Annotated in this window: 114 protein-coding genes, 5 tRNA genes, 3 pseudogenes and 2 riboswitches (2 of these 124 cut by a window edge); of the genes and pseudogenes, 94 read left to right on the plus strand and 28 right to left on the minus strand. The window is 40.9% G+C overall.

All coding sequences use genetic code 11. The features are described 5' to 3' along the window. The 5 genes from dnaG to BLW54_RS06145 form a co-directional block, all read left to right on the plus strand. On the plus strand, positions 1 to 776 hold the 3' portion of the coding sequence (gene dnaG / locus BLW54_RS06125; protein ID WP_074733451.1) for a DNA primase. The gene continues 1,036 nt to the left of window position 1, outside the view; only the last 776 of its 1,812 coding nucleotides appear in the window; the start codon falls outside the window, past its left edge; the stop codon is at positions 774 to 776. A gap of 37 nt (positions 777 to 813) precedes the next feature. Next, the gene (rpoD, locus tag BLW54_RS06130) at positions 814 to 1,947 is read left to right on the plus strand and encodes an RNA polymerase sigma factor RpoD (protein WP_035509150.1); all 1,134 of its coding nucleotides are present in this window, start codon (positions 814 to 816) and stop codon (positions 1,945 to 1,947) included. A gap of 621 nt (positions 1,948 to 2,568) precedes the next feature. Continuing rightward, positions 2,569 to 2,934: a cytochrome c550 gene (gene cccA, locus BLW54_RS06135; RefSeq protein WP_035509148.1), complete on the plus strand. Its 366-nt coding sequence runs from the start codon at positions 2,569 to 2,571 to the stop codon at positions 2,932 to 2,934. 71 nt (positions 2,935 to 3,005) lie between these two features. Next, the gene (locus BLW54_RS06140) at positions 3,006 to 3,713 is read left to right on the plus strand and encodes a tRNA (adenine(22)-N(1))-methyltransferase (RefSeq protein WP_074733454.1); all 708 of its coding nucleotides are present in this window, start codon (positions 3,006 to 3,008) and stop codon (positions 3,711 to 3,713) included. Then, positions 3,686 to 4,822, plus strand: coding sequence for a Nif3-like dinuclear metal center hexameric protein (locus BLW54_RS06145; protein WP_074733457.1), 1,137 nt, complete (start codon positions 3,686 to 3,688; stop codon positions 4,820 to 4,822). Before BLW54_RS06140 ends, BLW54_RS06145 begins: the two co-directional genes overlap by 28 nt. Positions 4,823 to 4,969: 147 nt before the next feature. Here the strand turns inward: BLW54_RS06145 and BLW54_RS06150 are convergent, their stop codons facing one another. Further along, the gene (locus BLW54_RS06150) at positions 4,970 to 5,926 is read right to left on the minus strand and encodes a 4-hydroxy-3-methylbut-2-enyl diphosphate reductase (RefSeq protein WP_074733460.1); all 957 of its coding nucleotides are present in this window, start codon (positions 5,924 to 5,926) and stop codon (positions 4,970 to 4,972) included. Between the two features lie 176 nt (positions 5,927 to 6,102). Here BLW54_RS06150 and BLW54_RS06155 point away from each other — a divergent pair, with 176 nt between their 5' ends. Beyond that, entirely contained in the window at positions 6,103 to 7,422 is a 1,320-nt protein-coding gene (locus BLW54_RS06155; protein WP_074733463.1) for a DEAD/DEAH box helicase, read from the plus strand. A gap of 15 nt (positions 7,423 to 7,437) precedes the next feature. After that, positions 7,438 to 8,331, plus strand: a complete 894-nt coding sequence (locus BLW54_RS06160; RefSeq protein WP_035509140.1) for a deoxyribonuclease IV — start codon at positions 7,438 to 7,440, stop codon at positions 8,329 to 8,331. Between the two features lie 36 nt (positions 8,332 to 8,367). Here BLW54_RS06160 and BLW54_RS06165 read toward each other — a convergent pair whose 3' ends face one another. Continuing rightward, positions 8,368 to 8,652 (minus strand): DUF2624 domain-containing protein, encoded by a 285-nt coding sequence (locus BLW54_RS06165; protein ID WP_035509139.1) that lies wholly within the window; start codon positions 8,650 to 8,652, stop codon positions 8,368 to 8,370. Positions 8,653 to 9,075: 423 nt separating this feature from the next. On the opposite strand from BLW54_RS06165, the gene BLW54_RS06170 reads away from it, so the two are divergent. Then, positions 9,076 to 9,654 (plus strand): DUF4190 domain-containing protein, encoded by a 579-nt coding sequence (locus BLW54_RS06170; protein ID WP_035509137.1) that lies wholly within the window; start codon positions 9,076 to 9,078, stop codon positions 9,652 to 9,654. A gap of 87 nt (positions 9,655 to 9,741) precedes the next feature. Here BLW54_RS06170 and ispG read toward each other — a convergent pair whose 3' ends face one another. Next, positions 9,742 to 10,851 carry a flavodoxin-dependent (E)-4-hydroxy-3-methylbut-2-enyl-diphosphate synthase gene (ispG, locus tag BLW54_RS06175; RefSeq protein WP_208598915.1) on the minus strand — a complete coding sequence of 370 codons (1,110 nt, stop codon included), beginning with the start codon at positions 10,849 to 10,851 and terminating at the stop codon, positions 9,742 to 9,744. Between the two features lie 263 nt (positions 10,852 to 11,114). On the opposite strand from ispG, the gene BLW54_RS06180 reads away from it, so the two are divergent. The 16 genes and pseudogenes from BLW54_RS06180 to phoU all read left to right on the plus strand — a co-directional run bounded on the left by BLW54_RS06180 (position 11,115) and on the right by phoU (position 25,006). Continuing rightward, positions 11,115 to 11,744 (plus strand): NfeD family protein, encoded by a 630-nt coding sequence (locus tag BLW54_RS06180; RefSeq protein WP_139254116.1) that lies wholly within the window; start codon positions 11,115 to 11,117, stop codon positions 11,742 to 11,744. A gap of 560 nt (positions 11,745 to 12,304) precedes the next feature. Beyond that, positions 12,305 to 13,942: a Na/Pi cotransporter family protein gene (locus BLW54_RS06185; RefSeq protein ID WP_074733468.1), complete on the plus strand. Its 1,638-nt coding sequence runs from the start codon at positions 12,305 to 12,307 to the stop codon at positions 13,940 to 13,942. A gap of 210 nt (positions 13,943 to 14,152) precedes the next feature. After that, a pseudogene (locus BLW54_RS06190) lies at positions 14,153 to 14,937 on the plus strand (transposase); the annotation flags it as partial. 429 nt (positions 14,938 to 15,366) lie between these two features. After that, positions 15,367 to 15,443: transfer RNA gene (locus BLW54_RS06195), tRNA-Met, on the plus strand. A 33-nt stretch (positions 15,444 to 15,476) separates the two neighbouring features. Further along, positions 15,477 to 15,552: transfer RNA gene (locus BLW54_RS06200), tRNA-His, on the plus strand. A gap of 3 nt (positions 15,553 to 15,555) precedes the next feature. Next, positions 15,556 to 15,632 (plus strand) — tRNA-Ile (locus BLW54_RS06205). An 11-nt stretch (positions 15,633 to 15,643) separates the two neighbouring features. Continuing rightward, positions 15,644 to 15,736, plus strand: a tRNA-Ser gene (locus BLW54_RS06210). Between the two features lie 107 nt (positions 15,737 to 15,843). Further along, positions 15,844 to 15,916 (plus strand) — tRNA-Phe (locus BLW54_RS06215). A gap of 192 nt (positions 15,917 to 16,108) precedes the next feature. Beyond that, positions 16,109 to 16,723 (plus strand): superoxide dismutase, encoded by a 615-nt coding sequence (locus tag BLW54_RS06220; protein ID WP_035509133.1) that lies wholly within the window; start codon positions 16,109 to 16,111, stop codon positions 16,721 to 16,723. Positions 16,724 to 16,825: 102 nt separating this feature from the next. Continuing rightward, a complete protein-coding gene (locus BLW54_RS06225; protein WP_035509132.1) occupies positions 16,826 to 18,061 on the plus strand; it encodes an MFS transporter in 1,236 nt (411 codons plus the stop codon). A gap of 86 nt (positions 18,062 to 18,147) precedes the next feature. Next, positions 18,148 to 20,289 (plus strand): peptidoglycan D,D-transpeptidase FtsI family protein, encoded by a 2,142-nt coding sequence (locus BLW54_RS06230; protein ID WP_074733471.1) that lies wholly within the window; start codon positions 18,148 to 18,150, stop codon positions 20,287 to 20,289. 283 nt (positions 20,290 to 20,572) lie between these two features. After that, entirely contained in the window at positions 20,573 to 21,550 is a 978-nt protein-coding gene (locus BLW54_RS06235) for a PstS family phosphate ABC transporter substrate-binding protein (RefSeq protein ID WP_074733474.1), read from the plus strand. An 82-nt stretch (positions 21,551 to 21,632) separates the two neighbouring features. Continuing rightward, positions 21,633 to 22,580, plus strand: coding sequence for a phosphate ABC transporter permease subunit PstC (gene pstC / locus BLW54_RS06240; protein WP_035509127.1), 948 nt, complete (start codon positions 21,633 to 21,635; stop codon positions 22,578 to 22,580). Continuing rightward, positions 22,580 to 23,458, plus strand: coding sequence for a phosphate ABC transporter permease PstA (pstA, locus tag BLW54_RS06245; RefSeq protein ID WP_074733476.1), 879 nt, complete (start codon positions 22,580 to 22,582; stop codon positions 23,456 to 23,458). Before pstC ends, pstA begins: the two co-directional genes overlap by 1 nt. Positions 23,459 to 23,480: 22 nt before the next feature. Then, positions 23,481 to 24,326: a phosphate ABC transporter ATP-binding protein PstB gene (gene pstB / locus BLW54_RS06250; protein WP_035509122.1), complete on the plus strand. Its 846-nt coding sequence runs from the start codon at positions 23,481 to 23,483 to the stop codon at positions 24,324 to 24,326. Positions 24,327 to 24,346: 20 nt separating this feature from the next. Next, on the plus strand, positions 24,347 to 25,006 hold the full coding sequence (phoU, locus tag BLW54_RS06255; RefSeq protein ID WP_035509121.1) for a phosphate signaling complex protein PhoU: 660 nt from the start codon (positions 24,347 to 24,349) through the stop codon (positions 25,004 to 25,006). Between the two features lie 135 nt (positions 25,007 to 25,141). Here the strand turns inward: phoU and BLW54_RS06260 are convergent, their stop codons facing one another. Both BLW54_RS06260 and BLW54_RS20945 read right to left on the minus strand, forming a co-directional pair. Further along, on the minus strand, positions 25,142 to 25,588 hold the full coding sequence (locus BLW54_RS06260) for a hypothetical protein (RefSeq protein ID WP_035509119.1): 447 nt from the start codon (positions 25,586 to 25,588) through the stop codon (positions 25,142 to 25,144). Then, positions 25,585 to 25,962 (minus strand): hypothetical protein, encoded by a 378-nt coding sequence (locus tag BLW54_RS20945; RefSeq protein ID WP_035509118.1) that lies wholly within the window; start codon positions 25,960 to 25,962, stop codon positions 25,585 to 25,587. Before BLW54_RS20945 ends, BLW54_RS06260 begins: the two co-directional genes overlap by 4 nt. Positions 25,963 to 26,145: 183 nt before the next feature. Between BLW54_RS20945 and rpmG the strand changes: the two genes are divergently transcribed. From rpmG to BLW54_RS06290, 5 genes are all read left to right on the plus strand, one after another. Beyond that, positions 26,146 to 26,295, plus strand: coding sequence for a 50S ribosomal protein L33 (gene rpmG, locus BLW54_RS06270; protein ID WP_035509116.1), 150 nt, complete (start codon positions 26,146 to 26,148; stop codon positions 26,293 to 26,295). A 55-nt stretch (positions 26,296 to 26,350) separates the two neighbouring features. Continuing rightward, a complete protein-coding gene (locus tag BLW54_RS06275) occupies positions 26,351 to 26,920 on the plus strand; it encodes a 5-formyltetrahydrofolate cyclo-ligase (protein WP_035509114.1) in 570 nt (189 codons plus the stop codon). Between the two features lie 89 nt (positions 26,921 to 27,009). Next, positions 27,010 to 27,990: an L-lactate dehydrogenase gene (locus BLW54_RS06280; protein ID WP_035509113.1), complete on the plus strand. Its 981-nt coding sequence runs from the start codon at positions 27,010 to 27,012 to the stop codon at positions 27,988 to 27,990. A gap of 34 nt (positions 27,991 to 28,024) precedes the next feature. After that, positions 28,025 to 28,210 carry a protein YqgO gene (yqgO, locus tag BLW54_RS06285; protein WP_035509111.1) on the plus strand — a complete coding sequence of 62 codons (186 nt, stop codon included), beginning with the start codon at positions 28,025 to 28,027 and terminating at the stop codon, positions 28,208 to 28,210. Positions 28,211 to 28,317: 107 nt separating this feature from the next. After that, positions 28,318 to 29,850, plus strand: coding sequence for a rhomboid family intramembrane serine protease (locus BLW54_RS06290; protein ID WP_035509108.1), 1,533 nt, complete (start codon positions 28,318 to 28,320; stop codon positions 29,848 to 29,850). Here BLW54_RS06290 and BLW54_RS06295 read toward each other — a convergent pair. After that, positions 29,844 to 30,704, minus strand: coding sequence for a hypothetical protein (locus BLW54_RS06295; protein WP_035509106.1), 861 nt, complete (start codon positions 30,702 to 30,704; stop codon positions 29,844 to 29,846). The two genes, BLW54_RS06290 and BLW54_RS06295, sit on opposite strands and share 7 nt — an antisense overlap. 170 nt (positions 30,705 to 30,874) lie before the next feature. Between BLW54_RS06295 and BLW54_RS06300 the strand changes: the two genes are divergently transcribed. From BLW54_RS06300 to BLW54_RS06325, 6 genes are all read left to right on the plus strand, one after another. After that, positions 30,875 to 32,326 (plus strand): spore germination protein, encoded by a 1,452-nt coding sequence (locus BLW54_RS06300; RefSeq protein WP_035509104.1) that lies wholly within the window; start codon positions 30,875 to 30,877, stop codon positions 32,324 to 32,326. A gap of 66 nt (positions 32,327 to 32,392) precedes the next feature. Then, positions 32,393 to 32,602 carry a YqgQ family protein gene (locus tag BLW54_RS06305; RefSeq protein ID WP_035509103.1) on the plus strand — a complete coding sequence of 70 codons (210 nt, stop codon included), beginning with the start codon at positions 32,393 to 32,395 and terminating at the stop codon, positions 32,600 to 32,602. A gap of 1 nt (position 32,603) precedes the next feature. Continuing rightward, entirely contained in the window at positions 32,604 to 33,563 is a 960-nt protein-coding gene (locus BLW54_RS06310) for an ROK family glucokinase (protein ID WP_035509101.1), read from the plus strand. A 296-nt stretch (positions 33,564 to 33,859) separates the two neighbouring features. Continuing rightward, positions 33,860 to 35,740 (plus strand): LTA synthase family protein, encoded by a 1,881-nt coding sequence (locus tag BLW54_RS06315; RefSeq protein ID WP_035509099.1) that lies wholly within the window; start codon positions 33,860 to 33,862, stop codon positions 35,738 to 35,740. A 170-nt stretch (positions 35,741 to 35,910) separates the two neighbouring features. Next, positions 35,911 to 36,597: an ABC transporter ATP-binding protein gene (locus BLW54_RS06320; protein WP_035509097.1), complete on the plus strand. Its 687-nt coding sequence runs from the start codon at positions 35,911 to 35,913 to the stop codon at positions 36,595 to 36,597. A gap of 13 nt (positions 36,598 to 36,610) precedes the next feature. After that, positions 36,611 to 37,399, plus strand: a complete 789-nt coding sequence (locus tag BLW54_RS06325; protein WP_051744270.1) for an ABC transporter permease — start codon at positions 36,611 to 36,613, stop codon at positions 37,397 to 37,399. A gap of 161 nt (positions 37,400 to 37,560) precedes the next feature. On the opposite strand, the gene BLW54_RS06330 is transcribed toward BLW54_RS06325, so the two are convergent. Beyond that, the gene (locus BLW54_RS06330) at positions 37,561 to 37,725 is read right to left on the minus strand and encodes a DUF2759 domain-containing protein (RefSeq protein ID WP_071414044.1); all 165 of its coding nucleotides are present in this window, start codon (positions 37,723 to 37,725) and stop codon (positions 37,561 to 37,563) included. Positions 37,726 to 37,963: 238 nt separating this feature from the next. On the opposite strand from BLW54_RS06330, the pseudogene BLW54_RS06335 reads away from it, so the two are divergent. Continuing rightward, positions 37,964 to 38,586, plus strand: a pseudogene (locus BLW54_RS06335) (MBL fold metallo-hydrolase). Positions 38,587 to 38,643: 57 nt separating this feature from the next. On the opposite strand, the gene BLW54_RS06340 reads toward BLW54_RS06335, so the two are convergent. The 7 genes from BLW54_RS06340 to comGA form a co-directional block, all read right to left on the minus strand. Further along, positions 38,644 to 38,889 carry a DUF2626 domain-containing protein gene (locus BLW54_RS06340; protein WP_035509092.1) on the minus strand — a complete coding sequence of 82 codons (246 nt, stop codon included), beginning with the start codon at positions 38,887 to 38,889 and terminating at the stop codon, positions 38,644 to 38,646. Between the two features lie 578 nt (positions 38,890 to 39,467). Continuing rightward, positions 39,468 to 39,887: a ComGF family competence protein gene (locus BLW54_RS06350; protein WP_035509084.1), complete on the minus strand. Its 420-nt coding sequence runs from the start codon at positions 39,885 to 39,887 to the stop codon at positions 39,468 to 39,470. Further along, positions 39,871 to 40,200 carry a hypothetical protein gene (locus tag BLW54_RS06355; RefSeq protein WP_035509082.1) on the minus strand — a complete coding sequence of 110 codons (330 nt, stop codon included), beginning with the start codon at positions 40,198 to 40,200 and terminating at the stop codon, positions 39,871 to 39,873. The genes BLW54_RS06350 and BLW54_RS06355 overlap by 17 nt, the downstream gene beginning before the upstream one ends. Beyond that, on the minus strand, positions 40,187 to 40,654 hold the full coding sequence (comGD, locus tag BLW54_RS06360; RefSeq protein WP_074733481.1) for a competence type IV pilus minor pilin ComGD: 468 nt from the start codon (positions 40,652 to 40,654) through the stop codon (positions 40,187 to 40,189). The genes BLW54_RS06355 and comGD overlap by 14 nt, the downstream gene beginning before the upstream one ends. Continuing rightward, positions 40,629 to 40,928, minus strand: a complete 300-nt coding sequence (gene comGC / locus BLW54_RS06365; protein WP_035509079.1) for a competence type IV pilus major pilin ComGC — start codon at positions 40,926 to 40,928, stop codon at positions 40,629 to 40,631. The genes comGD and comGC overlap by 26 nt, the downstream gene beginning before the upstream one ends. Before the next feature lie 16 nt (positions 40,929 to 40,944). Further along, entirely contained in the window at positions 40,945 to 41,997 is a 1,053-nt protein-coding gene (locus BLW54_RS06370) for a type II secretion system F family protein (RefSeq protein WP_244153486.1), read from the minus strand. Beyond that, complete coding sequence (gene comGA, locus BLW54_RS06375; protein WP_074733483.1) at positions 41,951 to 42,961, minus strand: competence type IV pilus ATPase ComGA; 1,011 nt, start codon at positions 42,959 to 42,961, stop codon at positions 41,951 to 41,953. The genes BLW54_RS06370 and comGA overlap by 47 nt, the downstream gene beginning before the upstream one ends. Positions 42,962 to 43,056: 95 nt before the next feature. On the opposite strand from comGA, the gene BLW54_RS06380 reads away from it, so the two are divergent. Both BLW54_RS06380 and BLW54_RS06385 read left to right on the plus strand, forming a co-directional pair. Further along, a complete protein-coding gene (locus tag BLW54_RS06380; protein ID WP_051744272.1) occupies positions 43,057 to 43,539 on the plus strand; it encodes a shikimate kinase in 483 nt (160 codons plus the stop codon). A 51-nt stretch (positions 43,540 to 43,590) separates the two neighbouring features. After that, entirely contained in the window at positions 43,591 to 43,776 is a 186-nt protein-coding gene (locus tag BLW54_RS06385; protein ID WP_035509077.1) for a YqzE family protein, read from the plus strand. An 80-nt stretch (positions 43,777 to 43,856) separates the two neighbouring features. On the opposite strand, the gene BLW54_RS06390 is transcribed toward BLW54_RS06385, so the two are convergent. Continuing rightward, a complete protein-coding gene (locus BLW54_RS06390) occupies positions 43,857 to 44,660 on the minus strand; it encodes a YqhG family protein (protein ID WP_074733487.1) in 804 nt (267 codons plus the stop codon). Next, a complete protein-coding gene (locus BLW54_RS06395; protein WP_074733490.1) occupies positions 44,657 to 46,300 on the minus strand; it encodes a DEAD/DEAH box helicase in 1,644 nt (547 codons plus the stop codon). The genes BLW54_RS06390 and BLW54_RS06395 overlap by 4 nt, the downstream gene beginning before the upstream one ends. 166 nt (positions 46,301 to 46,466) lie before the next feature. Beyond that, positions 46,467 to 46,556, plus strand: a riboswitch (glycine riboswitch). A 3-nt stretch (positions 46,557 to 46,559) separates the two neighbouring features. Further along, a riboswitch (glycine riboswitch) is annotated at positions 46,560 to 46,651 on the plus strand. Between the two features lie 63 nt (positions 46,652 to 46,714). Between BLW54_RS06395 and gcvT the strand changes: the two genes are divergently transcribed. Genes gcvT through gcvPB form a run of 3 tightly spaced genes read left to right on the plus strand, consistent with a single transcriptional unit; the run spans position 46,715 to position 50,641 of the window. Then, positions 46,715 to 47,818: a glycine cleavage system aminomethyltransferase GcvT gene (gene gcvT / locus BLW54_RS06400; RefSeq protein ID WP_083391489.1), complete on the plus strand. Its 1,104-nt coding sequence runs from the start codon at positions 46,715 to 46,717 to the stop codon at positions 47,816 to 47,818. Positions 47,819 to 47,835: 17 nt separating this feature from the next. Next, positions 47,836 to 49,185, plus strand: a complete 1,350-nt coding sequence (gcvPA, locus tag BLW54_RS06405) for an aminomethyl-transferring glycine dehydrogenase subunit GcvPA (RefSeq protein WP_074733492.1) — start codon at positions 47,836 to 47,838, stop codon at positions 49,183 to 49,185. Next, positions 49,178 to 50,641, plus strand: coding sequence for an aminomethyl-transferring glycine dehydrogenase subunit GcvPB (gene gcvPB / locus BLW54_RS06410; protein ID WP_035509070.1), 1,464 nt, complete (start codon positions 49,178 to 49,180; stop codon positions 50,639 to 50,641). The genes gcvPA and gcvPB overlap by 8 nt, the downstream gene beginning before the upstream one ends. A 279-nt stretch (positions 50,642 to 50,920) precedes the next feature. On the opposite strand, the gene BLW54_RS06415 is transcribed toward gcvPB, so the two are convergent. Continuing rightward, complete coding sequence (locus BLW54_RS06415; RefSeq protein WP_074733494.1) at positions 50,921 to 51,301, minus strand: rhodanese-like domain-containing protein; 381 nt, start codon at positions 51,299 to 51,301, stop codon at positions 50,921 to 50,923. 372 nt (positions 51,302 to 51,673) lie between these two features. On the opposite strand from BLW54_RS06415, the gene BLW54_RS06420 reads away from it, so the two are divergent. The 3 genes from BLW54_RS06420 (at position 51,674) to BLW54_RS06430 (ending at position 56,061) form a co-directional block, all read left to right on the plus strand. Next, positions 51,674 to 54,247, plus strand: a complete 2,574-nt coding sequence (locus BLW54_RS06420) for a vitamin B12-dependent ribonucleotide reductase (protein ID WP_074733496.1) — start codon at positions 51,674 to 51,676, stop codon at positions 54,245 to 54,247. Between the two features lie 201 nt (positions 54,248 to 54,448). Continuing rightward, positions 54,449 to 54,880 carry a transcriptional regulator MntR gene (gene mntR, locus BLW54_RS06425; protein ID WP_035509066.1) on the plus strand — a complete coding sequence of 144 codons (432 nt, stop codon included), beginning with the start codon at positions 54,449 to 54,451 and terminating at the stop codon, positions 54,878 to 54,880. A gap of 293 nt (positions 54,881 to 55,173) precedes the next feature. Further along, entirely contained in the window at positions 55,174 to 56,061 is an 888-nt protein-coding gene (locus BLW54_RS06430) for a patatin-like phospholipase family protein (RefSeq protein ID WP_035509064.1), read from the plus strand. Between the two features lie 35 nt (positions 56,062 to 56,096). On the opposite strand, the gene BLW54_RS06435 is transcribed toward BLW54_RS06430, so the two are convergent. After that, positions 56,097 to 56,504: an SA1362 family protein gene (locus BLW54_RS06435; RefSeq protein ID WP_035509061.1), complete on the minus strand. Its 408-nt coding sequence runs from the start codon at positions 56,502 to 56,504 to the stop codon at positions 56,097 to 56,099. A gap of 348 nt (positions 56,505 to 56,852) precedes the next feature. Between BLW54_RS06435 and BLW54_RS06440 the strand changes: the two genes are divergently transcribed. The 28 genes and pseudogenes from BLW54_RS06440 to spo0A all read left to right on the plus strand — a co-directional run bounded on the left by BLW54_RS06440 (position 56,853) and on the right by spo0A (position 81,059). Beyond that, the gene (locus BLW54_RS06440; RefSeq protein WP_035509784.1) at positions 56,853 to 57,368 is read left to right on the plus strand and encodes a YqhR family membrane protein; all 516 of its coding nucleotides are present in this window, start codon (positions 56,853 to 56,855) and stop codon (positions 57,366 to 57,368) included. 43 nt (positions 57,369 to 57,411) lie between these two features. After that, positions 57,412 to 57,873 carry a type II 3-dehydroquinate dehydratase gene (aroQ, locus tag BLW54_RS06445; RefSeq protein WP_074733498.1) on the plus strand — a complete coding sequence of 154 codons (462 nt, stop codon included), beginning with the start codon at positions 57,412 to 57,414 and terminating at the stop codon, positions 57,871 to 57,873. After that, positions 57,870 to 58,931, plus strand: coding sequence for a M24 family metallopeptidase (locus BLW54_RS06450; RefSeq protein WP_074733500.1), 1,062 nt, complete (start codon positions 57,870 to 57,872; stop codon positions 58,929 to 58,931). The genes aroQ and BLW54_RS06450 overlap by 4 nt, the downstream gene beginning before the upstream one ends. Before the next feature lie 18 nt (positions 58,932 to 58,949). Beyond that, entirely contained in the window at positions 58,950 to 59,507 is a 558-nt protein-coding gene (gene efp, locus BLW54_RS06455) for an elongation factor P (RefSeq protein WP_035509056.1), read from the plus strand. A 423-nt stretch (positions 59,508 to 59,930) separates the two neighbouring features. Continuing rightward, positions 59,931 to 60,908, plus strand: a complete 978-nt coding sequence (gene spoIIIAA / locus BLW54_RS06460; RefSeq protein ID WP_074733502.1) for a stage III sporulation protein AA — start codon at positions 59,931 to 59,933, stop codon at positions 60,906 to 60,908. Beyond that, entirely contained in the window at positions 60,853 to 61,362 is a 510-nt protein-coding gene (gene spoIIIAB, locus BLW54_RS06465) for a stage III sporulation protein SpoIIIAB (RefSeq protein ID WP_035509053.1), read from the plus strand. The genes spoIIIAA and spoIIIAB overlap by 56 nt, the downstream gene beginning before the upstream one ends. Positions 61,363 to 61,410: 48 nt before the next feature. After that, complete coding sequence (gene spoIIIAC / locus BLW54_RS06470) at positions 61,411 to 61,617, plus strand: stage III sporulation protein AC (protein WP_008637060.1); 207 nt, start codon at positions 61,411 to 61,413, stop codon at positions 61,615 to 61,617. Between the two features lie 3 nt (positions 61,618 to 61,620). Continuing rightward, positions 61,621 to 62,013 carry a stage III sporulation protein AD gene (spoIIIAD, locus tag BLW54_RS06475; RefSeq protein WP_081866942.1) on the plus strand — a complete coding sequence of 131 codons (393 nt, stop codon included), beginning with the start codon at positions 61,621 to 61,623 and terminating at the stop codon, positions 62,011 to 62,013. A gap of 20 nt (positions 62,014 to 62,033) precedes the next feature. Next, the gene (spoIIIAE, locus tag BLW54_RS06480; protein ID WP_035509052.1) at positions 62,034 to 63,200 is read left to right on the plus strand and encodes a stage III sporulation protein AE; all 1,167 of its coding nucleotides are present in this window, start codon (positions 62,034 to 62,036) and stop codon (positions 63,198 to 63,200) included. 4 nt (positions 63,201 to 63,204) lie between these two features. Beyond that, positions 63,205 to 63,813 (plus strand): stage III sporulation protein AF, encoded by a 609-nt coding sequence (spoIIIAF, locus tag BLW54_RS06485; RefSeq protein WP_244153491.1) that lies wholly within the window; start codon positions 63,205 to 63,207, stop codon positions 63,811 to 63,813. Then, on the plus strand, positions 63,806 to 64,435 hold the full coding sequence (spoIIIAG, locus tag BLW54_RS06490; RefSeq protein WP_074733504.1) for a stage III sporulation protein AG: 630 nt from the start codon (positions 63,806 to 63,808) through the stop codon (positions 64,433 to 64,435). The genes spoIIIAF and spoIIIAG overlap by 8 nt, the downstream gene beginning before the upstream one ends. A gap of 12 nt (positions 64,436 to 64,447) precedes the next feature. Then, on the plus strand, positions 64,448 to 64,999 hold the full coding sequence (locus BLW54_RS06495) for a SpoIIIAH-like family protein (protein WP_074733506.1): 552 nt from the start codon (positions 64,448 to 64,450) through the stop codon (positions 64,997 to 64,999). Between the two features lie 317 nt (positions 65,000 to 65,316). Then, positions 65,317 to 65,829, plus strand: coding sequence for an acetyl-CoA carboxylase biotin carboxyl carrier protein (gene accB, locus BLW54_RS06500; RefSeq protein WP_035509046.1), 513 nt, complete (start codon positions 65,317 to 65,319; stop codon positions 65,827 to 65,829). 16 nt (positions 65,830 to 65,845) lie between these two features. Continuing rightward, entirely contained in the window at positions 65,846 to 67,204 is a 1,359-nt protein-coding gene (gene accC / locus BLW54_RS06505) for an acetyl-CoA carboxylase biotin carboxylase subunit (RefSeq protein WP_035509044.1), read from the plus strand. A gap of 14 nt (positions 67,205 to 67,218) precedes the next feature. After that, a complete protein-coding gene (locus BLW54_RS06510; protein WP_035509043.1) occupies positions 67,219 to 67,623 on the plus strand; it encodes an Asp23/Gls24 family envelope stress response protein in 405 nt (134 codons plus the stop codon). A 157-nt stretch (positions 67,624 to 67,780) separates the two neighbouring features. Beyond that, entirely contained in the window at positions 67,781 to 68,158 is a 378-nt protein-coding gene (gene nusB / locus BLW54_RS06515) for a transcription antitermination factor NusB (RefSeq protein ID WP_035509041.1), read from the plus strand. A gap of 22 nt (positions 68,159 to 68,180) precedes the next feature. Beyond that, entirely contained in the window at positions 68,181 to 69,035 is an 855-nt protein-coding gene (gene folD, locus BLW54_RS06520) for a bifunctional methylenetetrahydrofolate dehydrogenase/methenyltetrahydrofolate cyclohydrolase FolD (RefSeq protein WP_074733508.1), read from the plus strand. A 12-nt stretch (positions 69,036 to 69,047) separates the two neighbouring features. Then, positions 69,048 to 70,418 (plus strand): exodeoxyribonuclease VII large subunit, encoded by a 1,371-nt coding sequence (gene xseA, locus BLW54_RS06525; RefSeq protein ID WP_074733510.1) that lies wholly within the window; start codon positions 69,048 to 69,050, stop codon positions 70,416 to 70,418. Beyond that, entirely contained in the window at positions 70,390 to 70,623 is a 234-nt protein-coding gene (locus BLW54_RS06530; RefSeq protein WP_074733512.1) for an exodeoxyribonuclease VII small subunit, read from the plus strand. The genes xseA and BLW54_RS06530 overlap by 29 nt, the downstream gene beginning before the upstream one ends. 3 nt (positions 70,624 to 70,626) lie before the next feature. Then, complete coding sequence (locus BLW54_RS06535; protein WP_035509033.1) at positions 70,627 to 71,505, plus strand: polyprenyl synthetase family protein; 879 nt, start codon at positions 70,627 to 70,629, stop codon at positions 71,503 to 71,505. Positions 71,506 to 72,208: 703 nt separating this feature from the next. Further along, positions 72,209 to 72,808, plus strand: coding sequence for a hypothetical protein (locus BLW54_RS06540; protein WP_035509031.1), 600 nt, complete (start codon positions 72,209 to 72,211; stop codon positions 72,806 to 72,808). 18 nt (positions 72,809 to 72,826) lie between these two features. Beyond that, the gene (dxs, locus tag BLW54_RS06545) at positions 72,827 to 74,719 is read left to right on the plus strand and encodes a 1-deoxy-D-xylulose-5-phosphate synthase (protein ID WP_074733514.1); all 1,893 of its coding nucleotides are present in this window, start codon (positions 72,827 to 72,829) and stop codon (positions 74,717 to 74,719) included. 4 nt (positions 74,720 to 74,723) lie between these two features. Beyond that, complete coding sequence (locus BLW54_RS06550; protein ID WP_074733516.1) at positions 74,724 to 75,548, plus strand: TlyA family RNA methyltransferase; 825 nt, start codon at positions 74,724 to 74,726, stop codon at positions 75,546 to 75,548. Positions 75,549 to 75,610: 62 nt separating this feature from the next. Beyond that, on the plus strand, positions 75,611 to 76,060 hold the full coding sequence (gene ahrC / locus BLW54_RS06555) for a transcriptional regulator AhrC/ArgR (RefSeq protein WP_035509781.1): 450 nt from the start codon (positions 75,611 to 75,613) through the stop codon (positions 76,058 to 76,060). A 16-nt stretch (positions 76,061 to 76,076) separates the two neighbouring features. Continuing rightward, complete coding sequence (gene recN / locus BLW54_RS06560; protein WP_074733518.1) at positions 76,077 to 77,801, plus strand: DNA repair protein RecN; 1,725 nt, start codon at positions 76,077 to 76,079, stop codon at positions 77,799 to 77,801. 238 nt (positions 77,802 to 78,039) lie between these two features. Further along, entirely contained in the window at positions 78,040 to 79,290 is a 1,251-nt protein-coding gene (gene spoIVB / locus BLW54_RS06565) for a SpoIVB peptidase (RefSeq protein ID WP_035509025.1), read from the plus strand. A 244-nt stretch (positions 79,291 to 79,534) separates the two neighbouring features. Beyond that, positions 79,535 to 79,828 (plus strand): annotated as a pseudogene (locus tag BLW54_RS06570) (transposase); the annotation flags it as partial. Between the two features lie 451 nt (positions 79,829 to 80,279). After that, on the plus strand, positions 80,280 to 81,059 hold the full coding sequence (spo0A, locus tag BLW54_RS06575; protein ID WP_035509023.1) for a sporulation transcription factor Spo0A: 780 nt from the start codon (positions 80,280 to 80,282) through the stop codon (positions 81,057 to 81,059). A gap of 34 nt (positions 81,060 to 81,093) precedes the next feature. Here spo0A and BLW54_RS06580 read toward each other — a convergent pair whose 3' ends face one another. After that, a complete protein-coding gene (locus BLW54_RS06580; RefSeq protein WP_035509021.1) occupies positions 81,094 to 81,375 on the minus strand; it encodes a hypothetical protein in 282 nt (93 codons plus the stop codon). Between the two features lie 208 nt (positions 81,376 to 81,583). Here BLW54_RS06580 and BLW54_RS06585 point away from each other — a divergent pair, with 208 nt between their 5' ends. After that, a complete protein-coding gene (locus BLW54_RS06585; RefSeq protein ID WP_074733520.1) occupies positions 81,584 to 82,933 on the plus strand; it encodes an aspartate kinase in 1,350 nt (449 codons plus the stop codon). 81 nt (positions 82,934 to 83,014) lie between these two features. Here BLW54_RS06585 and BLW54_RS06590 read toward each other — a convergent pair whose 3' ends face one another. Genes BLW54_RS06590 through BLW54_RS06600 form a run of 3 tightly spaced genes read right to left on the minus strand, consistent with a single transcriptional unit; the run spans position 83,015 to position 85,923 of the window. Further along, positions 83,015 to 83,758, minus strand: a complete 744-nt coding sequence (locus tag BLW54_RS06590) for a 3'-5' exonuclease (protein ID WP_035509016.1) — start codon at positions 83,756 to 83,758, stop codon at positions 83,015 to 83,017. Next, complete coding sequence (locus tag BLW54_RS06595) at positions 83,758 to 85,665, minus strand: DUF294 nucleotidyltransferase-like domain-containing protein (protein WP_074733522.1); 1,908 nt, start codon at positions 85,663 to 85,665, stop codon at positions 83,758 to 83,760. Before BLW54_RS06595 ends, BLW54_RS06590 begins: the two co-directional genes overlap by 1 nt. A 24-nt stretch (positions 85,666 to 85,689) precedes the next feature. Next, complete coding sequence (locus tag BLW54_RS06600; protein WP_035509012.1) at positions 85,690 to 85,923, minus strand: DUF2627 domain-containing protein; 234 nt, start codon at positions 85,921 to 85,923, stop codon at positions 85,690 to 85,692. Between the two features lie 135 nt (positions 85,924 to 86,058). Here BLW54_RS06600 and BLW54_RS06605 point away from each other — a divergent pair, with 135 nt between their 5' ends. From BLW54_RS06605 to BLW54_RS06655, 11 genes are all read left to right on the plus strand, one after another. Continuing rightward, on the plus strand, positions 86,059 to 88,134 hold the full coding sequence (locus BLW54_RS06605) for a sigma-54-dependent Fis family transcriptional regulator (RefSeq protein ID WP_035509011.1): 2,076 nt from the start codon (positions 86,059 to 86,061) through the stop codon (positions 88,132 to 88,134). Between the two features lie 101 nt (positions 88,135 to 88,235). Further along, positions 88,236 to 89,138, plus strand: a complete 903-nt coding sequence (gene yqiS, locus BLW54_RS06610; RefSeq protein WP_074733525.1) for a phosphate butyryltransferase — start codon at positions 88,236 to 88,238, stop codon at positions 89,136 to 89,138. Between the two features lie 11 nt (positions 89,139 to 89,149). Further along, positions 89,150 to 90,244 (plus strand): branched-chain amino acid dehydrogenase, encoded by a 1,095-nt coding sequence (bcd, locus tag BLW54_RS06615; protein ID WP_074733527.1) that lies wholly within the window; start codon positions 89,150 to 89,152, stop codon positions 90,242 to 90,244. Between the two features lie 23 nt (positions 90,245 to 90,267). Then, positions 90,268 to 91,353, plus strand: coding sequence for a butyrate kinase (gene buk, locus BLW54_RS06620; protein ID WP_035509005.1), 1,086 nt, complete (start codon positions 90,268 to 90,270; stop codon positions 91,351 to 91,353). 15 nt (positions 91,354 to 91,368) lie between these two features. Continuing rightward, positions 91,369 to 92,790, plus strand: a complete 1,422-nt coding sequence (gene lpdA, locus BLW54_RS06625) for a dihydrolipoyl dehydrogenase (protein ID WP_074733529.1) — start codon at positions 91,369 to 91,371, stop codon at positions 92,788 to 92,790. A gap of 18 nt (positions 92,791 to 92,808) precedes the next feature. Beyond that, on the plus strand, positions 92,809 to 93,801 hold the full coding sequence (locus BLW54_RS06630) for a thiamine pyrophosphate-dependent dehydrogenase E1 component subunit alpha (protein WP_074733531.1): 993 nt from the start codon (positions 92,809 to 92,811) through the stop codon (positions 93,799 to 93,801). A 15-nt stretch (positions 93,802 to 93,816) separates the two neighbouring features. Then, positions 93,817 to 94,800, plus strand: coding sequence for an alpha-ketoacid dehydrogenase subunit beta (locus BLW54_RS06635; protein WP_074733533.1), 984 nt, complete (start codon positions 93,817 to 93,819; stop codon positions 94,798 to 94,800). Positions 94,801 to 94,818: 18 nt separating this feature from the next. After that, on the plus strand, positions 94,819 to 96,129 hold the full coding sequence (locus tag BLW54_RS06640; protein ID WP_074733535.1) for a dihydrolipoamide acetyltransferase family protein: 1,311 nt from the start codon (positions 94,819 to 94,821) through the stop codon (positions 96,127 to 96,129). A 208-nt stretch (positions 96,130 to 96,337) separates the two neighbouring features. Then, on the plus strand, positions 96,338 to 96,775 hold the full coding sequence (locus tag BLW54_RS06645) for a BrxA/BrxB family bacilliredoxin (protein WP_035508997.1): 438 nt from the start codon (positions 96,338 to 96,340) through the stop codon (positions 96,773 to 96,775). Positions 96,776 to 96,883: 108 nt separating this feature from the next. Next, on the plus strand, positions 96,884 to 97,834 hold the full coding sequence (locus BLW54_RS06650) for an aromatic acid exporter family protein (protein WP_074733537.1): 951 nt from the start codon (positions 96,884 to 96,886) through the stop codon (positions 97,832 to 97,834). Positions 97,835 to 97,879: 45 nt separating this feature from the next. Further along, entirely contained in the window at positions 97,880 to 98,392 is a 513-nt protein-coding gene (locus BLW54_RS06655; protein ID WP_035508995.1) for a L,D-transpeptidase, read from the plus strand. Between the two features lie 59 nt (positions 98,393 to 98,451). Here the strand turns inward: BLW54_RS06655 and prli42 are convergent, their stop codons facing one another. After that, a complete protein-coding gene (gene prli42 / locus BLW54_RS20640) occupies positions 98,452 to 98,565 on the minus strand; it encodes a stressosome-associated protein Prli42 (protein ID WP_231622388.1) in 114 nt (37 codons plus the stop codon). A gap of 177 nt (positions 98,566 to 98,742) precedes the next feature. Here prli42 and BLW54_RS06660 point away from each other — a divergent pair, with 177 nt between their 5' ends. From BLW54_RS06660 to BLW54_RS06695, 8 genes are all read left to right on the plus strand, one after another. Next, positions 98,743 to 100,398 carry an acyl-CoA mutase large subunit family protein gene (locus BLW54_RS06660; RefSeq protein ID WP_074733539.1) on the plus strand — a complete coding sequence of 552 codons (1,656 nt, stop codon included), beginning with the start codon at positions 98,743 to 98,745 and terminating at the stop codon, positions 100,396 to 100,398. 15 nt (positions 100,399 to 100,413) lie between these two features. Then, positions 100,414 to 101,226: a methylmalonyl-CoA epimerase gene (gene mce, locus BLW54_RS06665; RefSeq protein WP_035509779.1), complete on the plus strand. Its 813-nt coding sequence runs from the start codon at positions 100,414 to 100,416 to the stop codon at positions 101,224 to 101,226. 2 nt (positions 101,227 to 101,228) lie between these two features. After that, a complete protein-coding gene (locus BLW54_RS06670) occupies positions 101,229 to 102,776 on the plus strand; it encodes an acyl-CoA carboxylase subunit beta (protein WP_074733541.1) in 1,548 nt (515 codons plus the stop codon). A 69-nt stretch (positions 102,777 to 102,845) separates the two neighbouring features. After that, positions 102,846 to 103,970, plus strand: coding sequence for a M20/M25/M40 family metallo-hydrolase (locus BLW54_RS06675; protein WP_074733544.1), 1,125 nt, complete (start codon positions 102,846 to 102,848; stop codon positions 103,968 to 103,970). A 181-nt stretch (positions 103,971 to 104,151) separates the two neighbouring features. Then, positions 104,152 to 105,399, plus strand: a complete 1,248-nt coding sequence (locus tag BLW54_RS06680) for a DNA polymerase IV (RefSeq protein WP_074733546.1) — start codon at positions 104,152 to 104,154, stop codon at positions 105,397 to 105,399. 59 nt (positions 105,400 to 105,458) lie between these two features. After that, a complete protein-coding gene (locus BLW54_RS06685; protein ID WP_071414046.1) occupies positions 105,459 to 105,587 on the plus strand; it encodes a YpzI family protein in 129 nt (42 codons plus the stop codon). A gap of 18 nt (positions 105,588 to 105,605) precedes the next feature. After that, positions 105,606 to 105,755, plus strand: a complete 150-nt coding sequence (locus BLW54_RS06690) for a small acid-soluble spore protein P (RefSeq protein ID WP_035508984.1) — start codon at positions 105,606 to 105,608, stop codon at positions 105,753 to 105,755. 137 nt (positions 105,756 to 105,892) lie between these two features. Next, positions 105,893 to 106,117 (plus strand): DUF3892 domain-containing protein, encoded by a 225-nt coding sequence (locus BLW54_RS06695; RefSeq protein WP_181949623.1) that lies wholly within the window; start codon positions 105,893 to 105,895, stop codon positions 106,115 to 106,117. A gap of 190 nt (positions 106,118 to 106,307) precedes the next feature. Here BLW54_RS06695 and BLW54_RS06700 read toward each other — a convergent pair whose 3' ends face one another. The 4 genes from BLW54_RS06700 to BLW54_RS06715 all read right to left on the minus strand — a co-directional run bounded on the left by BLW54_RS06700 (position 106,308) and on the right by BLW54_RS06715 (position 110,870). Further along, on the minus strand, positions 106,308 to 107,669 hold the full coding sequence (locus BLW54_RS06700; RefSeq protein WP_074733548.1) for an aldehyde dehydrogenase: 1,362 nt from the start codon (positions 107,667 to 107,669) through the stop codon (positions 106,308 to 106,310). Positions 107,670 to 107,683: 14 nt separating this feature from the next. After that, positions 107,684 to 108,607, minus strand: a complete 924-nt coding sequence (rnz, locus tag BLW54_RS06705; protein ID WP_074733550.1) for a ribonuclease Z — start codon at positions 108,605 to 108,607, stop codon at positions 107,684 to 107,686. A gap of 99 nt (positions 108,608 to 108,706) precedes the next feature. Further along, positions 108,707 to 109,723 (minus strand): NADPH dehydrogenase NamA, encoded by a 1,017-nt coding sequence (namA, locus tag BLW54_RS06710; protein WP_074733552.1) that lies wholly within the window; start codon positions 109,721 to 109,723, stop codon positions 108,707 to 108,709. A gap of 400 nt (positions 109,724 to 110,123) precedes the next feature. Continuing rightward, complete coding sequence (locus BLW54_RS06715; RefSeq protein ID WP_035508974.1) at positions 110,124 to 110,870, minus strand: glycerophosphodiester phosphodiesterase; 747 nt, start codon at positions 110,868 to 110,870, stop codon at positions 110,124 to 110,126. A gap of 84 nt (positions 110,871 to 110,954) precedes the next feature. Between BLW54_RS06715 and BLW54_RS06720 the strand changes: the two genes are divergently transcribed. Beyond that, positions 110,955 to 112,580 carry a M20/M25/M40 family metallo-hydrolase gene (locus BLW54_RS06720; RefSeq protein WP_035508971.1) on the plus strand — a complete coding sequence of 542 codons (1,626 nt, stop codon included), beginning with the start codon at positions 110,955 to 110,957 and terminating at the stop codon, positions 112,578 to 112,580. 90 nt (positions 112,581 to 112,670) lie between these two features. Here the strand turns inward: BLW54_RS06720 and BLW54_RS06725 are convergent, their stop codons facing one another. Beyond that, the gene (locus tag BLW54_RS06725) at positions 112,671 to 114,197 is read right to left on the minus strand and encodes an AbgT family transporter (protein ID WP_035508969.1); all 1,527 of its coding nucleotides are present in this window, start codon (positions 114,195 to 114,197) and stop codon (positions 112,671 to 112,673) included. 222 nt (positions 114,198 to 114,419) lie between these two features. Here BLW54_RS06725 and BLW54_RS06730 point away from each other — a divergent pair, with 222 nt between their 5' ends. Then, on the plus strand, positions 114,420 to 115,343 hold the 5' portion of the coding sequence (locus BLW54_RS06730; RefSeq protein ID WP_083391483.1) for an MBL fold metallo-hydrolase. 39 nt of this gene lie beyond the right edge of the window; 924 of the gene's 963 nt are visible here — the first part of the coding sequence; the start codon lies at positions 114,420 to 114,422; its stop codon lies off the right edge, out of view.

The following is a 115,343-nucleotide window of genomic DNA, read 5'->3' on the forward strand; positions in this document are numbered from 1 at the left end:
ATTTTATACAAAGGTATGGCGGAGACAGATTCAGACGTGAAATTATCGATACAAGTGATACGTACACCTCTTTCATGATGCATTATTTACGCAGAGATTATAATTTGCAAGTGGAAGGAGATCGTATTACTTATATCGAAAAAGTACTACAGGAGATATCGGGAATAGATCGAGCGGTGGAACGAGAGCACTATCTTAACGAATTAGCTTCAGAATTCCAGATGTCATTAGAAACTCTGAAGGAAGAGGTTCAAAGGATTAGGTCGCAAAGCGGTGTAAAGGATAAGGAGCCGAAGAACCGATATACTAATGATACAAAGAAACCGTCAGTTCAAAAGAAGCTTCTGCCCGCTTTTCATAATGCAGAGAGGAATTTAATTGCATATATGTTGAGAGACCCTTATATAGCTGATAAAGTTCAGGAAGAAATCGGGGGCTCTTTCAATATTGAAGACCATCAGGTCATTGTCACACATCTTTATGCATATTATGAAGACGGCAATGAATCGGATATCAGTCAGTTCGTTGAGATGATTGGAGATCCATCTGTTAAAAATCTGGCGATTGAGCTTGCCATGGTCCCTGTCAGTGACGAGGTTTCTGATCAGGAAATCAATGATTATATAGCAAGGATCCAGTCAGAACAATGGGCTCGGACGGATATTAAAAGCCTTGAATCTGAGCTGAAAAAGGCCGAACAGCAGAATGAGCCACTTAAGGCAGCAGAGATAGCGATGGATATCATTCGTCGTAAGAAAGAGTTAAAACACCATTAGGTAGAGTTTGTATAGATTGTTGGAAGGAGGGGGACTTATGGCAGATAAGCAACAACAGCCATCACGTTCTAAAGAAACTGAGAATCAAACGGAATTAACACTTGAGCAAGCCAAAGAGCAAGTTGTAGAGTTAGGGAAAAAGCGAGGAATCCTCGCATATGAAGAGGTAGCAGAAAAATTATCGAGTTTTGAGTTGGATTCCGACCAAATGGATGAATTCTATGAGCACCTAAATGAACAAGGGGTAGAGGTCATTGGCGATTCAGATTCTGATCCTAGTATAAAGCAGTTAGATAAAGAAGAAGAATTCGACCTCAACGATCTAAGTGTACCACCAGGTGTCAAAATCAATGACCCTGTACGTATGTATTTGAAAGAGATCGGTCGTGTGAACCTATTATCTGCAAAAGATGAAATCAGCTTAGCACAGCGTATCGAAAACGGTGATGAAGAGGCGAAAAGGGATTTGGCAGAAGCCAACCTTCGTCTTGTCGTCAGTATTGCTAAAAGGTACGTAGGGCGAGGAATGTTATTCCTGGATTTAATCCAGGAAGGTAACATGGGCTTGATCAAAGCGGTTGAAAAATTTGATTATCGTAAAGGATACAAGTTCAGTACGTACGCCACATGGTGGATTCGACAGGCGATCACAAGAGCGATTGCCGATCAAGCACGGACCATTCGTATCCCTGTTCACATGGTAGAGACTATTAATAAGCTGATTCGTGTTCAACGTCAACTGCTTCAAGATCTTGGTCGTGAACCGACTCCGGAAGAAATTGCACAAGACATGGACCTTACACCAGATAAAGTGCGGGAGATCTTAAAAATCGCCCAAGAACCTGTCTCTTTAGAAACACCAATTGGGGAAGAAGATGATTCCCACTTGGGTGATTTCATTGAAGATCAGGAAGCAACGTCTCCTTCTGATCATGCCGCATATGAACTGCTGAAAGAGCAACTGGAAGACGTTTTAGATACGTTGACGGACCGGGAAGAAAATGTTCTACGTCTTCGCTTTGGATTAGACGATGGCCGTACGAGAACGCTTGAAGAGGTAGGAAAAGTATTTGGGGTTACTCGTGAGAGAATCCGCCAAATTGAAGCGAAAGCTTTACGGAAACTGCGCCATCCTAGCAGAAGCAAGCGTCTAAAAGACTTCATGGAATAAGTATCTGTCAACTCAGGGACCCTGTCGTAATTAATAGCGGTAGGGCCCTGAGTTTTATTTGTGGAAGGGGATTAAGAAAGATGACCACTGGAAAATCTTCAATGAAGTGATAAACGATTGAAAAAAGAATCATCTTTCTGGACGATATCGATTTACTCACAATAGTTTCGGTTTTGTTACCCCTTTCATTTCTTGTCATTTATTTTACTGAAATGGGAATCATAATGCAAACAGTGCTTTTGTCGAGTTTTGTAGTCTTCGTATGGATTATTGATAGACGGTTAAAATATAAAAGTCAGTTGAGTTGTTATCCCACCTACTACAGGTGTTTCAATTATTTTTTATCCGTCCACTTGGTGAGAAACTTCTTTTAAAATGAAAAGCTTTGCCTATAGCTCTGGACCTAAACTTTTTTACATGGGTTTGTTTTGGGACAATCGTGGAAAGTGAAAACACTTTTCATTTCTGGTTATTATAGGTTGCTTTCTTGCGATAATTTACATTATTTCATAAGTTTTCACATGATATCTCTTTAATAAGTAACGGTTTTCAAGTAAAATAAATATAGTCGAATAGACACGAAAAATTTATGAGAAGGAATACATAAGGAGGTTGCAACAAATGAGAAAGAACCCTGTGATTCCATTCGCAATCATCGCTGTACTGGGAATTGTTGCTATGATCATCGTTTCCGCAGCAGGTATTAATCAACGCGAAGCCATTGAAAATGAGGAAGAAGGCGGCGGTGAACACCAGGAGGAAACAGCTAATGCGGGTCCAGAAGAACTCTTCCAAAACCAATGTGCGAGCTGTCATGGTGGTGACCTTAGTGGAGGGGCCGGTCCGAACCTTCAGGAAGTAGGAAGCCGATACTCTGCAGAGGAAATTGAAGAAATAATCATCAATGGTAAAGGCTCTATGCCTCCTGGACTTTATACAGGAGAGCAAGCGACTCAAATAGCCGAATGGCTTGCTGAAAAGCAATAAGAATATTTAGAAGAATGAAAAGCTTTCTGGCCATTACAGAAAGCTTTTCTTTTATGAGAGGATAGAAAATTATGAATGTCAATCAATTATCACAACGACTAGCTCGCGTAGCTGATTATTTACCCAAAGGAGCTCATTTCGCTGATATCGGATCCGATCACGCTTATCTACCTTGTTTTGTCTGTCTCCACGATCTAGAGGCAAGGGCAGTCGCGGGAGAAGTGAACCAAGGTCCTTTTGATAGTGCAAAAAATGAAGTAGAAAAGCATGGTCTTGAAGAACGAATCGATGTTCGCCTTGGAGATGGATTAACGGTTGTTCAAAAGGGAGAAGTCGAACAAGTTGTCATTGCAGGCATGGGAGGGCCCCTGATACGGGATATTCTTGACGGTGGAAAAGAAAAGCTCTCCAATGTCAATCGTATTGTCGTGCAACCTAATATTGACTCTAGATCTCTTAGAAAGTGGTTTTATGAACAAGGCTTTCTTCTTGTGGATGAAACAATCATTGAAGAAAATGGTCATATTTATGAAATCTTAGTTGCTGAAAAAGGCAATCCTTCAGCATGTTATAATAATGAGACATTTGAAAAAGAGATGTGGCTGGGGCCTTTTTTATTGGAAAGTCAAACCGAACCGTTTATCCAAAAATGTAGAGAAGAATGGAAAAAGAAACAGTATATTGTGAGTCAAATGAAACAGGCATATTCTCCGGATGAGGAGAAGTTAAAACAACAAAATAAGGAAATTCAATGGTTGGAGGAGGTATTGAGAAAGTGAAGTGTACAGCTCAGGAAATTATAAAACAATTTGAAAAATGGTCACCCAAACATTTGGCTTATGAGTGGGATAATGTAGGTCTCCAGGTGGGTTCTTTAAATAAACCGGTTCAAAAAGTCATGGTGACTCTTGATGTTCTTGATTCTGTGGTAGATGAAGCGATTGAAAAAGATGTGGATTTAATTATAGCGCACCATCCTTTATTATTTATCAAGCTGAAGCAAATCAATTTAGATACGCCTAAAGGGAGAATCGTTCAAAAATTGATTAAACATGATATTACGGTCTACGCAGCCCATACAAATTTAGATGTAGCTAATGGCGGTGTAAATGATGTGATGGCTGATTTATTAAATGTTACTCAATGCAAACCGCTTATTGAATCAGGTGAAGATGATCTTGTGAAATTGACCGTATTTGTCCCAGAAGATCATGCCGATCATTTACGTTCGTCCATCAGTGAAGCAGGTGCCGGATATATTGGAAATTATAGCCATTGTACCTATCAATTATCTGGCCAGGGAACATTTAAACCTGAAAGTGGGGCAGACCCTTATATTGGTGAACAAGGGAAAATAGAATTTGTTGATGAGAAAAGAGTAGAAACAATCGTGCCACAATCAAAACTGGCTGACGTGTTGAGAGCGATGGAAGAAGCTCACCCGTACGAAGAAGTTGCCTATGATCTATATCCATTATTGAATCAAGGGGAATCCATCGGCGTAGGGAGAGTTGGGAATCTCGCTGATTCCACTACGCTGAGGGATTTGGTAGGGAAAGTGAAAGAAAAGTTCGATGTTTCTCATGCCCGTGTATCTGGTGATTTAGATAAAAAAATTAAACGAATTGCTTTGCTTGGCGGCAGCGGAGAAAAGTATATTCATGCTGCAAAACGAAGTGGAGCGGAGGTCTTTATCACAGGGGATATGACTTTTCACATGACTCAGGATGCTATGGAAATGGGGCTCGCTGTTATTGACCCAGGTCACCATGTAGAAAAAGTTGTTTGTCCAAAAGTTAAAGAATATCTGGACGACAAATGCAATCAGGATGGTCAACTGGAAGTTATCATCTCTGAGGTGGATACTGAGCCATTTAAAATTTTGTAGAGGATGGATTAGATTTCTTTCTCATTTTTAATCGGAACAAAACATGTAATTTGACACCCCTGTTTTTTCAAAACCTTTCTTTTAACGGATACAAACTCATACCCTAGAAAAAAAGAGATGAAAGCCAAGCTTTCATCCCTTTTTTTCTTATCTTTTTATTTTTTTTCTAGCTCTCACAGGCGGAAGGATTTTTTTCTGTTCTACTTTGGATTCACGAATCCATGTATCTTTATTATCGTGATCGAATTGCTCGATAAATTTGATTACTTCTTTGGTGATAGGAGTAGGAGTAGAAGCTCCAGCAGTAACAGCTACTTTCTCGACACCTTCCAACCATTCCAATTGAATTTCGGTTACATCAGCAATGCGGTAAGCTGTAGTTCCTGCTTTTTCCATAGACACTTGAGCAAGTCGGTTGGAGTTGTTACTCATTGGATCACCAACGACTAACGTCAAGTCTGCTTCTCTAGCCTGCTCTGAAACAGCCTCCTGACGAACTTGTGTCGCCATGCAAATCTCCTGCTGTTTTTCAAGCTGAGGATATTTTAATTTTGCTTTTTCCATGACATCATATACGTCCCATTGGCTCATAGTGGTTTGATTGGTAATCATTAATTTATCATGGTCAAGAGTAAGTGCTTCTACGTCCTCCTCTGTTTGGACAAGGTGGACTTTTCCAGGAGCTACCCCCATAGCACCTTCTGGCTCAGGGTGTCCTTTTTTACCCACATAAATCACCTCAAAACCTTCAGCTACTTTATCTCTAATTAAGTTGTGAGTATTGGTCACATCAGGACAGGTAGCATCTAAGACGGTCAGGCCCTTTGCTTTCGCGCGTTCCTTTATTTGAGGAGATACGCCGTGGGCCGTAAAAATGACTGTGCCATCATGAATACCTTCCAGCATGTCACTGCGATTTTTACCGTCAACGGTAATAATCCCTTCTTCTTTAAAAGCTTCGGTTACATGAGTGTTGTGGACAATCATTCCTAATATATATATCGGGCGAGGCAGATTAGGGTCTTTAGCTGCGTTTCGAGCAATAACCATGGCATCTACTACACCGTAACAATAACCGCGAGGGGCGATTTTAATGACTTCCATTGATTAATGTCCTCCTCTATAAATCCAATACAATAACTTTTAAGATACCATTATCATTATAAAGCGTAAAGGGAAAGATGACAAAGAAAGTCATTCCCTGGCAACGTTATCGTGCAATTTCCCTTCTGCTCTATTATAATAGGGTAGGAACATTTTACTTTAAAGGAGAACGGTTTATGAGTAAGCATACATTTGATCAATATGCCATCACTTCTACAGTCAGTCGAGTTGTAGAAGGGTTAGGCTTTAAAGAACCTACACCCATTCAGAAGCAGGTATTACCCGCAGCTCTGAGAGGAGAGAGCCTTATCGGCCAATCTCATACAGGTTCTGGAAAAACACACGCGTATTTACTGCCGCTTTTGAACCAACTGGATGGAGAGAAAGACCAGGTACAGGTTATCATCACAGCGCCGACAAGAGAATTAGCAATACAAATTCAGGAAGAAGTAAAGAAAGCGATCCAATTGGCCGGCAAAGAAGAACAATGGCGCTCCAAACTCCTCATTGGTGGTACAGACAAGCAAAAAATGGTGGATAAGTTATCTTCTAGAGCTCCTCATATTGTCGTGGGAACTCCCGGCCGGATTCTAGATATGGTTAAAGAGAAAGCCATTGATCTTTATCAAGCAAAGGCATTTGTTTTGGATGAAGCAGATTTAATGCTTGATCTAGGATTTATTGAAGACGTCGATCAAATTCTTGTTCGAATGGATGAGAATGTACAAATGCTCGTCTTTTCTGCTACGATCCCAGAACGTTTGCAGCCTTTCCTTAAAAAGTACTTGACTAACCCGACGCATATACAAATTGAGGATAACAAACCCTCTCCAGAGTCTATGGAGCATCGGCTTATTCCGCTACGTCACAAAGAACCGGCGGATGTAATTATAGAAATATCTAAAGCTATCCAGCCTTATTTGGCCATTATTTTTACAAATGGCAAAGATCATGCTGATGAGCTTGCAGACAAGCTGATGAGTCGTGGTCTTGAAACAGGGATTCTTCATGGAGGTCTTTCACCAAGAGAAAGAAAAAGAATGCTGAAAGACTTGCAAAATTTGCGCTATCAATACATTGTGGCTACTGATCTTGCATCGAGGGGAATTGATATCCAAGGGGTTAGCCATGTCATCAATGCACAAATGCCGAAAGAAGAGGAATTTTATATCCATCGGGTCGGGAGAACAGCCCGTGCAGGTCTACAAGGTACGGCGATTAATTTGTATAAAGAATCTGACCTGCCACTCATCCAAAAGTTAGAGAAAAAAGGTCTTTCCTTCGAATTTTTTGAAGTGAAAAAAGGCGAATGGAAAGAAGTAAATGCTTACAATGAACGGCAGACAAGAGAAAGACATGCTTCGGACCTTGAGAAGAAAGCTAAACAGATGGTGCGCAAACCTAAAAAGGTGAAACCTGGTTATAAGAAGAAAATGAAACAACAGGCAGATAAAAACAAAAGGAAGTTAAAGCAGGAGCGGTTCAGAAAGAAATAAGAAAGGATAGATAGTATGGTAAAAATCGGATCACATGTATCGATGAAAGGGAAAAAAATGTTACTCGGAGCCAGTGAGGAGGCGACCTCTTATGGTGCCAGTACATTTATGATTTATACAGGAGCGCCGCAAAATACAAGGCGCCGACCGATTGAAGAACTTAATATTGAGGCAGGAATGGAACATATGAAAGCGAATGGGATTGATGATATTGTCGTACATGCTCCTTATATCATCAATATTGGAAACACAACCAAACCGGAAACCTTTCAACTTGGCGTTGACTTTCTAAGGAATGAAATAGAACGGACGGAAGCTCTTGGAGCCAAACAAATTGTTCTTCATCCTGGCTCTCATGTCGGGCAAGGTATTGAAAAAGGGTTACCTAAAATCATCGAAGGTCTGAACGAAGTCTTACACAAAGATCAAAATGTACAAATTGCCCTTGAGACTATGGCCGGAAAAGGATCAGAAATCGGGCGAAGTTTTGATGAGCTTGCCCAGATTATTGATGGCGTTACACTAAATGAAAAATTATCTGTCTGCCTGGACACTTGCCACATTCATGATGCAGGCTACAATGTGGTGGAGGATTTTGATGGTGTATTAGAAGAATTTGATAAAATCATTGGGGTCGATCGTTTGAAAGTCGTCCACGTCAATGATAGTAAGAACATGAAAGGGGCAGCAAAAGACCGTCACGAAAATATCGGCTTTGGCCACATTGGTTTCGATGCCCTCCATAAAGTTATCCATCATCCAACATTGAGTCACTTACCCAAAATTTTAGAAACTCCATATGTAGGGGAAGATAAAAAGAATAAAAAACCGCCGTACCGGTTTGAAATCGATATGGTTAAAAAAGGTACGTTTGATGAAGGACTTAAAGAAAAGATTATGGAGCAGTAAAGAGCGAAAGAGGGGGGCCAATATGGCTTCCCCTTTTTATTTCAGCCAGTGCTCTACCCCGTATTCCTTAGCCATTTTCATAAGTAATTGATAAACAGAACGGGCAGTATCCTTAGATGTTATACTTGCCAGCTTTTTGAACATTCTTTTCCGTCCAACAGGGTCGAAAGGGTTATCCTCATTCTTCTTCAAGGCTTTAACAATGGCAGCTGCTTCTTCTTTAGTAATTGGAATTCGGTGTTTTTCACTATAAAAAAGTAGTTCTTTGACAGTTAATTGTTTCAATTTTTGGTTAATTAACTGTTGTGCCATATTCTTCATAGGCTTATACTCCCTCTCTTTGTATTTAGTACACCATATGAATATGGAAATGGATTTGTGTTTTTTAAAAAGGTACCTAGGAGTCTCGATGGAATACCATAGTTCCTTCGATTAGAATAAGCCAATGGGGCAAAATAGAATGGTCAAATTATCTATATAGTCGTGTTGATTCCTTTGATCGGCTCTGGAACTTATAATGGAGAGGACTGACGGGAAGGTGAAAATTGGGTGTTCTTCTTAAAAAGATGGGTTACTGGATGACCTTTGTTATTTCCTTGTTATTATTCTTTTAGCTCCTTAGTAGTAAAAAAGTGGCTGATTATAATACGTTAGTTGCTTTTTTTCCATCAACTCCCTGATGTAAATTAATCGGACTTCCATATAATATTCATGATTCTCCAAACAGAAAGTGAGGGTGTTTCTATGCATGATCCGAGAAAAACTGTTGAGAATCAACACACTGAAAAAGCTCCTAAGCATGGGGATGAATTAGAACAGGTTCACGTGGAGGGCGTGGATGAACGAACTTATAACGAGCCAAGCACTGAACAAGTTCTAAATGAAGCATTTGAAGAAATTCAAGACCAAGATCTGCGAAACGAAGAGGGGAACGATGAAGCTGTAACTGATGAAAATACTCAATCAGTTGAAGTTGAGGGTCAAGACCCTGGTTCCCATCAACCTGTTTATGGAGACAGGTATGAAGAAGAATTTGCACAAGAAGCGGCTGTCGCACCAATGAATGATACACCGATGGATAATGAAGAGCAGGAAACAACGATGGAAGATGATGATGTCAAAACAGGGATGGGCTGGTTAGGATTGTCCGCCGCTATACTTTCGTTTTTCTTTGCTCCTTTGATCCTTGGGGCAGCGGGGATTATTCTAGGCATTGTCAGTAAACGACGTGGAGCCGATACATTAGGGAATATGGCGATTATCGTAAGTATCGTATCCATTGCGTTTTCTTTCTTCTTCACTCCGTTTTACAACTTGATATAGATCACGCTACAAAAAAAGGTGGGCCCTAGAGGGCTCACCTTTTATCAATGTTTAGAAAACATAAAAATTAAGCTTGAGAACGTAAGATTAAAGAGATTGTTTTTGTTTCTCTTTCTCTAATCGTTCTTTCTCGTAATGTTCTTCAGCCAATTTATCGACTTCTTTTTTCAATTCATCGACCATGATGTCTTCCGGTACTTTGCGAATGATTTCACCATGGCGGAAAAGAAGACCTTCTCCACGTGCCCCTGCGATACCAATATCTGCTTCACGTGCTTCTCCGGGACCGTTAACAGCACAACCTAGGACAGCTACTTTAATAGGTGCTTTAATGGTTTGGATATATTCTTCGACCTCATTCGCAATGGAAATCAAGTCAATTTCAATTCGACCGCATGTAGGGCATGAGATTAATGTTGCAGCATTGGAGGCGAGTCCAAAAGACTTAAGGAGTTCTTTTGCGACTTTAACCTCTTCGACAGGATCCGCACTTAAACTGATGCGCACGGTACTTCCAATGCCCTTACTTAGAATAGCGCCTAGTCCTGCTGCGCTTTTTACAGTACCTGCAAAAAGCGTACCTGATTCCGTAATTCCCAAGTGAATCGGATAGTTAAAGGCAGCGGCTGCTTTTTCATAAGCTTCAATTGCTAATTTAACATCTGATGCTTTAAGGGATACGATGATATCATGAAAATCAAGATCTTCAAGTATCTTAATATGGTGAAGGGCACTTTCAACCATCCCATCTGCTGTAGGATAGCCGTATTTCTCAAGAATGTGACGTTCAAGAGAACCAGCATTTACTCCGATACGAATCGGAATCCCTTTTTCTTTGGCTGCTTTTACAACCGCTTCGACTTTTTCGCGTTTACCAATGTTCCCAGGGTTAATGCGAATCTTGTCTGCGCCGCCTTCAATGGCTTTCAGCGCTTTTTTGTAATCAAAGTGTATATCGACAACGAGCGGAATGTTGATTCGTTTTTTTATTTCAGGAATAGCGTCGGCAGCACGGTCATCCGGACATGCAACACGGACAATTTGGCAGCCTGCTTCTTCCAAACGTTTAATTTCAGCTACGGTCGCTTCTACATCGTGGGTTTTTGTTGTTGTCATCGATTGGATGACAACTTCATCGGCTCCACCTATCGTAACATCCCCAACTTTTACAGGGCGTGTATCTTTTCTGTGCGTAATTGCCATTAAAAATCGCTCCTTTATATAATCACAAAAAGGTATGCAAGATGAATTTCCAACATTCATTATAAGGGCTATTTGCTTAAATGAGAAGTAAGGACCCTTAAATATAAACAATAATACGTTAAGTTTGTGTAAATGGGAGAAGGATTCGGTTTATTATATCATGACATGACAAATGAAGGGGAGAAGTGATATAAGTATGAAACAAACGATCTCTTTCATTCGTACATATAATAATAAAGGAGAGGATGTGAACTGTCGTGTTTACTTATGATTGGATCGCGTTATTCATAACTTTTCTCGGGACCATGTTCCTGGTTGGTGAGCTGCTTGTTAATATGCGGGGGATATTCGCAATTCTTGGCTTTGGCTTTATAACTGTTTATTTTGCGGGGTACTTGGAAACCGAGATGTTCATCATTATGATGTTCGTTTATTTCCTTGGTATTATTTTAATGATTATTGATGGAAAGCTAGTGAACGATGGAACGTTGGCTACAATTGGAGCAGCCACAATGGTCATTGCTGTTGGTTTTAGTGCCCCAAACTGGGTAGCGGGTTTATATAGTGTCATCGGAGTCGTGCTCGGAGGTTCGGCCTCACTGCTTTTTTTGAGAGTGTTCAAGCAAAGAAAAATGTGGTCGAAAATGGCTTTGAATGATCAGCTATCATCAGAAATGGGATACAATTCGATGAATGAAGGATATCAGTTTCTCCTGGGCAAGCAGGGAGAAGCTGTTACCGATATGAGACCTGTCGGTAGTGTGCAAATTGATGATGAGGAATATAGTGCGGTATCCAATGGTCAATGGATTACCCATGGGGATAAAGTTGAAGTGACGAAAGTGGATGGAACCAAAATACTTGTGAAAAAACTCTCTGACCATTAATGTTTCGGTACACTTTGCAGGGACCGATTAGGGTTAAGCTTAAGATAAGGGACGCTTTTGGCTGACCTTAGAGCAGACGTTCTCCATAGAAAAAGAAGTACTCCATCGAATATGATGGAGTTTTTTTGTGAAGAAAAGTATGGCAATCTTTTATGTTCCCTTTAAAAAGGTGTATTATCCATTGAAAGACTCACATAAAAAGACTTAGCTTTCAAAATATAGATGAAAAACATTCCTTCAAGATTTTGAAGGGATGGATTAACGCTAATTGTGTATATTAATGGAGAGTCATTTTGAGATTTTATCAAAGACATAGACTTTCGTTATCATGTCCATAAAGGTTTGATTTTTTTTGAAATACAATCGGGTGGGATGGGGCATTTTTATTTGTGTTTATCTCATTAAACATATACTTCGTGGGATAAGGAATAAGCGAATGTAAATTTAATGTTAAGATTCAGAAATTATCTTTACAAAAGGATTGTCGCTGGTTAATATGAATGAGGTTGTTTTTAAAAAGAGAATAATGTTGAATTTTGGATGGAGAAAGGGTGGAGAAAATGGAAATCGATGTGCAACAGATGATATTTGAATTCATCGGTGGACTCGGTATCTTTCTATTCGGTTTAAAGTATATGGCAGATGGCCTGCAACGGACCGCGGGAGATCGTTTGAGAGAAATGTTAGACCGTTTTACGAGCAATCCGTTTATGGGGGTACTTGCAGGTACAATTGTAACGATTTTGTTACAAAGTAGTAGTACAACAACAGTCCTTACAGTAGGTCTTGTTAACGCAGGGTTTATGACCTTTAGACAGGCCATTGGTGTAATCATGGGTGCCAATATCGGCACAACAATGACCGCATTTATTATTGGTATAGATATTAAGCAATATGGCCTGCCAATTTTGGCGGTAGGTGCCTTCTTATTATTCTTCTTCAAGAGTAAGAAAGTTGGAAACATCGGCCAAACTATATTTGGCCTTGGTTCTTTATTTTTCGGACTTGAAGTTATGAGTGGAGGGGTGAAACCTCTTCGGTCTCTACAAGCCTTTCAGGACTTAATGGTAAGTATGAGTGATAACCCAATCTTAGGTGTCATCGTTGGAACGTTATTTACAGTAATTGTCCAGAGTTCAAGTGCGACAATCGGTATTTTGCAAACATTACTTGGGGAAGGGCTTGTAGATTTAAAAGCGGCGATCCCTGTATTATTTGGGGATAATATTGGGACTACCATTACAGCCGTTCTGGCATCGATTGGAGCAAGCGTCGGAGCAAAACGTGCCGCATTTGCCCATGTTATCTTTAACGTCTTAGGGGCGACGGTATTTTTAATATTCCTCCTTCCATTTGAACGTTATGTCAATTGGTTACAAACAAGTATGGACCTAGAACCAGAAATGACGATCGCATTTGCGCACGGATCATTTAATATAGCTAATGCAGTAGTACAATTTCCGTTTATTGCAGTTCTTGCTTGGATCGTGGTAAAACTTGTGCCAGGGAATGATTCATTAATTGATCATAAACCGCAGCATCTTGATCCTATATTCATTGAACAGTCTCCATCCCTTGCTTTGGATCAGGCAAAAGAAGAAGTTGTACGTATGGGTGAATATGCTTACAAAGGTCTTGAAGAGACAAGCCTTTACTTAAATAATAAGCAGCAAAAGCACTCTGAAATAGCTATGCAAATCGAAGATGCCTTAAATAACCTTGATCGGAAAATTACGGATTACCTTGTAGATTTATCGCAAGCATCCTTATCAGACGAAGAGAGTCAGAAACATTCAGCTTTAATGGATTCAGTTAGAGACCTTGAACGTATCGGGGACCATTTTGAGAATATCATTGAGCTCATCGATTACAAAAACTCAAATAAAGTAAACTTAACTTCACAAGCTATAGAAGACCTAAATACAATGTTTGACTTGACCCTAATGACCGTAAAACAGGCTACAAAAGCTCTTGAAACAATGAGCAGAGAGGAAGCTCTTGCTGTTGTTCAAAAAGAGAATGAATTGGACCGTATGGAGCGCAGCTACCGTAAGAAGCATATTATCCGCCTGAATGAAGGTGTTTGTACAGGACAAGCAGGTATTGTATTTGTGGACATGATTAGTAATTTGGAACGTATCGGTGATCACGCAGTTAATATTGCTGAAGAAGTACTTGGTGAAAAAGAAAGTCTATAAGAAAAAGGGGCTCATTAAGCCCCACAGGCTGTCGAGAAAGTTCTCGACAGCCTTATTTTTTGATTTTGGTCTCAATTTACGTTTGGCTGTTTGTTACCCTAAAGATAGAAAAATCCTTTGAGGCGGTGATGATTTGTTTCAATCAAGGAAAGATCGACAAAATGAGCTGGAAATGGTGACTAGTGAAGAGCTTGTGCCTGAAAACCTCATGTGGAAACGGTGGATTTTATCAATGAACTCAATGAAGCTGTCTTGAAAGATCGGGAGAACCACGGAAAAAAGCTTCTCAAAGAAAAGAAGGAGGTGGAAAAACAAGGAAGTGAAAGTCAGTGATACCGATCCAGAAAGTGGGTTATTTATATCGGCAAAATAAGCCGGAAGGGTTCTTCTATCTGGACCACCGTACGACGGATTTAAAGTACATTATTATTACGGATGTTCATGTGACACCTGGAAATATCCATGATTCCAAGCCCTACTTAAACCGTCTGGATCGCCAAGTGAAACGATTCGGTTTTTCTGTGGGAACAGTAGGTTTAGACGCTGGTTATTTAATCACCCCTATCTGCTATGGACTTGCCCAAAGAAACATCTTTGGTGTGATTGCCCACCGTCGTTACCAGACAAGGAAAGGGTTTCTAGCTAAATGGAAATATAAGTATGAAGTGGAACGGGATGTCTATGTCTGTCCGCAAGGAGAAGAGCTAAGGTATGGCACAACAGACCGTGACGGATATTGCCATTATAAATCAGATCCGCAGCAGTGTGAGACATATCCTCTTCTTACGCAGCGCACGCAAAATCAAAATCACCAGAAAACTATTACACGCCATGTATGGGAGGAGGATAAAGAGCAGGTGCGTATGAACCGACTTTCCAATGAAGGCAAGTGGATTTATCGCATGAGAAAAGAGAAAGTGAAGGAACAGGCGCTGATGACGGCCGCCTGTCAAAACATGAAAAAGATTGCCTACCATTTAGCCAGGGTAAGTTAGATGGAGGAGAGTCTTTTGGCTATAAGCTAGAGCGAAGGAGCACAGACCATGACACTCCTGCGGAAAAACGGGCGATCCGAGACCCCGCAGTGTGGGTTTCACGAGGAGGCTCGGGCGTTCGTCCGCGGAAAGGGGATGGTCTGTGCTCCTGGTGGCAAGAAAAAAGCTTGTAGGTCGCTCTTAAAACAGGGTATCCCACCTTAGTCAACCCAGGATGGATTCCAACCTGCAGGGCTGTTTTTTCTGATCCTGATAAGAAGGTTGGTTAAGTTTTTCATACGGAAATTATTATTTTTTAAAAAAACCCTTGAAACGAGGGTCAGAGCATGCTATATTATTTTTGTCGCTGATTTAATAACAAAAAAGTTGTTGACGATATAGCGAATAAATGGTATATTTATTAAGTCGCTTGTTGATATTTTAACAAATGGCGGTGTAGCTCAGCTGGCTAGAGCGTACGGTTCATACCCGTGAGGTCGTGGGTTCGATTCCCTCCACCGCCACCATTACCATTTACATAATGAACTATTTAAAGCATGGCGGTTGTGGCGAAGTGGTTAACGCACCGGATTGTGGTTCCGGCATTCGTGGGTTCGATCCCCATCAACCGCCCCATGTGGACCCTTAGCTCAGCTGGTTAGAGCTATCGGCTCATAACCGATCGGTCGCAGGTTCGAGTCCTGCAGGGTCCACCACAACAAAATACGGAGGAGTACCCAAGTTTGGCTGAAGGGAGCGGTCTTGAAAACCGCCAGGGGCTTTACGGCTCGCGGGGGTTCGAATCCCTCCTCCTCCGCCATATTTACATAATTATCGGTAGTAAAGTGACGAGAGAAGACCATCTTTGAATCATCTTGAGAACAAGAGGATAGAGTGAATTTAAATTTTGATCTATAAACTAATTATGGCTCGGTAGCTCAGTCGGTAGAGCAACGGACTGAAAATCCGTGTGTCGGCGGTTCGATTCCGTCCCGAGCCACTTCAAAACAATCAAGTAAATACTTGATTGTTTTTTTATGTTTGAAAATAGCTGCACAGGGAATGGTTACTTCTACAGGGAATGATTATTATCGTAATGCAAATAATTTGCTAATCATTTTCCGGTTTGATAATGTAAAAAGTGAAGCGAAAAGCTTCCGTTTTACATATTATTTAAAGGAGGAGTTACATTATGGCTAAATTTGAACTACCAGAACTACCTTATGCTTACGATGCACTAGAACCAACAATTGATAAGGAAACAATGAACATTCACCATACGAAGCACCACAACGGTTATGTGACAAAGCTTAACAACGCACTAGAGGGACATGCAGATCTTCAGGATAAGTCTCTAGAAGAGCTTCTTTCTAATAACCTTGCTGCAGTACCGGAAGATATCCGTACAGCAGTGCGTCGTAACGGTGGAGGACATGCCAACCACAGTCTTTTCTGGACAATTCTGTCCCCTAACGGCGGTGGAGAGCCGACAGGCGACCTTGCGACTAAAATTAATGACACTTTCGGTGGTTTCGATCAGTTCAAAGAGAAGTTTGAAAACACCGCTAAAGGCCGCTTTGGATCTGGCTGGGCTTGGTTAGTAGTCAATAATGGTGAACTCGAAGTAATCGATACCCTTAACCAGGATTCTCCGATTATGGAAGGTAAAACTCCGATTTTAGGTCTTGATGTTTGGGAGCATGCATATTACCTGAACTACCAAAATCGTCGCCCTGAGTACGTTTCTGCATTCTGGAATGTAGTCAATTGGGATGAAGTTGCTAAACGATTTGACGCAGCAAAATAAACAGCTGGGAAGAGAGGCATGGATTTATATCCATGCCTCTCTTTTTGTATATCTCCTTTTGTTCTGAAAACACTAAAGGATGAACACAAAGGAGACATGGATATGGTGAGTAAGCTGCGTGTGTGGCTCAGCCACGAAAATGTATCAAAGGATTTATTGCTGTTGCTGACGATCGGAGGGTTATACTCTCTTGGTATATTCTTATCCAGTACATTTGTAAACATATACTTATGGAAACAATCCAACAGCTATATTGACATAGCTCTCTATAATTTAGCCATTTATGTCTTGCAGCCGCTGACTTTCATATTGGCTGGCAAGTGCGCAAAACGAATGGATCGTGTGATTGTATTGAGAACCGGTGTTACCGTTCTCTCTTTGTTTTTTTTGACTGTACTCCTTGTTGGGGAAAAAGCTGCTACTTTCAATATCATGCTCGGGGCCTTGTTGGGAATCGGGTATGGTTTCTACTGGCTCGCCTATAATGTATTGACATTTGAAATCACTGAACCGGATACGCGTGATTTTTTTAATGGATTTTTAGGAGTTCTGCAATCCCTAGGAGGGATGACCGGACCCCTTTTGGCTGGTTATATCATATCCCGTTTAAACAACTTTACTGGGTACACCGTTATATTTACTATTTCTTTCGGGTTGTTTATTATCGCTGTGCTAGTAAGTTTTGGTTTATCTAGAAGGAAGGCAAAGGGGAATTTTTCTTTCAGGAGAGTTGTGACGGAGAGAAAGAATAATTCAAACTGGAAGAGAATATTAAGCGCACATATTTCTCAAGGTTTTAGAGAAGGTACGTTTTTGTTTGCTGTTTCCATTTGGATTTTCTTAATGACTAATGACGAACTTTCATTAGGTGTGTTCAATTTGGTTTACTCGGGTTTCTCTTTTTTGTTTTACTTTCTGGTCAGTCGCTGGGTGAAGCCGAGTCGTCGTAAAAAAGCCATATTTATCTCAGGATTAGCATTGTACTTAAGCGTGTTAATATTGTTAATTAGCGACACGTTGTCTCTCCTGCTTATTTACGCTGGTATTGCTGGAATCTTTTTCCCAATGTTCTATGTACCCTATATTTCATTAACATATGATGTCATTGGGAAGTCATGGAATGCTGCTGAAATGAGAATTGAGTATATCGTCGTAAGAGAAATCTTTTTGAACTTAGGGCGAGTCCTGTCTATTATCATTTTTCTTCTGGCGATAACTCTTATCCCACCGGAAACAGGAATTCCTTATATTCTCCTGCTTGTGGGTGGTGGTCATTTCTTCGTTTACTTCTTCGTGAGGGGTGTCGATACGAAGTATACCTATTCCTCACATAATTGAATCCAATCTCCCATGAGCTTCATCTATTCTTTGATGGTAAAAAAATGCTATAATGTATAAAGCATTGTAGAGAAGGAGAGGAGTTCATGGGAAAGAAGAATAAAAACAAACTGAAGCATAAATCACACCTTTCTTTCCGATTGAACGTGGTGTTTTTTGTTGTGTTCCTTTTGTTTGCAGGAATTATATTGCAGCTAGGAGTTGTTCAAATTCTTAATGGGGAAGAAGCTCAGGATGAGATCGACCGCACAGAAAATACAACAACAAGCATCCCGGTCCCGAGAGGAGAATTTTACGATCGGTATGGACGGGTAGTTGTGGATAATCAGCCCTTGTACTCCATCACATATACACCTCCAAAAGGGGTTCAGCCACATGATAAACTTCAGTTGGCTGAAGAAATTTCGAAGTATATTGATATGGATTACGAAGAGAAGTTGACAGATAGAGACTTAAAAGAATACTTCTTTTTAAAGAATGAGGAAGAAGTTACCGCACGTATTGAAGATGAGGATACTTCTGATCTTGATAATGGAGAAGTTTACCAACTTCAATTAGATAGTATTACGAAAGAAGAAATCTCAAATTATGATAACCAGACAAAAGAGATCATCGCCATAAAGAAAGAGCTGGATAAGGCATACACTCTTGCTCCTCATGTTTTAAAAAACGCGGATATTTCTGAAAAAGAATATTCAACTGTGGCCGAACATTTAGCAGAGCTGCCTGGAATTAATGTGACATCGGATTGGGAGCGTACATATCCATTCGATTCAACATTCCGTAGTTATATTGGAAGCATCACATCAAAAGAACAGGGCGTACCGCGTGATCAACTGGATTATTTTATGTCGCTTGACTACAGTCGAAATGACAGGGTGGGGACAAGCGGTTTGGAAGAACAATATGAAGATGTGCTTAGAGGTACGAAAGAGAAAGTTCAATATGAAACAGACAAGAATAATAAGGTGGTTAATTCCAAAGTCATCCGTGAAGGTGAGAGAGGAAAGGATCTTGTATTAACTATTGATATGGAACTCCAGGAGAAAGTGAACAAGATTGTTCAGGAAGAATTAGCAGATGCTATTCATAAGGCGCCCGGACAAAACCGCCACCTTGATAATGCTATTGCTGTTGTTTCGAATCCAAATACGGGAGAAATCCTTGCCATTAGTGGTCAAACATATAACAGGAATCCGGAAGAAGGAGAATCAAGATTTACCGATACTTCTCACCAAGCTCTTTACAATTCCTATATGCCAGGTTCTGTCGTTAAAGGAGCTACCGTTTTGACAGGTTTACATGAAGGAGCGGTTACTCCAGGCACATGGATCAATGACAGGCCAATCACGATAGGCGGCAGCCAAAAGGGGTCTTATACGTCAAATATTGGCTCTGTTAATGACATACAGGCATTACAGCAATCTTCCAACGTATATATGTATTTCTTAGCAATGTACCTTGGTGGGGAACATAGCAATCAGTACAATATGAATAGTCTTTCTTTAAAGAATGGTACCTTTGATACATTTAAATTCAACTTTAATCAACTGGGTCTTGGAGTGAAAACAGGGATTGACTTTCCTTATGAGGGAATTGGAGTTGCTGGACAACCTACAAACCCTGGGCACATTTTAGACTTTTCTATTGGGCAGTTTAGTTCTTACACACCTATGCAGTTGAATCAATACGTATCGACCATTGCCAATGGAGGAAATCGTATTCGTCCACGCCTTGTGAAAAGTATTCATGAACCTTCTTTATCAGGGGAGCTTGGACCAATTTACAAGGATTATTCCCCGCAAGTATTAAATCAAATTGAAATGGATGATTCCTACATTAAAAGGGTGCAGGAAGGCTTCAGACAGGTAGCCCAGACGAACAGAGGGACAGCCAGCCATATATTCTCTAAAAAACCATACAGCAAATACCGGATGGCGGTTAAAACAGGTACCGCTCAATCCTTCAAAGCTGTTTTTGACGAGAATGGGGAGCGAACGACTTATGATAACCTTTTAAACAAAACCTTAGTTGGCTATGCGCCTTCGGATAATCCGGAAATAGCCTTTTCTATAGTAGCCCCTTATCTCGGAGAGAATGCAACGAGTACCTTTGATATTAGTAACAAAATTGGCGCAAGAATCGGAGAAGCCTATTTTGAGTTGAAAGAAGAGCGTGCGGAAAAAGGGATAACAGAAAATAATACAGAGAAAGAAACGGAGGAGTGATACAACACGTATCATTCCTTTTTTTATGAAATGATAAAATCCAACGATTGAAGATTCCAAATTGATTCGGTCTATCTAGCTTTGGTGCCAACCTCCTCGAGTTTTTAAGACAATCCTCTTCTAAATACCCAAGTTTTTTTGAATTTATTCTACAAAATATGCACCTTCACAAAACCTTTACCTTTGGTTCATATGTCATTAAAACTCTGTCTTTAATATAGAAAATGTGAGTTGGCCAAGCAGTCAAACACAGCAATTATTCGAAAAATAGGGGGAGAAAGAAATGAAAAACTTTAAAAGTTGTGCACTAATGCTTATGTTTACTCTAGTGCTCGGAGTACTTGCAGCATGTGGCAGTTCTGAGGGGAATTCGTCAGAAGAAGTAGCAAGCGGCGAAGGTTCTGAAGAAGTGTCTGGATCGATTTCCATTGATGGTTCTTCTACGGTGTTTCCTATCATGGAGAACTTAACTTACATGTATAATCAGGAAAATCCTGACGTGAACGTTTCTGTTAATACTTCTGGTTCTGGTGGCGGATTTAAAAAATCCACAGCTGGTGAAATTGATTTAAGTAATGCTTCTCGTCCTATTAAAGAAGAAGAACAAGCCAAAGCTGAAGAAAATGGAATTCAGTTGGAACCACTTGAATTGGGTTATGATGGCCTTTCAGTTGTAGTTAGTCAGCAAAACGATTTTGTTGATGAACTTTCTGTTGAGCAATTGAAACAAATCTTTCTTGAATCTTCCGATGTGAAGAAGTGGTCGGATCTAAATCCTGAGTGGCCAGAGGAAGAGATTAAAATTTTCAGCCCAGGACATGATTCCGGTACATTTGATTATTTTAATGAAGTCATTCTTGAAGAGGAACCAATGAAAGAAGGAGAAAATACAACTCTTTCTGAAGACGATAACGTTCTTGTACGTGGGGTCAAAAACGATCCTTATGCGATAGGATTCTTCGGTTATGCTTATTATAGTGAAAATGAAGATAGCTTGAAGGCTTTAGGAATTTCAGAAGGTGAAAAAGAAGCTGTGAAACCAAATCCTGAAACGATTCAGGATGGTTCTTACACACCGCTTTCCCGCCCACTTTACACTTATGTGAATCTGAACGCTTATAAAGAAAAGTCACAAGTTCGTGACTTCGTTCAATACACATTGAACAATGCTGGAAAAGCTGCAGAAGAAGTGGGATATGTAGCACTCCCAGAAGATAAATATCAAGAGCAATTAAAAGAAGCTCAAAACTGGGCGGAGTAATGACTGAACTTTAAAACCTAACAAGATGGGTGGGACTGATTAAAGTCTCACCTATCCTTATGGATGAGAGGAGTTTTGAAGGATGGATAAGAGTTTGCAATCTGAAGGGAAGTCCTTTAATGTCCAGCAAATGATTGAATCGAATAAAAAGAAAACAAGTATAGGAGAAAAGATAGAGAGAATCATTCCTACATTGTTATTTCTTTGTGCTGCTGTCAGTGTGGTCACTACAGTTGGTATTTTATTTACCTTTTTACGTGAATCTATAGGATTCTTTTCTGATGTTTCCATCATCGACTTTTATACAGGATCGCAATGGTCACCATGGTCTGGTGAATTCGGGGTAGCCCCTTTAATAGGTGGAACGTTGTTGATTACGTTAATTGCAACCATTGTTGCCGTTCCATTAGGATTAATGTCCGCTATTTTTTTGAGTGAGTATGCGAGTGATAAAGCAAGACGTGTCATAAAGCCTGTGCTTGAAGTCTTGGCAGGGATCCCGACAGTTGTTTACGGCTATTTCGCGCTTACATTTGTTACTCCAATGTTTCAATTCTTTCTTCCTGACTTGGGCATTTTTAATGCGTTAAGTGGTGGATTTGTGGTAGGAATCATGATTCTTCCTATGGTGGCATCTCTCTCGGAAGATGCGATGAACTCTGTTCCCAACGCCCTTCGTGAAGCTGCTTATGGTTTGGGGTCAACAAAGTTGGAGGTTGTAGTGAAAGTCGTATTGCCAGCAGCATTTTCAGGTATAGTAGCTTCCATCGTACTAGCAATTTCAAGAGCGATCGGGGAGACAATGATTGTAACTATTGCTGCAGGAGCAACACCGAACTTAACTTTAAACCCTACTGAATCGATTCAAACGATGACGGCCTTCATAGTACAAGCAGCGACAGGGGATACTTCATTCGGTTCTACGATCTATTACAGTCTATATGCCGTTGGGATGACCCTGTTTGTCTTCACTTTAGTAATGAACTTAATCGCACAGTATATTTCACGTAAGTTCAGGGAGGAATATTGATGCTTGGGCAAAAGGAACGCCATATAAAAAAGCGCATGGAAGGAAGAGTCATCATAAACCGATTGATGATGGTATTGTTTGGGGTTGCAACAGCGATCGGATTAATATTTCTCGTTCTACTTTTTTACCGTGTATTGACTCAAGGAATTGGATATTTAAATTGGGACTATCTTTCTAATTTTCCTGCCCCTTATCCGGAGGAAGCAGGGATTTATGCAGGATTAATAGGTTCAATCATGCTTATGGTTATTGTAGCCATCTTTTCAGTAATGGTAGGGGTAGGATCAGCTATATATCTGGAAGAATATGCACCTAAAAATAGAATGACTGAGTTTATCCGCATTAACATTCAAAACCTTGCGGGTGTTCCATCCATTGTTTTCGGACTTTTAGGATTAACTTTTTTTGTTTATTTGTTCAGTTTTGGTTATACCTTGATTGCCGGCGGATTAACAATGGCGCTATTAATCCTGCCTGTTATTATAGTGGCGGCTCAGGAAGCTGTTCGCTCAGTTCCAGCAGAAATGAAAGAGGCCTCTTATGGCATGGGTGCAACAAAATGGCAGACGATATCCCGTGTCATTCTTCCTGCAGCAGTACCCGGAATATTAACAGGTACAATTATAGCCCTATCTCGAGCGATTGGAGAGACGGCTCCATTAATTATTGTAGGGGCAGCAGCGGCTATTTACACGTTGCCTGAATCGTTACTTGCCAAGTACACAGTCATGCCTATCCAAATATACAATTGGACAAGTCGACCGGCAGAGGAATGGCAATTTGTTGCCGGCGCTGGCATTATCGTCTTACTTGTTGTGTTGTTACTAATGAACTCAATTGCTGTATGGATTAGAAATAAATATCAACACCGGCTTTAATTAGGATGAGGAGGGTTTCATAATGAGTGAAGTAATGGTAAAGAAAAAAAATAATACAGTTAACAAAGCCTCTAAACGTGAAGAGAATTCCTTTGGATTACAAAAAGAGAAAGCAAATCATATTATCGAAGTGAATGATTTGAACCTATGGTATGGATCAGATCAAGCTTTATATGAAGTGAACATGGATGTTCCTGAAAAACAAGTGACTGCTATTATTGGACCATCGGGATGTGGAAAATCTACGTTCTTAAAAACCTTAAATCGTATGGTAGAGATGGTGCCGGTTGTGAAGACATCAGGATCTATAAAATACCGGGACCAAGAAATATTCAATAGAAAATATAAACAAGAATATCTTCGGACTAAAGTTGGGATGGTATTCCAAAAACCAAATCCTTTCCCTAAAAGTGTGTATGATAATGTGGCCTATGGTCCGAGAATCCATGGAATTAAGAAAAAGGAGATTTTGGATCAAATTGTTGAAAAAAGTTTGAAAGGTGCGGCAATTTGGGATGAATTAAAGGATCGCCTTCATGAGAATGCTTATGGACTTTCAGGTGGTCAGCAGCAGAGGGTGTGTATCGCACGTGCTTTGGCTGTAGAGCCGGATGTTATTTTAATGGACGAACCCACCTCTGCTCTTGACCCGATATCAACAGCCAAAGTGGAGGAACTTGTACAAGAACTTAAAGAAAAGTACAGCATAATCATTGTGACACACAATATGCAACAGGCGGCACGTATTTCGGATAAGACAGCTTTCTTCCTAAACGGGGAGCTAATTGAGTTCGCAGATACAGATCATTTATTCCAAAACCCTCAGGATAAGCGGACAGAAGACTATATTACAGGAAGATTCGGCTGATATTACAGGGGGGTAAATCAATGTCTATTCGTATTCATTTTGAAGAAGAGCTCGAAAACTTAAAAAAGCAAATTCAAGAATTAGCGTTAGATGCTAAAGAGTCATTGGATGAGGCTATTCGAGTTTTGTATAAAGGTGATGTAGAGGCAGCCAAAAAGGTGATAGAAAATGATACGCTTATGGACCGCAAGGAAGAAAAGGTTAATGATGATGCCATCTTAATGCTTGCAAAGCAACAGCCAGTGGCAAGTGATTTGAGAAGGATTATTATTGCTATTAAGATTTCGAGCGACCTTGAGCGGATGGCTGACCATTCCACCAATATTGCTAAGGCAACTATTCATTTAGGTGAGCACCACGGGATTGATGTAGATCCCGAATTGAGAGAAATGGGTGTCATTGCCATGGATATGGTCGATTTAGCGATGAAAGCCTTCGAGTATGAAGACATTTCACTAGCTAAAAAGCTGGCAGAAATGGATGATCAAATCGACAGAAGATATGGGATGGTTGTGAAAGAAATGTTAGAATTGACGGCAATCAATCCTGAACAAATTCAACATATTATGCAAATGGCATATGTGGCTCGTTATATTGAAAGGTTTGCAGATCATATAACTAATATTGGAGAGAGCATTTTTTATCTGGTAAAAGGAAAAACATATGATTTAAACAAATGAAAGAAAGCTTGAATCGAACATATCGATTCAAGCTTTTTCTTTTATCTAGGTCTTCATAATTTTCAACAATTTAAAACAATATAGAACAAAAGGCTTTCCCGCGTATGACAAACTTTGGTCGATTAAAAAAGTTTTTTATTTTGACGTAATCGTTTCAGCAATTTCCTCGTGAGACATGCCTGAATGAAGAGTGGTTTGACCGATTTGGATATACCGACTGTAGTCATTTTTTTCCATAAAGGCTTTAAATTCATCGGCATTTTCGATAATGTTCGCGCGTACCAGCTTTTTGCTGATTGTATCTGTTGTGGTCCCTGGAATGATGTCAAGAGAGAAAGTGGTCGTAGGATTCACTGTCGGTTCTATATTTTCCCTTTCTCTTGAACTTGACTGTACGGCATTCCACTCTTCATTAGTCACCGCTCGATATCCCTCTTGTTCAAGGTGTGTAATCATCTCCTCTACCTCATATTTCTTTTCAACAACTTCGGGACCAGGCGCTCCTGTATTCCAATAAGTGATCGCAAAAACGAGAGCAGCCGTGAACAAACCAAGTGCATATGAACGAATCCATGGTTTCATGTTTGTACACCTGCGCCTTTCTTTTGCTGAATCATAGACAGGACATCATGTTCACTCAGGTTCGTCTGTTTAGCTATGTAGTGGGTTTTATATCCCTTATGGTACATGGACAGAACGGTTTCTACTAGAGGCATTTTCTTTGGTTCCTCGTTTTTAGTGGCGGGATTCTTGGTGATCTCCTCAGTTAAATCTTCAGCAAGAAGTTCCTCTTCTAAGACTTTCATTTTCTTTTTTAGCTGATAGTTGCTCTGCATCATGGTTATATTGACTTGCTCTACTTGGTTTTCGAGTTCCTTCATACGATCATTCATAAAGAATGAAAGAATAAAAAGTCCAATAGCAACAGCAGCTACTGTACTAATCACATAAATCAATGTTTATCACTCCTTTAATGGTCCACGTTTATTTATATCATACAAATAGAAGCATGGCTATGGGATTTTCCTCCGGTTTTACCTTAATATCTACTTGAAAGGTACTTTTATTTTTGGTATTATGAATTAGTCTGATAATGTGAATGAGACAGTGAAAAGCACTTTTGATTAGGAGGAATAACAATGCGCGTAAATATTACACTTGCATGCACCGAAACTGGTGACCGCAATTATATTAGTACAAAAAACAAGCGTAAAAACCCTGAGCGTCTTGAGCTTATGAAATACAGCCCACGCGTAGGGAAGCACACGCTTCATCGTGAGACAAAATAAGCAGTAGGATTAATTCCTACTGTTTTTTTTATATCCAAAATCAGGTGGTGTAGAAATGGATAAAGTGGAATTAAGATTTAAAGGGAAAAATATTCTACAGAATATAAGCGCACAAGACCGTGAGAAGATGGAAGCAAAAATGTTGGATCACTTATTTGAAAGTGATCTATGGAGGAAGGCACGTGTTGTGGGGATAACGTTGTCCCAGTCACATGAATGGTCGACCGAGACGATTATTCAAGAAGGATGGAATGAGGGCAAAAAAATGGCTGTGCCTAAATGTTTCCCTGAAAATAAACAAATGCGGTTTTACCATTTTTTTGATTATGACCAACTTGAACGGGTATATTTTGGTTTAAGAGAACCAAAACCGGATCAGTCTTCCCTTGTGGAGAAGAATACAATTGACCTTCTTCTTGTTCCAGGGCTCCTTTATGATGACAGGGGATACAGAATTGGATATGGTGGAGGTTATTATGATCGTTTTATCGAAGGATTTCAAGGAAGAACTTTAATGATTGCTTCTGACCAACAGAAGTGTTCTTCCATTCCTTATGAGGAATTTGACCAAAGGGTTGAATATATTCTGACAGAAACAGGGGTCCATCCAACTTATAAGTGGTAAAATGTCACAAAATGTTTATAGATTGTGAATTACTGAACAAACTTTCGGCTGTATAATAAGTGTAAGCAATACGATAAGGAGTGTTCAGGATGGATCATGTGAATCGAGTGGCACTTATTGGTACAGGAGCAGTAGGATCTAGTTATGCATTCGCACTATTAAATCAGGGAGTCGCCGATGAACTGGTCATGATTGATGTGAATAAAAGGAAGTCTGAAGGCGATGCGATGGACTTAAATCATGGTTTAGCTTTTACTCCAGCAAACAAGAAAATATGGTTTGGTAATTATGAAGATTGTGAAGATGCCGCTCTTGTAGTTATTACGGCAGGGGTAAATCAAAAGCCTGGGGAAACCAGGTTGGACTTACTTGAAAAAAATACAGCTATATATAAAACAATTGTAGAATCAGTCATGGCGAGTGGCTTTGATGGATTATTTATTGTAGCCACGAATCCTGTGGATATTTTAAGCTACATGACCTGGGAATTTTCTGGCCTTCCTGCACATCGAGTCATTGGTTCTGGAACCATCCTGGATACCGCTCGTTTACGTTTCAAATTAAGTGAATACTTTGGTATCGATACACGGAATGTCCACGCTTATATAATAGGGGAACATGGGGATTCTGAACTCCCCGTTTGGAGTCATGCCAATGTTGCCGGGCGATCTGTGTTCGATCGCGTCCATGACCACCCCGATCAATATAATGTTAAGGATTTAGAAGGTATCTTTGATCTGGTGAAAGATGCTGCCTATCACATTATTGAACGCAAAGGGGCGACGCATTATGGAATAGCCATGGGCCTCGTCAGATTAACAAAAGCCATTCTTCATAATGAACATGCTGTTTTGACTGTTTCTGCTTATGTTCATGGACAATACGCAGTTGATGATTTGTATATAGGGGTACCCGCTATCGTCAATCGCGAAGGGATTAAAGAAGTTATTGAACTTGATTTAGATCCAAATGAATCGGAGAAGTTTAGAGAATCTGCCGCTTTATTAAAGAACACGATGGATCCAGTCCTTCACAACAATATGCATAAGGATACATCTTCAAGAGAATGATAAGTTCACCTAATAATAAGAAGAGGTGGATGAAATGCGTCAATTTATCAGATGGTTTATGATCATCGGTTCGGTTACAGCTACGATTTATAAGTATCGATACAAAGCTCTTGACATTGTAACAAGAGTTCCGGTACTAAGAAAACTGCTGGTACGTTTGTCCATGAATGTTCCTTGGATAAGACACCGATTTCTTTCTCAAATGTTTAGAGGACTTTGAATATATTAAGCTGTCAGGATTTTCTCCTGACGGCTTTTTCAATGCTTGGAGATAGCTACTGAATAATGGAGCATGATATGATGAGGTGGATTGAGGGGGTAACCAAAGTGTTTATTAAACAAGAGTTTTATTTATGGAAATTGACCTATGACCTAGTTGTTTCGCAAGGTTTTCAAGTGCTGAACATGAGTACAGAAAGAGGAGAGGTATGGCTGGAAAAGGAACATGAGTGGCAAACCCATGTCATTCGTATTTCTCATAAGCAGGTCAATTGGAAAAATGAGTTGAAACGTGAGTTGGAGAAAGCGTATAGGCAGCTCACTCAAAATAAAAAATTATTCCGTGGGGGAAAAGTACAATTTCACGTGCTGTATGTTTCCGAATATCCTCCAGTTGAGGAGTGGCAAAGCGTTAAAGAAGGGTTGTCTACGAAGAAACTTCCGATCCATCTTTATTATATGGACGATGAGCAAAAATCTAATGAGCAAAAACGTTTATACCGTGCCTTTAAATTAGAAGAGCCTTTGATTGATCATGGTGTGGAGGAAGCTGAAATGGAAGCGTTAATTCCGTACCTTAAGCATCAGCTTGTGAAGGAACAGCAGGAACAAAGAAAAAAGGTGATGTCACTTTTTGATTACGGTAAACCCCGGATGACATTTTTCTTATTAGCTGTAAATATTCTTATCTTTCTATATATAGAGTGGGTAGGTGACAGTACATCTGTAGATACCTTAATCGACTACGGCGCTAAATTTAATCCTGCTATCATGGAGGGAGAATGGTGGCGGATTGTAACTTCTATGTTTCTTCATATAGGTATTCTCCACCTTTTTATGAATATGTTTGCCTTATATTATTTGGGGACTGCAGTAGAAAAACTCTATGGAACATGGAGGTTTACATTAATCTATGTTTTTGCTGGCTTATTTGGAGGTGTTGCCAGCTTTATGCTCAACCCTCATGTAGCTGCGGGGGCGTCCGGCGCTATTTTTGGATTATTTGGTGCTCTATTATTCTTTGGAGTCCAACATAAACAGCTTTTTTTCCGGACCATGGGCTGGAACTTGATTACCATCGTTCTTATTAACATATTGTTTGGTCTTCTTGTCCCTCAAGTGGATAATGGTGCTCACATCGGTGGAATGGCTGGAGGGTTTATTGCCACAGCAATGGTTCGATTGCCTAAACAAAAAAATACTTCTAAGCAGTTAGTCGCCGTTTTGATTTATGTCCTTACGATTTGTACGATGGCTTTCCTTGGTACTTCTGGTGTTTTGAATACAGAAGAAGCCCTGACAAAAGTAGAGGAGACCAAGGAGTTGAACGACACGGAGGCGTATGAGGAAGCGATCGAAAAAACGACTCAGGCGTTACCAGAGGCTGGCAGATATGAAGCACCGCTCCTTTTCAACCGGTCTTTCGCTTATTTGCAAACGGGTGATATAGAAGCGGCACGAAAGGATCTTCTAAGAGTCATTGAGCTTTCGCCGGATACAGCAGAAGCGCATTATAATTTAGCCTTAATCTATCGACAGGAAGGGGAAGATGAGAAAGCGGTTGAATATGCTGAGCAGGCCAAAAACATTAACCCTGATCAAGAAGATTTCGGGAAATTATATGAAGAATTACTTCAGTAACGTTGAATGAGACGGTGTTTTTTTCCTGTATCGTCTTCATAAAGAACGATGAGATGTTCTCCCTTTTTGTCAAAAAGAATAAGTGGAATATAACTTTGAATCGGGTGGGAGGATTTTGTATCACTGATGCCCAACACATAATTTTTATATAATCCTTCCCACAATTGTCCTTTAATCCTTTCCGAGTCTTCTTCTTTTGTACCTGGAAGTGGTTGTTCTTCGTAGTCCGCTAATTTCGTCAAGGGAACTAACGTGTAGGCATCTTTATTGATTCCATAGTTGGTGATCAATTCTTCCCATTGGACTTCAAGTTGTTGACGAATGGAATGGTCCAAGCGTTTTTTCCATTCTTTTTCCTCTTCATTTGAAGGTTTTTTAAATGCAGTCCTTTTTGTATGAGGAGAATCAATCACATATAGTTCATCCTTGGAGGTTGCCTGGATGCTTTTAATAGGATCTTTTCCTTTATGGATTTCCCCATGGTGAAAGGAAATCGCCTGGTATTTCTGACTGTCTTCACCATGCAGGGAGGTTTCTTTTTCAATCTCTGCTGTATTTTCCTCCCATTTACTAACGACTCCTTTCAATCGTCCATTCACATATAACAAAGAAACATCCTGCCTTAAATACATAGATTTGTTACTCTCAGAGCCCATATTCCATGAAATTTCGTATTCATCATCATCTTCTTGTGAGGCAAAGTTTAAGGAGGTCCCAAATGATTTAAAGCCGCTGCCTTCGTCTAAAGGGAAATATTTGATGACAGCCTCCTCTTTAAAATAATAGGTATAAGAAGCAATAAGGATCGCTAGAGCTAAAGGTCCTAATATCCAATATAACCATACTTTTCTCATACTACCCTCTCCTTAATAAATCCTTAAAGTACAATCGGTCATCTTGGTATCTCTATTGATAGATATGAGTGAACTGAAATGGACATGCAAGTGAATTATGAAAAGCGGAGATGTATGTTTTCTTTGATTTTGATAAAACTAATCGATGCATGCATCAAGGAGGTGTGGGAATGGAAAAGCAACGCCTGTTCGAAAATTACGAGAAAAATGTGGCCTATATGAGGGAGCGCCTTGGAGTTGAAGAAAGTTTTGATATCGTACATTTAGATTTAGTCTACGCAGGGCGTGGCATGTCCCTATTTATGGTAGATGGCTTCGTTAAGGATGACATCCTTCAAAGAATTATGAAGCTTTTATCCCGATTGGATGAAGGTCAATTGGATCCTGATCCTCTAACACAATTATTGAAGACACACATTCCATATGTTGAATTAGAAAAGGAAAAAGATTTAAATAAATCGGCAGATATGGTTTTAGCTGGTCCTACGGCTTTAATTGTTGAAGGTGTCGATGAAGTCATCCTTATTGATGCCCGTACATATCCTGTTAGAGGTCCAGAGGAACCTGACTTAGAGCGGGTAGTCCGTGGATCCAGGGATGGATTTGTCGAAACATTAGTTTTTAACACGGCCCTGACCAGAAGAAGAATCCGTGATCGTTCATTGCGTATGGAATACCTACAAATCGGCAGGCGATCACAAACGGATATTTGTTTATGTTATATCAAGGAAATTGCTGATGATCACCGAGTGAAGTATCTACAGAAGATTCTTAAGGAAATAGATACAGATGGACTGCCAATGGCTGAGAAAACAATTGAAGAATATATTAGTGAACAATATTGGAACCCCTATCCGGTGATTAGGTATACAGAACGGCCGGACACGGCTGCAGCTCATTTATATGAAGGACACGTTTTAGTCATCATAGATGGCTCACCAAGTGTGATGATTACCCCTGCTACTTTTTGGCATCATATGCAGCATGCAGAAGAATATCGACAAAAACCTCTGGTGGGAGCCTATTTGCGATGGGTGAGGTTTTTTGCCTTCTTTGCATCTATTTTTATTTTGCCGCTCTATTTTCTTTTTTCTATGCAGCCTGATTTATTGCCAGAGTCTTTATCATTCATTGGACCCACTGAAAATGGGACAATCCCCTTAATCGTTCAATTTCTAATTGCTGAAGTGGGGATAGACATGCTAAGAATGGCCGCTATTCATACTCCTACCTCATTAGGGACGGCTTTAGGTCTTGTAGCCGCTATTTTAATTGGACAAGTAGCCGTCGATGTAGGGCTTTTTTCAAGTGAAGTCGTTCTTTATTTAGCGCTGGCCGCTATCGGTACTTTTGCAACACCAAGTTATGAAGTAGGACTCGCTGATCGAATATCTCGTATTGCGCTATTATTAATAACCGGCTTGTTTGGTCTAAAAGGGTATGTAATAGGAGTGACATTTTGGCTGCTCTATATCACAAATATGAAGACTTTCTTTACTCCTTATTTATGGCCGTTTATGCCCTTCTCCTGGAAGCCACTCAGGGATGTCCTTATCCGCTCGCCGATCCCATTAAAAAATAGAAGACCTGCGTTTCTTCATCCTAAGGACCCTGATCGTTAATCGATCAGGGTTTTTTACGTTTTCAACCGGGGGAGGTATTGGTATAATGTTATGTGGTGATAAAAAATGAAAACGATTTATGATGTGCAACAATATTTAATGAAATTTGGTACGATGATTTACATAGGTAACAGAGTAGCTGATTTAGAAATGATGGAAGAAGAAATACGAGAATTGTACAAAGCACAATGTATGACCTCAGAAGACTATCAAATGGCGATGTTGTTACTACGCGGAGAAATAGCGAGACAGAAAGATCGTAAAATAGGGGAGTGAAATAATGGAACACTATTTTATTGGCGCAGATATCGGGGGGACCACGGTTAAACTAGCCTTCATTAGAGAAGATGGGGAAATCACGAAAAAATGGGAAATCCCTACTAATACGGAAAAAAAGGGAGAGTCGATTCCCGCTGATATTGCGGAGTCGATTACAGAAAAGATGGAAGAAGATCGCATGGATAAAGAATTAATTTTGGGAATCGGGGCAGGTGCTCCGGGCTTTGTTGATACAAAAACAGGATATATACATGAAGCTGTTAATATTGGCTGGAAGGATTTCAACTTTGGCCCTTTGTTAAGTGATTTGACTGGTTTCCCTGTGTGGGTGGACAATGATGCCAACCTTGCAGCGTTAGGAGAAAACTGGCTTGGTGCAGGGAAAGGGTGTACGGAATTAATCGCTGTTACTCTAGGAACAGGAGTTGGCGGAGGGATTATTGCTAACGGCCAAGTTTTGAATGGAGCCAATGGTACTGCAGCTGAACTCGGTCATGTTACGGTCATTCCTGAAGGAGGCGCACCATGTAATTGTGGGAAAACAGGCTGTTTAGAAACTGTGTCTTCTGCTACAGGTATTGTTAGAAGAGGGAAAGAAATGATCGGCGATTATCCTGAGTCTACGTTACATCCCCACATTAAGACGGGTGCTCTTACAGCTAAGGATGTTTTTGAAGCTTCAAAAGCTGGGGATGAAGCAGCAAAGCAAGTCATTAATGAAGTGACCGATGTTTTAGGAATGGCTATTGCGAACATGGCTATCGCTATCAACCCGGAAAAAATTGTGATTGGCGGAGGAGTTTCTAAAGCAGGAGATTGGTTGCTTGAGCCTCTTGAAAAATCCTATAGGAAATACGCCTTGTCAAGAACTGCTGAAGCCTCTACATTTGGTATAGCCGAGTTAGGAAACGATGCAGGTGTCATTGGCGGTGCTTATTTAGTGAAGAAGAATAGATAAAAAGTTGGAGCTTGGGGCTCCAACTTTTTATGTTTCACTTCCGAAAATTTTTGTAACCAGAACTTAACCATTGGGACTTCTGTTTATAATGTTTTTATCTTATCATAATAAAAGGCCTCCACCATTCATTTGAAATTAATGGAAAATGATAAAATGATGAAACCTTTGTGGTACAATTTACGTCATATAATAGGAACCTGTTTAATAATGATTATAAGTGGAATTTTATAAAGAAAATATGGGGTAGGGTTAATTTTTTGTAAATTGGCCACCATCGTACTAGAGGAGGAACCATTATGCAGTGGAGAATGAAGAACGTCCCTTTATTCATCATCGCGACATTGTTATTTGGTTTAAAGACTTATGTCGTGTATAGATTTATGTTTGATCTATCCATTGAAAATCCAATGCAAGAATTTATATTGTTTTTTAATCCAATCGCCAGTGCCTATTTAATTTTTGCAATTAGTGTGTGGATGAAACCTAAGAATCAAATGAAGTATCTGCGATGGACAGTGTTACTTGGCTCATTGATTTTATTCTTGAATTTAGTTTTCTATAGAAACTTCACAGATTTCATTACCATCCCTGTGTTATTTCAAGGAAATAATGCAGCTGATTTGACCAGCAGTTTTCTAACTTTGGTCCATATCGAAGATCTTTTTATCTTTGCTGATGTGGCCCTTGTCTGGTATTTGAGTAAGCAAAAGTTTGATCTTTCTGTCAAACTACCGAAACGCGGAAAGATTGCAGCTACGGCTGTTACTTTCTTGCTTTTAGCCGGGAACGTTGTCCTTGCTGAAATCGAGCGGCCAATGCTTTTCGTACGAGCTTTTGACCGCGAATATTTAGTTAAAAACATTGGTGTGTATAACTACCATCTTTATGATGCAACGATGCAGACAAAAACCAAAGCCCAGCGTGTGTTTGCTGATGGTAGTGAAGTTAGTGAAATTGAGAGTTATTTAAAGGAAACGTCCCCAGATAAACCGGATAAAAATGGAGAACTTTATGGGATTGCGGAAGACAAAAACGTTATTTTTGTCAGTGTAGAATCGTTCCAGAACTTCTTACTTGATTCCGAAGTTAATGGCACAGAAACGACACCATTTTTGAATGAGTTGAAAGAAAGTAAAGATACAATTACATTTGAAAACTTTTACCACCAAACGGCACAGGGGAAAACCTCTGACTCAGAGTTTATCGTAGAAAATTCCTTGTACCCGTTAGGGAGAGGGGCTGTTTATTTCACTCATGCAGCTAACGAATATAACGCACTTCCGGAGATTCTTAATGAAGAAGGTTATGAGACGTCTGTATTTCACGCAAATAATGCAAGCTTTTGGAATAGGGATGTCATGTATGACAATATTGGGTACGATGAGTTTTATGATGAGAAGTCTTATGAAGTCACACCGGAAAATTCATTTGGATGGGGGCTCGAAGATAAAGCATTCTTTGAGCAATCTATAAAATATTTGCAATCACAAGAAAAACCTTTTTACAGCAAGTTCATTACTTTAACCCATCACTTCCCGTTTGAACTTCCTGAAGAAAAGGCTCATATTGATAAATACGATTCAAATTCAAAAACGCTAAATTCCTACTTTCAAACGGCCCGATATACAGATGAAGCGTTAGAACAATTCTTTCAGCAATTGAAAGATGCCGGACTTTATGAAGATTCCATTATCATCCTTATGGGGGATCATTATGGTATTAGTGATTTTCATAATAAAGCGATGGGGCAGTTCCTAGGAAAAGAAGTTGACCCATATGTCCAGACTCAATTGCAGCGTGTACCATTCATGGTTCATATTCCAGGGTATGAAAAAGGCGGCGTTAGAGACAAAGTAGTCGGTCAAATCGATGTTAAACCTACGCTTCTCCATTTATTAGGAATTGAGGAAAGCGGGGATATGACATTTGGTGATAACATGTTCGCTAAGAAAAAGAAAGATTTTGTGGCTCTTAGAGATGGAAGTTTTGTTTCAGAGGAATATGTGTATACAAATGAAGTGTGTTATGATCGATCAACTGGAGAGCCTTTGTCTGAAGCAGAAGCAGAAGCTTGCCAGCCTATCAAAGAAAAAGTGACCCAAGAACTTAGTTATTCAGACAATATCATTTACGGAGACCTTTTCAGATTTTATGATTTTGATAAAGAAGAAGAATAACAGGAAGCCGCTATGACAAATTTGTCGTAGCGGTTTATTCTATATATGAGTCCTTTAGGTTTAGGGTATAATGGTTGTTAATGATAGCTTGTTGAAGATGGAGATATATTCTATCCCTGGAAGGGTCTGAATATCGACAGTGATAAATATTTAGAGAGAGGAAGAAGGAAATGTATCGCTTTGAACACGTGTATCAAGGAGTATTACAGGATATCAATTTTACTATCGAAAAAAGGGATAAGGTGATACTTTTCGGACCATCAGGGGCTGGTAAGAGTACACTTCTTTTTTTGTTAAACCGTTTAAATGACCCGGAGAAGGGAGAAATTTACTACAATGACCAGCCAATTGAGGATCACCCAATTACACAGTTGAGAAAGAAGGTCGGGCTTGTATTACAGGCACCTAATTTGTTTCCCGGAACGGTATGGGATAATATCAAATACGGACCTTCGCTCTTTGGAGAATGGGAAGATCATCAAGGAAAGGAACTGCTGGAATATGTACAATTACCTTCCGATTATTTAAACCGGGACGTCGAACAGCTCTCGGGGGGAGAAAAGCAACGTGTCTCTTTGGCCAGAACACTGGCCAATTCACCTGAAGTGCTTCTATTAGATGAGCCTACAAGCGCGCTTGACTACCGTACAGCTGAAGAAATAGAGGAAGTACTTGAAAATTTAATTGAAGAGCATAAACTCACTATGCTGATGGTGACACATGACCTAAATCAGGCTCGCAGGCTTGGAAGTCGAGGGTTATTTCTAAGTGAGGGACGCGTGGCAGAAGATGGAGAAATTCCTGAAATGTTTGACCAGCCAAACAGTAAAGAGCTCATTAAATTTTTAGAACAATAAAGGAGGGGCACTTTTGGAACCGGAAATATCCAATCAATCACTTTTCTTTTTAATTATCTTTGTAATCGTCCCATTAGCACTTTCGTATTATTATCAACTTGGAGTTAGTAAAAATGTTCTTTGGTCGACATTAAGAGGAACGATACAGCTTTTTGCTATTGGTTACATCTTAACTTTTCTCTTCGACCTTCCAGCGAAATACGGGATTCCGTTTATGTTGACGGTTATGATTATCATTGCTACCTTTCATGCCAGACAGAAAGGAAAGGAGCTTCCTCATGTAGGATTGATACTTTTTGCGGGACTAGTTGTAATTGAATTGGGGGTATTAGGCTTATGGCTGGTCTTTGATATGATTCAATTTAAACCATCTGAAGTTATTCCTATGAGCGGGATGGTGATAGGTAATAGTATGACTGCCATGGGACTGGCTCTCGAACGCATGAAGAATGAGTTTAAAGAAAATAATGGCCGACTGCTTGCTTCCTTATCTCTAGGTGCCGAGCCAAAACAAGCCTCCCATCTTATCATTCAAAGAACATTACACGCTTCTCTAATTCCTAACGTGGACCGTCTAAAAACCATTGGACTTGTTCAATTACCTGGAATGATGACTGGTTTGATTCTCGGAGGAGTTTCACCAGTAATGGCTATTAAATATCAGCTCGTCATTTCATTAAGTATCTTCTCATCTGTATCGTTAAGTGCTATGTTTATTACCCTCTGTATGTACCGATACTTTTTTAATAAAAATAAACAATTGCTACAAACCGCAGAGGAAATCAGCAGCTCTCATTCTTGAGTATAAATCTAAGGGAATAAAAGGGTACAAAGAGAATTGCTTGGACTACGTGGGGGAAGTACTGAAGCTGGTATACCACTACATAGAGATTAAAATCAGTTATTTTTATAATCTTAGTCAAAAAAAAGCAAGCAGTCTCCAGACTGCTTGCTTTCCTCGAACTAACCAAATAAGTTGTACCAGATAGTCATAACGGAGAACCATCCAAAAACCAATGCTGATGCACCGGCAAAAAGCACGGCAAAGAAATTTTTTGTTTTAATTTCGCGAAAGATCGCGAACACACATAAAATCGTAACGAGCAAAAGAAGAATAGCTGTTACCAAGTTCAGCACCCCCTAAGTCTCTTTTCATTATTATCATCCAGAAATGATGAATGTTATACTTTATGTAACGATATTAGGTACTCATCTATTTTATAGTATAAACAGAAAATTGTCGAGTTATCTAAATGTATTTTTTAACCATACCTCCTTCAAAAAAGGGTATGAAAAAGACTTGGAGATTCTAAGATGAAGAATTTCTTGAGTTAAAAATATTTTTTTAAACAAATGAGGTGTAGGAATGAAAAAAATCACTAGGCTTCCGTTGGGACCCATAGCAACAAATGCTTATATCATCCATGAAAATAACGAGGCATTAGTCATTGACCCAGGCGGGGACTTTGAAAAATTGCAAAAATATCTAAAAGAAAGAGAATTGAAGGTTATCGCGATCCTGCTGACACACGCCCATTTTGATCATATTGGAGCGGTAGACCAAGTTCGTGAAAACTATGATGCCCCCGTGTACATTCATGAAAAAGAGGCGGATTGGCTTGGAGACCCTGAGAAAAACGGGTCTGCTTTATTTGGATTAGGTGAAATTACAGCAAAACCAGCAGACCATTTCTTCCAACTGGGACAAATGCAAATAGGTGATTTCTCCTTTGAAGTTCGTCATACGCCGGGTCATTCACCAGGAAGTGTTTCATTTGTATTTCGAAATCAGCGTTTAACGATTGCGGGAGACACACTTTTTCAAGAGGCATTGGCCGGACGGATCTTCCGGGAGGAAGTCGAGCAGAGCTTGAGCAAAGCATTGAAGACCAATTGTTCACCTTAAGAAATGATATGAGAATTTTTCCAGGACATGGACTCCCAACAACTGTAGGTGAGGAAAGAGAAGAAAACCCATTTCTTAATTAAAGGGAAAGAAGAAAAAGAACCTGTCACCCCCCCTGGAAAGGATGACAGGTTCTTTTTTTAGTGTCCGCCAAATCCTGGAACCAGAATAAAGGAACAGTAATACGTGAATCCGATCATGAAGACTGTCAAGTATGAAAAGAATATGTACATATACATACGTTCTGACAGCTTAAGGTAACCAACAGTAAGGAAAAAAGCCGTTTGAACTAGAGATAATAAGGAAGCTTCCATCATATCGCCTGTATAAAACATGACAGCGAAGATGCCTGTCCAAAAGGCCATTACTCGAAACATACGATCCATGCTTTTTTCCCCCTCCTTTTCTATCGTTAAACTATCATCCACATTATAAACGACCCGGATACAATTGTAAATAAAACGTCTTCATCTTTCCTTTTTCAGTATTTGTCTTCCTGTGCTTCCTTATTCTTTAACCATTCTTTGTTTGAAAATAACTTTTCAATTTAATACAATGAGCTACTCTTTTCGCATTTTTCCCTTATTGATTCAGTACACTTCTTTTGTTTCATGAGGAAGACTTTTATGGATGGAAAGAGGTTTTTATTTGTTTATGACTATGACTAGAATACTCTGTTACATTCCAGGTACATATCCATTGATCATCATGAGAACAATCCACTATGGCTTCGCCATCTGGGGTTATGTTTTTAAAGGCATGGTGCTTTTGGGTCTCCGGTAAAGCAGTTAATTCCTGTTCTAAGTCGCGGCGTGAGGTATCAATGATATGTTGTAGGGTGACAGAGGATTGATGACTCTTTAAAAGGAGGAGGTGGTTTTCGTATTGATGTATAGAAAGTAAGGTAATAATGAGTAAAAGAAATGAAAGAAAGAGAACCCATGGAAATACGATTCCTTCTTGATTAAGGAAGGTGGATTTTGCTCGTATATATTTTTTCATTGATCAGTTCTACCTCCATAACAATAAAGAACGAATGTTGCTCAAAGGAAATGGCTTTTACGTCCTGTATGAGTACCTCATGACCCGATCCATCAACCGTACGTCGGATATTTGTTCCGTAGAACTCCAATGAAATATGACGTTGGTTCTGGTCAATAACAGAGATGGATTGGTTCCTGACCGTATATGATTGCGCCTGGTTGATTTCTCCTTGAATGATTTCACTTAATTGATCGACAGATAAAGACGAATATGAATCATCAGGCTTTAAGAGTGAAAACAAGGGGACAGAAAGAGATAAAATTGTAAAACTGACCAAAAGGCTTATCATAACTTCCGATAGTGTGAAACCCTCTTCTGCCCTTTTATTCTCTCTTTGCATGTAAACAGAATTCCTTATTTTGATTTCTATGATTCCTCCATTTGACACAACCTTTTATCCACTCTCCCTCTAATTCATAAAACATAAAGGCCTCGTTTTGAAGTTCTTTTTCTGTAAAAGAAAGAGATTCTCTTATAAGGATTTGCTGATAAAATTCATCATGTAAACGAGTGATGAGTTCACGTTCCATACGGAGATCATTTACCGAGAGCCGAATTCCTGTAAGAACCGGGATGATGTTGAAAATAATGATTAGTAATAGACTAAAGGAAGTTAGGGTTTCAAACATTGTAAACCCATCAGCTTTCTTCAACACGTAACCTGCTGGAACCAAAAGGGAAAACAATTTTGTAGTTTTTTTTGGGAGCCATCAAATGCATCGTACCGGCTTTACGGATCATTCCCTTTTGATTGAATCTTACAGAGGACGGAAGGGTAGTCAATTTCATTCCCCATTTCTCAGGTAGTTTTCTAGTGAAAACCGTCTTACGTTTTTTTGTATCATATAACTCATATGTTCCTTTTTGCTGATAAAAGTTAAGGGAATAATAGATGTGATCATTCATCGTCAAGTGTTGGACCAGCAATACATCCTCTTTGAGCTGCTGAAGGGTCCGGGAGGCTTGGAAGTTTTCATATGTGCGGTATTGCATCGGTATAAAAAATAAAAGAAGGATAGACCAACACATAAGAGCGATGATCATCTCTGAAAATGTATAGGCTTTTTGGCTGTACAGTTGTCTATTCAATGGTTTTAACCACTCCATCTACTAACACCAAGCTTTTTCCATTTGGACATTTTTCCTGGCTTATATAATCTTCTTCAACCAATATTGAGAGGTCATCTGGGTAGACCTTATGATCAATAAAATAGGCCTCAACCTGAGCTTCTGTTGTTTTGATTAATGCTTCACATCCTTTTGCTCTAACTGATGTACTGTTTTTGGACATATTTGGGATGGTGATGATTAAAAGAATAGAAATGACCAGCAGTACAATGAGCATTTCAATAAGAGTGAAACCTTTTTCATTTTTAAACATATTTGTTCCTCCTCGTTTATATCTGGTTCATCCATTGGTATAAAGGAAGCATGATGGATGCATAGATGCAGATAATCATAACCGCAATGAGTATAAAAAAAGCAGGTTGGATGATTTGGAGCCATCCTGTTATTTTTTGATTTATATAATCCATGAAGAATTCAGCTAGGACCTCTAGTTCGTCTTTTAGGGCATGGATGTCATTGGTATAGTGGAACACATTCGTAAGTTCAGGACGGAAAAGTGGACAGGAATATATGGATTGGGCGAAAGTTTTTCCACTGGAAAGATCAGTTAGTATACTTTCACTATAGTAGGAAATGAGTTTATATTGCTTGTGGTCTCTAATCAACTCCAGGCTTTCCTTAATTGTGAGTCCTGCTGTTAGTAAGGAATAGAGATGGGTGGTGAAAAGGAAGGATGCCGAAAAAGACTGATAAAACTTTAAGAGAGGGACCTTTTCATATAAAGGAAGCTTTTTTTGTAAGCTAATCCGAGGTAAGATTATAATAAGTAACCCCCCTGATAGGAATAAAAAGATTGTGGCGGCTCCCATTGCATTTACGGCGTGCATCATATTGACCATCAGTGTGAACGATTGGTTGTTTTGTCCTTCAAAAAGGATGATGAAATTCGGCATTACGGTTCGTTGTAAAACGATGCAGGCGATGACAAGGAAAACAAATAGAAAGAGGGGGTAGCGGAGGACGCGTAGAAAACGGTCTTTGTAATCCTTTTTCATTTGTAGGAGGTCTTTGCACTGCCTAAAACTTTTGGAAAGGTCATGGTGAACCTGGCTGAAATAAAGAAAATTGGTCACAGATAGAGAAAAACGTGCCTTTTGACAGGCGAGATGAATGGGATCACCGGAACGGAGGGATTGTAGAAGGATCTCTGAAATAGGTTTTAATTGTGGATCCCAACCAGTCATTTTGAGGGCCTCTAATAATGGATAGCCTTTATCGAGAATGTGACTGCATCTTTTGAAAAATAAAATTTGATGCTTAACTGATAACGGAGAATCACGAAAACGTGTCCACTTCGCTGCTGGAGATGAAGCCGAGTGCATAAGCTTTCCTCCTTAATTTACTAAATGAATAAAAAGGCTCCTGGGCAGAGGACTCCCCTTTAATGGCTTTTTGTAAACGAACTCCGTCCAATAGTTCAAGTATGGCGGCTCTTTGGGGTAAATGTTCAGCTCCTTCCACTGTAACTAGTTGTTGGGAAGCAATGGCAATCATGGTTTGCTCCATATCTGTTTGTTTAATGTTCATTTCTCTCAGCCGGTGAACAGTGCCATGTGCATCACGGGCGTGGATAGTACTGATAACAAGGTGTCCACTGAGGGCCGCTCGAAATGCAAACTGTGCGGTCGGTTTGTCCCTTATTTCCCCAACCATTAAAAGATCCGGATCATGTCTTAAGGCTGCTTTTAAGCCAGTGTCATAAGTGATCCCGGCCCGCTCATTTACTTGAACCTGGATGATATTATTCAAATTCTTTTCGATGGGATCTTCTAAAGTAATGGCCTGGAAAGAACTTGTGGTCATTAGTGATTGGAGTAACGCGTACAAAGTTGTGGTTTTACCACTACCTGTCGGGCCTGTGAGCAGGATCATCCCATTTCGATGATGAAGCCATTGCTGAATCCTTTCTGTTTGATAAGGAAAGAGAAAAAGTTGTTCGAGAGGAGTATGGTCCATTGGTCTTAATAAGCGAATGGCAAGACTTTCGGTTCCGGTGATGGGAAGTGTTGATAATCGGAGGTCAAAAACGGTTTGGTTGGTTCGATGTTGATAGGTTCCATTTTGAGGGCGTTTATGTTCACCGATATCCATGCCTGCAGTGAATTTGAAGTAGGAGAGTAGCTTTTTATACATAGGAAGGGGCAGACTGGAGTGAAAGATTCTTTTTCCGTGGATGCGAAAATGAATGTACGCCGTTTCATTAAAGGGGGAAAAGTGGATGTCTGTGGCTGTTTGTTGTATGGCGGACACGATGAGGTCATGAGCATAATTAGCGATGGACTTCAAATATATACCACCTCTTTCAAAGTATTTTTACTCCTTCATTCTATTCGACATAAATGTTTGAAATCCTGCAACAATTTTTAAGAGGAGGAATTTTAGTGATTTATTTAATTGGATTTATGGGAAGTGGAAAAACGACAGTGGCAAATGAATTAAGTAAAAAAATTCATTTGCCATATATAGAAATGGATGAGTCCATTGAAAAGAATTGTGGAATGTCTATTAAGGAAATGTTCAAAACACATGGTGAAACGTTCTTTAGGGATAAGGAAACAGAGTTTTTGAAGAGCCTGACAAATAAAGCTATTGTTTCTACTGGTGGAGGCGTTGTCCTGAGAGAGGAAAATCGAGAGTACCTTAAAAATGGTTTAAGCATTTATTTGAAAGCCGAATGGAAAACGATCGTGGAGCGGTTGACTTCGGATACGGATCGACCGTTATGGAAGGGAGATGAGAAAGAGAAAAAACAACGATTTGAGGATAGATTGAAATTGTATAGAGAAGCTGCTAACGAAGTGGTTAGCGTTGATTGGAAAACCCCAGAAGAGATCGCTGATGAAATTTGGGCACGTCTAAAATAAGAAAATCAAGAGCATACTATAAGTACTACTGGCTGAAAAAGAGGGGTTTTCATGAATCAGAACGAGTATGTAAAGTTTTTGACAGAAGAAGTAGTTAAGTACATGCATATGTCTAAAGACGAAAAGCAACAGAGAAAAGAAGCCAAACCTTCAAAAAAATCTTCTTTTTACTGGTTCGGACTTCTCCCTTTTGCTTTAAAGATGTTCAGAAGAAAACGGAAGATCACCAACCATTGAAAAAACAAGAAGGGCCGCTGAGAAGATCAGCGGCTTTTATTATTCTATCGGGGAAATAGATTCAAATGGCCTGGATTCTGTTAGTGAATCCAGGTGGCACTTGTTTCTTGTGAGATGTAAAACATTCCACCATTGATGACTTCCATTTCAATATAAGGTTTGTACCGGTTATCTATCTGTTCGCGTTCTTTAGTGAAGGAGTCGAGGTCGATATCTTCAGACTCATAAAACGATTCAAGTAGTTGCGTTTCCTGTTTTAGGTGCAGCAATGATTCTTTAATCCATTGATTATCCTGCTGGGCTATATAGGTTTCAATATGTCGTTCCATACGTTTATAAGCATTGGACAACGATATAACCGGTGTCATTGGGAAGGTGTAGTCGGACACCGTAGGTTCAAAATCCATGTGTTGAATTTTCTCCATCATGCCGAGCATCATCGTTCCGTGAATTAAGTTAATTCCTATAGAAATTGGCTCATCTTTTGTTTGTTTTCCACGATAATGAAGAAGCGCATTCACGATCAGCCACGGACTCATAGCCCTGTTTTGAGCAGTGAATTCATGAATCACTTCATAAAGTCGAGCGGTTCTACCCTTTTTGATTGCGGTATTATAAAGGGTGTGCAGTTTAGGTGTCCCGGCATGTAAATAGATGCCTCCAGCCTGCTTCTGATCTGTATCTGTAAAAGTGAGCCGCATAGGATCACCTTCTCGATTCATTTTCTTCATATAATGCCAATAGAAAGGGCGATTCATAATTTCTTCGTCCATCTCACTCGTTAATTGGATAGTAAAGTGAGAGGGAAGGTCGTCAATAATGGAGCAACCATAAGATAGAAAGAACTGTTTAACAAACGTTTTATAAGGATTGACGGCATTCAACTCGATTCCCTCCTCTCATTTACTGTATGTTCTACATAACTGACCAGATTTTGTAGTTTGATATCTACTTCTCCCTGGCTGTCGGACTGTTTTAAAATGGATTGGATTTGATGATCAAATGACCCTCCGGGGATTTGTTCAAGAATATGGTCTAAATCTCCCACCGCATTTTTAAACATTTCAATTTTTTCATAGAGCATCTTCATAATATGGTCTTCAATTGTATCTTTGATTGCGAAATTGTATATTTTAACATCGTGTTCTTGACCAAAACGGTGAATGCGGCCAATCCGTTGTTCGAGTCGCATTGGATTCCACGGGAGGTCATAATTGATCATATGGTGGCAGAATTGGAGATTAATCCCTTCGCCGCCTGCTTCTGTAGCTACCATAACTTGAGCTTTTGTTTTAAATAGTTGTTTCATCCAGTCCCGCTTACTTTTATTGAACTTGCCACTGAAGGGGACAGAGGTAATTCCATTTTGCTGTAGGTACCACTGTAAATAAAACTGAGTGGCTCGATATTCAGTGAATACGATAAATTTTTCACCCGTCTTTTCAATCAGCTCTGTCATCCGTTTGGCTTTTATGTGATGGGGGACCTGTCCGATCGCTTCAATATATTCGTCATAGACAACGGCGTTTTCTTCTGAAGCGTTTTTCTTTAATTGATTTAAGGACATGTAACAGGCTTCCCTGGATGAACAGAGTTCTTTTGCCAGTGTAAGCCATGTAAAGGAAGGGTGTCCCGCCTTCAATGATTCCAACTTTTTATACATTTCCATCTCTTCTTCTGTAAATGAAAGCCGTTCGTTGACCACTTTTCGTTTAGAAGAATCAAGTCCAGTATCCTTTCTTCGGTTTCTAATCATTAAATGACCAACTAGGGAGTGAATGTGCTGGATATTGTCCTTTTCCTGAGAGTTTTCCCTGTATTTCTTTTTGAAGTCGGTTAAGTTACCTAAGTAACCAGGCTTTAAGATGGAGACAAGGTTAAACAAGTCGCTTAGTTTATTCTGGATAGGTGTGGCTGTTAAAAGAAGGCAGTAAGTTTTCTTTAAGGATTGGACAAATTGATAGTTTTTGGTCTGGTGATTCTTTAGTTTGTGCGCTTCATCGATGATGATAAGGTCATACTCGATATCAAGGATCGATTCTTTGTGATTTTCTCTTTTAGCCATGTCTATAGATGTCACGGTGACATCCCAATCCTCCCAGGAGGCTTGTTTTTTTCTAGGAGACGCTGCCTGGATATAAAACTTTTCATTTAATTCCTGAATCCATTGATTAACAAGAGAAGCGGGGGTTAAGATGAGCACTTTTTTAGCTCTTCCACGAATCATGTACTCTTTTAAAATCAGTCCGGCTTCCAATGTTTTTCCAAGTCCTACTTCATCAGCAAGTATCGCACGTCCATTCATTTGGTGGACAACAGTTTCCGCGGCTTCCACTTGATGTTCCATAAAATCTACGTGGGGAAGGTGGTCGAGAGCTAGTAGTCCATCAAACTTAGGGACCGTCTTAAATTTGGCTGCTTGATAGGCAAGTTTAAACCCACTCCATGGGGCAAGTTTATCAGGATGGTTTAAATTTTCGCTCAATGTTGGAATGAATGATTGGTCTGGATGAATTTCAATCATGGTTGTACCCTCCATCATTATTTATGATAAAAGATTGTGAATTATTGTAGAATTATAATGTCTTTTGTTACAGACGCGTGATATAATGGTGCTGAAAATAAACAAAACATTGTGTGAACGTTACACAATAGTATGCCCGGTAAAATCTAGAAAAATACGAAAGCGAATGACTGTAAAGGGAGAGACCACGTATGTGGCGCCGAAGGAGCAAGCAATCATTTGTGAATCTCTCAGGCAAAAAGACCTTTATAGGACGCAACTCTGGAGAGTGTTTGCATTTTGTATGCAAACCACCCAAGAAGCAAGCGTCAGGTTTTCCTGACGTCAATCTTTCTGGTGAAACGGACAGAGACTCTCGCGCAAGCGGTGAAGTCTCTTTTTTTATGGGCGAAATCAGTTAAAGGAGTGGGATTATTGACAGATTTAAAACGAACACCTTTATTTGCTGAGTACAAAAAGCTGGGAGCAAAAACCATTGACTTTGGTGGTTGGGATTTACCTGTCCAATTTTCGAGCATCAAGGAAGAACATGAAGCGACTCGCACAGCGGCAGGTTTGTTTGATGTATCCCACATGGCAGAAGTAATGGTGGAAGGAAAGGATAGCCTTAGTTTTTTGCAGAGAATGCTCACCAATGATGTTTCTAAATTAGAACCTGGGAAAGCCCAATACACGATTATGTGCTATGAAGACGGTGGCACAGTCGATGATTTAATCGTTTATCATCTTGCTGAATATAAGTACCTTCTTGTAGTGAATGCAGCAAATCGTGTGAAGGACTATGAATGGCTGAAGAAACACATCCAAGGTGAAGAAGTAACCATCGAAGATGTCTCTGATGAATATGTCCAGTTGGCTATTCAAGGTCCAAAAGCAGAACAAACACTCCAGACTATAACCGATTCAGACCTTTCAGACATTAAGTTCTTCCGTTTCAAGCAGGGGGTAACGTTAAAAGGGGTAGATGGGGAAGCCCTTATTTCTCGCACTGGATACACAGGGGAAGATGGTTTTGAAATCTATCTGCATGCAAATTCGGGAGCTCAGTTGTGGCAGGCCATTCTTGAGGCAGGCGAGCCTTACGGATTAAAACCTGTGGGTCTTGGAGCCCGGGATACCCTCCGATTTGAAGCAAATTTAGCTTTGTATGGTCAGGAACTAAGTGAGAAGGTCACACCAATAGAAGCAGGGCTGAATTTTGCAGTTAAAGTGAATAAAGAAACCGACTTTATTGGTAAAGAGGCTTTAAAACGACAAAAGGAAGAAGGCCCTGCTAGGAAACTGGTTGGAATCGAAATGATGGATAAAGGGATCCCGCGAACACACTATGAGGTTTTGGCTGGAGAGGAAGTTATCGGTTTTATAACGACTGGTACACAGTCTCCAACCTTGGGTAAAAATGTTGGTCTCGCTCTGATTAACAGCCAATATACAGCAGAAGGCACAGAGGTGACGGTTCAAGTACGTAAGCGTAAATTGAAAGCCAAAGTTGTTAAAACACCTTTTTACAAAAGATAACTGAGGGGGATGGAAGTATGGAGTTTCGTTATTTACCTATGACAGACACCGATAAAAAGGAAATGCTAAAGGGGATAGGTGTCCAGGATTCTGATGAATTGTTCTCAGACATCCCGGAAGGCGTTCGTTTGAAGGGTGATCTGGAAATCAAACCACCGAAAAATGAATATCAATTAATGAAAGAGCTGACAGAGCTTGCGGGAAAAAATATAAATTTAAAATCTCATACCTCTTTCCTTGGAGCGGGTGTATACGATCATTACATACCGTCCATTGTTGATCATGTTATTTCCAGGTCAGAATTTTACACCGCTTACACTCCATACCAACCTGAAATTTCTCAAGGTGAATTGCAGGCGATTTTTGAATTTCAGACGATGATCTGTGAACTGACAGGCATGGATGTTGCGAACTCTTCTATGTATGATGGCGGAACCGCCCTCGCAGAAGCTGTTAATTTATCTGCAGGTCAAACGAAGAAAAAGAAGGTATTGGTATCAAAAGCGATTCACCCTGAATCAATGGCTGTCATTCATTCCTATGTGAAAGGGCCTGGAGTAGAAGTGATAGAAATAGATCACAAGGATGGAAAAACGGATGTGAAACAGCTAGAAGAAGAGCTGGATGAAAACACAGCCAGTGTTGTCGTCCAGTACCCAAACTTTTTTGGTCAAATTGAACCTCTAGATGAAATTCGTTCTATTGTTGATACACAAAAGAAAACCATGATGATCACATCCAGCAATCCTTTATCATTAGGCTACTTAACTCCTCCAGGTGAATTTGGAGCAGATATTGTTGTTGGTGATGCCCAGGTATTTGGAATCCCTGCTCAATACGGTGGACCCCATTGTGGATACTTTGCGACAACAAAAAAATTAATGAGGAAAGTTCCAGGACGTCTCGTTGGTCAGACAGTTGACGAGGAAGGCCGCCGTGGCTTTGTATTGACTTTACAGGCAAGGGAACAACATATTCGCCGTGATAAAGCGACGTCAAATATTTGTTCCAATCAGGCTTTGAATGCTCTTGCTTCCTCTGTAGCGATGTCCTCGCTCGGTAAACAAGGGTTGAAAAAGATGGCCTGGATGAATATCCAGAAAACGTCTTATTTAAAAAAACAATTACAAAAGAGGGGCATCGAAATTGTTTATGACGGGCCGTTTTTTAATGAAATTGTTATAAATCTAAACCAAAACATTCAAGAGATGAATAAAGAGCTTCTCACAAAAGGGATTATCGGTGGATACGATCTTGGTGAGGTTGATGAAAACCTCAATGGCTGCATGCTTGTTGCTGTAACCGAAATCCGAACAAAAGAAGAAATGGATACGTTCGTTAAGGAAGTGGGTGATCTTCATGACTAATCAAGACTTTCCGTTGATTTTTGAATTGAGTCAAGAGAGTCGAACGGGTTTTAGTTTGCCGGAATTAGATGTACCGGAAGTGGATGTGGATGAAATGATTGGAGAGGCATATGTCAGAAAGAGTGAACCGAATTTACCAGAAGTAAGTGAGCTTCAAATCATAAGACATTACACAGCACTATCCAAACGTAACCATGGGGTGGATTCTGGGTTTTATCCGTTAGGTTCTTGTACAATGAAATATAATCCGAAAATGAATGAGGATGTTGCCCGTCTTACTGGCTTCAGTCATATACACCCTTATCAGCCGGTAGAGACGGTTCAAGGTGCCTTGCATTTAATGTATGACCTGCAGGAATCCCTTGCTGCTATTACGGGGATGGATACTGTGACACTACAACCAGCAGCGGGCGCTCATGGAGAATGGACGGGGCTTATGATGATTCGTGCCTACCATGAAGCAAACGGCGACTATAATCGTACGAAAGTAATCGTTCCGGACTCAGCTCATGGGACGAATCCAGCTTCTGCGACCGTGGCAGGCTTTGAGGCTGTGACAGTTAAGTCTGATGAGAGAGGACTTGTGGATCTGGAAGACCTGAAACAAGTGGTAGATGAAAAGACAGCTGCTTTGATGCTTACAAATCCGAACACCCTCGGGCTTTTTGAAGAAGATATTGAAGAAATGGCATCCATTGTCCATGGGGCGGGCGGAAAACTTTATTATGATGGGGCAAACCTTAATGCGATACTTGGTTACGCACGTCCAGGAGATATGGGGTTTGACGTTGTTCACTTAAACCTTCATAAAACTTTTACAGGCCCTCATGGCGGAGGAGGCCCTGGTTCTGGCCCGGTGGGTGTTACGGCAGAGTTTGCCGAGTACTTACCTAAACCAATTTTAACAGTGGAGAATGGGCTATATGTATTTGATTATGATCGTCCACAATCCATTGGCCGAGTTAAGCCTTTTTATGGAAACTTTGGGATCAATGTGCGTGCATATACGTATATCCGTACAATGGGTCCTGAAGGGTTAAAAAAGGTGAGTGAATACGCTGTTCTAAACGCGAATTATATGATGCGCCGCCTTCAGGAAGAATTTGATCTTCCTTTTGACCGCCATTGCAAACATGAATTTATTTTGTCAGGAAAACGTCAGAAGAAGTTAGGTGTCCGTACTTTGGATATGGCTAAACGACTGCTTGATTTTGGTTACCATCCACCTACTATCTATTTCCCTATTAATGTAGAGGAAGCATTGATGGTTGAGCCGACAGAAACCGAGTCCAAAGAGACGTTGGATGACTTTATTGATAATATGATACAAATTGCAAACGAAGCAAGAAATGAGCCTGAAAAAGTTCAAGATGCACCTCATACTACCATTGTCAATCGTATGGATGAAACATTAGCAGCACGTAAGCCTGTCTTGAGATATCAAAAAGAAGATTAAAAAACGGGGTCCACATAAAGGACCCCGTTTTAGTTGTTTTTTGAGAGATGATTAATTGAATAAGGACTCTCTTCAAAAGTGAGGGGTAATCATACTTCTTTCCAGGTGGGGTGGTGCTTTGGGCGTTTATGGCTAGGTTCCAGGGCTTTATCTTTTCAACTTCTGGTATGTTTGGTATCTTTATTTCAGTCTTCTAAATGGGAAGTAAGATAGAAGGTGAAAGGAGTTATCTGTGGGCACAAAATAAAAACTCCCGGTTGAGAATCCCGGGAGTCATCATTATTTTTTCGCTTTGATCTTACCTGTCCACTTTTTAAAGCCGCCTTCAAGCATGTTCAGATCTCCATACCCCTGCTTATGAAGCATCATTGCAGCACGAGTAGAACGCGCGCCACTTTGACAATATAGATATACAGGTTTGTCTTTGCGAATTTCAATGAGACGGTTCCTCATTTGTGATAGTGGAATGTTCCTAGCACCTAGAATATGGCCTCCATCAAACTCTTTAGGTTCTCGGACATCAATCAGTTGTGCCTTCCTATACCCTTCGCGGAATTCGCTTTCAGATAGTGTGGTCATAATTTTTCTTGCTTTAAAGAATCTATACAAACCAAAGGCTATAATTAATACTAGAGCCCCAAGTAAGATCCATAATTCCATGTTTCCTTCCCCCTCATTTCTCTATTCCTCTATCTATTATAGGAGGGAATGGACCGTATTTCAAAAAAATTTTATTGAACATTTAAAGAAAATCCTATTTTGTCGAGGACTAGGTTTTTTTGTAGGATGCAAATCATGAAAAAGGTGAATAAATTGACTAAAAATACGTTTTTCTTCAACTCTCTTGGACATACGGCATTTATCTCACGATTTTTTGATTGACAAGTTTCTACTCACTCGTTCAACAGCACAATATATGGTGACTGAAAATTACCACAACACAATATATTGATTACTTTTTCATAGATGTGGTATGTTACATATATCAAATCATTAACTGATGAGTTTTATGAATAAAGGGAGAGATGCAGAATGCAGACAACAACCTCCACAGATGTACACACAAAAATTAATGTGGATCGCCTAAATGCGGATATCAGACAGTTCCCACAAGTCCATGAAATTACTGAATCGATGTCCATTACCCATAAAGGTGTTTCTCGTCTTGTTATGTTAGACCGGTATGCCTTTAAAGATACAGAAAAACTGACTTTGGCAGAGGGAGATTTTGTGGTTCTTACTGTAAAAGATGATCCGAAATTCCCGGCAAGAGGATTTGGTTTTATCCATTCTATTGACTGGAACACCCACGAAGCGATTGTCCGTGTAGAAGACGAATTCCTCAATGTTCTCGAGCATGACGAAGAACGTGAAACAGGTTTAATTAAACGAAACCTTGATACAATTGATAAGCCCCTTGAGGTTTATTATGAACAAATAGCCCTCCGTAATGCCGCTGGGCTCTCAGAGGTAGAAACAGACCCAGTACGAAAACAACAGAGCTTTGAAGAATTTTATGAAGAACTGTCAGAATTAAACTTTATCCCCGCCGGGCGTGTTTTGTACGGAGCAGGATCTCTGACAGACGTCACTTATTTTAACTGTTATGTAATGCCGTATATCCAGGATTCCAGGGAAGGAATATCAGATCACAGAAAACAAGTGATGGAAATCATGTCCCGTGGAGGCGGAGTGGGAACGAATGGTTCTACTCTAAGACCAAGAAATACCCTCGCACGGGGAGTGAACGGGAAATCTTCCGGATCAGTTTCCTGGCTCGATGATATAGCCAAGCTTACCCACCTCGTAGAACAGGGCGGTTCAAGACGCGGGGCCCAAATGATCATGTTAGCAGACTGGCATCCGGACATTTTGGAGTTTATTATTTCGAAAATGCAAAATCCTAGAATTCTACGTTTTCTTATTGAAAATACCAAGGATAAAGCGATTAAACAATTAGCTAAGGACAAGCTTAAATTTACGCCTCTTACAGAAATAGAAAAGGATTTGTACCAAAGTGTTGTCAATTATAAGCATATCCAGGGCCAGGGCGGCTTTACTGATCAGAGCATTCAGGAGGCAGAAGAGAAGCTCCATCTTGGTGGAACATACGAGGTCCATAATTCTGAGTTCCTTACAGGAGCCAATATTTCTGTTTGTATAACAAAAGAATTTATGGATGCTGTTGAAAAAGATGCAGAATATGAACTTCGTTTCCCGGATGTTGAAAATTATACAGAAGAAGAAATGAAAACTTATAATGAGGAATGGCATCAAAGTGGAGATGTACGTGAGTGGCAAAAACGAGGATTCAGTGTCCGTACATATCGTACGGTCAAAGCAAGTGAACTATGGAATCTCATTAACATTTGTGCCACATACTCTGCTGAACCAGGTATTTTCTTCATAGATAATGCGAATGAGAAAACGAATGCTACTGCATATGGACAGAAGGTTGTAGCAACAAACCCTTGTGGAGAGCAGCCACTTGCCCCATATTCTGTCTGTAATTTGGCTGCTGTTAATCTTGCCAGCGTCGCAGATAAGGAAAATAAACAAGTGGACTTAGACAAATTAAAGAAAACGGTTCGACGAGGCGTGCGTATGCAGGACAACGTTATTGACGCAACCCCATATTTCCTTGAAGAGAATAAAGTACAGGCCCTTGGCGAGAGAAGAATCGGTTTAGGTGTAATGGGACTTCATGATCTTCTTATTTATTGTGAGACCACTTATGGATCAGAAGAAGGCAATAACTTGGTTGATGAAATTTTTGAAACGATTGCAACAACCGCTTATCGTGAATCAATTGAACTTGCGAAAGAAAAAGGAAGCTTCCCATTCCTAGTAGGAAATACAGATGAAGAAACACAAAAACTACGTGAGCGTTTTATTAACACAGGGTATATGAAAGAAATGCCGGAAGATATTCGTCAGGATATTCTCACATACGGTATTCGTAATTCCCACTTACTCACGGTTGCACCGACAGGGAGCACCGGAACAATGGTTGGGGTGAGTACAGGTCTGGAGCCTTATTTCTCCTTTTCCTATTACCGAAGCGGACGTCTTGGTAAATTCATCGAAGTGAAAGCAGATATACTTCAAGAATATCTGGATGAGCATCCCGAGCAGAATCCGAACGAGCTGCCTGAATGGTTCGTGACAGCTATGACGATGGCACCAGAAGCTCACGCTGATACACAATGTATCATTCAGCGCTGGGTGGATAGTAGTATTTCTAAAACGGTCAATGCTCCAAAGGGATATACGGTGGAAGAAGTAGAGCGTGTTTATCAGCGTCTTTACCGTGGTGGAGCCAAAGGCGGTACAGTATATGTAGATGGCAGCAGGGACAGTCAAGTACTGTCATTGAAAGCTGAAGAAAATGATTTTGACGGTGAACAAACAGAACTCTTTGAATCAGAAGATAATGAGCCGCGTGTCGTTCTCATGGATACGATTCATGAGTTAGACAAAACAAATGTGACCATTGGATCTGAAATCGGTGATACATGCCCAGTATGCCGGCAGGGAACCGTTGAAGATATCGGTGGGTGTAATACATGTACAAACTGTAACGCACAACTTAAATGTGGATTATAAGTAAGGGACCGGCCGTTGCATGTACGGCCGGTTTTTTCTTGTTTTAAATGTTGAACATCCATAGGATGGGATGGAACGCTTGATCTTGCTTGTCACTGAATGTAAACTAGTGTATCATTTTCATGTATAGAAACACATGCTTTGAATTGTAATTTCTTGGAAGATGAATGTATACATAAGACAGGGTATTGGGGGTTCAACATGCCGACACCTAGCATGGAAGATTATATTGAACAAATCTATATACTAATAGAAGATAAAGGATACGCACGAGTTTCTGATATAGCTGAAAATCTCCAGGTGCACCCATCGTCCGTGACGAAGATGGTTCAAAAGCTTGACCGTGATCAGTATTTAAATTATGAAAAATATCGTGGCTTAATATTAACCCCTAAAGGGAAAAAAGTGGGCAAACGGCTCGTTTATCGTCATGAGCTTTTGGAGCAATTTTTAGAGATTATCGGGGTGGATCATGAAAATATTTATGATGATGTGGAAGGAATTGAACATCATATGAGTTGGAACTCCATCGACCGGATCGGCGATCTTGTCCAATACTTTGACGAGAACCCGGAACGAGTGGAAGCCCTGAGGGAAGTCCAGAAGAAAAATGAGGAACAGAATGAGGAGTAGATGGTGAGGCGCATGGTAGATGCGTCTTTTTTTGTTCCAATAATTTTAACCCTTAGGTTCCTTAATAAGGCGAGGGGTTAAACCTGATCTCAAAAGAGCTGAAGTCCACATTCATTGTGAAAAAAGTCCCTCTGATGTTTGGGTTTAGCTTTTGGAAGTGGTAAGCCCAGTTTGTTAATGTAAACAGATGTCTTCAAAAATCAACGGTAAAAATGACGATAGACTCACATTCGATCCCTTTCGTTCTATTTTACATTCACGCCGTTTATAATGAACTAAGTGGGGTGAAGCGAATGAAAGTGGACGGTGTTTTTTCTGGTGGAGGCGTAAAAGCCTTGGCATTTATCGGAGCACTTGAAGAACTGGAAGATCGGGGTTATTCATTTAGTCGTGTTGCAGGAACCTCTGCTGGTGCGATACTTGCTAGTTTGACAGCTGCTGGGTTTTCAGCAAAGGAACTTAAAGAACGTTTAAAGTCCCTATCTTTTTTAAGTTTAGTTGATGTCCCGCTGTCAGACCGTCTATTTCCCTTCATGAAGTGGCTTCTTTTGTATTATCGAATGGGTTTATATAGAGGGAACCAGCTGGAAACCGTCCTTGAGCACTGGCTGGGTGAAAAAGGGGTCCGTACGTTTGCGGATATCCCAAAAGGAGCATTGAAAGTGATCTGTTCAGACTTGACGCTTGGAAGAATTGTTGTCATCCCCGATGATTTGAAAAAGGTATATGGCATTGATCCAGCTACTTTTTCAGTAGCGAAGGCGGTTAGAATGAGCTCGGGGCTTCCTTATTTCTTTTTTCCAGTAAAAATTCATGGCAAGCGCGGTAAATCTGTAATCGTCGATGGTGGTGTATTAAGTAACTTTCCACTTTGGATTTGGGAAAAGAAAGATGGTTGCCGAACTAGACCGGTGATTGGTATGAAACTTAGTGATGAACCGGATAAATTGCCAGAACAGAGAATAAAAAATGCCATTCAAATGTTTCATGCTTTGTTCAAGACCATGCAACAAGCGCATGATTCCAGATATATTTCAAAGACTTTGAGTAAAGACATCATCTTTATACCAGTGAATAATGTGGAGACCATTGATTTTGCAATGAGTGAAAAAGAAAAAGAAGCATTAATGGACCTTGGGCGTGAACATGCCAGTAAATTTTTACGAAGGTGGTCCCGATGATGCAGATATAAGTGGAAATAAAGAAAATCGAGCCATTAAAAAGTGGCTCGATTTTTTCCTTTGCTCTTATTTCCCTCGATCACGCGAAGTTGAGGCCCATTCGCCCGTTTCCGGTTTTTACGTCCAAGTGATGAAGCCTTTGTCTGCGTTTTAGGCAGAGGGTTTTTTTTGACTGCTGGTGTAGGCTGCTTATATTTTTGTTTTGATTGTTTAACTGCTTGCTTATACTTTTTCATCTCATTTCGTGTACCACCAGCGCCCCCACCGAAACCACGCCTGCGGAGGAAGAAAAAGTAGATTGCTCCATAAAGGAGAGCGGCAATTCCGATCATCATGACGATCGAAGTTAAAAAGCCTGTCGTATTCGTGAAAAGTTGAATACCAACAAAGAAGACGGCTAAACCGATCAATGTATAAATGACAGGAGTCATCCAATTACGCATGATATTTTTCCTCCCTTCTGATATTGGTCGACTATGAATATCTAATTATTGAATTATACCCTTATTTCAACATTTTCCTCATCGGGTGCGGCTGATTATAAGTTTATATAGGCTATTTAAAATTGTTTCCCCTTATAGAATAAAATATGCAGAACGAATCCTGATTTTGTAGGGGAAAAGAGTACTATTAGTAAACTCTTTCCTTCATATTAGTTTCTTTAAACCCTTGAATACTAAAAAATGGGTGGGCTTTTATTTTACAACAAATGGTGATGAAGAACTAGCCTATCTCCTGAAATGAGCATGAAAAAATTGGTGTTGGTTAAAATGAAATTAGAGGTGATAAAGATGGCTGATAAGCAAAAAGATCAAAGACAACAGGAACCACAACAAAGCGTGTTAGCAAAAGCGATGATTACGGGATTCACTGGAGGGGTTTTATGGAGTGGATTAGGAGCGATCGCTTATTATTTTAACTTTACTGAAGTTTCGTCTGCTTCCTTCATTTTTCGATCATTCTGGCAGACAGATTGGACGGGGACCTGGCTCGCCGAGATATTAGCTGTTCTAATTGTTGGGATTTTATCATTAGGGACTGCGCTTTTGTATTATTTAGTATTGAAAAAGAGAAATGGCATTTGGCCTGGAGTCTTCTTTGGCCTAGGGCTATGGGCGTTCGTTTTTTTATTATTGACTCCGATATTTCCAGCCATTCCAACATTCTTGGAACTTAACAGTGATACATGGGTAACAACCGTCTGTTTGTTCATTTTATATGGAGTATTCATTGGGTATTCCATCTCTTATGAATATAGAGAGTTTAATGAGACATTGAATTCTTATTCAAATGAAGGGAGAATATGATAAACTTTAAGTGTATGACAATTTTGGAAATGGTGGGATCGGAATGGGGACAAAGCGGCTTTTTTTAGTCAATGGGCCAAACCTAAATATGCTGGGTAGGAGAGAGCCGGATACGTATGGCAATAAATCTCTTGAGGATGTAGTGAAGCTCGTAGAAGAGACGGCTGGTGAAAGCGAGTTTGAGATAACAACTTTCCAGTCCAATCATGAAGGGGACCTCGTTGATTGGATCCAGAGGGCTGAAGAGGAAGCAGATGGAATTATTCTAAACCCGGCTGCTTATACGCATACAAGTATAGCTCTGCGCGATGCCATAAGTGCAATCTCTAAACCGGTCGTAGAAATTCATATTTCCAATGTCCATGCACGAGAAGCGTTCCGCCATACCTCTATACTTGCTCCTGTTTGTTCAGGTCAAGTGGTTGGATTTGGTATTGATGGCTATCGTTTAGCTACATTGGGGATGATTCAAAAGATAGAAAGTGAAGGGAGAAATGATTCATGAGTAAACTTTCAAATCTAAGAAAAGCAATAGCTTCAGAGGAATTAGACGGCCTTTTGATCATGAGCCCAAAAAACAGAAGATATGTTTCTGGGTTTGTCGGATCCGCGGGTGCCCTCCTAGTGACAACAAAAGAAGCTGTACTCATTACTGATTTTCGTTATACGGAACAGGCGGCTGAACAGGCGAAAGAGTTTGACATCGTTGAACATAAAACGCCAATGCCGCAAGCGGTAGCTGAGAAAGCATCAGAACTAGGGTTGGAGCGCATTGGTTTTGAGAAAGATCATGTTACTTACACACTTTTTGAACAATACAAAGAAGTTTTAAAGGCAGAACTTGTCCCAACATCAGGCATGGTTGAAAAATTACGCTTGATTAAGACGGACGAGGAGATTAGTATATTAAAGGATGCCGTTAAGATTGCTGATGATGCTTTTGAACATATCCTCGGTTACATAAAGCCTGGTGTAAAAGAAATTGATGTATCAAATGAACTTGAATTTTTTATGAGAAAACAAGGAGCAACTTCTTCCAGTTTCGATATTATCGTAGCATCAGGCTATCGTTCTGCTCTCCCGCACGGGGTCGCTTCTGGAAAAGAAATTCAGTCTGGGGAACTAGTAACCCTTGACTTTGGTGCGCTTTACAAAGGGTATTGTTCCGATATTACAAGAACTGTGGCTGTGGGTGAAATCAATGATGAATTGAAGAATATTTATAGTACAGTTTTACAAGCTCAGTTAAAAGGAATGGAAGGGATAAAAGAAGGCATTACCGGCAAGGAAGCGGATGCATTGACACGTGATTATATTAAGGACAAAGGTTATGGCGAGTATTTTGGTCATTCGACTGGTCATGGAATAGGTCTTGATGTCCATGAAGGTCCAGGGCTTTCATTCCGTTCGGATGTTACACTTCAAGAAGGTATGGTCGTTACGGTCGAACCGGGTATTTATATACCTGAGGTAGGTGGTTGTCGAATCGAAGATGATACCATTGTTACGAAGACAGGCAACGAGCGGTTAAGCAAGTCTACTAAAGAATTAATCACGTTGTAATTTAAAGGAGGAACTTAAATGATTTCAGTAAACGATTTTCGTACAGGTTTAACAATTGAAGTGGATGGTGATATCTGGCAGGTCATGGATTTCCAGCATGTAAAGCCAGGGAAGGGAGCCGCATTTGTCCGTTCCAAACTTCGTAATCTTCGAAACGGTAATATTCAGGAAAAAACATTCCGCGGCGGTGAAAAAGTAGAACGTGCCCATATTGAAAATCGTAAAATGCAGTATCTATATGCAAACGGTGATATGCATGCGTTCATGGATATGGAAACTTATGAACAAGTGGAAATTCCAACGGCGACCATTCAAGAGCAGTTAAACTACTTGAAAGAAAATATGGAAGTACAAATTCAATCTTATGAAGGCGAAACCATCGGCGTGGAATTACCGAAAAACGTGGAACTTGAAGTAACTGAGACAGAACCTGGGATCAAAGGGGATACAGCTAGTGGCGGGACGAAGCCAGCTACTCTTGAAACAGGATTAACAGTTCAAGTTCCTTTCTTCATTAACGAAGGGGAAGTATTAGTAATTAGTACCACAGATGGTAAATACGTTTCTCGTGCATAAATAAACAATTAGAACTTGTCCCCTTCGGGGATGAGTTCTTTTTTTTGGACGAACTTATGTCAGTATAGAGATTATCGACAACATCAACGCGTTCCCTCTCGAGGTCTAAAGCAATCGGGGGTGGAGGCCCTAATCTCGATTATGATCACCCAACTTCTAGAATGGTCCGTACCGAAAATCTAGGATTAACCTTTTTCTAAATATCCCCTGCAACTCATATAGATAGTTATGATCTAAATGAGCATAAATTTGATGATTAAACATATTTGTAATTAAGAATTTATAATGAATGAAAACGTCTATTCCCCTCTATTAACCACTCTATTCTCTCTCTTAAAATCTTCTAGTTTTATATTCTTTCATAGTCATAAGCGGGCAAGAGGAACATACATATGAAGTAAACCTAATAAAGGAGTAAAAAGGATGAAGGAGATTATACGATTGTTTCCACCCTCTATCCAACGCCTCTTAAAAAAAGAGGTGTGTTGGAAGAGTGTACAGGAAATCCGTCTGAGAATCGGTCGATCGATAGAGGTTCTTGAGAGCACACAGTATAGGTCGATTCATAACACAGGGATGACGGCAGAAAATCTATCTTTCGTCTTAAACCAGATCAGTCAGTTTTCGCTTTACAGGTTCAAAGATGAACTGAAAGAAGGGTTTATCACGATAGAAGGTGGCCATAGGGTGGGGTTGGCAGGAAAGGCAAACACTCATCAGGATCATGTGGAAACACTAAAACACATTTCCTTTATGAATATTCGGGTGGCAAAATCCACACCAGGACAAGTCAAACAACTTATTCCTTATCTTAATACATCGGGGCAGTGGCTAAGTACGATGGTTATCGGACCTCCCCATTCGGGAAAGACAACGTTGCTGCGTGAAATAGCTCGTTACATTGGATCGGATAATCCCAATAATCTGGCATCAAAAGTTGCCATTGTGGACGAGCGTTCAGAAATTGCTGCAAGTACGAGGGGGGTACCGCAGCTGGATGTTGGATTCAGGACGGATGTCATGGATGCCTGTCCGAAGGCAGAAGGAATGATGATGATGATTCGCTCGATGTCACCAGAAGTTTTGGTTGTTGATGAAATCGGTGGGATGAAAGATGCGGAAGCATTAAGAGAAGCAACTTACACGGGTGTGGAAGTGATCTGTAGTGTTCATGGTCATAATTTTGCAAGTGTAAAGAAGCGCCCTTCTATAAAACAGCTGATCGAGGAAGAAGTTTTTAAAAGGTACATTGTTTTAGATCGGCTATCTCCTGAAAATCAAGGAGGGTGCAAGGTCTTAGATCAATCAGGACAAGCACTTGCTCAATGGAAGGGGAGAGATTTGAATGCAGTGGATCGGAGCGGTCATCATATTGACCGTCACTACATGGGCCGGGTTTGACATGGCTTCGCGATTTAAGAAACGGCCGGGGCATATTCGGCAATGGAAAAATGCCTTACAAATGATAGAAGCGGAAATGGTATATGGACAATCTTCACTCCTAGAAGTATGCGAAAACCTTTCCACCCATTTGCCAAAGCCGATTCAGTCATTCTTCGTAGGAATTTTGAAAGAAGAAGGGGTCTGGGATGATTTCTTCTCGTTGTGGTCTACACAATTAAAAAAACATTGGACGATGAATGCTATGACCAAAAATGAATTAGAAATATTGATGCAGTTCGGGCGAACGCTCGGCCAGCACGACTTAGAACAGCAACAGAAACAGATTCAATTAACCATTCACCACCTTGATCGTGAGTTGCATGATGCTTTAGAAGTTGGTGATCAATATCAAAAGATGGCCAAAGGGATGGGTGTCTTAAGTGGGTTGCTTGTGATCATTTTAATTATTTAAAAGTTCTGTGAATACATGATTAGAGTTTTTAAAGGGGGAAGAGGCATTGTGCTCCAAGATGCAACGATATTATTTCAAATAGCTGGTGTCGGAATTATTGTGGCGATGATTCACAGCATCTTAAAGCAGATGGGCAAAGAAGAAATTGCCCAAGCCGTGACTTTGACAGGATTTATCATTGTGCTATTTATCGTCCTGCATCGTTTAGCTGACCTATTTCAACAAATTAAATCTGTTTTTCTTTATCAGGGGTAGTCCATGGATATTATTCAAATCGTTTCATTAGGATTAGTGGCGACCTTGCTGATTTTGCTATTGAAGGAATATAAATCATCGGTTGCCTTTCTGCTCCTTCTATTCACGGTCATCATTTTATTTTTAACGATTCTCGATCAGGTCAAACATATCTTTCAATTGCTTTCATACATGGCGGATAAGGCACAAGTAGAACCGATGTACTTCAAAACGATTTTGAAAATTATCGGAATAGCTTATATCGCTGAATTTGGCGCTCAACTAATCAGAGATGCTGGTTTAAATTCACTGGCATCAAAGGTGGAGCTTGCAGGTAAGCTGTTCATCTTGATGCTTGCCATTCCAATCGTTACAGCGGTGATCGAGACTATCCTTAATTTTATTCCAGGTGCATAGCAAAGGTGGGGAGGGATGCCATGAAACGAATATTGTTCTTTTGCTTCATTGTCATAGGATGTTTATGTTCTCCATTAGTCGCAGCCGCTTCCCCCTCCACACCTGAATCTGAGCCATCCTTACTTGATCATGTGACAACAGAGGAATTGGAGGAGAATTGGAATGACTTAAATCAACAGTATGGAGACTATTTGCCTACTTTTCATACAAATGACTTCCGGGAGTTTATACAAAGTGAAGGTTCTGTTGAGTCTTCCGATTGGTTCTCCGGTATCTTAGAATTTTTTTTACATGAATTACTTCTGAACGGTAAACTTCTCGCATCACTGTTGTTTCTTACATTGTTCAGCACGCTTCTTCATTCCGTACAGTCTGCATTTGAAAATTCCGTAGTCAGTAAAATTGCCTACATGGTGGTTTATTTAGTTTTATTAACGCTCGCCTTGGAAAGTTTCCGGCATGTGATTGAATACACACTTGGAGCAATAGAACGAATGAGCAGCTTCATGATTGGATTGATTCCATTATTGCTAGGCATTATGGCTTCATTCAGTCATTTGATGTCGATATCCTTTTTTCATCCTATTATCATTGCTCTTGTCCAATCTAGCGGTCTTTTAGTGAAGTATCTGCTGATCCCTTTGTTTGCTTCTTCTGCCCTTCTCCTGATTGTTGGAAGTTTAAATGAAACCTACAAGGTTGATCAGCTTGCTGAACTATTAAGAAAAGCCGGAATGGCGATTATGGGAGTTTTTTTAACAGTTTTTTTAGGTGTTATTTCTGTCCAAGGGACGGTTACAGCTGTCCAAGATGGGATCACAATGAAAACCGCTCGCTTTGTAACAGGAAACTTTGTACCAGTGGTTGGGAGGTTATTTACAGACGCAACGGATACGATTCTTGGGGCTTCCCTTGTGTTAAAGAACACTTTGGGAATTGCAGGGGTCGTCATATTATTGGGCATTGCTGTATTTCCTGCCATTAAAGTATTAGCTATAGCCATTATCTATAAAATTGCGGCCGCATTGCTGCAACCTCTTGGAGATGGTCCAGTCATCCAAGCAATGGATGTTGTCAGCCGGCATATTCTTTATATATTCGCTGCTTTATTAATGGTATCTATGATGTTCTTTCTCGTTATTGTCATTATGGTAGCGGCGAGTAACATTACTATGATGGTCAGATAGGGTGGTGGACTTGGAGTATTTTATTGAATGGATCACTAAAATTGTATTGTTCCTTCTTTTAGCCATGATGGCAGACGCACTTCTGCCGTCTGGAGTCATGAAAAAGTATGCAAGGCTTGTCATGTCCATTCTGCTTTTGCTCATATTCTTAGGGCCGTTATTACAACTCTTAAACATTAACCCAGAGCGCCTTGTTCAACTAGCAGATAAGTCTATGCAACAACAATTAGATGCAGAAATGCTTGATGAAAGTGTGGAATCAAAGAAAAATGAAATACTTGAGGGACAAGATGCATATAAATTAGAACAAGTTACGCAAGCACTTGCGGCAGAAATTGAGACACCACTCAAGGAAGAACAAAACCTGGTTCTCGTCGATGTGGCCATGAGTTTCCATCAGGAACCTTACAGTTTGGAAACGTTGGACAAGCTGACCCTCACGCTTTCTCGGGAAAAACAAACCCAGTCAGTCGAAGATGTAAATATCTCGATCATGGATGAAACAGTGACAGAGGAGGAAGACCAAGATCCTGAATTGGTAAATTGGATTGCTGACTATCTCGACCTGGACAAAGAACAAATCAGTATCCGCTGGGAGGATGAGGATGAATAAATGGTGGAACAAACTGACGGAACCTCTATCTAACAAAGAGGGGAGAAAGTTAAACAAGACAAAGTACCTTATCGCTATTGGAATTATCGGCGTACTGATCATTCTAACAAGCAATTGGTTTCAACCGAATGATCCACCGTCACCATCTCTTGAGAAAGGAAAGATTCAAAGTCAATCTGAAGAGGGAGAATCCGCTTCACAAACCCCTGAAATGACTGATTCCATATCTCAACTTGAATCTGAATATGAAAAACAGCTGAAACCTCTTCTCGAAAATATTCAGGGTGTGGGCGCGGTGGACATCATGGTTAATTTATCATCGACACATAAAAAAGTGTACGACAAGAATTTAATCATAGGAAAACAAACAACGAAAGAAAACGATAAGAACGGAGGCGAAAGGGAAATTGAAGATTATTCGAAAGAACAGCAGCTAGTACTCGTCCGTCAAGGTGATCGCGAAGTTCCCCTCCTCACACAGACGTCTAAGCCTGATGTTAGTGGGGTGTTCGTAACAGCTGAGGGGGTCGATCAAATGCAGGTGAAAGAGTGGGTGGTCGAAGCTGTCTCCAGGGTGCTGGATGTTCCAACTCATAGGATTTCGGTTTTGCCTAAAAAATAAGGAGGGGTTACTTTGGTTAAAAAGCAAACGGTATGGTTATTGACGATGTTGAGTTTGTTGATTGTTTTGAGTGTTTACTACATGACTTCCCCTGATAATGGTGAAATGGCCTTTATTCAAGAAGATGAATGGGCCGAAATTACAGAAAAAGCAAAAGGAGAAGAAGGTGTTGAAGCGACAGGGGATGGGGCAGTTATCTCTCAAATTTCCACAGATGAACTTTTCTCTGCTATTCGTCTGGACATGAAGAATCAGCGGGATCAAATGCAAGAACAATTATCAAATATTGTAGCGTCCAGTGATGTTACTACAGATGAAAAGAATGAAGCTTTAGAAAAAATGGAAACGATCAAAGCAAACCAGTCCAAAGAATCCATCATTGAAAATACAATTCGGGCAAGCGCTTCTTACGATGATGTTCTCGTAAGAGCTGAAGAGGATGTAGTCCACGTTACTGTAAAAGCGGACGAATTGTCTAAGACCGAAACCAATCAAATTATTCAAATGGTTTCCGATGAGTTTGGTGAAAAACGCGTACAGGTCCAATTCCAACCAGCAGGCTGAAGAAAAAATCTCCATCCCCTCAAGGGAATGGGGATTTTTTCGTTTGAATTCATGATGAGAAGATAAGCACAGCTAGTATGATAAAAGGTGCTTGGAGCAGTCCCTGGAAGCCTGAAGTGGGTAGGCTTAATGACAAAAGAGGCACCCATAAAGATTTTTTAGAGGCATTTTGATGTTTGGTGAAAATCACTATCATTCTTTATATAAATAGCTTGTATTCATGGTAAGTTGCAGGGATGGGGTATTGTATAATAGAATATGAAGAGGTATTAGTACCAGTTTATAAAAAGTAATTTTACATAAAAGGGGTGCCATATATGTTGAAGGTACAAGAAATCAGAGAAATCATTAAGTTGATTGATCAATCCAATATTGATGAATTTTCTTATGAAACGAACGGAACGAAAGTGCAAATGAAAAAGCAGCAAGGTGAAGTTATGACAACGCCAAGTGTGGTTCAACAACCAGCTGTACAAGCTCAGCCAGAACCTGCACCAAAACAAGAAGTCGTAAAAGAAGCACCGAAAAAGGAAGTGAAAGAAGAGCCTGTTAAAGAGGAAGCACCTAAAACACAGGGGGGGACGGATTTTGATGCTGAAGTCAAATCCCCGATGGTAGGAACTTTCTACCAATCTCCATCTCCGGATCAGGAGGCCTATGTAAAAGTAGGGGATCAAGTTAAGGAAGACTCTGTAGTATGTATCGTAGAAGCGATGAAATTATTTAACGAGATTGAAGCGGAAGTATCAGGAGAAATTGTTGAAATTCTCGTTAAAGACGGTGAATTAGTGGAATATGGACAGCCGTTGTTCCGCGTAAAGTCTAAGTAAACGGGGGTTTGAGACGTTGATTAAAAAAGTTCTTATTGCAAACCGAGGGGAAATTGCTGTCCGGATCATCCGTGCCTGTAAGGAGATGGGAATTGAGACGGTTGCCATTTACTCTGAAGCAGATAAAGAAGCCCTGCATGTACAAATTGCAGATGAAGCGTATTGTGTGGGTCCGACGCTGAGTAAAGACAGTTATTTAAACTATACCAACATTATGAGTTTAGCTACGCTAACACAAACGGATGCCATACATCCAGGCTATGGATTCCTCTCAGAAAATGCTGAATTCGCTGAGATGTGTGAAGAATGCAACATTACTTTTATCGGACCATCATCGTATGCCATTCAAAAGATGGGTACAAAAGATGTAGCTCGTGAAACGATGAAAGAAGCGGGTGTTCCTGTTGTGCCTGGTTCAGCAGGAATTATCAAAGATGAAGAAGAAGGTTTGAAGGTTGCTGAGGAAATCGGTTATCCGGTGATCATAAAAGCAACAGCTGGTGGAGGCGGAAAAGGAATCCGAGTAGCCCGTGATGAAGAAGACTTAAAAAAAGGCATCCGTATGACTCAGCAGGAAGCAGAAACCGCATTTGGAAATCCTGGAGTCTACATCGAAAAATTCATCGAAGACTTCAGGCATGTGGAAATTCAAGTACTTGCCGATAACCACGGAAATGCCGTACACCTTGGTGAAAGAGATTGTACAATTCAGCGCCGATTACAAAAGTTAATCGAAGAAACTCCTTCTCCTGCAATATCAGAAGAGATGCGTGCTAAAATGGGAGAGGCAGCAGTCAAAGCCGCCCTTGCTGTGAATTATTCAGGGGCAGGTACTGTAGAGTTCATTTATGATAAGGAAGACGATTCTTTCTATTTTATGGAGATGAATACGAGGATTCAAGTCGAACATCCGGTTACAGAAATGGTGACAGGTGTAGACTTGATCAAGGAAATGTTATGGATCGCGAATAATGAAACGCTTTCGTTTAAACAAGAGGATATTAAGTTTGAAGGATGGTCCATTGAGTGCAGAATCAATGCTGAAAATCCACACAAGAACTTTATGCCATCAGCTGGAAGAATTGATATGTATTTACCACCAGGTGGTTTAGGAGTACGTGTGGATTCTGCTGCTTACCCAGGGTACATGATCCCGCCTTATTACGATTCAATGGTTGCAAAACTGATCACATACGGACGTGACAGGGATGAAGCGATTCGTAGAATGAAGCGTGCTCTGGATGAGTTCGTAGTAGAAGGTGTCCACACTACGATCCCATTCCATCAACGTATGATGGAGCATGAAGTTTTTGTCGGCGGAGATTTTAATACTAAGTTTCTTGAGAAATATACTATAATGAAAGATGAATCTTAAAAGGAGTGATCATTGTGAGTGATAAGCAATTGTTGAATGTGACAGATGGGTCAACATTAGGTAACATCGAGATTGCTCCTGAAGTCATTGAAGTGATCGCTGGAATTGCCGTTTCTGAGGTGGCGGGTGTTGCTGCCATGCGAGGGAATTTTGCATCGGGTGTTGCAGAGCGTCTGGGCAAGAAGAACCACGGGAAAGGTGTTAAGGTGGAACTCACGGAAGATGGCATATTAATTGATGCTTTTGTTGTCATGGATTATGGAATTTCTATTCCGGACACGGCTCAAAAAATTCAAGACAATACAAGGCAGGCGCTGAAAAATATGACTGCGCTTGAGATTAATGAAATTAATGTCCACATTGTTGGTGTTCAAATGGAAGCTGCAAAAGAGGATGAAGTAGAAACAGAAGAATATTAAGAGTAATCAGAAAGGGCACTCCCTTTCTGATTTTTCTTTTTTACGAAAGAGTGATTCGAAGTGAGTCATAAAATATTAACCGTTACTTGATTACAATGGCTTTTATTCAGTTAAAATGTTATTATTCTAACGGATATTACCTTAAAGGAGAATGAAGATGAAACGACGCACAGCACGGGAAAAAGCCTTCCAAGCGCTTTTTCAAACGGTTACGAGTGAAATCGATACCGATGAGGCGATCGCACACGTAGTCGATGGTCAGGAAGTGGATGATTTTTTAAACGATTTAGTACATGGAGTTATGCAAAATCGAGAGGAGTTGGATAAATGGATCTCTGACAACCTCGATAACTGGACACTTCCGCGATTAGCAAAAGTAGAGAAGACAGTCTTGAGAATGGCCGCTTATGAAATGAAATATAAGGAGGATGTACCTCCCCAAGTAGCGATTAATGAGGCGATCGAACTTGCAAAAATATTTGGTGAAGAGGATTCAGGGAAATTCGTAAACGGTGTTTTATCTAAAATGGTCTAAATCATTTAGGGGGAATGGAAAAATGTCAGCAGAAGTAATTTATGGAAAGCAATTAGCAGAAGATCTTCGACAAGAAATGAAAGAGGAAATAAGTGCACTCCATGAGAAGGACATCCGCCCAAAATTAGTAGTCGTCATTATTGGTGAGGACCCAGCGTCAATGTCTTATGTGAAAGGTAAACAAAGGGCATCAGAAAAGATCGGTATGGATTCGGATCTGATTGAGTTACCGGTGAGTACTTCTGAAGAAGAACTCCTGACGTTGATTGAACGCTTGAATGAAGACGATACGGTTCATGGAATCCTAGTTCAATTGCCTGTTCCGGACCACATATCTGATCAAAAAATCATTGAGGCCATTGATCCGAAAAAGGATGTAGATGGATTTCACCCTGCAAATGTCGGTAAGATGCTAACAGGGCAGGACACTTTTTTTCCATGCACCCCTTATGGAATCCTTGTCATGCTCAAGCGTGCCGATATTAAACTTGAGGGTAAGCATGTAGTCATTATTGGAAGAAGTAATTTGGTCGGAAAGCCTGTAGGGCAGCTGCTTCTTAATGAAAATGCAACAGTTACACATTGTCATTCTCGAACCAGAGATATTCAAGCACACACAAAACAAGCAGATATTTTAATTGTGGCTGCTGGGAAACCCTCTTTAATTTCAGGCGAAGACATTAAAGAAGGAGCGGTCGTCATTGATGTAGGGGTCAATCGTGTGGATGGTAAACTGACAGGTGATGTTGATTTTGAATCTGCTAAAGAAGTGGCTTCCCATATTACACCCGTCCCTAAAGGGGTAGGACCAATGACAATTACAATGCTTCTCCATAATACGATTAAAGCTGCCAAGCGTATTCATCATCATGAATAAGGAGTGTTTGGTATGCACGATCAGTATTTAACCGTTACAGCTTTGACCAAATACATTAAACGGAAACTTTCAGGAGATCCGCATTTAAAAACAGTTTGGATGCGTGGAGAAATTTCAAACTTCAAGCATCATAGCAGAGGCCATATGTATCTCTCGTTGAAAGATGAACAAGCAAGGATTCAGGCTGTGATGTTTGCAGGAAATAACCGCACATTGAAGTTTTTTCCAGAGAATGGAATGAATGTTCTCGTCAAGGGCGAAATCAATGTTTATGAACCAATGGGGCAATACCAGCTGTACATTAAAGAGATGCAGCCTGATGGAATCGGGGCTCTTTATTTTGCCTTTGAACAGTTGAAAGAAAAATTGGAAAAAGAAGGCCTGTTCGCTCTAGAACGAAAAAAAAATCTCCCTACATATCCGAAGCATATAGGTGTGATTACCTCACCGACTGGGGCAGCAGTTCGTGATATCATCACGACAATTAATAGGAGGTATCCGATTGTCCCGGTTACAGTTCTTCCTGTTCTTGTGCAAGGAGAACGTGCTTCATCCTCTATCGTAAATGCAATACAATATGCAAATAAACACATGGATATTGATGTATTAATTGTTGGTCGTGGCGGAGGCTCCATTGAAGATTTGTGGGGATTTAATGAGGAAATAGTAGCTAGAGCTATTGCGGATTCCGAAATCCCGGTTATTTCTGCTGTAGGTCATGAGACGGATACAACGATCAGTGACTTTGCAGCAGATCTCAGAGCGGCAACACCTACGGGAGCTGCTGAGCTTGCCGTTCCATCTATTGTTGAACTGCGTGAGCAAGTGAAAACTCTAAGGGACCGTCTTGAACGAGTGATGTCTGTCCAGGAAACAGAGGCCAAACAAAAATTAGAGCGTTTGAAAAAATCCTACGCATTTAAGTACCCTGAACAGTTGATGAGGCAAAAGGAGCAAGACCTCGATAGAGTGCTGGAGCGATTGACGAGAGAGATGAGACAGGTCCACAAAAATTGTCACGAACAATGGGTCCATGTAGGACGGCGGTTACGTCAACAGGGCCCTGAAATGAAGATGGCTGAAGGTGTACAGGCATTGGATCGCCAGACGAGGCAATTGCATAACCGGTTCCATATGCTTTTACAACAAAAAAAGGAACGTTTTCATACCAACATTGATAAACTGACTTTAGTCAATCCATTGGATATTATGAAACGAGGGTTTGCCATTCCCTTTAATGAAAAGGGGAATGTCATCAAAAGCACTGTACATGTATCTGCTGGCGAGCCCCTTTCCTTGAAGGTACAGGACGGAAGAGTTGAATGCCGGGTGACGGATGTGAAGGAGGATGAAAATGGCAGAGAAGCAGGAAGTCAGCTTTGAAGAAGCAATGAAGCAATTGGAAGAGATCGTAGAGAAATTAGAGACAGGGGAAGTTCCTCTTGAAAAAGCGATCCAGTATTATCAAGAAGGGATGAAACTTTCCAAATTATGCAGTGAAAAGCTTGGGAATGTTGAAAGCCAGATGCAACAGATTATGAACGAACACGGGGAATTCGAACCGTTTTCTGTTCAGGAGGAAGAATAGACGGTGCAATTAACGGAATATTTAAAAGAAAAAAAGCAGTTGATTAATCAGCAATTGGAACTCTATGTGCGAGACTATTCTGTCCCCGGCAGGCTCCAGGATTCCATTCTGCATTCCGTTCATGCAGGAGGAAAAAGGTTAAGACCCATTTTGCTATTAGCAACAGCACAAGCGTTTGAGGTTCAAGAAGAGAAAGTACTTGGTGTTGCCTCAGCTCTTGAAATGGTTCATACCTATTCGCTTATTCATGATGACCTTCCTGCCATGGACAATGATGACTTGAGAAGAGGGAAACCTACCAATCATAAACGTTTTGATGAAGCAACAGCTATCCTTGCCGGGGATGCTTTATTGACATTGAGTATGCAAGTAATTGCAGAAGATCCCCATCTTAGTGATAGTGAGCGTATTTACCTCATTCAAGAATTGTCAAAAGCTAGTGGAGCAAAAGGAATGGTCGAAGGTCAAATGCAGGATATGCTGAGTGAAAATGTAGAGGTATCATTAGAGAAGCTTGAGAACATCCACAAAAATAAAACTGGTCAATTGCTTAAATTTTCCATCTTGACTGGAGCCTATTTAGGTGGTGTAACCGATAAGGTTCTAACAGAAATGATCAAGATGGCTGAGGCTCTAGGCCTTATTTTTCAAATTCAAGATGATATATTGGATATTACAGGCGATGCGTCGGTCATTGGTAAACCGACAGGGAGTGATGAGGGGAATCATAAAAGCACATACCCTCAGCTGTTAGGGCTGGAAGGCGCTATAGATCAAAAAGAGAAGTATGTCCAAAGGGCATTAGAGAATTTGAAGAATGCAAATATAGAAGGTTCGACCCTCTCTCAGCTCATTCAATATCTCAGTATCCGAGATCATTGAGGAAAGTATTTCAATTGAGACATATGACAAAATGTGATATATTATGATTATAAAAGGAATGGTGCAGTATTCTAGTCGGCCCTCCGTTCCTGAAGGCGGGCCTAAAAATCCGCCGAAGGGCACATCGATGAAGTTCCTTGTGTTGGCTTGAGGCGCCCAGCCTTGGGTCAATGCTGGGAGTTAAGGTCGCAGGGCGATCCACAAAGGCATGTGGGCGTTGACCCTGCTTCCGCGGAGGCCCATTATTGTAACAGCTTCTGAGCCAGATGCTGTTATGAAATGGGGTATGAACCTGCAGCATATGGAGTGAAATCTATATGCGCAGCGTAGCCTGCCTTGAGTGGTTTTTGAGGGGATTATAGTCATGAACATCACGCAGCTTCAGATGGCCACTGAGGTGCTGGTGTATAAGCTATATGAAATCATAACTGCAAAAGAGGCTAGGGAACGGCTAAAGGCTGTCGGGGAAATCCCCTAGACTGTTCTTTGGACATGATTCAGGAATTATAGTGCGGACTAAGTGGCAATCTAGTCCAGTTTCCGGAGACGGAGCTGAGTCGAGTTTAAAGGGGAACCGCCAGAATGGTGACATTCGGTACTCGATTGGGAAAACCTACTAGACCTAAGCCGCAATTTTTACTTGAATCATGACCATTCCTTTCTATACATACGGTTTCTAAATTTACTGATATAGAGGTTTGTAATGGACAATAAATTAAAAAAATCTGTACAATTCAGTTTGAGTATCGCCGTTATCACATTCGTGTTAGCGGCTATTTTTTCAGTTATATCTTCCTCCGTCTTAAGCGGAGTTATATGGATCATCGGCCTCGTCATTGTATTCATTATCGTCTTTACAGGGGTCTTCTTTGATATGCTCGGGATTGCGGCAACGGCTGCGGAAGAAAAACCTTTCCACGCAATGGCCTCTGAAAAGGTCAGTGGTGCTAAAGAAGCGATTGCAATCGTCAGAAATGCGGATCGATTCGCAAGTTTCTGTAATGACGTTATAGGGGATATATCTGGTATAATTAGTGGAACGGCCTCAGCTGTCGTTGTCATTCAGCTCGCCAATAATTTCGGCTATAGTGATGGTTCAACGGTTCAAATTGTTATTTCCGTCATTCTTACTAGTATTGTTGCTGCCCTTACTGTAGGCGGTAAAGCTCTCGGAAAATTCTTTGCTGTTCATAAGTCGACGGATATTATTTTTTTTGCTGCCAAAGCAATTGCATGGTTAGAAAAGAGACTGAAAGTAAGAATAGTAACAAGTGCATCGTCGTCCACTAAAAAATCAAGATAAATACAAGGGGGTCCTTTAATGGATCTGTGTAAAATCAAAGACCCTTCGATTTTGAAGGAAATGAATATGAAGCAACTAGAACAACTGGCGGAAGAAACGAGGCAATTTCTCATTGAAAACTTATCTACGACAGGTGGGCATTTAGGTGCCAATCTTGGAGTTGTAGAATTAACACTTGCCTTGCATAAAGTTTATAAGAGTCCTGAAGATCGTTTTATTTGGGATGTAGGACACCAATCCTATATTCATAAAATTTTGACTGGTCGTGGCAGTCAGTTTGATACATTACGTCAATATAAGGGCTTATGCGGTTTTCCAAAACGTGATGAAAGTGAACATGACGTATGGGAAACCGGCCATAGCTCTACATCCTTATCTGCTGCTATGGGAATGGCCATTGCCAGGGACTTAAAGAATGAGAATCATTCCATCTTACCTATTATCGGTGATGGCGCTTTAACCGGTGGTATGGCACTTGAAGCATTGAATCACATCGGACACGAGAAGAAGAATGTAACGGTTATTCTCAATGATAATGAAATGTCGATTGCTAAGAATGTTGGTGCTCTTCATGGCGCTCTTGGGCGGATGAGAAGCGCAGGGAAATACCACCGTGTCAAAGATGATCTTGAATGGGTACTGAAAAAAATCCCTGCCGTGGGAGGAAGAATCGCCCAGGCTGCTGAACGGTTAAAAGACAGTATGAAGTATTTTGTTGTGCCGGGTATGTTTTTTGAAGAGCTTGGATTTACTTATTATGGTCCAGTGGACGGGCATGATTTCAATGACTTAATTGAAAACTTGAACTATGCGAAAAAAACCGATGGGCCAGTTATTGTTCATGTGATGACTCAAAAAGGAAAAGGGTATCATCCGGCTGAAACAGATGTAAAAGATAAATGGCATGGAGTTGGCCCATATAAGATCGAATCCGGTGAAAAAATTAAACCTGTGGACGCGCCACCAGCATGGAGTTCTGTTATAAGTGAAGCTCTTCGTCAGGAAGCTCGGCAGGACTCAAGGATTGTGGCTGTAACGCCTGCTATGATTCTTGGCTCGAAATTAGAAAAGTTTGGAGAAGAGTTTCCAGACCGTTTATTTGATGTTGGAATTGCAGAACAACACGCGACGACTATGTCAGCAGGGCTTGCAACTCAGGGGATGAAACCATTCCTTGCCATTTATTCCACTTTTCTACAACGGGGATATGATCAAGTGGTCCATGATGTAGCTAGACAAAAGCTTAATGTCATATTTGGCATTGATCGTGCCGGGCTTGTTGGCGCGGACGGTGAAACCCATCAGGGTGTATTTGACATTGCTTTTCTAAGGTCTATCCCAAACATGGTTATAACGATGCCTAAAGATGAAAATGAAGCTCAGCATCTTGTCCATACAGCAACAAAATATGATGATGGACCTTTTGCTATACGTTATCCACGTGGGAATGCAAAGGATGTTGCAACAGATGAACACACCCGCACTATACCTGTAGGCAGTTGGGAAGTCCTAAAAGAAGGTTCAGATGGTGTTATTTTAACGTTTGGTACCACTATAGATATGGCTTTAGAAGCAAGTGAAAAGATGGAAAAAGAAGGGCGTTCAATCAAAGTCGTCAATGCACGATATATTAAACCATTAGATGATGGAATGCTTCATGATCTTATGAAATCAAGAATGCCAATTTTAACAGTAGAAGAAGCTGTATTGAAAGGCGGTTTTGGTTCAAGTATCTTGGAGTTTGCAGAAGAAAATGGGTATACTTCCCAATGGATCAAACGTATTGGTGTTCCAGACCGATTTATTGAGCATGGCAGTGTACCAAAATTGTGGGAAGAAATTGGCTTAACACGAGAAAATATCGTCCAGCAAATGAAACAATTGATTCCTAATAAACAGCAAAGGGCATAAAGTCATGGGCAGAAAAGTAAGACTTGATGTATTATTAGTGGAAAAGGGATATATAGAGACACGTGAAAAAGCCAAACGGACGATTATGGCGGGCCTTGTTTTCCATAATCAAAACCGTTTAGATAAGCCGGGTTTAAAGATTGAAGAGGATGTGGAACTAACTGTTAAAGGCAAAGCTATACCATATGTAAGTCGTGGCGGTTTGAAATTAGAGAAAGCCTTGAAGTTTTTTGAGCTTTCTTTGAAAGATAAAATTATGATTGACATAGGGTCATCAACAGGAGGATTTACAGACTGCGGGTTACAAAATGGTGTGAAGGTAAGTTATGCCATTGACGTGGGGTACAACCAGTTGGACTGGAGGCTCCGCAATCATGAACAAGTGATTGTTATGGAACGAACCAATTTCCGGTATGTGACCAAAGAGGATTTAACAGAGGGACAACCCCAATTTGCCTCTATTGATGTTTCCTTCATTTCTTTACGTCTTATACTTCCAGTCCTGGCAACGATTCTGGAAGAAAAGGGTGATGTAGTTGCTCTGATTAAACCTCAATTTGAAGCAGGGCGAGAACAAGTGGGCAAAAAAGGAATTGTTAAAGATCCATCTATTCATAGAGAGGTCATTGAAACAATTCTTGATTTTGCAACCCGACACGGCTACTCTGTACATGGACTCACGTTTTCACCGATTACAGGGGGAGACGGAAATATAGAATTTCTCGTCCATCTCTGTTTGGATGGTGAAGGAAGTGGAACGGTTTTAGAGGATATAGATATCGGAGCGGTCGTCGATGAAGCGCATGAAGCGCATCACAAAAACGCATAATGTATGTAAAAGGGCTTATGAAAGGCCCTTTTCTTATGGAAGGACTGAAACGGAGGATGGTCATGAACAAAGGACAACGTCATATCAAAATCAGGGAATTGATCACGAATGACGATATTGAAACCCAGGATGAGTTAGTCGATCGCTTAAAGGGGATGGGTTATAATGTGACCCAGGCCACAGTTTCACGGGACATAAAAGAATTGCATCTTGTTAAAGTTCCTATGATGGACGGGCGCTACAAATACAGTCTGCCTGCAGACCAGCGTTTTAATCCATTTGAGAAATTGAAGCGCTTAATGATGGATGCTTTTGTCAGTATAGATCGTGCTGGTCATTTTATTATTTTGAAAACCCTGCCGGGAAATGCAAATGCGGTTGGTGCACTTGTCGATAATTTAGAGTGGGATGAAATTATGGGTACCATTTGCGGGGATGATACATGTTTAATTATCTGCCGCAGTGAAGAACAAACGGAAACGATAAGTGAGCAGTTGCTCAATATGCTATAACTGAGGTGGAAGTTTCATGCTAACAGAATTGTCTATTCGTGATTTTGCAATTATTGATCGGATTTCAATCACATTCAAAGAAGGGCTTACCGTACTCACCGGTGAGACGGGTGCGGGTAAATCGATTATCATCGATGCCATCCAACTGCTTTCGGGCGGACGAGGGTCTGTTGAATTTGTGCGTCATGGAACGAAGAAAGCCGAAATTGAAGGCCTGTTTACCGTGGAACCGGACCATCCGATTTATAGGGTCGGAGAAGAATTTGGTGTAGATATTGATGAAGATGGAATGGTTGTCTTGCAAAGAACGATCACCCATCAAGGGAAGAGTATCTGCCGGGTGAATGGTAAGCTCGTTACCCTCGGTATAATGAAAGAGTTTGGACAATCCTTAATTGATATACACAGTCAGCATGAAACACAGTCACTCATGGATCCTGATCGTCATATAGAGCTTTTGGATATTTTTGCTAGCGAGGAAATTAAATCTTCAATGGAAGAATATCAGCTTGTATTTGAGAAATACCGTGCACTCAAAAAGCGGTATAAAGAATTGAGTGAAAATGAACAGGAAATGGCCCAACGTCTGGATTTATTGGAGTTTCAGCTCCGAGAACTCCAAGAGGCGGAGATGCAGCCACTTGAAGATGAAGAACTAGCCGAAGAACGTAAAAAGTTGATGAATTACGAAAAGATCTATCAGGGGATTCATGATGCTTATTATTCTCTGTACGGGGAACAGAGAGGATTGGACTGGCTGAGCCATGCGATGACATCATTAGAAAGTACGTCAGACGTTGATGAACACTTAGCCAAGCTTTCGGAGGAAATGTCGAACGCATACTATATAATTGAAGAAATGACTTTCCAATTGAGTAATCAAATGGCTGAGCTTGAATTTGATCCAGAGCGACTCAATCAAATCGAATCCAGATTGAATGAGTTGAATCGATTGAAGAAAAAGTACGGAGGCACAGTGGATGATATGCTGCAGTATGCTTCCCGAATCGAAGAAGAAATTGATGAAATCCGCAATAAGGATTCACATCTAAGTAAAATGGAAAATGAAATACATGAGCTTGGACAGGACGCGGTTCTAGAAGCAAAAGCCATTCATGATATCCGGATGCAGTCGGCATTGCGATTATCGGATTATATTCATGAAGAGTTAAGGGACCTTTATTTGGAAAAAGCGTCGTTTGATGTAGATATACAAATGAAGAAGGGACGAGAAGCGGATCCTGATTTAGATGGCACGCCTGTTCAATTACTGCCAAATGGGATGGATGTTGTGAAGTTTCTCATAACCACCAATCCCGGAGAACCCCTTAAAGAATTACATAAAGTAGCATCAGGTGGAGAGATGTCCCGGATTATGTTGGCTTTAAAACGCATCTTCTCACGACACCAAGGGATTACAAGCGTTATTTTTGATGAAGTCGATACTGGCGTTAGTGGGCGGGTTGCACAATCTATAGCTGAAAAAATATACGGCATCTCTGAAGGATCACAAGTTTTATGTATTTCTCACCTTCCTCAAGTAGCAGCAATGGCCGACACACACGTAAGAATTGAAAAGCGAGTGGATAATGACAGGACTCATACAGCTGCTATAGAGTTGACGAATGAGGAGAAAGCAGACGAAATTTCTCGAATGATTACTGGTGCAGAACTTACAGAGACTACAGTGGAACACGCGAAAGAGTTGTTGATCATGGCTCAAAAACATAAAAATAACTGAAAAAAGAAAGACTGAGCATATGGGATTGATCCATACGCTCTTTTTTTATAATAGTGTGTTCACCAAAAGATAACCTTATTATAAACAGGTAATCTTTACATATACGTTGGAGAATGTTTCTTCACAAGGGAAACCGTCCTATATTTACTGTGATTATGCTCGTTTAAAAAAGCCTGCGGAAGACCACATTATAAGTAAGCCATTTAGATGGTACTGGAGTGATAAGGAGTGTGAACCCGTGAAACAACAACAGACATTTAAATATATATGTGGTTCCGTTCTCCTGCTGTTCATGCTCATTTTACCGTTGATTGCCCCTGTGCATGATTATCTGTCCCTCCCCACGGAAGTGAAAATCAGCGCGTCCGATGATTCAGAGGTTATATCTGAAAAAGGAGAAGCTGAAGCGCTCACAGCTTTTTCGTCAACCGATGACCATCAAGTGTTTTATGAGTTCGCTGGAATGCCGCTTAAGAAAGCGGATGTAAGTAAAATGCGGGATATCCGTCTTATACCTGGCGGACAGTCTGTAGGTGTCGAATTGCATACGAAAGGTGTATTGGTCGTTGGGCACCATTTAGTAAAGGGTGAAGGTGAATCAAAATCATCTCCTGGAGAAGAAGCGGATGTGCTTGTAGGAGACATCCTTCTCGAAGGGAATGGACAAGAACTCAACAGTATGGAAGATCTCTCATCCATCGTTAAAAATTCTGGTGAAGATGAAGGATCGATCGATTTAAAGATTAAACGAGGAAAAGAGATAATATCGACAACGTTGACGCCCGTCTTTAACGAACAAGAAAAAGAATACCAAATAGGGTTATATATCCGTGATTCAGCTGCCGGTATAGGAACGATGACTTTTTATGACCCAGAGTCGAAGAAATATGGGGCTTTAGGACATGTTATTTCAGATATGGATACAAAAAAACCCATTGAAATACACGAAGGGACAATCGTCCGTTCTCATGTTACCTCCATTGAAAAAGGAAGTCAGGGAGTACCAGGAGAAAAGAAAGCCAAGTTTTCGTTGAGGGATGACCGTTTAGGAAATATTACGAAAAATACACCTTATGGAATTTTTGGCAAATTAGACGGGGATATAAAGAATGAGTCATATCCAGAAGGATTACCTGTCGGATTTAAAGAAGAGGTTGAAGAAGGACCTGCACAGATTATGACTGTCTTGGATGGTGAAGAAATGCAGACCTTCGATGTAGAGATCGTAAGTAATATGCCAAAGAAATCTGCAGTAACTAAGGGAATGATCGTAAAAATTACAGACCCGGAATTACTCGATAAAACTGGTGGAATTGTTCAAGGGATGAGTGGAAGCCCAATTATCCAAAATGGAAAAATAATCGGTGCAGTTACTCATGTGTTTGTCAATGACCCAACAAGTGGGTATGGAGTACACATTGAGTGGATGCTTCAAGAAGCCGGGATTGACTTATACGAAGAAAAAGAAAATAAAGACAAAGCAAGTTAAAGAAGAGCCTTTTAAAGGCTCTTCAGGCTGTCGAGAAAGTTCTCGACAGCCTTATTTTTTGATTTTGGTCTCAATTTACCTTTTGTTGTTTGTTACCCTAAAGATAGAAATCCTTTTAGGCGGTGATGATTTGTTTCAATCAAGGGAAGATCGACAAAATGAGCTGGAAATGGTGACTATTGAAGAGCTTGTGCCTGAAGACCACTTACTTCGTAAGATTGATCAATACATAGATTTCTCCTCATGTTCTCTTCTTACGCAGTGCACGCAAAATCAAAATCACCAGAAAACTATTACACGCCATGTATGGGAGGAGGATAAAGAGCAGGTTCGTTTGAACCGACTTTCCAATGAAGGGAAGTGGATTTATCGCATGAGAAAAGAGAAAGTTGAGCGTAGCTTCGCAGATTCAAAAGAACTGCACGGGCTACGTTATTGTCGCTTACGCGGAAAAGAGAAAGTGAAGGAACAGGCGCTGATGACGGCCGCCTGTCAAAACATGAAAAAGATTGCCCTCCATTTAGCTAGGGTAAGTTAGATGGAGGAGAGTCTTTTTTGGCTATAAGCTAGAGCGAAGGAGCACAGACCATGACACTCCTGCGGAAAAACGGGCGATCCGAGACCCCGCAGTGTGGGTGTTCACGAGGAGGCTCGGGCGTTCGTCCGCAGAAAGGGAATGATCTGTGCTCCTGGTGGCAAGAAAAAAGCTTGTAGAAAAACACGGGGTTTCTCTACAAGCTGAAGAGCCTTTTTAAAGGCTCTTCTTTCTTATTTTGGAGGTATAAAAGTATAAAAACATATTCGACAAAAATCGACAAAAGTGACACCTCATTGTCGAATCAGTCCGAATTCTTGAGTATTTCAAAGCATTTTCAAGATAATCTCAAATTATGAAATTTTTTTGTTATAATAAAAGAGGGTTAAAATCCTTGGTGTCGAATATGTGTATTACGGAAAAATGAAGGACAATTTTGTAAGGAGGAAAATAAATGGAAAAGATTCAAGTATGTTTGGCTGATGATAACCGTGAGCTTGTAAAGCTTCTTGAGGAATATTTTGAAGATGCGTCAGATATGGATGTTGTCGGCACATCCTATAATGGGAAAGATTGTTTGCAGATGGTTGAAGAGAAGCAACCGGATGTTTTAATCCTAGATATCATCATGCCACATTTGGATGGCTTGGCTGTCTTAAATAAATTAAAAGACATGGACAAGCATCCAGAAGTCATCATGTTAACTGCATTTGGTCAGGAAGAAGTGACAAAGAAAGCTGTGGAACTGGGTGCTGCTTACTTTATGATGAAACCATTTGATCTTGATCACCTTGGTGAACAAGTACGGCAAATCAAACATGCAGGCGATCCCATCAATCGTGCTTTAGGGAATAGTTATACATCCACGAAGTCTAAGAAACCAGACCTGGATACAAGTATCACCCATATTATTCATGAGGTTGGGGTACCGGCTCACATAAAAGGTTATCAATACTTGAGAGAAGCAATAACAATGGTATACCGTGACCTTGAACTCCTTGGATCAATTACAAAAGTCCTTTATCCGGATATTGCAACGAAATATAATACCACGGCATCACGTGTAGAACGTGCAATTCGACATGCAATCGAAGTAGCTTGGAATAGAGGAAATATCGACGCGATCTCTTCCCTATTCGGTTACACGATTTCTAATACGAAAGCTAAACCGACAAACAGTGAATTCATTGCGATGGTAGCAGATCGTTTAAGATTGGAGCATAAAGCAAGTTAAATAAAAGCACGAGAGGTACCTTTCTCTCGTGCTTTTATTTTTGCTGTTTCATGAGGTTACAAATTTTCATGGAAAGGGTGTAATTCGTATAAACACCGGCATCAATCTTATCCATTTCTTTGAGTAGAAAGTTATAGACCGGTTCTTCAAGGAGAAGTAGACCATCTCGATTGACTAATCTGTAGCAAAACGGGAGGTCTAAATATTGAACAATAATATAGGTTTGTCCAGCGTTCTCGTAAGTACAAATGATGGAGAGTTCACTGTTTTGGGGGTAATATTTAGACCCTCCGAATCCATCTCTCCGTAAAACCATAGAACCACCCTTCCTTTATCCCTTATCATATCTGAAAAATAATTAAAGATGTAACAAAAACATAGAGTAATTGTAAAAAGCCCCATGTTAGCGTCGAATTTTGCGATTGAAGATATAATTTTTTAAAAAGTTGTTCAATAATTCACCTATTTTGTGATACAATTCTTAATTATTAATTACTTTCGTTCATTAATGTGGGGGTTGTAAAATGAAAGTCGTAAAATTCGGAGGCAGTTCTCTAGCCGATGCTGCACAAATCGAAAAAGTACAAAATATTATACAAGAAGATGAACAAAGAAGAGTGGTTATAGTATCCGCCCCTGGAAAGCGGAATAGTGAAGACGACAAGGTAACAGACCTTTTAATTGCATTAGGAAGCTCTATTCAAGCTGGTGAAACAGATCGAGACATTTATAAAAAAATTATAAGCCGTTTCCGTGTAATGACTGAGGAATTAGGGCTCCCATTGAGTGTGGCTGAAAAAGTGAAGGATACCATCGATGAAGCGGTTGAGATGGTAAAAGATGATTCTTCGCATGCTCTTGATGCCCTGAAGGCATGCGGAGAGGATGGATCCGCACGTATTGTCAGTGCTTATTTGCAAGAATGCGGGCTTCAAGCTTCGTATGTTAATCCTAAAGAAGCGGGTATTGTTGTTCGTGACCAACCAGGCGGTGCCCTTGTGTTAGAAGAAAGTTTTGATCAATTATATTCATTAAGAAGCCGTAATGAAATTCTCGTTATCCCTGGGTTCTTTGGTTTTACGCCAGAAGGTGAACTGGTCACTTTTTCACGGGGAGGCTCTGATATTACGGGTTCGATTGTAGCAGCAGGACTAAAAGCCAACTTATATGAAAATTTCACTGATGTAGATTCTGTTTTTTGTGTAAATCCAATGGATGTGGACCAGCCAAAAGAATTAACTTCGCTGACCTACCGGGAAATGCGGGAACTATCATATGCAGGATTTTCTGTCTTCCACGATGAAGCGCTTATTCCTGCGTTTAAAGAAAAGATACCGGTCTGTATTAAAAACACGAACAACCCATCTGCGCCGGGTACAATGATTGTCTCGGATTTACCAGAAAGAGAAAGTCATGTAGTCGGAATTGCCAGTGATAAAGGATTTTTGAACTTATATGTAAGCAAATACTTCATGAACCGTGAAATTGGCTTCGGGAGGAGGTTGCTGCAAATTTTAGAAGATGAAGGTGTATCATTCGAACACGCACCTTCTGGAATCGATGATATGTCCGTGGTTATTCGAGAACACCACTTACCACCTGAAAAAGAAGAAGTAGTGGTAAATAGGATTAAAACAGAATTACAGGTCGATACGGTGATGATCGAGAGGGAAATGGCTTTGATCATGATCGTCGGCGAAGGCATGAACCAAACAATAGGGATTGCGAGCCGTGCTGCAGCTGCCTTTCGTGAAGCAGAAGTCAATATCGAAATGATTAATCAGGGTTCTTCCGAAGTTTCCATGATGTTCGGAGTTAAATCTTCCGGATTGGGAAAAGCAGTGAAATCCCTTTATCGCACTTTTTTTGAGTAAGATAGGACAGAGCAGAACAGAAGCGTGGTTAAACGATCTTCCTATTCATTTTACTTAAACAAGAAAAAGTCGAAGCAGTTTCTAAGTCTGCTTCGACTTTTTTTGTTGGGCTAACTTTTGATTCAATTGTTCAAGGGTGTGGATATCGTACTCAAGGGTATTCGATAATAAATAATGAAAAAGTTCCGCTGTCATAATTGCATCATTCAAAGCGTGGTGACGGTCTCTTTTTTCAATTCCCACATGTTTCAACAGAGGGTCAAGTTGATGCCGAACGTTAGGAAGCAGCCATTGAGCCATAAGCTGGGAATCAATGACATGAGGTTCATAATCAGGGAGTTTCCACCTTTTTAACATCGCCTTCAAAAAACGCATATCAAATTTAGCTGGATGAGCCACAAGAACAGAACCTTCACTAAACTCTATGAAATTTTGGAAACCCTCGATGAATGGGCTGGAATTTTGCAGCCGTTCTTTTGAGAGACCAGTCAATCTTAATGTTTGTTTGTTCACAGGCCTAATGGGTCGGATCACCTGATGGAATTTTTCCATTCGACACGCTTGCAGTCCTTGCAACCGAATGGCTCCGATAGAAATGATTTCATGACCAATTTCAGGTAAGAAGCCGGTTGTCTCTAAATCGAATATGGTAAAGTCTAAAGTTTCCAATGGCTCCTTCTCGAAGGATGGAGCTTTGGTAAAGTCGTCCAATTGGTTTTGTAACTGTTCATACAGATGCCACTTGAAGTAAGGCTTAATTTTAAAGTAGTACATTGGTTTCTCAAAGAGCAGGTATTTTAAAATTTGTAAGTCAACAGGTAACATCAAACCACCCGATTTCGGTTATAGCTCAATTCAAGCACTTGCTGCAAGCGTTTGGCGATGATTAGCGATTCTCTTAATGAGCGTCGCTCTTCTTTATTCATAGGTCCGAGTCTCAAATCATTGCTTAGGTATTCATTCTCATCCAATTGTTGAAGGTTTGCCTTTAATCGAAACAACATAAGGCGATGCAAAGCGGTCTTCGCATTTTCGACATCACGAGGATGAAAACGTTCTTGTTCGGCTAGTGCTTCGAGTCTATTTACTGTGTTAATTTCTTCAATTCCATATTTCATGCTGTATATACGGATGGCATTAACAATCTGCATGATGGCAGATTTCTTTAAATTGAGTGTCCGCTTTTTTCCGATTCCTGAAATTCGCCCGAATGGTTGAACGGGGACACGGAAACGTAAAGTGTCTTTCATGAGCAATTGGTGTAAGTTCAAAGATCTCTTCACACGGCTTGTTACATATTTTTTCAAATCGTACGCAAGCGAATAATCCCCTGTAATCGGCCGGAAGTCCATAAAGATTGTAAAATCGCGTATTTCTTCCGCATCCATTTTATTAATCCACTGATCAATACTTTTATGCCAGTCACTCATTTGCTGGCGCCATTTGGGCTCCTTGGCCATTATGCCCCCGGTGCAGTATGGAAAACCGCAATCATTCAACATGTCATTTATTTTATTTGTAAACAATTCAAAGTAATTTTCGATTTTTGATTTTTGTTTACTGTTCTCATAATCTGCCAGGATGATGGCATTATCCTGGTCCGTCGAAAAAGCCTGTTCTTTTCTTCCTTCACTGCCCATTACTAAGAAACAATAATTGACTGGTGGAGCTCCATATCCTTCACGTATCATTTCATCTTCAGCAATTTGGACGACTTGTTTATGGATTCGATCGTTGTAGTTGGTCATTAATTCAGCAATATCATACGCTAGCATATGGTCTTTGATTAAGCTGGCCACGAAGTTTTGAAAACGTTTATTATGGATCGGTGACAGTGGGATAATTTCATCGATATTTGTTGCGTTGGAAATTTTATAAGTTAAATCGAAATAGACGGAGTTCTTAATCGTAAAGAAAGAGGACTGTCTTAAGATCCCTACCACCTTATCCTTGTGCAATACAGGGATAATTTCAGTTGGATGGTGTTTTAAATAACTCAAAGCGTCATAGATGAATTCCTGTTCGTTTATTTCATATGCTTCTTCTGCCATATATGCGTTGACAGGATTTTTATGGTCATTCTCGAAGTAGGCACGCAAAATTTGGCTATAGCCGATCATGCCTAGCATCGACTGCTGATCATCACTAACGATAAGGGCTTCTATTTTTTGCTGTTGAAGCATACGGGCAGCCTTTTCGATTGAGGCTTCTGGGTGAATAAATGTAGGGGGTTCCATATAAGCGTCTGCCCGTTTTTTGTAAAGTTCACGGTCATCCTGTTCATCTGTCGTTGAGCTCTTATATTTGACCTCGTCATACAAACTCTTCATTAAATGACTAATACCGTCCATCACTACTCTTGAAAAGTGGTTATTATTGGACATGACTTTCAAAAAAGATTCTCGTTTGAAGCAGATGGTTTTAATTGGTTCTAATGCCTGGACAGAAAATCGCATCTCACCACTCGTCAATAATATCATCACACCCACAAGATCCCCCGGGTAATAAAAACGTACTGACAACTGCCGTCCATTGGAACGGTGCATAATATTTTTGGCAAGACCAGAGACCATAAAATGGATGTCAATCGTATCGTCATCCTGGTCTTCATGGATAATGAATTCATTCTTTGTGAATTCTTTTACCACAGCTTCTCCAAACACCTCTTCATATTCTTCATCCGTTAGCAAATCAAATGGATACTGCTTTCTGAACATTTCAAACTCTGTCACAGAGCAAAACTCCTTCTTAGTTGTTTAATTTTGCTTGAAACGCCCTTTTGTTAAATTGCGTTTCCTGTCCCTGTGGAGAATAAAGCCCCCGATAAAGGCAATACCACCGACAACAAATAGGATCCCGGCAATTCCCTGAATAGCTATATGAAAAAAGATGTTGTGAAATTCACCGAAAAGGGCATCGCGGATTAATTTAATCCCATATACAGCAATCAGCCCGGGGGTGACTAGTAAAAGTAAAGCAATTATTCTCATATTCGTAACTCCTTTATTTCAATCCAAGAATAAGTATATCAAATGGCAGAGCTGGTTGGAACTATCGACTTGCTTGCAAAAACGTGCAGATTAGGATACGATGAATTTACGCAAAAAGTTGCAGGGTGTGGTGAGATGAAACGTGTATTGATTGTCGGGGCAGGGAAAGGTGGTACCGCCCTGCTGAAATTATTGAATCAAATGGAGCGGATGTTCGTCGTTGCTGTTACAGATATAAATTCAAAAGCACCGGGGCTCTCGCTGGCCAGAAGTTATGGCATAGCAACTGATCAAAAATGGGAAGATTGGATACATAAAGACATTGATATAGTCATTGAAGCAACCGGGGAAGAGAAAGTCTTCAATCAAATACGGGAAGTAAGGGAACGGTCTACAGTCGTAATCCCAGGTTCAGTTGCTTACGTTACAGCAGAGTTGTTGGAAGATAAGGAATCTCTTGTTCAAAGACTGAAGCAGCAAACGGAGAACCAGCACCTTATTTTGAACAGTATTCACGACGGCATGATTGTTATTGATGAATTTGGGAAAGTGTCCTTCATTAATCGTAGTGCAGAGCGCATTATTGGAAAAGAAAGAGCATCCATGGTTGGTTCGCCGATCAATGAAATCATTCCTGACTCTAGACTTCCGCAAGTGGTTGCCTCTCGTAAGGAGGAAGTTAATCAAAAACTCACGCTCGATAATGGAAAGAAGGTCGTTACCACACGTATCCCGATGATTGGCGGGGACCATAAAATCATCGGAGCTTTTGCTGTGTTTAAGGATATTACCGAAGTTGTGAACCTTGCTGAAGAAATCACTGACTTAAAAGAAGTGAAGACGATGCTAGAGGCTATCATTCATTCTTCTGATGAAGCCATTACTGTTGTAGATGAAAATGGAAGCGGTTTAATGATAAACCCAGCCTATACAAGAATTACAGGACTCACAGAAGAAGAAATTGTCGGGAAACCTGCGACCGTGGATATCTCAGAAGGGGAAAGTATGCATATGAAGGTGTTGCGGACAAGGAGAGCGGTTCGTGGGGTTCGGATGAAAGTTGGCCCTTCGAAAAAAGATGTCCTCGTCAACGTTGCGCCTGTCATAGTAGATGGGAAGTTAAAGGGAAGTGTAGGAGTTTTGCATGACGTGTCCGAGATTCAAGCGTTAACGAGCGAGCTTAAAAGGGCGCGTCAAATTATCCGCAGTTTAGAGGCTAAGTATACATTTGATGATATTATTGGTGACTCTCAGGAAATGACCCTTGCACTTGAACAAGCAAAAGTTGGAGCTCGTACACCTGCCTCTGTACTTTTGAGGGGAGAATCTGGAACGGGTAAGGAACTTTTCGCACATGCCATTCATAACGAAAGCAAGCGGCGCCATAATAAGTTTATCCGTGTTAACTGTGCGGCTATAGCAGAGTCACTTCTTGAGAGTGAATTATTCGGATATGAAGATGGAGCGTTTTCTGGAGCAAAGCGAGGCGGCAAAAAAGGATTATTTGAAGAAGCGAATCACGGCAGTATTTTTTTAGATGAAATTGGGGAATTAACATTGCCTATGCAGGCAAAATTGCTTCGGGTATTACAAGAAAATGAAATCATCCGTGTTGGGGGTACGAAACCAATTCATGTGGACGTCCGTGTCATTGCAGCCACCAATGTTAATTTGGAAAAAGCGATTATGAGTAAAGACTTTCGTGAAGACCTCTACTACCGTCTCAACCGGTTACCCATTTATATTCCTCCACTTAGAGAGCGTAAAGAAGATGTGGAGCTTTTGACCGATCATTTAATTCAAAAGTTGAATGAAGATTATGGACGGCATGTGACCTCAGTGGATGAGGAAGCTTTTAGAATTCTTAAGGAATATGATTGGCCGGGAAATGTAAGAGAGCTTGAAAATATTATCGGCCGGGCCATGATCTATATGGAGAATATGGAAGACACCATACGTTCCGAGCATCTTCCGCGATTGAGGAAGGCATCTCAAGAAAAGGACAAGCAGCAAGGTGAAGCTCCCTGGCTCGGGGAAACCTTGCAGCAGGCTGTGGATGAATATGAAAAGAATTTGCTTGCCGATGCATACAGAACACATGAATTTAACAAAACAAAGACTGCGAAAGCCCTGGGGATTTCAATTCGTAATCTATATTATAAATTGGACAAATACAAATTAGACAAAGATAGCATGCAAGATTATTCATAATGAAAAATCTTGCAAATAAAAAATCCTATACAGGCAGGTTTTGAGGCAGCTCGTAAGTTGGCATAAATGTTGCATATGGAATACGTGGGAAGAGGTGACACATGAAAACATTAGAAGAACTAGTCAATACAATGGATCGCACTACACCAAAAAATGTAGCAGTAGCTCAGGCTGCGGATGAGGAAGTATTGAAAGCGGTGAAGATGGCAAGAGATTCAAATTTAGCAGATTTTCTACTTGTCGGGGACAAAGGGGACATTGAAAATAAGGCGCAAGCTGTTGGGTTGGATTTGACTCAAGGTGGTATTTCAGTGGTGCATGCCTCTCACTATGAAACTGCACGTACTGCGGTAAAAGCTGTTCATGATGGAGAAGCGCATGTGGTTATGAAAGGCCAAATCGATACAAAGTCATTATTAAAAGCAGTTCTTGATAAGGAATATGGGCTTCGTAAAGGTTCCGTATTATCACATGTAGCATTGTTTGAAATTCCAGGGAGAGATAAGCTGATATTTTTAACAGACTCGGCGATGAATATTACTCCGTCCTTGCAGGAAAAAACACAGATTATTGAAAATGCAGTTGAAGTGGCTGTCCATGCAGGGTGGAACTGCCCTAAAGTTGCCATGCTTGCAGCTGTTGAAGTTGTAAATCCAGCTATGGAAGCTACCCAGGATGCAGCAATAGTAACCCAAATGAATAGACGAGGACAGATCAAAGGTTGTATTGTAGACGGGCCGCTTGCTTTTGACAATGCGGTCGACCCTAAGGCTGCAGAGCAAAAAGGGGTTACGTCCGAGGTGGCAGGGCAGGCAGACATCCTTGTCGTACCGTCGATCGAGGTTGCAAATGCTTTATATAAATCATTCATTTATTTCGCTAAGGGAAAAGTTGCCGGCGTAATTAGTGGGGCCAAAGCTCCCATTGTCCTGACTTCACGAGCTGATAACGCCCAAAGCAAAATATATTCACTGGCATTGGCATTAAAAGCCAGTCAACAATAGGAGGAATTACCATGGAAATTTTCAGTTATATGCAAGAGTACGACTATGAGCAATTGTTATTTTGTCAAGATGAGCAGTCAGGATTAAAAGCGATCATAGCTATTCACGATACTACATTAGGTCCGGCTCTTGGTGGAACACGTATGTGGACATATGCTTCAGAAGATGAGGCGGTCGAGGATGCGCTGCGTTTAGCAAAAGGAATGACCTATAAAAACGCAGCCGCAGGTTTAAACCTGGGTGGAGGGAAAACCGTGATTATCGGGGATCCAAAGAAAGAAAAGAATGAAGAGATGTTCCGTGCATTTGGCCGTTATATCCAGGGGCTGAATGGTCGATATATTACCGCAGAGGATGTAGGAACAACTGTTCAGGATATGGATCTGATTCATGAGGAAACGGATTTTGTAACAGGCATCTCCCCTGCCTTTGGTTCTTCCGGAAACCCGTCACCAGTTACAGCCTATGGTGTGTATCGAGGCATGAAGGCAGCAGCCAAAGAAGGATTTGGTACAGACTCATTAGAAGGTAAAACGGTTGCTGTACAAGGTGTGGGGAATGTTGCCTTTACTCTATGTCGTCACCTGCATGAAGAAGGAGCAAATCTAATTGTCACAGACATTAATAAAGAATCGGTTCAACGTGCTGTGGAAGAGTTCGGAGCAAGAGCGGTGGAACCTGAAGAAATTTACAGTGTCGATTGTGATATCTATGCACCTTGTGCACTCGGTGCAACGATCAATGATGAAACCATCCCTCAATTGAAAGCGAAAGTCATAGCAGGTGCTGCAAACAACCAGCTGAAAGAAACCAAACATGGGGACCTCCTGCATGAAAAAGGCGTTGTCTATACTCCTGATTATGTCATCAATGCTGGAGGGGTTATTAATGTAGCGGATGAATTACATGGCTACAATAAAGATCGTGCCATGAAGCGTGTAGAAACTATTTATGATAATGTATCCCGGGTATTTGAAATTTCAAGACGTGATGATATTCCAACATATGTAGCTGCAGACCGTATGGCAGAAGAGCGTATTGAACGGATGCGTCGTTCTAGAAGTCAGTTCCTTCAGAATGGTCACCATATCCTAAGTAGAAGATAGAACAATAACGGAGGTTTAAGATATTGCTAACACATAGGATCCTTGTCATCAATCCTGGTTCCACATCTACAAAAATTGGGGTATTTGATGACAAGGAAGTAGTTTTTGAGAAAACAATCCGTCATAGCGCGGAAGAAATTAGTTCATTTAAACGGATTATTGATCAATATGAATTTCGCAAAAATGTTATCTTGGAAGAACTTGACCAAGAGGGCATTAACATAAGTAAATTAAGTGCGGTTTGTGGTAGAGGCGGTCTTCTGCGTCCAATAGAAGGTGGGACATATGAAGTTAACGAAGCCATGCTTGAAGACTTGAAAAATGGTTACAATGGAGAACATGCCTCCAATTTAGGGGGCATTATCGCCAATGAGATTGCTCAAGGATTGAATATAGGAGCTTACATTGTCGACCCTGTTGTCGTTGATGAGCTTCATGATTTAGCCCGGGTATCGGGAGTGCCTGAGATTCCAAGGAAAAGTATTTTTCATGCTTTAAACCAAAAAGCTGTGGCTAGGCGGGCGGCTGCAGAGTTAAACCTGGCCTATAAAGATGCGCGGCTAATTGTTACACATATGGGTGGAGGAATTACCGTAGGGGCACACGTCGGAGGTCGTGTCATTGATGTGAATAATGGTCTCCATGGTGACGGGCCGTTCTCGCCAGAAAGAGCAGGCACTGTCCCCGCTGGAGATTTGGTTTCTCTCTGTTTCTCCGGCCAATATTATCGTGATGAAGTGATGAAGAAACTGGTTGGTCAAGGAGGGCTTATGGCTTACTTGGACACTAATGACGCTCGTGAAGTGGAGAAGTTAATTGCTGAAGGAAACCGTAAAGCAAAAGTTGTCTTTGACGCAATGGCCTATCAGATTGCTAAAGAAATTGGAAGCATGAGCGCTGTCATGGAAGGAAAAGTTGATGCAATTGCCCTTACTGGCGGCTTAGCATACGGAAAAGGTTTTGTAGAGGAAATTTCTAAAAGAATTCATTGGATCGCTGACGTGCTCGTTTATCCAGGTGAAAATGAGTTAGAAGCTTTAAATGAAGGAACCTTACGTGTCCTCAAAAAAGAAGAAGTTCCGAAACAATATCCTAACTTTCAAGAATAGGAAGGAGAGTCCAAATTGGCACAAGAATACGATTTGGTTATTCTCGGAGGAGGAACTGGCGGTTATGTAGCCGCCATCCGAGCTTCGAAACTGGGCCTTAAAACAGCCATTGTAGAAAAAAGAGAACTGGGTGGTACTTGTCTCCATAGAGGGTGTATACCATCTAAAGCCTTGCTTCGGAGTGCAGAAGTGTTCAAACAGACGAAGGAAGCAGATCAGTATGGTATTTCGACAGAGTCCCCTACATTGAATTTTACAAAAGTTCAAGAGCGTAAGCAGTCGATTGTAGATACACTACATAAAGGTGTGCAAGGTTTGATGAAAAAAGGAAAAATCGATGTGTATGAGGGCTTTGGACGTATTTTAGGTCCATCCATTTTTTCCCCCACAGCTGGAACGATTTCGGTTGAAATGAATAATGGAGAAGAAAATGAGATGTTAATCCCTAAAAATGTTCTTGTAGCAACAGGCTCAAGTCCTAAATCACTGCCGGGCCTTGAAATTGATGGAGAACTTGTTATGAGTTCGGATGAAGCTCTTCATATGGAGGAACTTCCTGATTCTATTGTCATTGTAGGTGGCGGTGTCATAGGAATTGAATGGGCTTCTATGCTTGCAGACTTTGGAGTGAAGGTTACGGTCCTTGAATATTTGCCTCACATTCTACCTACAGAAGACGAAGATATTTCCAGGGAAATGTTGAAGCAGATGAAGAAAAAAGGAGTTGAAGTAGTTACCGGTGCCCAGGTGCTGCCAGATACACTACAAAAAGACTCCAGCGTTCAAATGAAAGCCGAAGTGGACGGAGAGACCATGACATTTAAAGCTGATCGGATGCTCGTTTCTGTAGGAAGAGCTGCAAACATTAAGAATATTGGTCTGGAAAACACGGATATGCAAGTAGAAAACGGTGTCATCCAAACCAATGAATATTACCAGACCAAAGAAAGCCATATCTACGCGATTGGTGATGTTATTGGAGGCATGCAACTTGCTCATGTGGCCTCACATGAAGGAATCATCGCTGTGGAGCATATGGCTGACAAAAAACCACACCCGATGAACCATAACCAAGTTCCTGCCTGTATTTATTCCAATCCTGAAGTATCAAGCGTAGGATTGACCGAGAAGGCTGCAAAAGAAAAAGGTTTGGAAGTGAAGGTAGGTAAATTTCCATTTCAAGCTGTAGGAAAGGCTTTAGTTCATGGTGAAACAGACGGGTTTGTCAAAATAGTTGCAGACAAGAAAACGGATGATTTATTAGGCGTCCACATGATTGGTCCGCATGTGACAGATATGATTTCTGAAGCCGCTCTGGCCCAAGTACTGGATGCTACGCCTTGGGAGATCGCTGAAACGATCCACCCACATCCAACGCTTGCAGAAGCGATTGGAGAAGCAGCCATGGCTGTCGATGGTAATCAAATCCATGGATAAATAAAAGGAGGGATTCTCATGGCTGAAAACCGCCATAAAGCCCTAGGGTTAAGTGATGAACAAGTATTGGACATGTTTCGAACAATGCTATTAGCAAGAAGAATAGATGAACGGATGTGGCTTTTGAACAGAGCAGGAAAGATACCTTTTGTTATTTCGTGTCAAGGTCAGGAGGCAGCTCAAGTTGGCGCTTCTTATGCTCTGGACCGTGAGAAAGACTATGCGCTTCCCTATTATCGTGATATGGGCGTAGTTTTATCATTTGGAATGACAGCCAAAGATTTGATGCTGTCAGGTTTTGCGAAGGCTGAGGACCCCAACTCAGGAGGGCGCCAAATGCCAGGTCACTTCGGGCAAAAAGAAAATCGTATAGTCACGGGATCTTCTCCTGTTACGACCCAAGTGCCGCATGCTGTCGGAATCGCTCTAGCTGGAAAAATGGAGAAGAAGGACTTTGTCTCTTTTGTAACTTTCGGGGAAGGGTCTTCCAACCAGGGAGATTTCCACGAAGGTGCCAACTTTGCAGGTGTTCATAAGCTTCCAGTAATTTTTATGGTTGAAAATAATAAATATGCTATTTCTGTCCCTGTTTCAAAACAGTTAGCTTGTGAGAAGGTTTCTGACCGTGCTATCGGTTACGGTATGCCTGGTTATACTGTAGACGGAAATGACCCTTTAGCGGTTTATGAAGCGGTTAAGTCAGCGGCAGATCGTGGACGAAATGGAGAAGGACCAACACTTATTGAGACGGTATCTTACCGTCTGACTCCTCACTCTAGTGATGACGATGATCGAACGTATCGTGAACGGGAAGAAGTAGACGAAGCGAAGAAAAAGGATTCCATTGTAACGTTTGCTAACTACTTACGTGAAGCGGGGATTCTAACTGATGAGAAAGAAAAAGAAATGAATGACGAAATCAACAAAATCGTCAATGAAGCGACCGATTATGCTGAAAATGCAGCCTATGCGGAAGCGGAATCTGCACTGAACTATGTGTATGAAGAGTAAGGAGGGGGAGCAATAATGGCAGTAATATCGTATATTCAAGCCGTCACTCAAGCTTTAAAAGAAGAAATGCAGCGTGACGAGAAAGTGTTCGTCCTTGGAGAAGATGTCGGAAAACGCGGAGGTGTATTCCGCGCTACAGACGGTCTCTATGATGAATTCGGAGAAGAACGTGTGTTAGATACACCCCTTGCAGAATCAGCAATTGCCGGGGTTGGAATCGGTGCTGCGATGTATGGGATGCGTCCCGTTGCGGAAATGCAGTTTGCCGATTTTATTATGCCAGCAGTAAACCAGATCATTTCGGAGGCAGCCAAAATTCGTTATCGTTCAAATAATGATTGGAATGCACCCATTACTATACGAGCGCCATACGGTGGCGGTGTACATGGTGCCCTTTATCACTCCCAGTCAGTCGAAGCGATTTTTGCTAATCAGCCCGGTTTGAAAATCGTAATGCCTTCAACTCCGTACGATGTGAAAGGCTTACTTAAAGCATCGATTCGTGACAATGATCCCGTCCTATTTTTTGAACATAAACGCGCTTATCGTCTGATCAAAGGTGAAGTACCAGAAGAAGATTACACACTTCCCATTGGAAAAGCGGACGTGAAGCGGGAAGGGGCGGATATTACAGTTATCACCTACGGCTTATGTGTTCATTTTGCTTTGCAGGCTGCGGAGAAGCTGACGGAAGAAGGAATTGACGCACATATTCTTGATCTGCGTACTGTTTATCCATTAGATAAAGAAGGGATTATTGAAGCAGCATCGAAAACCGGCAAGGTACTTCTGGTTACGGAAGATAATAAAGAAGGTGGTATTATTTCAGAGGTATCTGCAATCATCAGTGAAAACTGCTTATTCGACCTAGATGCTCCTGTACAGCGTCTAGCGGGGCCGGATGTTCCATCCATGCCCTATGCACCAACTATGGAAAAACATTTCATGATGAATCCTGATAAAGTTGAAAAAGCGATGCGAGATCTCGCAGAATTTTAATATAAGGAGGGAAATCCTGTGGGTTTAGAAAAAATTAATATGCCCCAACTCGGTGAAAGTGTCACAGAGGGTACAATCAGTACATGGCTCGTTCAACCGGGGGATCAGGTCAACAAATATGATCCAATTGCAGAAGTCATGACAGATAAAGTAAACGCTGAAGTTCCTTCCTCTTTTTCAGGAACTATTAAAGAGCTTGTTGCTTCAGAAGGGGATACGATTTCTGTTGGTGAATTGATGTGTTATATCGAAGTAGAAGGAGCAGGTGCTTCAGAAGAACCTGCTGCGGATGAAAACAAGGAGGCGCCTGCACAGGAAGAGCCGGCCGCTGAAGAAAAGACAACGTCTAAACCGAAAAAGAGTCAGGAAAAAGGCAATAAAAAGCGTTACTCACCTGCCGTCATGACATTGGCGCAAGACCATGATATTGATTTAAACCAAGTAGAAGGGTCTGGACGTGGTGGTCGAATCACACGAAAAGACATCGAGAAAATTTTTGCAAGTGGTGAAATTCCAAAAGCAGGAGAGGAAAAAGTACAAACAGAGGATCCAGCACCTAAGGAAAGCGCACCATCTTCCACACCTACTACAGCATCTGGTGTTCAAACACCGAATGTACAGACAGGGGAAGGCGATGTGGAAATTCCAGTCACTGGGGTACGTAAAGCCATTGCTGCAAACATGGTGAAATCCAAAACAGAAATTCCTCATGCCTGGATGATGGTCGAAGTTGATGTTACGAATCTTGTCGAACTCAGAAATGCGAAAAAGACCCAGTTCAAACAAAAAGAAGGCTTCAGCCTGACTTACTTTGCATTTTTCGTAAAAGCTGTCGCTCAAGCTTTGAAAGAATATCCACAGCTGAATAGCACATGGGCAGGGGACAAAATCATTCAACGGAAAGCGATCAATTTGAATATCGCTGTTGCTAAAGATGATGAGTTATTTGTCCCTGTCATTAAAAATGCAGATGAAAAGAGCATTAAAGGAATCGCCAAAGATATAACAGACCTGGCTAATAAGGCCCGCCAAGGGAAACTTACATCGAAGGATATGGAGGGCGGTACGTTTACTGTTAACAATACCGGCTCTTTCGGGTCTGTTCAGTCAATGGGAGTGATCAATCATCCGCAGGCAGCGATCTTGCAAGTTGAATCGATCGTGAAGAAACCAGTCTATCAAAATGGTATGTTTGGTGCGCGTGATATGGTTAACTTATGTCTATCTTTAGATCATCGCGTTCTTGATGGCCTTGTGGCAGGGAACTTCCTAGCTCGCGTGAAAGAAATCCTTGAGAAAATGTCGGAGGATAATACATCTGTTTATTAATACAACAAGCTGTCTTTCTATAAGGGAGACAGCTTTGATGTTTATGGCTGTTCGTTTAAGTCTAATGAAATGGACCCTTTACTCTGGATTCAAACCTATAAGAAAATAGGCATCCAAGTAATAAGTGAAAAAGGCGTTGCATAGACAATTCAATTGAAAGATGTCAGATATCTTGGTAAAATGTTCTTAGTAATTTTAAAAAGGGGCCATGGATATGGATTTTAATATTTTTATGAACGATGTTGTTTCAAAAGCACGTGAAGAAATTACAGAGGCAGGGTATACTGAACTTACGACACCTGAGGAAGTGGATCAGACCCTTTCAAAAGAAGGAACAACCCTTGTCATGATTAACTCTGTATGTGGTTGTGCAGGAGGTATTGCTCGTCCGGCAGCTGCTCATGCTATACATTACGATAAACGACCGGATCAGCTGGTCACTGTTTTTGCTGGGCAAGATCGTGAAGCAACAGAACGTGCACGGGAGTACTTTGAAGGATATCCGCCGTCATCTCCATCCTTTGCTTTACTTAAAGATGGTAAAATCCAGACAATGGTCGAGCGTCATGATATTGAGGGATTTGAACCTATGGAAGTGATTGGAAAGCTTCAACGTAGTTTTGAAGAGTATTGTGAAGAGGTATAATAACACAATATACTTAGGATCTTTGTGATAAAGCAAAGGTCCTTTTTTACGTAATGGTCGATAAAAGGCATTAGGGCTTTTATTGTGAAAACTGAGGTGAGAAATGTAGTGAGAATAGGTTACCGGACGATTAAGACAGCATTGGGCACTCCTTTTGCGATATGGATGGCCCAATTGCTGCAACTGGAGAACTTTGCATCCGCGGGAATATTAACGATTCTTTGTATTCAAATTACAAGAAAACGTTCTTTTCTTAGTGCGTGGCACCGTTTTTCGGCTTGTTTATTAGCGATGGCATTTTCATTCATCTTTTTTGAATTTCTCGGCTACAACCCGATCGCCATTGGATTAATGCTGTTTGCCTTCATCCCTGCAACCGTATGGTTTAAGATTACACCTGGAATCGTCACCAGTTCAGTTATCATTCTTCATTTATATGGCTCAGGGGATATAGGGTGGAGCATTATTTGGAATGAGGTATTATTGATTACCGTTGGGATTGGGACTGCTCTCCTCCTCAATTTGTACATGCCTAGTCTTGAAAAAAAGTTGAATCAATATCGAGATCAGGTAGAAAAGAACTTTTCAATCATTTTAAAAGAAATTGCTCAATTTTTACGTGAAGGAGATAATGATTGGACTGGGAAAGAATTAACCGAAACAGCGAACCTTTTGGAAAGGGCAAAATCTCTTTCTTTTAGAGATGTTGAAAATCATTTGTTACGTTCTCACAATCATTTTTATCATTATTTTCATATGCGGACAAAGCAATTTGAACTTCTTGAAAGAATGTTACCTTTAGTGAGCAGAATTTCAACATCAGATGTACATGGAGTTAGGATGGCAGACTTTTTTGATGATTTGGCTGAAGCTGTTCACCCAGGGAATACGGCAGTCATTTATTTACGGATGCTTAAAGAGATGAAAGAAGAGTTTCGCCAGGATAAATTACCCGAAACTCGAGAAGAATTTGAGGTGAGAGCAAGCCTTTATCACCTGTTGAATGAAATTGAAGAATATTTAATCATTAAACGCTCATTCAAGAAGAGTGACGTATAGGGAGCAAGAGAGAGGGTAAACTTTGAGTAAAAGAAGGTGACAGTTATGTACTTCATGCTTCTACTATTAGGTGGTCTGCTCAATCCCTTGCTTCCCCCTCATGCCACAGGAGAGTCGGTAATTATTGTAAACAAAGCAACACATGAAGTGGTGCTTTACCAGAATAATGAAATTGTTTTTGAAGCGCCTGCAGCGATCGGAAGAACGAAGGAGTTAACGCCGGAAGGGCATTTTGATGTGAAGGTTAAAGCAAAGGATCCATACTATCGAAAAAAAGATATCCCAGGGGGAGATCCTGAGAATCCTCTTGGAAGTCGCTGGATCGGGTTTGATGCAAGAGGAACTGATGGACGAATTTACGGAATTCATGGGACAAATCAACCTGATTCGATAGGGAAATCTGTGTCAGCCGGCTGTATACGTCTGAACAACGCAGACGTGGAGAAATTGTTTGAAATGGTGCCTGTAGACGCAGATCTTATCATTGTGGACAGTGAAAAAAGCAGGAATGATTTATACCATTCCTGGGTAGAGGAAAAGTTACAAAACCAATTATAAAAACACTAAGAAAGCCGTAAAAAGGGGAGAATCCCTTTTTTACGGCTTTTTTGTTTGTATTATAGGAAAAAGCTCGCGCCTGCTAATGCACTAGATAGAAGCATGGATAAGATCATGACATAGATCACGATTTTCATACGGCGTTCGCGTTTTGATCGTTTTTTTGCAGCCAAGGTGTGTAACCTCCTTCTCAGTCAATCCTACTGATATTCTACCTAAAAAAGATAAATTGGACAAGGGAGTGAAATGATTTACAATATAATTGTGAATTATAGTAATTTTTCAATAAGTAAGCGTTTTATTTCTGGTATGCTAGAAGAGAGACTGTACTGAAAAAGGAGGCCTTTCTTATGAATACATCATCAAGTGAGCACCATCCAAAGCAAAAATGGGAAAAAGATGTAAAGAAAACAACAGAGCGCTTTCCGGAACGAAAAGAAACGTTTCATACAAGTTCTGATATTACTATTAACCGGCTCTATACCCCTAAACAGATGGATGGGGAGTACATAGAGGAGATCGGTTTTCCAGGCCAATATCCTTATACAAGAGGGATCCAGCCGACGATGTATCGTAGCCGTTACTGGACAATGCGTCAATACGCAGGGTTCGGTTCAGCAGAAGAAACTAATGAAAGATTCCGTTATTTATTGAAACAGGGGCAGACTGGTCTGTCTGTGGCATTTGATCTGCCGACACAAATTGGGTATGACTCTGATGATCCTATGGCAGATGGCGAAGTTGGAAAAGTAGGTGTTGCCATCGATTCACTAAAAGATATGGAACAGCTTTTCGATCAGATTCCTCTTGATCAAGTAAGCACTTCCATGACGATCAATGCCCCTGCGAGTATATTGCTAGCGATGTATATTGCGGTTGGAGAAAAGCAGGGAGTAGATCCTGAAAAGCTTACTGGCACGATTCAAAATGACATTCTTAAAGAATATATCGCTCGAGGTACTTACATTTATCCCCCTAAACCTTCCATGCGCTTAATAACAGATATTTTTGGCTACTGTCAGGAATACTTGCCAAAGTTCAATACAATCAGTATATCAGGCTACCATATAAGGGAAGCGGGTTCGACGGCTGTTCAGGAAGTAGCTTTTACAATTGCGAATGGAATGGCTTATGTAGATGCAGCCATTGAAGCAGGGCTTGAAGTTGATGATTTCGCACCACGGCTTGCGTTTTTCTTTAATGCTCATAACCAGTTTTTTGAAGAAGCAGCAAAGTTCCGTGCGGCCCGTCGTATGTGGGCAAAAATTATGAAAGAGCATTATGGAGCACAGAATCCCAAGAGCTGGAAATTACGTTTTCATACCCAGACTGGTGGAAGTACATTAACCGCCCAACAGCCGGATAACAATATCGTCCGTGTAACTTTGCAAGCGCTTTCGGCTGTGATGGGTGGGACACAAAGTCTACATACCAATTCCAGAGATGAAGCGTTGGCCCTCCCAACAGAGGATTCTGCACGGATTGCATTACGTACGCAACAAATCATTGCTAATGAGAGCGGTGTGGCAGACACAATTGACCCGCTTGCCGGATCCTACTATGTTGAGTCACTTACAGATCAGATTGAGAACGAAGCAAATGCATACTTGGAACGAATTAAAGAATTTGGTGGAGCAGTTCAGGCCGTTGAAGAAGGTTACATGCAGAGAGAAATTCATCAAGCTGCCTATGACGCCCAAAAACGCATTGAATCCAAAGAAGATATCGTTGTGGGTATGAATGAATTTAAGCTTGAGGAGGAAATTCATGCTGATTTACTCCGTGTGGATGAAGCTCTGGAACAGGCCCAAATAGAAAAAACACAGCAATTAAGAGCGGAGCGTAATCAAGCAGCTGTTGATCAATGCCTTTTAAAGCTAAAAGAAGCAGCGGGAGGGACAGCAAATGTGATGCCGTATATAGTGGAAGCTGTAAAGGCATACGCCACGGTCGGAGAAATTGCGAATGTTTTACGAGGAGAATTTGGAGAATATTCCGGGATGTAGGAAGGGATGATGAGGATGAAACCAATACGTGTACTTATAGCGAAACCAGGATTGGATGGACATGACAGGGGAGCATTAATCATAGCACAGGCACTAAGAGATCACGGAATGGAAGTTATTTATACAGGGCTGCGTCAATCAGCCATTCAAATTGCCCGGGCGGCAATTCAGGAGGACGTCGATGTTGTCGGTCTCTCCTCCTTATCTGGAGCCCATAAATCACTGTTTCCGAAAGTTGTGAAAGCTCTTGAAGAACAAGGAGCATCTGATATTCCTGTTATTGGAGGGGGGGTCATCCCTGCTGAGGATATTCCTTTTCTAGAGGAACAAGGGGTCAAGAAAATCTTCACAAGTGGCTCTCCAACAGATGCGACTGCGATTTACATCAAGCAACTCATCCATAAACGAACGATAAATGCTCCCAAGAAAATTGCTCATATTGGGATTGCCGTTGAAAGTATTGATACGGCTTTACCTTTTTACCAACATACGCTAGGACTTGAGGTTGAAGCAGTAGAAAAAGTGGAATCAGAGCAAGTGCGGGTCGCTTTTCTAAAAATCGGAGAAACGATGTTTGAATTATTAGAGCCATTAAGTGACGATTCGCCTATACAAACCTTCTTAACCAGAAAGGGGGAAGGTGTTCATCATATTGCCGTAGAGGTGGAGGATATTGAAAAACGTCTCCAACAGTATAAAGAACAGGGGATACGACTGATCCATGAGCAGCCGAAACAGGGAGCGCATGATAGTCAAATTGCGTTTTTACATCCAAAGGCAGCAAACGGTGTGTTATTCGAGCTATGTCAACAAGGGGAGGGGGAGTAACATTGGATATTTTTGATAAAATAAATGAACTGTATGACAAACGTCGTCAAGTAGAATTAGGTGGTGGAGATGAACGAATTGACAAACAACATAATAAAGGCAAATGGACAGCGCGTGAACGAATTGAATATTTACTGGATGACGGATCATTCATAGAATTAAATCCATTCATGGAACATCGCCACGATGCTTTTGGGATGGATGGAAAGTCTGCCCCTGGAGAAGGTGTAGTGACAGGGTTCGGAAAAATTAATGGGCGGGACGTCTATTTGTTCGCCCAGGATTTCACAGTTTATGGCGGGGCATTAGGTGAGATGCACGCGAAGAAAATAGCGGCCGTTATGGATCTTGCAGCTAAAAACGGTACTCCTTTTATTGGATTAAATGATTCGGGAGGTGCAAGAATCCAAGAGGGTGTTTCCTCCTTAGATGGATATGGACAAGTTTTCTATCGTAATTCCATCTATTCGGGTGTGATTCCGCAAATCTCTGTGATTATGGGCCCATGTGCAGGTGGAGCTGTTTATTCTCCTGCCATAACAGATTTTGTAATTATGGTTGAAAAAACATCACAAATGTTTATCACAGGTCCTAAAGTCATTGAAACAGTCACTGGAGAACAAATTTCCGCCGAAGACCTTGGCGGTGCTGGTGTTCATAACTCCTTAAGCGGAAACGCACACTTGAAAACACAAGACGAGGGAGCAGCATTAGAAGCGGTTCGTAATCTGATTAGTTATTTGCCACAAAATAATGAAGAATGGACACCGGAAGTAGAGGGAGAAGGTAAGGATGACTTTAGAGCTGATATTACGGATAAAATTCCTTTTGATCCCATTCGTCCATATGATGTAAGAATTATTATTGATGAAGTGGTGGATACGGATTCTTTTTTTGAAATTCATAAGGATTTTGCTAAGAATATTGTTGTCGGTTTTGCCCGTTTGCAAGGAAAGACTGTTGGGCTTGTCTGTAATCAGCCTAAATATATGGCTGGTGGCCTTGATATCGACTCAAGTGATAAAGCGGCCCGTTTTATACGGACATGTGACTCTTTCAATATTCCGCTCATTACCTTTGAAGACGTAACCGGGTTTTTCCCTGGAATTAAGCAAGAGCATGGGGGAATTATCCGTCACGGAGCAAAAATCTTATATGCATATTCGGAAGCTACTGTTCCCAAAATGACAGTGATAACAAGAAAAGCTTATGGGGGAGCTTATGTGGCCTTAAACAGTAAGTCTATTGGTGCAGACCTTGTTTATGCCTGGCCGAATGCAGAAATTGCTGTCATGGGGCCGGAAGGTGCAGCGAATATTATATTCGCAAAAGAGATTCGAGAAAGTGAAACCCCTGAAGAGACCCGTCAACATAAAATCAATGAATATAGGGAACGATTTGCGAATCCCTATGTAGCTGCTGGTCTAGGAATGATTGATGATGTCATTGATCCGAGGGAAACCCGATCCACGCTTATTAAGGCTCTCGATATGCTGAAAAATAAACACGAAGAGCGTCCATTTAAAAAGCATGGAAACATTCCTCTATAATTGACACCGTCCATTAGTTCCGCTAACGTACTAATAGGAATGTGTTTACATATGAAGGAGGAAACATAGATGGTAGCCATCAACAGTGAACGTTTACTAGAGGAGTTTTTAGAATTAGTACAAATTGATTCTGAAACGACACAGGAAGCAGAAATTGCAAAAGTATTAAAAAAGAAATTTAAGGATCTTGGTCTGGAAGTTTTGGAAGACGACGCTTCTGCCATTACCGGACATGGGGCTAATAATCTGATTTGTAATTTGCATGGGACTAAGAAGGATGTAGATTCCATCTACTTTACCTCTCACATGGATACAGTTGTACCAGGTAATGGGGTCAAACCATCAGTGAAGGACGGTTATGTCGTGACAGATGGAACAACCATCCTTGGAGCAGACGATAAAGCCGGAGTGGCTGCTATTCTTGAAGCCATTCGATCACTGAAAGAGCAGAATATCGAGCATGGAGATTTGCAATTTGTTATAACCGTAGGTGAAGAAAGTGGACTTGTTGGAGCTAAAGCATTAGATACTTCCTTCTTAAAAGCAAAGTATGGCTACGCGCTCGATAGTGATGGACAGGTAGGGAATATTATTGTAGCTGCTCCAACACAGGCCAAAATCAATACCGTTGTTAAAGGGAAGACAGCCCACGCAGGTGTCGCACCTGAAAAAGGGGTTTCTGCCATTACACTCGCTTCCCGTGCTATTGCAAAAATGCCTTTGGGACGAATAGATGAAGAAACAACAGCGAATATTGGTCGTTTTGAAGGTGGTCAAAAAACGAACATCGTCTGTGATCATGTAGAAGTTTTAGCGGAAGCTCGCTCTCTTGATCCTAAAAAAATGGAAGCGCAAGTGGAAAAAATGAAGACAGCCTTTCAGGAAACCGCAGGTGAAATGGGAGGACATGTTGAATTGGAAGTTGACATCATGTACCCAGGTTACAAGCAGCAGGCTGGGGATCAAGTTGTTGAAGTAGCACGTTCAGCGGCGAAACGCATTGGCCGGGAGAGTGAACTGCTGACCAGCGGTGGAGGAAGTGATGCCAATGTCATCGCAGGTCATGGTATACCTACAGTGAACTTAAGTGTGGGGTATGAGGAGATTCATACTACCAATGAGCGGATGCCTGTGAACGAACTAAAAAAAGTGACAGAGTTTGTAACAGCGATCGTTGAGGAAGTAGCTCAGTAAAAAATGACAATTCCTAATTTCTTAAAGGAAGCCTTTTATGATGGAGGGCTTCCTTTTTTATTTTGTGGGAGATGAATAAAGTTCCAGTGTATGCCTCTATCCAGAAAGGTGTTGTGCTTTGTTTTACCATTTATATTTATGATATAATGGAGAACAAACGTTCCAATGGAGGCAGAATGTTATGCAATCGAAATGGTACCCAAAAAAGGGTCGCGTCATCTTTCATGTTGATATGAACAGCTTCTATGCATCGGTTGAAGCTGCTTTCGATCCCAGTTTGAAAGGGAAACCACTCGCGATTGCAGGTAACCCTGAAGAACGACGGGGCATCATAGTGACAAGTAGTTATGAAGCTCGTAAGTACGGTGTCAAAACAACGATGCCTCTCGGCGAGGCCAGAAGATTATGTCCGGATCTCATTGTCATGACACCAACGTTTAACCGCTACCGGACAGCTTCTAAAGAAATGTTTAAAATACTTGCGGATGTCACATCACTTGTCCAGCCAGTTTCGATTGATGAGGGGTACATGGATATCACGGCTTGTGCAGACCAAGGTTCTCCACCTGAAATCGCTGAATCTGTTCAGCAACGGATCAAGAATGAACTTGATCTTCCATGCAGTATAGGAATCGCCCCGAATAAATTTTTAGCTAAAATGGCCTCTGATATGAAGAAACCTATGGGTATTACTATATTACGCAAAAGAGACCTTCCAGAAAAGTTATGGCCATTACCTATTGAAGAGATGTACGGTGTTGGGAATAAGACAGCTGAAAAGCTGCGTAAAATAAAAATTGAAACCATTGGTGATTTAGCTAACCACCCTGCATTAGAGTTAAAAAGTATGTTAGGTATCAATGGAGAGAGATTGAAAAATAGGGCTAATGGCTTGGATGACCGGCCTGTTGATCCCGAGGCTATCCATGAGTTTAAAAGTATTGGAACATCAACGACACTTCCGCATGACACAATAGACGATAGCGAAATTCAAAGTGTGCTTCGGCGACTATCAAATAAAGTGGAAGTCCGTATGAAGAATAAAAAAGTCCTTGCTCGGAATGTTCAGTTGACGATTCGCTATCACGACAGGAAGACAGTGACACGAAGCCGCCAGTTGAATGAATTTATTCATTTGGGAGAAGATCTGTTTCAGACTTCCATTCAATTATTTGATGATCATTGGAATCAACAGCCTGTCCGCTTGCTAGGTGTAACAGCAAGTGACCTTGCCGAAAAATCAGAAGTGACACAGCAGCTTGATCTCTTCAGCTTTGAGCAGTATGCAAGCAAAGAAAAGCTTTATAAGACCATTGATGATTTAACTGAAAAGTATGGAAAGAACCCTTTCCGCAGTTTAAGTAATCCTGCTGACCTTCAAGTGAATACGAGTTTTCAAAAAGATTTTCTAGATGATTTCAAAAAATGATTCCCAGGCATAGAGGTCTGCTTCTTTCCCATACTAAAAGGGAAGGGAGGCGTTGAAACATGGGTAGAGATCGACAAGAAAAGAAATTGAAAAGATCCGGTAAAGTGGAGTCTGATCGCGACCAGCGCTTGAGTTATCCGGGTGCTACTGCAATGGAAGGACCGGAGGAAGCTCGTAAACGCAGATAACCAAGGAGGCGGATTCTTATGGGCAGACGAATGGGACCCAAACAGCAAGAACAACCGAATTTACCACTTGGGCCGAAGCAAGCATTTGGGGAGCCGGCACAGGGATCTCATAAAGTGAAGAACAGACAGCACTCTCGTCAGAAACAAAAATCTTCACATGATATGTAAATGAGAAAAGGCAGCTGAGGCTGTCTTTTCTTTTACCTTAGATATGAAGGAAAAGCTGATTTTAGGATGACTCCATATATATCCATGCTTACTTTGCATTTATCTGTACACACTAGCTATTGAGGAGGTTGAGAACTATGCCTGAACGAATTGTCGCAGTTAGAAAAAACGGACAAGGGAGCATTACTGAAATGCAGCTGTCGTCAGGACAAGTGATCGATTATAAGCGAGCACATGAAATGGCGCGCAGTGGTGAGCTGGAACACGTAAACCTCATTCGAGGCAAAGATGGAGACCAACATCTTCGAAGTGAACCAGATGGCATACAATCCAATAACTTGGACAACCTTCCATCTTTCTAATAGGAACCCCAGGCAAAGCCGTGCGCTTGCCTGGGGTTTCTTTTACAAAACTCCAAAGCCCCCATACTTACAGGACAATTTCTCTCGCTTATTAAAACGCAAATTGAACCAAATTTCGTTACTTTGAACATAGAAAAACAATAGGACTAGAAAAAGCCCAGGGAATTGATTCCTTGGGCTTTTTTTGTACCTAACTAAAAAACTTTTTTAAAACGGTTAATCCTAGCTGGGAATCTGGGTAGCGTAATATTTGATCAAAACGGGTCGTTTGCTTCGTAATGCTCTTTTCATGTGTAAACGTATCAAAACTTCTTTTCCCATGATAACTCCCCATTCCACTCTCACCAACCCCTCCAAAAGGTAAATGAGGGTTGATGATATGGTAAAGGGTATCATTGACACACCCACCTCCAAAGGATATAGAATTGAGGATACGCTGCTGTTCTATTTCATTTTCACCAAAATAATAAAGAGCGAGGGGTTTCGGACGTTCGTTGATTTTCTCAATTACTTCATCTAGATTACTATAGGTGAGAACAGGGAGGATTGGTCCGAAAATTTCATCTTTCATTACAGGGTCATCCCAAACCACTTGGTCTAAAATAGTGGGTTCAATTTTGTGTGTAGATTCATCTACTGCACCGCCGACTATGACAGCACCAGATTCTAAATAAGAGCAGACCCTTTCAAAATGGGAGTGGTTTATCATTTTTGTGAAATCCTTGTTTTTCAATGTTTTTTTCCCATAGAATTGTTCCATGTATTTTTTCATAGCGCGAAGGAGATCTGCTTTTACTTCATGATGGACATACAGATAATCTGGGGCGATACAGGTTTGCCCCGCATTGGTATATTTCCCCCAAACAATACGTCTGGCCGTAATATCAATATTTGCATCCTTATGAACAATGGTCGGACTTTTTCCTCCGAGCTCAAGGGTTACAGGGATAAGGCGTTTGCTTGCTTTCTCCATTATGATTTTTCCTACAGGTACACTTCCTGTGAAAAAGATGTAGTCTAAGGGTTGATCAAGAAGTTCCTGTGTTATGTCACGTCCGCCTTCTACTACGGCGATGAAATGAGGAGGGAAATATTGCTCGATCATCTTTTTTAATACCCATGAAACAGTAGGAGTAAGTTCAGATGGTTTAATGATAACAGTGTTTCCGGCTGCTACCGCTCCAACTACTGGTGCAAGCGCCAGTTGGACAGGATAATTCCAGGGAGCAATAACAAGTATGGTGCCATAAGGTTCTTTCTTTATGTAATTTTTTGATCCAGCATGAGTAAGCGGGGTTTTGACTTTGGTTACCTGCATCCATGATTTCAAATGTTTCACATGGTGATCGATTTCACTTTTCAAAAAAGCGATTTCTGATGCGTATGCTTCATATTCAGATTTATTCAAATCAAACTTTAGCGCGTTAAGGATGGGTTTCTCGAATGTAGTCAACATTGTCTTCATCTTTAACAGCTGCTCTTTACGGAACCCATAACTTTTTGTATGGCCATCTTTGAACCATGACTTTTGAAGCTTGACTGTTGCGTTCATAAATAGCCTTCTAATTAGCTGCGCTTGACCTGATGTCTATAAAAATCATAAGCAATAATTGTATTAGGAAAAATATTTTTTGCTTGCTCAGAAAGCTGCTCCACGGCATCTCCCTGGTAACGGGAGGAGAGATGGTTGAGGATCAACTCTCCAACACCTGCTTTTTTGGCAAGAGTAGCTGCCTGTTTAACGGTGGAGTGGTAGTAGTCACGGGCCATATCTTCTTCGCCCCCTGCGAAAGTTGCCTCATGAACGAGTAAATCCGCACCTTCCAAAAAGTTCACCAGTTCTGGAAGATAGCGTGTGTCCCCAAAAATAGCGATTTTACGTCCTCGTTTGGGCGGTCCCAGCACATCGTTTCGGTGAATGATTCTCCCGTCTTCCAGTTTTGTTTGCGGTTGGCTCTTAATCGTTTGATAAAGGGGTCCCGGTTGAATCCCGAGCTCTTTCAATTTTTCCGGTTGTAGCTCTCCAAGTTTATCTTTTTCTTTCAAAATGTATCCATAGCTTTCAAGTCCATGTTCTAACTTTACAGCTTCAACAACAAATTGCTCGTCTTCAAAAAGCTCTCCCTCTTGGACTTCTTCCACATATAGTGGATAACGAAGGTTTGTCCCGCTTAACTGCAAACTGATATCAATGTATTCTTTCAACCCACGTGGACCGTAAACGGTTACGGGTGACTCGCCACCTTGGAAAGAACGGCTGCTCAATAATCCTGGCAATCCGTAAATATGATCTCCGTGCAAGTGGGTAATGAAAATAGCCTCGATCCTTCGCGGCCTTATATTCGTATTTAATATTTGCTGTTGTGTTCCTTCTCCGCAATCAAAAACCCATGTTGTCCCGCGCTCTTCTAGAAGGCGTAGTACCAGGGAGGAAACATTGCGCTCTTTTGATGGGACACCAGATCCCGTACCTAGAAAAAATAGTTCCATAGTCAACACTCTCCTACTTCTATCATCATACCACCAGAAAGCAGAGAACACACTTCAAAAGACAAAAAACTGCCGATGTATTCCGGCAGTTTTTTGTCTTTACCATGCTCGTGTATATTGGCGTGGTCCTTCCAGTTCGTACCCTAATTCGTCAGCAGCCTGTTTAGGCCAGTATGGATTTCTTAAGAGCGTGCGAGCTAAGAAAATCAAATCAGCCCGTTCATTTTGTAGGATTTCTTCAGCTTGAATACCACTTGTGATCAAACCGACTGCACCTGTATCGATTTCTGCGCCTTGTTTAATTTTTTCCGCAAAGGTTACCTGATAGCCTGGGTAAGGATCAATGGTGGCAGGGACGACACCGCCTGAGCTAACATCAATGAAGTCGACTCCTTGTGATTTCATTTCTGATGCAAAATAAATAAAATCGTTCATTTTGTTCCCTTCTTCATGGTACTCTTCACCTGATATCCTTACAAACAGAGGTCCATCCCATTCTTCCATTACCGCTACAATGGTTTCTTTAAGGAAGCGATAACGATTTTCACGGGAACCCCCGTATTCATCCTTTCTTTTATTTGTAAGAGGGGAGAGAAACTGATTAATGAGATATCCGTGAGCCGCATGGAGTTCAATGATGTCAAAGCCTGCTTCTTTAGCACGAGCGGCACTTGAACGAAAGGCTTTTATCGTCCGCTGAATATCGTCTTTCGTCATAGCTGTCGGGATTTTCATGGAATCACTGAAGGCTTTTGCACTTGGCGCAAATATTTCATCTTGTAAATTCGCTTTTCGACCAGCGTGAGCCAGTTGTATTCCTGCTTTCGCACCGTGACGACGGACCCCTTCAACGATTTCCTGGAGACCTTCTACATGCTTGTCATCCCATATACCGAGGTCTTCGTGAGAAATACGGCCTTCGGGTAAAACAGCTGTCGCCTCTGTGAAAATTAGTCCTACTTGTCCTGCAGCACGACTTTCGTAATGGGCCAGGTGGAAAGGCTGCGCATGTCCATCTTGATCATCAGCTGAATACATACACATGGGAGACATGACAATTCGGTTCTTTAAAGTCAGGTTTTTTATAGTATAGGGTTCGAATAATTTGTGTTTCAATGCGGATCCTCCTCTAAGTTTCGTCAAAACGGCTATGATTCTATAGAATGGTGCCAGATGTCAGGTCGTTCAGTTCCAATACGGGTCCACAGATGATTGAATGATGGACCGGAGAAGAACAACGATTGGTCCAACCATATAAATAAAATACCAAAAGGTTGTTTATTGTGCTAATGATTTGAACGACAAGCTTTGAAGATTAGGGTCTTGGAGTACACTCGAAAAAGGCAAAAAAGCAGGGGAATCGAATGAAAAATTTTATTCAAAACCGTTCCGTTAAAGTCTAATTTCTTATAAAAAATTGGTTCGGTTTTTTCAAAAAAGAAAAAAGGCGCCAAAGATAAAAGCGGCGCCTATCGACTATATTATTCTCTAAAATTTTAATGTTTATCTTTTGCAATTAACGGTTTCGTCTTTTTCTAAAAAGGTCGCGGTATTCTATAGCTTGATGAGGCACATCTGTGAAAATACCAGAGACGCCTAGGCTGTAACATTTTTTCATCATGGATGGCCGATTAACTGTATAGATTCGAAGGTCGAGCTTTTCTTTGCGGCAACGTTTGACTAGTTTTTTATCTAGAAGTCGGTGCTTCACGTGTAAGGCCTCACATTGTATTGACCTGGCATACTGAGGGAGCTTTCTCATTTTTGTGGATGTTAAAAAGGCTGTTTGAATAGACGGGTTAATTTCTTTCATTCTGAGGAGAGAGTCTGAATTAAAACTTGAAATCACCGTACGTTCCAATACATGATACCTTTTAAGAGATTCGTAGACAATTCGCTCAATATTTTTATATTCAATAACATTGGTTTTTAATTCGATATTTAAAAACATAGGTTGATCTCGAAACCAGCGAAGGAACTCGTCGAGTGTTACAATGTAGATATCAGAAAATTCCGAGGAAAACCAGCTTCCTGCATCAAGCAGACGTAGCTGAGCATATGTATAATCTTGTACGAATCCAGTCCCATTTGTAGTACGTCTAAGGTTTTCGTCATGAATGAGAACAGGGACTTGGTCCTTGGTGAGCTGGACATCTGTTTCGATCCCATCTGCTCCTGCTGCCCGTGCCAGTTCAAAGGCGGGCATGGTGTTTTCGGGTGCCAGTTTACTCGCTCCTCTATGAGCATAAATAAGGGTTTTCATTTTGTGACGTTCACCTCTTCCAGGTAGCTTATGGGTTTGATTGTGTTTGATTATCAAAAAAAAGTCAATAAGGAGTTGACCTCTATGACAGTATGGCAGACGAAGGATCAGTTAACAGATTTGTTATGTTCTCTTGTAGAATATCCAAGTATTACAAACAGTAATGAGGAAATTGCGATCATCGAATACTTATATTATATTTTGGAAGATCGCGATTATTATAAAAAACGTCCCGGGCATCTTAAATTACACCCTCTCGATGATGGGCGTCAGCTTCTTACAGCATTAGTCAAAAAAGAGGATGCGAAAGAAACGCTCGTTTTGATCTCCCACGTGGATGTGGTAGGGATAGAAGATTATGGGTCTTATCAGAATCTAGCTTTCTACCCGCGTGAGCTTACTCAAGAACTACATAAGAATATCGAGGATTTACCTAAAGAAGCCGCCAGGGATCTTGAGTCAGGGAAATGGCTGTTTGGCCGTGGAATAATGGATATGAAAGCAGGATTAACTGTCCACTTATCGTTATTAGAAAAGGCGATGGCTGGTGAGTTTGATGGCAATATTATGCTGGTAGCTGTTCCTGATGAAGAGGTCAATTCAGAAGGAATGCTCGCAGCACTTCCCGCGCTTGCGGAAATCAGAGATAAAGAAGAGTTGGTTTATAAGGCTGCTCTTAACGGCGAGCCGATGTTCAGTAAATACCCGGGCGATTCTGCTTATTATTTGTATACAGGTTCGATAGGAAAGACGCTGCCGGGGTTTTTATGTTATGGCAAAGAAACACATGCAGGTGAACCATTTGGTGGTTTGAATGCAAACCTAATGGTAAGTTACCTTGCACAGGAAATGGAGTTGAATGAGGCGTTCATCGAGAAGGTAGGGGAGGAGCGGACCCCGCCTCCACTTAGTCTGATGCAGCGGGATTTGAAGTTTGAGTATTCCGTTCAGACGCCTCAAGCGGCAGTAGCCATGTACAATGTTCTTTATATGAAGCAATCGATTAATGATTTAAATGAGAAGTTGCTGCAAGCGGCTCAACGGGCAAAAGCAAAGATTATTAATCATTATCACCATCAGGCTTCTTTTTACTTAGAGGGAACGCAAACGTCGGCTTTTCACCCTGATATTACGATTTTGACGTATGATCAATTGTATAAAGAAGCGGTTGATCGCTACGGTAAGATGGAAGTGGACCGACGTCAAAATCGGTTAGTTAATTTACGCGCTCAGGGAGATCGTGACTTTTCTACAACGCTTGTTCAGAGTCTGGCTTCATTGTGTAAAGACATTAGTCCAATGATCGTTCTATTTTACAGTCCGCCTTTTTACCCATCTGTCTCATCCCATGATGATCCTCTCATTCAGCATGGGGCAAAAATAGCCATGGATTATGCAAAAGAAACATATGGGGAGGACCTGGAAGTCATGGAATATTTTACAGGTTTATCTGATTTGAGCTTTATTGGGCCGACATCATCAACCTCATCTTTATCTGATTTGACGAAGCAAATGCCTATTCATGGCAATGGCTTTGAATGGCCAGTGGAAGTGATGGAATCGATTACTATGCCGATTATCAATATAGGACCACTGGGGAGAGATCCTCACCAATGGACCGAACGTCTGGAGTTATCTTACAGTTTCGATAAGCTCCCCAAGATTTTGACCCATGTAATCCATGAAATATTCAAGAAAGAGAAAGTTTAAAATAGCTTCTTATGATCCAAGAGATTACAAGGAATCATTTGATACGAAAAAGAGTCTGGATTAAATTCCAGACTCTTTTTCTAAAATGGTTTATCCGTTGTAATAGAAACCTGCTCCCGGGCCGATTTCAGCTCCAGGAATCAGCATCCAAATTAATAGCATGATGATCCATACAATAGAGAAGACAATAGAATATGGAAGCATTGTTGAGATCAATGTACCTATTCCAACTTTCTTATCGTATTTCTGGGCAAAGGCAATAACAATGGCAAAATATGGCATCAATGGTGAGATAATGTTCGTCGTAGAGTCAGCAATTCTGTAAGCTAGTGTAGTAAGCTCTGGAGAATAACCGAGCTGCATCATCAATGGAACAAAGACTGGAGCCATAATAGCCCATTTAGCTGAAGAACTTCCGATGAACAAGTTGATAAATCCAGCAACAAAAATGAAGGCAATAATTAAACCGATCCCAGTGAAACCGATAGAGTCAAGGAATTCTGCACCACTTACTGCAATCACTTTTCCTAAGTTTGTGTGGTTGAAGTATGCCACGAACTGACCGGCTGTGAAAGCAAGGACGATGTAAATTCCCATACTTGCCATCGTTTCTGACATCTGATTGGCAACATCTTTATCACTTTTGATTTCTTTTGTGATTTTTCCATATACGTAACCAGGAATGAAGAACATAATTAGAATCACCGGCACTAAACTGTGGAAGAATGGTGATGCTAAGAAATCATCGGGGTCGCGTAATGGTCCCCAGGATGGTACAACAAGAAGGGACAACAGGCCAACCGTGATGACAAATGCAATTAATGCTCCAATCATACCTTTTTTCTCAATTGGGGAGATATAATCTACTTCTTCTTTTACCCCGCCTTTGTATTCGCCAAGGCGCGGCTCGACAAGCTTGTCTGTCACAAACGTACCTACTATGGTCAAGACGAAGACCGATACAAACATGAAGTAATAGTTCATCGTGTAAAGGATTGTATCTGCGTAGGCAGGATCGATAGTTGCTGCCGCCTGAATGGTTAAATCACCTAGTAAGGGATCCAGTGATGTCAGTAGTAAGTTGGCACTAAAGCCAGCGGAGACACCTGCAAATGCAGCAGCCAAACCGGCTAGCGGATGACGCCCTAGACCAGCAAATAGAACGGCTCCTAGAGGAGTTAATACAACATATCCGGCATCTGCAGCCATACTGGACATAATTCCACCGAAGACAAGCGCTGCTGTCATAAGAGAGCGCGGTACGGAAGTTACAAGACCGCGAAGCATGGCGCTGATTAAGCCGGAACGCTCAGCAATTCCGATACCAAGCATTGTAACAAGTACGGTTCCGAGCGGAGCGAAACCTACGAAGTTTTCAACCATGCTTTCAAAAATGTATTGAATGCCGTCATTGGAAAGCAGATTGACGACTTGTAAGGTCTCGCCGGTAGCTGGGTCTTCGACTTCCACATTCATTGTGGAGAAAATCCAGGAAGCGACGATAACCATGAGTGCAAATATTGCGAACAATGTGACAGGGTGAGGCAATTTGTTCCCGACACGCTCAATCCAGTCGAGTATACGCATTGTCAGCCCTTTCTTTTCTTGGGGTTCCATGATCTTCCTCCTTGTTTGACCTATACACTAAATTTAATTTTACAATGCCGCGTTAAAGTATAATCAAAAGTGATTTTTATTTGAAGTCTTTTGGAAAAAGTCCCACTAGTAAAAGAATTACGAATAATGAGACGTGCTGTAAATTTGTCATATTTAAGGAAAATAACTCCTATACATGCTACAATATAAGAAATGAATGATCATTCAGTGTGGAGGAAGTGTATGAAGATATTGAAGGATACCATTAAACAATTAACCTTGCCGACCCCGTATGCGGTTGGTGATGTACATGTGTACTTATTAATAGGACACCGATTAACGCTTGTAGATGCGGGTGTTAAGACAGAAGATTGCTGGAACGTATTTGTTGAACAGTTAAAGGGACTCGGGTATCGGCCGGAAGATATTGACCAAGTCATCCTGACTCATCATCACCCCGATCATACAGGACTTGTTGAACGCTTGCCAAACGTGGATACAATCGCCGGTCATGTGAAGTTGAAGCCATGGCTTGAAAGGGACGAGGAGTATTTTGATCGTTACGAATCATTTTTTCAGAACATATACAAGGAGTCAGGCGTTCCGGATCGTTATCTTCCTTTATTGAAAGGGATAAGAAAAACACTGAAATGGACATCAAAAGGAAAACTAACTCATGAATTGTCGGAGGGGGATAGGCTGCCGGGGCATGAGGAGTGGATCACAATAGAAACACCTGGCCATGCCCAAAGTCATCTCTCTTTTTTAAGGGAAGAAGATGGGGCTTTTATTGGAGGAGATCATCTGCTTTCCCATATTTCGTCAAACCCTTTACTAGAACCTCCTTACCAAGCTGGGGCACCGCGCCCAAGACCTTTATTACAATACCGCCACTCTATGGAAAAATTGTTGGGTAGAACCATCACTACCGTTTATCCCGGGCATGGGAAGATATTTAATCATGCCCATATGCTGATACCAGATCGCTTGAAGAAACAGGAGCAACGGGCCAATAAAGTGTTGGCCATGTTTAATGAAGGTGCATTGCGTGCATATGATGTATGCAAGCGTCTATTCCCCAAACATATAGAGAATCAATTTGGTTTAACAATGTCAGAAACCATCGGACAGCTGGATTATCTAGAGAAAATAGGGGAGTTGACTGTC

The sequence above is a fragment of the Halobacillus karajensis genome (genome assembly GCF_900108515.1).
Lineage (GTDB): Bacteria > Bacillota > Bacilli > Bacillales > Halobacillaceae > Halobacillus > Halobacillus karajensis.

Bases quoted from the DNA above. Each gene is read 5' to 3' on its own strand.
- rpoD (WP_035509150.1), top strand. From the start codon at position 814: ATGGCAGATAAGCAACAACAGCCATCACGTTCTAAAGAAACTGAGAAT.
- cccA (WP_035509148.1), top strand. From the start codon at position 2,569: ATGAGAAAGAACCCTGTGATTCCATTCGCAATCATCGCTGTACTGGGA.
- BLW54_RS06140 (WP_074733454.1), top strand. From the start codon at position 3,006: ATGAATGTCAATCAATTATCACAACGACTAGCTCGCGTAGCTGATTAT.
- BLW54_RS06145 (WP_074733457.1), top strand. From the start codon at position 3,686: ATGGTTGGAGGAGGTATTGAGAAAGTGAAGTGTACAGCTCAGGAAATT.
- BLW54_RS06150 (WP_074733460.1), bottom strand. From the start codon at position 5,926: ATGGAAGTCATTAAAATCGCCCCTCGCGGTTATTGTTACGGTGTAGTA.
- BLW54_RS06155 (WP_074733463.1), top strand. From the start codon at position 6,103: ATGAGTAAGCATACATTTGATCAATATGCCATCACTTCTACAGTCAGT.
- BLW54_RS06160 (WP_035509140.1), top strand. From the start codon at position 7,438: ATGGTAAAAATCGGATCACATGTATCGATGAAAGGGAAAAAAATGTTA.
- BLW54_RS06165 (WP_035509139.1), bottom strand. From the start codon at position 8,652: ATGAAGAATATGGCACAACAGTTAATTAACCAAAAATTGAAACAATTA.
- BLW54_RS06170 (WP_035509137.1), top strand. From the start codon at position 9,076: ATGCATGATCCGAGAAAAACTGTTGAGAATCAACACACTGAAAAAGCT.
- BLW54_RS06185 (WP_074733468.1), top strand. From the start codon at position 12,305: ATGGAAATCGATGTGCAACAGATGATATTTGAATTCATCGGTGGACTC.
- BLW54_RS06220 (WP_035509133.1), top strand. From the start codon at position 16,109: ATGGCTAAATTTGAACTACCAGAACTACCTTATGCTTACGATGCACTA.
- BLW54_RS06225 (WP_035509132.1), top strand. From the start codon at position 16,826: ATGGTGAGTAAGCTGCGTGTGTGGCTCAGCCACGAAAATGTATCAAAG.
- BLW54_RS06230 (WP_074733471.1), top strand. From the start codon at position 18,148: ATGGGAAAGAAGAATAAAAACAAACTGAAGCATAAATCACACCTTTCT.
- BLW54_RS06235 (WP_074733474.1), top strand. From the start codon at position 20,573: ATGAAAAACTTTAAAAGTTGTGCACTAATGCTTATGTTTACTCTAGTG.
- pstC (WP_035509127.1), top strand. From the start codon at position 21,633: ATGGATAAGAGTTTGCAATCTGAAGGGAAGTCCTTTAATGTCCAGCAA.
- pstA (WP_074733476.1), top strand. From the start codon at position 22,580: ATGCTTGGGCAAAAGGAACGCCATATAAAAAAGCGCATGGAAGGAAGA.
- pstB (WP_035509122.1), top strand. From the start codon at position 23,481: ATGAGTGAAGTAATGGTAAAGAAAAAAAATAATACAGTTAACAAAGCC.
- phoU (WP_035509121.1), top strand. From the start codon at position 24,347: ATGTCTATTCGTATTCATTTTGAAGAAGAGCTCGAAAACTTAAAAAAG.
- BLW54_RS06260 (WP_035509119.1), bottom strand. From the start codon at position 25,588: ATGAAACCATGGATTCGTTCATATGCACTTGGTTTGTTCACGGCTGCT.
- rpmG (WP_035509116.1), top strand. From the start codon at position 26,146: ATGCGCGTAAATATTACACTTGCATGCACCGAAACTGGTGACCGCAAT.
- BLW54_RS06275 (WP_035509114.1), top strand. From the start codon at position 26,351: ATGGATAAAGTGGAATTAAGATTTAAAGGGAAAAATATTCTACAGAAT.
- BLW54_RS06280 (WP_035509113.1), top strand. From the start codon at position 27,010: ATGGATCATGTGAATCGAGTGGCACTTATTGGTACAGGAGCAGTAGGA.
- yqgO (WP_035509111.1), top strand. From the start codon at position 28,025: ATGCGTCAATTTATCAGATGGTTTATGATCATCGGTTCGGTTACAGCT.
- BLW54_RS06295 (WP_035509106.1), bottom strand. From the start codon at position 30,704: ATGAGAAAAGTATGGTTATATTGGATATTAGGACCTTTAGCTCTAGCG.
- BLW54_RS06300 (WP_035509104.1), top strand. From the start codon at position 30,875: ATGGAAAAGCAACGCCTGTTCGAAAATTACGAGAAAAATGTGGCCTAT.
- BLW54_RS06305 (WP_035509103.1), top strand. From the start codon at position 32,393: ATGAAAACGATTTATGATGTGCAACAATATTTAATGAAATTTGGTACG.
- BLW54_RS06315 (WP_035509099.1), top strand. From the start codon at position 33,860: ATGCAGTGGAGAATGAAGAACGTCCCTTTATTCATCATCGCGACATTG.
- BLW54_RS06320 (WP_035509097.1), top strand. From the start codon at position 35,911: ATGTATCGCTTTGAACACGTGTATCAAGGAGTATTACAGGATATCAAT.
- BLW54_RS06340 (WP_035509092.1), bottom strand. From the start codon at position 38,889: ATGGATCGTATGTTTCGAGTAATGGCCTTTTGGACAGGCATCTTCGCT.
- BLW54_RS06350 (WP_035509084.1), bottom strand. From the start codon at position 39,887: ATGCAAAGAGAGAATAAAAGGGCAGAAGAGGGTTTCACACTATCGGAA.
- comGD (WP_074733481.1), bottom strand. From the start codon at position 40,654: ATGGAGTGGTTAAAACCATTGAATAGACAACTGTACAGCCAAAAAGCC.
- comGC (WP_035509079.1), bottom strand. From the start codon at position 40,928: ATGTTTAAAAATGAAAAAGGTTTCACTCTTATTGAAATGCTCATTGTA.
- BLW54_RS06370 (WP_244153486.1), bottom strand. From the start codon at position 41,997: ATGCACTCGGCTTCATCTCCAGCAGCGAAGTGGACACGTTTTCGTGAT.
- BLW54_RS06385 (WP_035509077.1), top strand. From the start codon at position 43,591: ATGAATCAGAACGAGTATGTAAAGTTTTTGACAGAAGAAGTAGTTAAG.
- BLW54_RS06395 (WP_074733490.1), bottom strand. From the start codon at position 46,300: ATGATTGAAATTCATCCAGACCAATCATTCATTCCAACATTGAGCGAA.
- gcvPA (WP_074733492.1), top strand. From the start codon at position 47,836: ATGGAGTTTCGTTATTTACCTATGACAGACACCGATAAAAAGGAAATG.
- gcvPB (WP_035509070.1), top strand. From the start codon at position 49,178: ATGACTAATCAAGACTTTCCGTTGATTTTTGAATTGAGTCAAGAGAGT.
- BLW54_RS06415 (WP_074733494.1), bottom strand. From the start codon at position 51,301: ATGGAATTATGGATCTTACTTGGGGCTCTAGTATTAATTATAGCCTTT.
- BLW54_RS06420 (WP_074733496.1), top strand. From the start codon at position 51,674: ATGCAGACAACAACCTCCACAGATGTACACACAAAAATTAATGTGGAT.
- mntR (WP_035509066.1), top strand. From the start codon at position 54,449: ATGCCGACACCTAGCATGGAAGATTATATTGAACAAATCTATATACTA.
- BLW54_RS06430 (WP_035509064.1), top strand. From the start codon at position 55,174: ATGAAAGTGGACGGTGTTTTTTCTGGTGGAGGCGTAAAAGCCTTGGCA.
- BLW54_RS06435 (WP_035509061.1), bottom strand. From the start codon at position 56,504: ATGCGTAATTGGATGACTCCTGTCATTTATACATTGATCGGTTTAGCC.
- BLW54_RS06440 (WP_035509784.1), top strand. From the start codon at position 56,853: ATGGCTGATAAGCAAAAAGATCAAAGACAACAGGAACCACAACAAAGC.
- aroQ (WP_074733498.1), top strand. From the start codon at position 57,412: ATGGGGACAAAGCGGCTTTTTTTAGTCAATGGGCCAAACCTAAATATG.
- BLW54_RS06450 (WP_074733500.1), top strand. From the start codon at position 57,870: ATGAGTAAACTTTCAAATCTAAGAAAAGCAATAGCTTCAGAGGAATTA.
- efp (WP_035509056.1), top strand. From the start codon at position 58,950: ATGATTTCAGTAAACGATTTTCGTACAGGTTTAACAATTGAAGTGGAT.
- spoIIIAA (WP_074733502.1), top strand. From the start codon at position 59,931: ATGAAGGAGATTATACGATTGTTTCCACCCTCTATCCAACGCCTCTTA.
- spoIIIAB (WP_035509053.1), top strand. From the start codon at position 60,853: ATGCAGTGGATCGGAGCGGTCATCATATTGACCGTCACTACATGGGCC.
- spoIIIAD (WP_081866942.1), top strand. From the start codon at position 61,621: ATGGATATTATTCAAATCGTTTCATTAGGATTAGTGGCGACCTTGCTG.
- spoIIIAE (WP_035509052.1), top strand. From the start codon at position 62,034: ATGAAACGAATATTGTTCTTTTGCTTCATTGTCATAGGATGTTTATGT.
- spoIIIAG (WP_074733504.1), top strand. From the start codon at position 63,806: ATGAATAAATGGTGGAACAAACTGACGGAACCTCTATCTAACAAAGAG.
- accB (WP_035509046.1), top strand. From the start codon at position 65,317: ATGTTGAAGGTACAAGAAATCAGAGAAATCATTAAGTTGATTGATCAA.
- nusB (WP_035509041.1), top strand. From the start codon at position 67,781: ATGAAACGACGCACAGCACGGGAAAAAGCCTTCCAAGCGCTTTTTCAA.
- folD (WP_074733508.1), top strand. From the start codon at position 68,181: ATGTCAGCAGAAGTAATTTATGGAAAGCAATTAGCAGAAGATCTTCGA.
- xseA (WP_074733510.1), top strand. From the start codon at position 69,048: ATGCACGATCAGTATTTAACCGTTACAGCTTTGACCAAATACATTAAA.
- BLW54_RS06530 (WP_074733512.1), top strand. From the start codon at position 70,390: ATGGCAGAGAAGCAGGAAGTCAGCTTTGAAGAAGCAATGAAGCAATTG.
- BLW54_RS06540 (WP_035509031.1), top strand. From the start codon at position 72,209: ATGGACAATAAATTAAAAAAATCTGTACAATTCAGTTTGAGTATCGCC.
- dxs (WP_074733514.1), top strand. From the start codon at position 72,827: ATGGATCTGTGTAAAATCAAAGACCCTTCGATTTTGAAGGAAATGAAT.
- BLW54_RS06550 (WP_074733516.1), top strand. From the start codon at position 74,724: ATGGGCAGAAAAGTAAGACTTGATGTATTATTAGTGGAAAAGGGATAT.
- ahrC (WP_035509781.1), top strand. From the start codon at position 75,611: ATGAACAAAGGACAACGTCATATCAAAATCAGGGAATTGATCACGAAT.
- recN (WP_074733518.1), top strand. From the start codon at position 76,077: ATGCTAACAGAATTGTCTATTCGTGATTTTGCAATTATTGATCGGATT.
- spo0A (WP_035509023.1), top strand. From the start codon at position 80,280: ATGGAAAAGATTCAAGTATGTTTGGCTGATGATAACCGTGAGCTTGTA.
- BLW54_RS06580 (WP_035509021.1), bottom strand. From the start codon at position 81,375: ATGGTTTTACGGAGAGATGGATTCGGAGGGTCTAAATATTACCCCCAA.
- BLW54_RS06585 (WP_074733520.1), top strand. From the start codon at position 81,584: ATGAAAGTCGTAAAATTCGGAGGCAGTTCTCTAGCCGATGCTGCACAA.
- BLW54_RS06590 (WP_035509016.1), bottom strand. From the start codon at position 83,758: ATGTTACCTGTTGACTTACAAATTTTAAAATACCTGCTCTTTGAGAAA.
- BLW54_RS06600 (WP_035509012.1), bottom strand. From the start codon at position 85,923: ATGAGAATAATTGCTTTACTTTTACTAGTCACCCCCGGGCTGATTGCT.
- BLW54_RS06605 (WP_035509011.1), top strand. From the start codon at position 86,059: ATGAAACGTGTATTGATTGTCGGGGCAGGGAAAGGTGGTACCGCCCTG.
- yqiS (WP_074733525.1), top strand. From the start codon at position 88,236: ATGAAAACATTAGAAGAACTAGTCAATACAATGGATCGCACTACACCA.
- bcd (WP_074733527.1), top strand. From the start codon at position 89,150: ATGGAAATTTTCAGTTATATGCAAGAGTACGACTATGAGCAATTGTTA.
- BLW54_RS06630 (WP_074733531.1), top strand. From the start codon at position 92,809: ATGGCTGAAAACCGCCATAAAGCCCTAGGGTTAAGTGATGAACAAGTA.
- BLW54_RS06635 (WP_074733533.1), top strand. From the start codon at position 93,817: ATGGCAGTAATATCGTATATTCAAGCCGTCACTCAAGCTTTAAAAGAA.
- BLW54_RS06645 (WP_035508997.1), top strand. From the start codon at position 96,338: ATGGATATGGATTTTAATATTTTTATGAACGATGTTGTTTCAAAAGCA.
- BLW54_RS06655 (WP_035508995.1), top strand. From the start codon at position 97,880: ATGTACTTCATGCTTCTACTATTAGGTGGTCTGCTCAATCCCTTGCTT.
- BLW54_RS06660 (WP_074733539.1), top strand. From the start codon at position 98,743: ATGAATACATCATCAAGTGAGCACCATCCAAAGCAAAAATGGGAAAAA.
- mce (WP_035509779.1), top strand. From the start codon at position 100,414: ATGAAACCAATACGTGTACTTATAGCGAAACCAGGATTGGATGGACAT.
- BLW54_RS06675 (WP_074733544.1), top strand. From the start codon at position 102,846: ATGGTAGCCATCAACAGTGAACGTTTACTAGAGGAGTTTTTAGAATTA.
- BLW54_RS06680 (WP_074733546.1), top strand. From the start codon at position 104,152: ATGCAATCGAAATGGTACCCAAAAAAGGGTCGCGTCATCTTTCATGTT.
- BLW54_RS06685 (WP_071414046.1), top strand. From the start codon at position 105,459: ATGGGTAGAGATCGACAAGAAAAGAAATTGAAAAGATCCGGTAAAGTG.
- BLW54_RS06690 (WP_035508984.1), top strand. From the start codon at position 105,606: ATGGGCAGACGAATGGGACCCAAACAGCAAGAACAACCGAATTTACCA.
- BLW54_RS06695 (WP_181949623.1), top strand. From the start codon at position 105,893: ATGCCTGAACGAATTGTCGCAGTTAGAAAAAACGGACAAGGGAGCATT.
- BLW54_RS06700 (WP_074733548.1), bottom strand. From the start codon at position 107,669: ATGAACGCAACAGTCAAGCTTCAAAAGTCATGGTTCAAAGATGGCCAT.
- rnz (WP_074733550.1), bottom strand. From the start codon at position 108,607: ATGGAACTATTTTTTCTAGGTACGGGATCTGGTGTCCCATCAAAAGAG.
- BLW54_RS06715 (WP_035508974.1), bottom strand. From the start codon at position 110,870: ATGAAAACCCTTATTTATGCTCATAGAGGAGCGAGTAAACTGGCACCC.
- BLW54_RS06720 (WP_035508971.1), top strand. From the start codon at position 110,955: ATGACAGTATGGCAGACGAAGGATCAGTTAACAGATTTGTTATGTTCT.
- BLW54_RS06725 (WP_035508969.1), bottom strand. From the start codon at position 114,197: ATGGAACCCCAAGAAAAGAAAGGGCTGACAATGCGTATACTCGACTGG.